The sequence below is a fragment of the Vicinamibacterales bacterium genome, assembly GCA_035699745.1.
GTDB lineage: Bacteria > Acidobacteriota > Vicinamibacteria > Vicinamibacterales > 2-12-FULL-66-21 > JAICSD01.
On the sequence record DASSPH010000104.1, the window covers coordinates 1 to 111,004 of the forward strand.

Sequence of the window (111,004 nt, forward strand, 5' to 3'; positions counted from 1 at the left end):
CGCGTCTTCCAGTGCCCCCGCCGGAACAGCACCGCGCTCACCACCGCCAGCGTCGAATACGCCACGGTCAGCGCGATGAACACCCCGTGCGCGCCCAGGCCGGCGCGGGTCGACAGCCACCACGCCAGCGGGATTTCCCACAGCCAGAAGATGAAGAGATTGAGCACCGTCGGCGTCCAGGTGTCGCCGGCGCCGTTGAACGACTGCGTCAGCACCATCCCGCAGGCGTAGAACACGAACCCGAGGCTCACGATCCGCAGGCAGGCGGTCGCCATCGGCTGCACCGTCGCGTCGCTGGTGAAGATCCGCGTGATTACCGGCGCGGCGACGAGGAACAGCAGGCCGACGCCGCCGAGGAACAGCATGTTGTAGCGCGCCGCCGTCCACACCGCCCGCTCGGCGCGATCCGGCCGTCCCGCGCCGAGATTCTGGCCGACCATCGTCGCCGCCGCGTTGCTCAGGCCGAACGCCGGCAGCAGCGCGAAGATGATCACCCGCATGCCGATCGTGTAGCCCGCCAGCGCGGCGCTGCCGAAGATCGAGATGATGCGCACCAGTCCGATGTAGCTCGCCGTGCCGACGAGGATCTGGAACGTCCCCAGGCCGGACAGCCGCAGCACCGTGCGCATCGTCGCAAAATCGAAGCGCAGGTGACGCAGCCGGATCTGCACCCGGCCGTTGCCGCGCGTGAGCACCAGGATCTGGTAGAGCACCGCGGCGCCGCGGCCGATGTTCGTCGCCAGCGCGGCGCCGGCGACCCCCAGCGCCGGGAACGGTCCCGGGCCGAAGATCAACAGCGGCCCGAGCGCGATGTTCAGCAGGTTGCCGAGCATCAGCACCCGCATCGCGATCGCCGCGTCCCCGGCGCCGCGGAACACGGCGTTCAGCAGGAACAGCAGCAGGACGGTGGCATTGCCGCCGAGCATGATCCGCGTGAACCCCGATCCGGTGAGGATGATCGCGTCCGACGCGCCCATCAGCCGCAGCAGCGACGACGCGTTCGGCGCCCCGATCAGGGCAATCGCCGCCGCCACCGCCAGGCCGAGCAGCAGCGACTGCCCGGCCGCCCGCGACGCCCCCTCGGGATCCTGTTCGCCGGTGCGCCGCGCGACCAGCGCGGTGGCGCCGATCGAGAGCCCCATCGCCGCGGTGTAGATCAGCGTCAGCATCGATTCGGTCAGCCCCACCGTGGCGACCGCGTCGGCGCCGAGATGTCCGACCCAGAAGATGTCGACGACGGCGAAGATCGATTCCATGGCCATCTCGAGCACCATCGGAACCGCCAGCATGATGACCGCGCGGCCGACCGGCGCCGTCGTGAAGTCGATCTCCGAGCCTCGCACTGCCTCGCGCAGAGTCTTCCACATGAGTTGAGCCGACTATTATCGCCGCTTCTGACGTAAGATTCGCCCATGGATCGCCGGGATCTTCTGAAACTGAGTGGCTGCGCGCGCGACGTGCGGATCGAGGCGCAGTCCGCGCCTGCGTTCGCCGCGCCGGCGATTCCGACGGTCCGCGTCGGCGGTCTCGGCCTCGGCGGCGACCGTGTCCTCGACGGAAACGATCGGTGGCAGGATGCCTCCGCGGCGCTCGCCGAGTTCGAGCATCCGTCGTGGAAGGAGATCGCCGCGCAGGCGCACGGGCGCTGGACGACGACGCCGCCGCTGCCGATCGCGCGCATGTAGGAATGCGATCGCAGGACCCGGCCGCGCGCGCGGTCGTTCTCGCTCGTGGCCTGGGCACGCGCATGCGCGAGGCCGATCCCGGAGTCTCGCTGACCGGCGAACAGCAGCAGGCGGCGGACGCCGGCCTCAAGGCGCTGATGCCGGTGAACGGACGGCCGTTCCTGGATTTCGTGTTGAGCGCCCTCGCGGACGCCGGCCTGCCGCGCATCGCGCTGGTCGTGGCGCCCGATCACGAGCGGCTCCGGGTCCATCTCGCGCAGGCGCCGCCGTCCCGCACCCGCGTGGACTTCGTCGTCCAGCCGGAGGCGCTCGGCACCGCCAACGCGGTGCTGGCGGCGGAACCGTGGACCGGCGGAGAACCGTTCCTGACAGTGAACGCCGACAACCTGTATCCCCCGGACGCGCTGCGGGCGTTGGCCGGCGCCGGCGAGCCGGCGATGCTGGCCTTCGATGCCGACGATCTGGTGCGCACGAGCAACATCCCCGAGGATCGGATCCGCGCGTTTGCCGTCGTGACGGTCGACGAGCGCGGATATCTGCGCGGCATCGTGGAGAAGCCGGGCGCGGCTGACGCGATCGGCGGGCGCGCGCCCGCGACCTCCACGCTCCTGGATGGACATCAAAGGATCTCGATGAACTGCTGGCGATTCGACTCGCGGATCTTCGACGCCTGCCGCGGCGTCGCGAAATCCGCACGCGGCGAATTCGAGCTGCCGGAAGCGGTCGCGCTCGCCATTTCACGAGGCGTTCGCGTCAAGGCCATTCCGGCCCGCGGCCCCGTGCTCGATCTGTCGCGCCGCGCCGATGCCGCCGATGTGGCGCGCCGCCTTGCCGGAGTCGTGCCGTGCCCGTGACCGCCGCGTCGGCCGCCGAGGCGCTGATGGCGCGCGGCATGGATCCGGCGGAGTTCAAGGACAAGCAGATGCTCTACCACCGGGTGGTCGAGCTCCACGCCACCCTGCGAGGCGGGCCGCCGGAATTCGCCTGGTGGGTACCCGGCCGTCTCGAGGTGTTCGGCAAGCACACCGACTATGCCGGCGGCCGCACGCTCGTGTGCGCGGCGCCCCGCGGATTCGCCGTGGTCGCCAGCCGCCGGGACGATGGCGTGGTTCAGGTGGCCGATGCGTGGCGCGGCGATCACATGAGCCTCCGGCTCTCGGATTCAGCCGTACCGCAGGCAGGCTGGCGGCACTACGTCGACGTCACGATCCGGCGCCTGGCGCGGAATTTTCCCGGCGCGGAGTTGAGTGCCGACATCGTGATCGCGAGCGACCTGCCGCCGGCGGCCGGGATGAGCAGCTCCAGCGCCTTGATCATCGCGGTGGCCGTGGCGCTGGTGCGTGCCGGCGCGCTCCAGAAGCACCGCGCGTGGATCCAGAACATCCGCTCCGGTCTCGACGCCGCGGGCTATTACGCCTGCATCGAGAACGGACGCCGGTTCGCGGCGCTCGAGGGGGACGGGGGCGTCGGCACGCAGGGCGGCAGCGAGGATCACACCGCGATCATCGAAGCGCGTCCGGGTTCGGTGAGCGCCTTCGCCTTCGTGCCGCCGCGCGCCGTCGGCGGCGCACCCGTGCCGGACACGTGGCGCTTCGTCATCGCGCCATCCGGCGTCGCCGCGCGGAAGACGGGCGAAGCCAGGGCGCCGTACAATCGTCTGGCGTCGGGAATCGCCAGGCTCCTCGAGGTCTGGAATCGCGAATCGCCGATGCCGGCCGTTTCACTGGCGGCCGCGTTGAGGTCCGGCCCTGCCGCCATCGACCGCATGCGCCAGCTCGCCGCAACCGCGGCGACCGACGACCTGCCGGCGGCGTGGTTGCGCGACCGGCTCGAACATTTCATCCGCGAGGATGCGAGAATCGAGAAGGCCCTCGCCGCCTTCGCCTCCGCGGACGAGGCGGCCATCGGGGCGCTCGCAGCGGATTCGCAGCGTGATGCCGAGATCCTGCTCGCCAACCAGGTGCCGGCGACGTCCTCGCTGGCAGCGCAGGCACGACAGCTGGGGGCCATTGCGGGGTGCAGCTTCGGGGCGGGATTCGGCGGCGCCGTCTGGGCACTGGCGCGCACGCCCGACGCGGAAGCATTCGCCAGGCGGTGGCACCCGAATGCGTTCGTCATGAGTCCCGGCCCAGGCGTCACGGAAGTTTCGAGCCGCTAATCCCAACAATTCTGCGGAAGACCGCGTCTAACCACCCCATGGAAGCCTTCATCAAAGATCTCAAGCACTCGCTGCGCATGTTCGCGCAGAGCCCGGCGTTCACCCTCGCGGCAGTCGCGGCGCTGACCCTGGGCATCGGCGCGAATACCGCGATTTTCTCCGTCGTCAACGCCGTCCTGCTCCGGCCGATCGCGTTTCCAGACGCGGAGCGCGTCGTCGTGTTCCTGAACGTCTCGCCGCGCGGCCGGGGTGCGGGCGCCTCGCCAGCCAAGTTCATGCACTACCGCCAGCAGGAGCAGGTCGTGCAGGACGTCTCCGCGTTCAACACCGGGGATCTGAACTATACGGGGGGCAGTTTCCCGGAACAGCTTCGTTCCGGACGCGTAACTGCCGATTTCTTCAAGCTGACGGCAGCGCCGGTGATCCTGGGCCGCACCTTCCTCCCTGAGGAGGATCTGCCGAACGGTCCGCGCGTGGTGGTCATCTCGCGTCAGTTGTGGGAGACCCGCTTCAACGCCGATCCGAACATCGTCGGCAAGAGCATCTCGCTCGGAGGCGATCCCCACACCATCGTCGGGGTGCTCGGCGATTTCGACTTCCGCGAGTTCGGGCCGACGCCTCAGGTGTGGACGCTCTTCCAGTTCGATCCCAATACCGACGACCGCGGCCACTACTTCCAGGCGATGGGACGGTTGAAGCCCGGGATTACGCTGCAGCAGGCGGATGCGCGGCTCGCGGCGTCGGCGGCGGACTACCGCAAGAAGTTCCCGACCGATCTCGGCCCGCAGAACACCTTCGGCGTCCGCACCGTCCGCGATCAAATCATCAACGACGACGCCAGGCAGTCGCTGTGGATTTACGGGGGGGCGGTCAGCTTCGTGCTGCTGATCGCCTGCGCGAACGTCGCCAATCTGCTGCTCGTCCGGGCGACCGGCCGCCGCCGCGAGATCGCGATCCGCGCCGCGATCGGCGGATCCCGCGGCCGCATCATCCGCCAGTTGCTCACGGAAAGCGTCGTGCTGTCGCTTGCCGGCGGGGTGTTTGGCCTGTTTCTCGGGTGGGCGGGCATTCGCGCGCTGCTCTCGATCAACACCGCCGGCCTGCCGCGGGTCGGCGAGAACGGCAGCTTCGTGGGGCTCGACTGGCGCGTCGTCGCCTTCACGGTCGGCGTCTCGCTGCTCACCGGCGTGATCTTCGGGTTGATTCCGGCGCTGCAGAGTTCGAAAACGGACCTGACCACGACGCTGAAAGAGGCCGCGGGACGTTCCGGCACGGGATTCCGGCAGAACAAGGTGCGCTCCGTGCTCGTCGTCGTCGAGGTCGGCCTGGCGCTCGTGCTGCTGATCGGGTCGGCGCTGTTGATCCGTACCGCTGCGGCGCTCGGGAGGGTCGACCCGGGGTTCGATACGCAGAACGTGCTCACGCTGAAGATGTCGCTGAAAGGCGCGCAGTTCGAGAAGGCGGAAGCGGTCGAGCAGCTGGTGCGCAATGGGGTGGAGCGGTTGAAAGCCATTCCCGGGGTGGTCGCGGCGAGCGCCACCTGCTGCGTGCCGCTGCAGGGCGGCTACGGTCTTCCGTTCCGCATCCTCGGCCGGCCGCTGCCCGCGGACGCGCAGGGTCCGTTCCACGGCGGCGGCGGCTGGATGACCGTGTCGCCGGGCTATTTCGAGGTCTTCAAGATTCCGGTCCGCCGCGGCCGCACCTTCAACGAACGCGACACCAGCGCGTCGACCCCGGTGGTGGTGATCAACGAGGCGATGGCGAAACAGTACTGGCCGCAGGGAGATCCGCTGAACGACCGGCTGCTGATCGGCAAAGGGATCATGCCGGCGTTTGCCGCGGAGGTGGATCGACAGGTGATCGGCATCGTCGCCGACATCCGCAGCAACGGCCTCGACAGCGAGCCGCAGCCGCAGATGTTCATTCCGCAGGCGCAGGTGCCGGACGCCGCCAACGCGCTGAACGTCGGGCTGACGCCGCTCTCGTGGATCGTGCGGACGCAGGTGCCGCCGCAGTCGTTGAGCAACGCGATCCAGGACACGCTCCGCCAGTCCACCGGGCTGCCCGTCTCGGGCGTCCTCTCGATGAGCGAAATCGCGTCCCGGTCGGTCTCGCGTCAGCGGTTCAACATGTGGGTGATGACGGTGTTCGGCGGCTGCGCGCTGCTGCTCGCCGCGATTGGCATCTACGGCCTCATGGCCTACTCGGTGGAACAGCGCACGCAGGAGATCGGGATCCGCCTTGCGCTCGGTGCGCAGGGATCCCAGGTCAGCAGGATGATCGTCTCTCAGGGAATGGCGCTCGCGATCGCCGGCATGGTGATCGGCCTCGGCGCCGCCTTCTATCTGGCGCGGCTCATCGCGTCGTTCCTCTTCGGCGTCACCGCGAAGGATCCGATGGTCTTCACCGCGGTGCCGCTGCTGTTGTTGACCGTCGCGTTCCTCTCGGTCTGGATTCCGGCGCGGCGCGCGAGCCGGGTCGATCCGCTGATCGCACTCAGGTACGAGTAGAGGCGCACGGCACGAAAAAAGGTGCGGGCTCGCCGGGCCCGCACCCTTCGTTCATTGCCGCCGCAACGGCGGACCTTACTTGATCGTCAGGAAGATCGTCGTCCCTTCGCGGTCGACGAGCAGGAGCGACGGCTTGCCGTCGGTGCGATCGAGCGCCGACTTCAGCTCGGCGGCGCTGCGCACGGCGCGTCCGTCGACCTTCACGATGACGTCCCCTTCCTGCAGCCCGCTCTCGGCGGCCCGGCCGGCAGGATCGAGCTCCACCACCGTGACGCCGCCGTTGCCCGGCTCCACCGTCATGCCGAACCGCCCTTCGCCGCGTTCGGCCGACGGCGTCGAGACCCGCTCGCGCTTCGACTCGAGCTCGGCGACCGTCGCCTGCAGCGTCTCGGTGCGGCCGTTGCGGAGCACCTGCAGCGAGACCGTGCTGCCGGGCGTCGTGCCGGCCACCGCGTTGCGGAGCTGGTTGTTGTCTTCCACGGGCTTGCCGTTGTAGGACGTGATCACGTCCCCCTGCCGCACGCCGGCCTTCGCCGCGGGCGAGCCCTCGTCGACGTTGCTGATCAGCGCGCCGCGGGTATTCGGCAGGCCCAGCGAGGCCGCGAGATCCGGGGTGATCCGCTGCACCGTCACGCCGAGCTTCGCGCGGCGCACCTTGCCGGTCGCGATCAGCTGATCCATGACGTGCTTCGCCATGTTCGACGGAATCGCGAACCCGAGGCCGATGTTGCCGTCGGTCGGCGTCAGGATCTGCGACGGGATGCCGATCAACTGTCCGCCGGCGTTGACGAGCGCGCCGCCGGAGTTGCCGTGGTTGATCGCCGCGTCGGTCTGCAGGAAGTCCTGATAGCCGTCGCTGCCGTCGGGGGTCTGGCGTCCCTTGGCGCTGATGATGCCGGACGTCACGGTCTGGCCGACGTTGAGCGGGTTGCCGATCGCGAGAGCCACGTCACCGACCTTCACCGCGTCGGAATCGCCGAAGACCACCGCCGGCAGGCTCTTCGCGTCGATCTTGACGACCGCCAGGTCCGTTGCCGGATCCGTCCCGACGACCTTCGCCGTGAACGCACGGCTGTCGGGCAGCTCCACCTTCACCGTGTCGACGCCGTCGACGACGTGATTGTTGGTGATGATGTAGCCGTCGGGGCTGACGATGACGCCGGAGCCGAGTCCGCGCTGCACCCGCGGCACGCGCTGTCCGCGGAACTGCGGCGGAAGCTGGTCGCCGAAGAACCGGCGCAGTTCATCGGGGATCTGTCCGCCGGTCGGGACCATCGATGCGCGCTTCTCGACCCGAATCGTGACCACGGCCGGCGCGACGCGCTCGACGACCGGCGCGTACGACGACGCCGCCACGGCGGCGGGGACCGGGGCCGGCGCGGCCGTTGTGGCCGCCGCCGGGCCGGCGGCCGAGAGATAGCTGCTGGCCTGCGGCGCCTTCCACGCCGCCATCGTCACGACCGCGGCAGCGATCCCGGCGACGGCGGTCGTTCTGAAATATCCGTTAAGCATGTTGCCATTCACCTCTGTTTGGTTAGACGGCGGGCAACATTGCCAGGACCCTTCGCGAGGATTACATCGGTGAAAGGAACCAGGTCATCGGGTGATCGGGCGATCGGGTGATCGGGTGATCGGGTGATCGGGCCATCGGCGGGCGCCACACGCAGTAAGCGGGGAGCGGACAGCGGATGGCGGGAACGGGCAGCGATCAGCCGATGGGCAGCCGGACCGTAAACGTTGAGCCTCGGCCGGGCTGGCTGCTGGCGGCCACGGCGCCTCCGTGCGCTTCGACGTATGCCTTGACCAGGCTGAGGCCCAGTCCGAGGCCGCGTTCGGAACGGCTTGGGTCGGCCCGGTAGAGGCGGTCCCAGATCCTGGGCAGATGCTCGGGCGCGATACCGATCCCGGTGTCGGCGACCGAGACCACCGCGGTGTCGCCGTCGCGCGCGGCGACGAGACGGACCTGACCGCCGCGCGGTGTGTATTTGATGGCGTTGTCCAGCAGGTTGGCGAACACCTGACGCATCCGGTCCGCGGCGGCGGCGATCGTCACCTCCTCGCCGGGCTCGAACGTCACCGCCACCCCCTTTTCATCCGCGACGTCGTCGTACAGCTCGACGGCCTCGGCGACCAGCTCCCGCAGCCGCACCGGCTCCCGCTTCAATTGCACGACGCCGGTTTCCGCCTCGGAGATGTCCATGAGCGTGTTGAGCATCGACAGGATCCGGTCCGACTCTTCGAGGCAGGTCTCCAGCGCCTCGCGCGCGGCGGCGGGATCGCCAGACTCCAGGGCGCGCTCCGCGATTCCGCGCACACGCGCCAGCGGCGTGCGCAGATCGTGGGCAACGTTGTCGAGCGACTGCCCCATCGCCGCGATCAGCGCGTTGATGCGATCGAGCATCGTGTTGAACAGGCCGCTCAACTCGTCGACCGCGTCGCCGTCCTGGTCCCGCGCCGGCACCCGCGTGTCGGTCCGGCCCGTCGCGATGATGCCGCGCACGACGGCAATGAGGTCGTAGATGGGCTGCACGGTGGATCGGGTGAGCACCAGGCCGCCGGTAAGGCCGATGGTCAGCGCCGCGATCGACACCAGCCCGACGATCCACTGGAACTTGCGCAGCAGGGCGAGGCGGATCTCGTTGCTCTTGCCCACCTGGAGGATGGTGCCGTCGTACAGCTGGACGGAGGCGACTTCGAGGACGGCGCGCCCTTCCAGGGGACCGTCCCGGCGCGGACCGTCGAGCTCCTGCTGGGCGTAACTGCTCCACCCCGGCGGCATGCGGGCGAACAGCGCGTCGGCGCCGGGCCCGATCACTCTGACGAACAGCCGTTCTCGATCGCCGGTCCGCTCTTCAATCTCCACCGCGCGCTGGATCGCCAGCAGCCCGCCGGTCTCGTAGCGCGACGCGTACTCCCGCACGGTCGCCCGGATGATGTCGTGATCGCGCCGAGCGAGCGACGCGGCAATCAGCGCGTAGGTCAGGCCGACGAGCACGAGCGTGCTGATCACGAACACGGCCACGTACCAGAGCGACAGCCGGAGCCCGAGCATCCGCTGCAAGGTCATCCTGGGGCGCTGCGGGGCGCGCCGCTCGGCGGCGATCATGACGGCGGCCGCAGGATGTAGCCGGCGCCGCGGACGGTGTGCAGCAGCTTGACGGCGAACGGCCGGTCGATGCGCTCGCGCAGCCGCGAAACCAGGACGTCGACCACGTTGGTGTTCGGGTCGAAGTTGTAGCCCCAGACGTGCGACAGGATCGACGTCTTCGACACGACCCGGCCGGCATGGCGCATCAGGTATTCGAGCAGGGCGAACTCGCGCGGGCGGAGCTCGATTGGCTGCGATCCGCGCTGCACGCGGCGCGTCAGCAGGTCGAGCGAGAGGTCGGCGACGGTCAGCCGGGTCGGTTCGGCGGCGCCGCTGGCGCGCCGGATCAGCGCCTGCACGCGGGCGAGCAGCTCGGCGAAGGCAAAGGGCTTCGTCAGGTAGTCGTCCCCGCCGGCCTGGAGGCCGCGGACGCGATCGTCCACGCTCCGGCGCGCGCTGAGGATCAGAACCGGCGTGCGAACGCCGCGCGCGCGCAGGGCGTCGATGAGCGCCAGGCCGTCCATCCGGGGCAGCATGACGTCGACGATCGCCGCATCATGGCCGCCGGACAGCGCGCGCTCGAGGCCGGTCCGGCCGTCGGCGGCGGCCTCCACGACGAAGCCGGCCTCCTTCAATCCCTTCCCGACGAAATCCGCGATGGTCGGATCGTCCTCGACGAGCAGCACCCGCACTGCTTCATGATGCGCCAAGCGAACGCTCCGCCGCCATCGGCGTGCGGGCGCCGCGTATCGATCCCATTCGCGCAAGCCGCGGCTGCTCGGTCTGGCGATCGTGTAAGACGCGCCACGTTGTCGTCATTGCCGACGGTCCGGACGCCGTGCCCCGGACCGGTTCCGCGCCCCTCAAGCCACTGCCGGGCTAAGACTTAGGGACGGGCGCCCTGGGCCGGAATGAGCGTTGCTGCTCACCTCATCCGGAGGACAGATGCGCAAAGGTCTCGGACCCCTTCTCGCGGTGATGCTGTTGTCGGCGGCGTGCGGCCGCAGCACACCCACATCTCCCACGAATGCGGCGCCGTCAGGATCGTCGGCCACGATCACCGGCATGGTGCAAGGCGCCGCCAGCTCGCTGCTGGCAGCGTCCGCCGGTGCGTCCCTGTCGGGCGTCACGGTGTCGGTGGTCGGCACGTCGATCAGCGCGGTCGCCGACGTGGCGGGCCGCTTCACGCTGACCAACGTCCCGCCGGGATCGGTGCAGCTGCAGCTCACGGGCGGCGGCGCGAACGCGACCGTCTCGCTGAGCCCCGTCTCGGCGCAGCAGACCGTCGACGTCGTCCTGGCGGTGTCCGGCACCACCGCCACCGTCGAGAGCGAAGTGCGCAGCGGCACGTCCGAAGCGCAGCTCGAAGGGCGCGTCGAATCGCTGCCCCCGACGCAGCCCGCGCTCACGTTCAAGGCGGCCGGCCGGACCGTCCGCACCGACTCGTCGACGCGCTTCGTGGACGGCAGCCAGACGCGCGCCTTCAGCGATCTCCGCATCGGCATGCGGGTGCACGCGAAGGGATCGCTGAGCGGCGATACGTTCAATGCGACGCTGGTCGAGCTGCAGAACAGCAACACCACGCTGCCGGTGAACGTGAACGGCGTGATCGACACCCTCAAAGGCAGCGCCGCCGCGTTCGAGTTCAAGATCGGCAGCCGCCTGGTGAAGGGAGACGCGCAGACGTCCTTCTTCGGCGACGGCGACAAGCCGGACAGCTTCAGCAGCCTCGAGGAAGGCTCGCGCGTCGAGGTCAAGGGCCAGCAGCGCGACGACTACATCTACGCCGTCCGCATCCACATCAACGGCGGCGACGACGATGACGATGACGATGACCAGGATTCGTCGGCGTCGATCCACGGGACGCTGAACGCCATGAGCGGCAGCAAGCCCGCGCTGATGCTCATCGTCGGCACGACGACGGTTCGGACGTCGTCTTCGACGGAAGTGAAGCGGCGCGGCGACGTCCAGACGCTGGACGCGCTGAAGCTCGGCCAGTCGCTCCACGTCGTCGGCGACCGCCAGCCGGACGGCTCGATCAACGCGCGCAAGATCGAGATCAACGATGACGAGACCGGCGGCGAGTTCGAGATCGAAGGCTCGCTGGGCGGCCTGAAGGGTACGTGCCCGTCGGTGCAGTTCAGCGTCAACGGCTTCGCGATCTCGACGAGCGCCGGCACGACGTTCGAGGGCGGCCCGTGCACGGCGCTGAAGAGCGGCGCGAAGGTGTCGGTGAAAGGCACCCGCAACGCCGACGGCTCGGTCGCCGCGACGAAGGTCAAACAGTAGCTACGAGCCGGCGCCGTTCCGCTGCGCCGCGAAGGGCTTGTTCGTCATGGGATCCGTGGGAACGGTCGGCTGCCGTTCCCACGCATCCAGATCGTCCACGACCAGCATCACACCGTACATCCGCACCCAGTGGCCGGGGAACGTGCAGACGTAGATGTACTGCCCGGACCTGGCCGGCGCCGTGAAGTTCACCCGACCGCTCTCCCCCGCGTTCAGCAGCCTCGTCGCCTGCAGCACCAGCGGCGTGTCCGGCACGTAGGCCTTCGCCTCGGGATCGGCCGGCGGGGACATGAGGCCGCCCTTCGTCCCGATCTCCTGCACCGAGCCCGGCTGGCCGATCACCAGGTTGTGCGGCATCGCGTCGGGATTGGAGAACACGATCTGCAGCGGCTGGCCGCGCTGGACGACGAACCAGTTCAGATCGAACATCATCTGCTCGGGCACCGATTGGATGCGCACGATTTGCACGCCGACCGCCCGCAGGTCGCGGCGAACCGCGACGCGCGCCTCCGCCGGCAGCGCGCTGGTCAGGCGCTCGCACAACTGAATCGCGTCCAGCATCGCCGGCGTCGTGCGCTGCGGAACCGGAGCCTGGCGGACCATCGCCACGATCGCTCGCGCCACGGGCTCGATGGACGCCGACGGCCAGGCGGACTCGGGAATCAGCTGCAGGAACTTGATCGCCGCCTTCCGCGATTCGGCGTCGGCGGACTGCTGCACCTCGCGGGCCAGGAGATCGAAGGTCGCGCCGTCGCGCCGGATCGCGGCCATCGCGCCGATCGCCGCCGCGCGCGTCGCCGGATCCCGCGTCTCGGCCATGAGCGCGGTGACCGGTGCGGGCAGGCTGGCGCGGAGCGACTCGACGCCCCCCAGGTGCGGGACGGCGCGAAGCAGCTCGGCGAGATGCCCCTCGCGCGCGGACGCCGCCTGCCATGCCGGTCCGGGATCGCCGTCCGCGATCATCATGCCTCCGTACGCGGCCCGCCGGACCAGCGGCGCGCGGGCGTCGGCGGCGGCGCGCGCCAGGGCGTCCCGCTGCTGGCGCAGGAGTTCGGGCGGCTGGGTGAGCAGCATGCCGAGCAGGATGTCGACATTCTGCGTGTCGCTCTCGGTCGCCTCGCTGCCGGGCACCGCGGCCAGCGCTTCGAGCAGCACGTGCGTCGGCGACGAGCCATCCAGCTGGACGAGGGCGGCGAGCGCCGCGGCGCGATCCGTCCGCGACATCGCCTTGCGCGTGAGGACGGCGAGGTGGACCGGACGGTACTTCGCATCGCCGGCGGGCCGTTCGACGCGGAGCAACTGCTCGTTGCTGAGACGCGCGAGCTGATATTCGACGGCGCGCGGCGAGGTCTCGAACAGGATCGGCGTGACGAAGCGGTCGAGCGTCCGCATCGCCTGATCGAGCGTGTAGGTCAGAAACCGATCCTGCGGGTGCTTCAGCGACTCGAGCGCCACCACGGCGGCGTCGGGCGACTGAAAGAAGCTCGCCGCGCGCACCGCCTCGAGCCGCACGGCCGGGTGGGCGTCGTTGGCCTGCACCTTCAGCAGCGCGAGCGGATCCGCAATCCGGTCCCGCGCATAACACAGCACCCGCGTGGCGGCGGCGCGGGCCCAGGGATCGCTCGATCGCAGCATCCGCTTCAACAGCGTCTCGTCGACGCGGTTGTGCCACTGCTGCACCCACAACGCCTCGAGCATGTGGTGCTCGTACCGGCTGTCCCGGGGGTCGAGCCCCGCCGCCCAGCGCTGCAGCGCGTCGAGGACCTGGGCCGTCTGGCGGCCGCTCAACTCGATTTTCGCCCGATAGCGGACGCGGTCCTCGGGCTCCTTCAGCAGATCGAGGAGCCGCGGGATCGGCTCCCCCGCGATCCGCGCCGGCTGCAGGAGCGGGCGGCCCGGATACGTCACGCGATAAATCCGGCCGTGCAGGCGATCCCGGGACTTGTCGCGGAGGTTGTGCTGCATGTGCCCGATGATCGGGTTGTGCCAGTCGGCCACGTACAGCGCGCCGTCCGCTCCCACTTCCGCGTCGACCGGCCGGAAGTTCTCATCGGACGACTGCAGGATCGGCTCGGTCTCGACCCACTTCAGACCGGCGCCGTCCTCGCTCAACTTGTAGTTCAGCAGTCCCCTGAAGCCGATCACGTTGAGGACGATGACGTTCCCCTGCATGTCGTCGGGGAAATGCCGGCTCGAGAGAATCTCGGCCCCTGCCACCGGACGCGTGCGAACCGCGCCGGGCCTGGGGGCGCGGCTGGTTTCCTGCGCGGGGTAGTACTTCTTCGTCGAGAACGACGGGCCGTAGAACGGCTGGCCGCCGGTCGCGTCGAACAGGATGTTCCGTCCCCAGCTGTCGAACACGTGGCCGTGCGGATTGGGGAAATTGTGCGGCACGTACACGTCGAGCTTCCACGTTCGCGGCTCGAACCGGAAGACGCCGCCGTCCGACAGCCTCGTCGTCGGCGCCCACGGCGTCTCGATCTGGCTGCGATGGAAGATCCCCTCCCCCATGTAGAGCGCGCCCCCGGGGTCGAAGGTGAAGCTGTTGATCGTGTGGTGCGTGTCGGCGGTGTCGAAGCCGTGGAGGAGAATCTCCTTCGTGTCGTACCGATCGTCGCCGTTCGTGTCCTTGAGGAACACCAGGTTGGGCGCCTGCGCGAGAATCACGCCGCCGTTGTAGAACTCGAAGCCGGTCGGGTTGTTGAGGTCGCCGGCGAAGACGGTGCGCTTGTCGGCCTTGCCGTCCCCGTTGGTGTCTTCGAGGATCAGCAGCTTGTCGTCCATCGGCGTGCGCGGCTCCCAGTGCGGATAGTTCTTCCACGCCGCCACCCAGAGACGCCCGCGCGTGTCGAACGCCATCTGCACCGGGTTGACGAGTTCCGGGAACTCCTTTTCGGACGCGAACAGCTCGACCTTCATCCCCTTGCCGGCCGTCATCTTCCCAATCGCTTCGTGCCCCTCGAGGAAGACGTGCGCGCCGCCGGGACCGCGTCCCGGCTCGTTCGTGCGCGCGTCGATCGGCGGCGGCGCGTTGCCGTCGTTGATTTTCAGGTCCGCGCCCGCGGCGACGGCCCAGATGCGCCGATCGCGATTGCGGGTCATCACGTCGAGCATGGCCAGTTCGCGCTGCAGCACTTCGTAATTGGTGGGCAGCACCGCGTCCTTGCCCGCCGCCTGGGCCACGTCGGCATCGACGTTGCGCGGATTGCCGCGGATGAACGTCAGGAACGCGCGATCGCCGTAGGTGGCAAACCCATCGGTCGTGCGATACCGGTTGAACCAGTAGAAGTCCTTCTCGACGACGGCCTGGCGCAGACGCTCGAGACGCGCCTGGTCCTGGGCCGGAGCGTCGCCGAACAGGGCGCGGTCGATCACCTCGGCGACCCGGCGGTTCCCCTCGCCGTTCAGGTGGACCCCCTGGATCGTCAACGGCGCGGCCGTCGACGCGTAGAGCTGCGACGTCGCGGCGAACAGATCGACGAACTTCACGCCGCGCGCGGCGGCGATCTCCGCCATCGCCCGCGTGTACAGTTCGAGGCGGCGATTGTTCTCAGTGCCGTCCGGCAGATCCGGATTGCCGAGGTTCTCGTGCGCGATCGGCGAGAACAGGACGAGGCGCGGGGCGGACCTGCCGTTGTACTTCTGCGCGAGGGTGTGGGTGATCCAGTCGTCGAGCTGCTTGCGGAACGCGGGCAGTCCGTCCGGCCCGGCAAACGATTCGTTGTAGCCGAAGAAGGCGAAGATGACGTCCACCTTCGTGTCCGCGCCGTCGAGGCGGTTGTCCTGGTATCCGCCGACCGGCGCCGCGCGCCCCTGCAGCCACTCGTCGGGCGTCCCGAAGTTCCGCGAACGGAGGCGCGTGGCGATCTCGTCGCCGCTGAATCCCAGATTGCGCACCACCAGCTCGTGCTTCGGAAAGCGGGCGTGCAGCAGCGTCTCGAGCCAGCCGTCGTACTGCATCCGCTCGGCGAGCGTGTTGCCGATGATCCCGATGTGCTCCCTGGCGCGAAGCTCGAACCGCGGCGCCTGCCCCGCAGTGGGCGCAGTGAACAGCGCGCCGGCAAGCGCGAGCGCCGCCATCAGCCTGGGTGTGTTCTGCATGTTCACCGCCGCTTCCTCGGCAGGATCGGCGCGTCCCAGCCGGCAAGGTCCGCCGGCTTCACGCCCTTCACGAAGCCGTTGAAGTTGTACCGCGACGGCTCGAACGGACCGACGAAGGCAATGTTGGACGTCGGGCTGATCGCCGCCTCGAGCCCCACGGCCCAGAGGCACGCGTTGACCGACATCCGGCGGAAACCCTCGTTGAGGAGATCCTCTGACGCGCCGTGCGTCGTCGTGAAGACGCGGCCGGATCTGCCCGACGCCGATGTGTAGGTCCGGTACCAGGCCACGGGCATCAGCTCCTTGCCCGCCGCGGGCGGTGAATCCGGCGTCACCCCTTCGAGGATCTGTCCGGTCGCCAGGATCCGGCTGCCCTCGATCGGATTCGCGGTGTAGCCGCCCGATTCCACCCACACGTCTTTCACGCCGCGCAGGATCGGATGTGACGCCTGGTCCGTCTGAAGAATCAGACGCGAGGTCTGGGCGTGGTTCCTGCCGTAATGCGCGACCCAGGTCTCGCCGAGGATCTGCCGGCCGAACCCTCCCGGGTAGCCGTCCACGCCCTTCCAGGTGTATTTCAGGAACTTCGCGTCGGGCCGCTGAATCTGGAACGCGTGCGTCGCCGTGCGGAAGCCGATCACCGGGCCCCCGCGATCCAGGTAGTCGACGATGTGCTGCATCTCGGCGTCGGGGAAATCCTGGAAGCGCAGGAACACGACCATGAGATCGGCCGTGCGCAGCGCCTCCAGCCCGGAGATGTGCGAGCTGCCCGGCTCGATGAATCCCGTCTTCGGGTCGGTCGTGAAGAAGACGCTGCACTTGAACCCGTAGTGCCGGGCGAGGATCCGCGCCAGCGCCGGCAGCGCTTCCTCCGAGCGGTACTCGTGGTCGCCGGCAAGGAACACGATGTGCTTGCCGGCGCCCGGACCCGACGTTCCCTGGTAGACCACCAGGTGCGGATTCTGCGCCAGCGCCGCGGCCGCCAGACCGAAGTATCCGGCGAGCACCACGACGATCGGGACGGCTCTGATCATTGCGCCAATTTACTTCAAAAACTGAACCTGATCGCCCCCTGCATGATGCGCGCGGCTCGCGCCGCCGTGGCCTGGCCGAACGAGGCGTTGACCAGCTCCCCTTGCGGGTTGAACTGCGCGTTGGTGTTGATGTCGGACCAGTTCACCTGGTTGAACAGGTTGTAGACCTCCCACCGGAACTGAAGGCGCTTGCTCCCGCCCAGGGAGAAGTTCTTGAACGCCGACAGGTTGGTGTTGACGATGCCGGGCAGCTGGAAGAACGTGCGGGGGGCGTTGCCGATGTCGCCGCGCCCCGTCAACCGGCTGAACGCCGCGGCATTGAGGAAGCTCCCGGTGCCGCCGGGCGTCGGATCGCAGTTGCCGCTGGTGCAGCGGACCTCGCCGGTGATCCTCGGCCGCGTGCCGCCATCGCCGCCGGTGAAATCGACGTTGTCGGTGGTGCTGGTGCTCGCCCCCGACCAGTCGCCGCTGACCAGCGCGGTGTCCCCCGAGACCTGCCAGCCGTCGAGCAGACCGCGCGTCAGCGCGTTGTTCCACAACCGGCTGCCGCCGGGCACGTCCCACGTGTAGCTGACGATCAGGTTGTGGAACTGGGTCGCGCCGTCCGGGCTCTCGTTCCAGGCCTTGCCGGGGCGAAGCGGGTTGAAGCTGGTGCCGTCGCTCACCGTCTTCGCGAGCGTATAGGCCACCGCGAACTGCAGGCCGCGGATGTACCGGCGATTCAGCTGCACCTGCAGCGAGTTGTAGTGCGCGCGGCCGAAGTGCGAGCGGATGGTGATGGCCTGGTACCCGAGATACGGCCGCAGGAACTCGGCCGGCTTGGCCGTCGCCGGGTTCCGGGGATCGGCGTTCTGCGGGTTGACGTCGACGAACCGCGCGCCGTCGGGCACCGGGTTGATGTTGGTCTCCATCTCGCCGTTGCGCATCTGGAAGCCGGCGTAGGTCACGTCGAGCACGGTCCCCCAGCCAAGCTCGCGCGAGACGCCCGCCGAGTAGTTGTAGCTCTTCGGCGTCTTCGCGTCCCGCTCGATCCCGAACACCGCGCTCGGCCGGTTGGCGAACGCGCCCTGCGCCCCCACCGCCAGCAGCGTGTCCATCGTCCCGTAGATGATGCTCGGCGTGTTCTGCGCCGGCGGGTTGCGTGCCATCGCGTCCATGCCGTTCGCGTTCACGTGGGGGTTGTGGTACAGGCCGGCGCTGGCATGCAGCGCCGTCCGGCCGCCGTCCAGGTCCCACGCCACGCCCAGGCGCGGCTCCGGCTCGATCCCCTGGCTGTCGCGGAATCCCTTCGGATAGTTCGGCTCGTCGTTCGTCACCATGCCGCTGTACCGATCGCCGCTGTTCGGCACGAACGTGCCGACGAAGATGTTGGGCAGCGTCTGTCCGGTGACCGGGTCCAGCGCGACGTTGACGCCGTTGACCCGCGCCGGCTGGTACAGGCGCGCCACTTTCGACGCGTCGTAGCGCTCGGGCACGAACACCGCCGCCGGCTGGGTCGACCACCACGGCGTGTACCACAGGAACCGCACGCCGTAGTCGAAGGTCAGCCGCCGCGAGGCCTTCCACGTGTCCTGGACGTAGAACTCCGCGATGTTGCGGCGCCCCTTGACCTCGGAGAACGCGTCGATCTCGGTGTAGTTGTTGAACGAGCCGATGAGCGCGTTGGCATAGCTGTGGTTGGTGTCGAACGGATTGTTCACGTCGGTGTTGAAGGCGAACTGGCCCGCCCACGGGCCGGCGCCGACCCCGCCGTTCCCCTCGGAGTTGCGCGACTCCTCGAAGTACATCCCGCTCTTGATCGAGTGGCGGCCGCGAATCCAGGTCAGGTTGCCGCGCACCGACGTCAGCCAGGCTTCTCCCTGATCGACGAGCCGGTTGTCGAAGGTGAAGTTCGGCGAATTCGGCACGTTGAAGGTGACCTTGGGAATGACGTTGCGCGGATTCAGCTCGGGATGAAACTGCCCCAGCGTGAATCCGACCTTGGTGCGGTCGATGCGGTCCCAGTCGGCTTGGGTGAGCGGATAGAACTGCTCGGTCTGCTGACGGGTGCCGAAGTCGACGTCGGCAACGAGATTCGACCGCAGGATCTTCGTGTAGTTCGCGCTCGCGCCGCGGTCCGTGTTCAGGTAGTGCGTGTTGAAGAAGCCCCACTTCGCGGGCCCGGCGGTGATTTCGCTGCCGCGCTGATCCGAGTACCAGTCCTTGAACGTGAAATAGAAGCTGTCGGCGTTGGTCGGCCGCCAGTCGACGCGGGCGATGTTGTTCAGCTTCGGGTTCTCGGCATTCTCCTGGGTCGTGTAGTTGAACTGCCCGCGGGTGAACGTGCGATCGAAGTTGTTGGCGCGCGGCAGCATGTTGAGCAGCGCGCGGCCGTTCGGGTTGATGCGATTGGCGGGGATGATGTTGCCGGGGAAGCATCCAGGCCCCCCCGTGACCGCGTTGCACGGCGCGCCCGACTGCGGATCCCGGATGAAGATCAGGCGCCCCTGCGCGTCGAGCGTCTGCGAGAAGTCGCCGCGCATCTCGGCGTCGGTCGGCATCGTCCAGTTCCGCGCGTCCGCGGGGCGGTTCACCAGCGGCGCTTCGAACGAGTAGAAGAAGAACAGCTTCTTGCTCACCCCGGGAACCGGGCCGCCGAGGTTGGCGCCGTAGGTGTTGAACCGGTAGCGCGGCTTCTTGATGTTGTTCCGGTTGTTGAAGAACGAGTTGGCGTTGAACGCCTCGTTGCGGACGTAGTAGTAGAGGTTGCCGGCGTAATTCGAGCTGCCGCTCTTGGTGACGATCTGCACCTGGCCGCCGCCGGCGCGGCCGTACTCCGCGCGATAGGAGTTCAGCAGCACCCGCACTTCCGCCACCGCGTCGAGGTTGATCTGCTGCGCCATCAGGCCGCTGTTCCCCACCTCGTTGGAGATGACGCCGTCGGTGATGACGTTGCTCCAGTCCCGCCGCGCGCCGCCGACGTTCGGCACCGACGTGCCGAAGTTCATGCCCAGCGAATCGACCGTGTTCTCGTAGCGGACGCCCGGCAGCAGCCGCATGATCGACGTCACGTCGCGGCCGAGCACCTGGATCTGCTCGATCTGTTTGGCGGTGATCAGGCCGCTGTGCTGCGTCTCGGCGGTGTTGACGTAGGTGCCGCGCGACTCCACGGTGATGGTCTCGCCGACGTTGCCAATCTCCAGCGTCAGGTTCGCGACCGCGAGGCGCTCGCCGGCGCTGAGGACGATGTTCTTGCGCTCGAGGGTGCGGAAGCTCTGCAGCGCGATGCGCAGGGTGTACTGGCCGGGCTGCAGGTTGGTGACGAGGAAGTCCCCGTCGGCACCGCTGACGGTCGTCCGCGTCTCGTCAGTGGCTTCGTTGCGGACCGTCACCGTCGCACCGGGAATGACCCGCCCCTGCTGATCGACGACCGAGCCCGACATCGTTCCCGTGACTGTCTGCGCCGACGCAGCTCCCGCAAACAGGAGCGCCGCGAGGAGCACTGCAGGGACCCGGAACGCGCCGCACTGCGAATTGGACATGTCGCCTCCTGAATGGAGGGAACGTCATATCCGGCTTTACCGTTAAAGTAAACGGTAAAGTTGCGGTGGGGGGAGCGCCTCAGGGGTACGCCCCGCCGCCGGGGTCCGGGGCGGTCACCCCGTGCGCTTGTGGCTCCGTGCGACCGCGAGCGTCAGGACCACGCCACCCCAGGCGGCGAGCGCCGCGGCCTGGGGCCACAGCAGGTCGAGTCCAATCCCCTTCAGAAAGATGCCCCTGACGATCACCAGAAAGTAGCGCAGCGGGATCACGTACGTCGCGTACTGGATCACCCGCGGCATGTTCTCGATCGGAAAGATGAAGTCCGACAGGTAGATCATCGGCGTCAGAAAGAAGAACGTCGCCGTCATCATCGCCTGCTGCTGCGTGTCGGAGATCGTCGAGATCAGCAGGCCGAGACCGAGCGTGCAGATCACGTACAGCATGCTCGTGCCGAGCAGCAGCGCGAAGCTGCCGCGGAACGGGACTTCGAACCAGAGCACCGCGACGGCGGTCACCAGCAGCACGTCGATGAACGCGATCACCCCGTACGGCAGCAGCTTGCCCACGATCAGCTCCCAGCGGCGCAGCGGCGTCACGTTCAATTGCTCCAGCGTGCCCAGCTCCTTCTCGCGGACGATCGCCATGGCGGCCAGGTTGGCGGTGACGAGCAACAGCAGCAGCGCCAGCACGCCGGGGATCATGAAGAAGCGGCTCTCCAACTGGGGGTTGAACCACACGCGCACGCGCAGATCGATGACCGGCGCCGCCGTCGTGAGCCCGGCCGCCGCCGCGGCGTACTCCCCCACCAGGGCCGTCGCATAGCCGAGCGCCACCGTCGTCGAATTCGAGTCCGAGCCGTCCGCGACGAGCTGCAGCGACACCGGCTCGGCGGCCGCCACCGCGGCGCCGTATCCCGGCGGGATCGCCAGCGCCAGCCAGGCATCGCCGCGCTGGAGAAACGGATCCACCTCGCGCACGGTCGTCACCGCGCCGATCACCGTGAAGTTCCCCGACCCCTCGAACCGTGCGATGAGGTCGCGGCTCGCCGGTGAACGGTCGCCGTCCGCCACGATCACCGGCACGTCCCGGACATCCGTCGTCGCCGCGTAGCCGAGCATGGTCAACTGGATGATCGGCGCGACGATGACGATGCCGAAGAGCCGCGGGTTCTGGCGCAGCTCGAGGAACTCCTTCCACACGAGGCGGCGCAGGCGCTGCATCAGTGCCTCTCCCGGGCGAGGCGCACCGCGGCGAGCGCGAGCATGGCCAGCGCGTAGATGGACAGCGCCAGCATCTGCGGCCAGAGAAGCTGCAGCGGCGTCCCCTTGAGGACGATGCCGCGGAGCGCGATCAGGAAGTAGCGCGCGGGCACCCCGTACGTGATCACCTGCAGCGCGTGCGGCATGCTCGAGATCGGGAAGATGAATCCCGAGAGCATCAGCGTCGGCAGAAAGGACGTGAGCATCGCGGCCTGGAAGGCGACCTGCTGCGTGTCGGCGACGGTGGAGATCAGCAGCCCGGTGCCGAGCGCGCCGGCGATGAACAGCGACAGCGCCAGCAGCAGGGCGAGCCAGTTGCCGCGCATCGGCAGGCCGAAGAGGAGCATCGCGGCGCCGATGATCAGCCCGGCGGAGGCGAGCGAAATGAAGAAATAGGGAATGCTCTTGCCGACCACGAACGAGAACGTGTCGATCGGCGCCATGCGGACCTGTTCGATGGTGCCGCTCTCCTTCTCACGGACGATCGACAGCGCGGTGGAGATCACCGCGGTGATCATCAGGATGTAGGCGATCAGCCCGGGAACGAGGAAGAGCGTGCTGCGCAGCTCGGGGTTGTACCAGATCCGCGGCTCCACGGCGATGAGCGCCGCCGGGACCGAACCGGGCGCCAGCGCGGCGCCGGCGCCGCGGGCGATGTTGCCGGCGTAGCCCATCACCGTGGTCGCGGTGTTGGCGTTGTCGCCGTCGATGATCATCTGCACCTGCGGCGCGCGTCCGGCGGCGAGGTCGCGGCCGAACCCTTCCGGGATCACCAGCGCCGCCCGGGCGCGGTTCAGATCGAGCAGGCGATCGAGCTCCTCCGGCGCGTACACGTCCGCCACGCGATCGAAGTAGCCCGAGTTGACGAAGGCGGAGACCAGCGCGCGGCTCTCGGGCGTCGCGTCGCGATCCTGCACCGCCAGGGCGATGTGGCGGATGTCCCAGTTGAGCGCGTAGCCGTAGAGCAGCAGGAAGAAGGCGGGCACGAAGATGATCGTCGTGAGCGTGCGCCGATCGCGCGAGATCTGCCGCAGCTCCTTCCGATAGACCGCCAGCGCTCTGGTCATGGGTGTCGCGAGGGGCCTGGCTTCCCGGGCTGCGCGGACGGCTCCGCCGCTGCCGCTCGTTCGCTGCGATCGATGACGTCCAGGAAGACGTCCTCGAGCGACGGCGCGACGGCGGCGATTCCCTCGACGGCGACCCCGGCGCGCGCGAGCTGCTGTTCCACGCGCCCCGGCGTCACGTCGGCGCTGCGCAGGACGGCGTGGACCGCGGTGCCGAACAGGCTGGTCTTCTCCACGTCAGGCAGCCCATCCAGCACACGCATCGCCTCGACCGAGTCGGCGGCACGCACTTCGACGATCGGACGTCCGGCGAAGATCTGCTTCACTTCCGTGGTCGTGCCGATCACCGCGAGGCGTCCGGCGTGAATCAGCGCGACGCGGTGGCAGCGTTCGGCCTCGTCCAGGTAGTGCGTGGTCACGAGCACCGTCACGCCATCCGAGGCGAGCGCGTCGATCAGCCGCCAGAACTGGCGCCGGGAGAGCGGATCCACGCCTCCGGTCGGTTCGTCCAGGAACAGAATCGCCGGCTCGTGCAGGATGGCGCAGCCGAGCGCGAGCCGCTGCCGCCAGCCGCCGGCGAGATCCCGCGCCAGCGTCGATTCGCGTCCGGCGAGCCCCGCCATCTCGATGACGAAGCGGCGGCGCGCCTCCAGCTTCGCGGCGTCGAGGCCGTACACGCCGCCGAAGAACCTGATGTTCTGGTCGACGGTCAGCAGCTCGTACAGCGAGAAGCGCTGCGACATGTAGCCGATGCGGCGCTTGACCCCTTCGGGATCGCGCGTGACGTCGACGCCGCCGACCAGCGCCGTTCCCGATGTCGGCTTCAACAGCCCGCACAGCATGCGGATCGTGGTGGACTTCCCCGCGCCGTTGCTGCCGAGGAAGCCGAACACCTCGCCGCGGCGCACGTCGAAGCTCACCCGATCGACGGCGACGAACCCGCCGAAGCGGCGGGTCAGATCGCGGACGGCGATCGCCGCCGGTTCACTTGCGGCCAACGGCCCTCTCCAACCGCGCTTCCGCCAGGCGGACGCCGGCGATCGCGCGCGTGCGATCGAGCTCGGCCTGCAGCCGCGCGATCAACGCGTCGAGCACTTCCGTGCTCGTGAGCACGCCCGCCCGGTAGCGCTCGCCGACGACGCGCTCGGCCTCGACCGCGGCGCGGACGCCGTCGTCCGCGGCGACGACCGCCTGGCGGCTCGACTCGAGCTCCAGCGCGCGCGCCCGCACCTCGAAGGTGACCTGCCGGTCGAACTCGGTGACGCGGGTGCGAAGCGCCGCGGCTGCGGCGGAGGCTTCGCCGTGCTCGGCGGCGCGCCGTCCGCCGTCCCACAGCGTCCAGGACACGTTGAAAGACGCGTCCCACGCGGTCTTCCAGTCGCGCGCGCGCGGGAAGATGCGTGGATTCGGCCGGGCGTAGTCGTAGCCGCCGCCGATGCCGATCTGCGGACGGCCGGCCGCCGCCGCCGCAGCGGCGCGGGCGTCGGCCGACGCGGCCCGCTGCTCGAGCCCGTGCCGCTCGGCCCTCGCCCGCAGGGCCTCGGTGACCAGCGCCGCGGTCGCCGGGAGCGCCGGCGCGGCGGGGCGATCCGCTGCGGCGGCGGGCGCCACGGTGACGGTGTCGCGCCCGGTGAGCCGCGCCAGATCCGCCTCGGCGATGGCGCGCTGGTTGGCCGCTTCGAGCGCGAGCAGCCGCTGGTGCGAGGCCTGCGCCTCGGCGGAGGCGACGTCGTTCGGCGGCACCACTCCGGCGGCCAGGCGCGCGCGCACGTCGCTGACGTGCGCGTCGACCGCCTCGAGCGACCGGCGCAGCACCGCTTCGGTCTCGCCCGCGGTGACGGCCGCCCAGTACGCGCGGGTGATCTCGAGCCGCAGATCGGCCCGCGCGGCGTCGACGTCGCTCGCGATGGCGCTCCGCTCGGCCCGCGCCGCGCGCTCGAGCGCGTCGGCGCGTCCGCCGGTGTAGATCGGCCATTGCAGATCGAGGCGCGCGCGATAGTTGTCGGGAATGTCCGGGTAGACGACCTGCGGCGCGCGGCCCGGCAGCGCGATCGCGAACTCGTCGACGTGGTTCGTGCGCGTGTATCCCCCCTGCAGCGCCACCAGCGGCCGCTCCGCGGCGCGGCGTCCGGCGATGGCAAAGTCCGCCGCCTCGGCGCGCGACTGCAGCTCGGCGAGCCGCTGGCTGTTGGCCAGCCCGTGCGCGATCGCTTCGTCCAGCGTCAGCGGAGCGGATGTCGAGGTCTGTGCGGCGGCAGCCGCCGGCACGAGCAGGCACAGACAGAGGACGGACGCGTGTCTCATGGCGGTCACCTGGAGGTTGCGATCAGATCGATGAACACGTCCTCGAGCGAGGCGGTCACCGGACGGATGCCGACCGGCTGAATGCCGGCGGCGCGCAGCGCGCTGTCCACGGCGGCGATGGCCTCCGCCGGATCGGCCGACTGCAGGCGGACGTGGGCGCGGTCGCCGAACGACTGCACGTCGATCGCTCCGCGCGCCCGCGACAGCACGTCGAGCGGCGGCCGCGGCGCGTCGGCAATCACTTCCAGCATCTGACCGCCGAGCCGCGCCTGCAGCGACGCCGGCTCGTCGATCGCCAACAGCCGCCCCTCGTGCAGCAGCGCGACGCGCGCGCAGCGCTCCGCCTCGTCCAGGTACGGCGTCGCCATCACGATGGTCAGGCCGCGCGATCGGAACTCCGACAGCAGCTTCCAGAATTCCCGCCGCGACACGGGATCGACGCCGGTCGTCGGCTCGTCGAGGAGCAGCAGCCGCGGTTCGTGCACCAGCGTGCAGGCGAGCGCGAGCTTCTGCTTCATGCCGCCCGACAGCCGGTCCGCCCGGCGGCCGCGGAACGCCGTGAGCTGGGTCATCTGCAGCAGGCGATCGCGCGCCGCGCCGTAGCCGCGCACCCCGTGGATCTCGGCGAAGAACGCGATGTTCTCGTCGATCGTGAGATCCCCGTAGAGGCTGAAGCGCTGCGACAGATAGCCGACGTCGGCGGTGATCGCGCGATGCTCGCCGATCGGGTCGCGGCCGAAGATGCGGATCGTGCCGCCGTCGGGGCGCAGCAGCCCGCCCGCCAGGCGGATCGTCGTCGTCTTGCCCGCACCGTCGGGCCCGATCAGGCCGAACATCTCCCCCGGGCCGACGTCGAACGAGATCGCATTCAGCGCCGTCACCGCGCCGTAGCGGCGGGTGACGCCCGCGAACCGGATCGCGTCCGCGCTCATCGCAGCTCCGCCTCGACCGGCATCCCGGGCTTGAGGATCCCCTCGCGGTTGTCTGCGGTGATCTTCACGCGGTAGACCAGCTTGGATCGCTCCTCGGCGGTCTGGACGTTGCGGGGCGTGAATTCTGCCTTCGGCGAGATGAAGGTGACGGTGCCGGCGAGCCGCTGCCCGGCGTCGGTGACGATCGCGGCGGCCTGCCCGATCTTCAGCGTCGGCACCAGGCGCTCGTCCACGTAGACGTTGGCCCACGCATGATCGAGGTCCGTGATGACGGCGAGAGGCGCACGCGGGGCGGCCATCTCTCCCGCATCGAGCAGCTTCGCCGTCACGACGCCGCTCACCGGCGCCTTGACGACGGCGTCGCCGGCGTTCTTCTGCAGCGAGGCGATCTGCGCGTCGATGGCGGCGACACGCGCCCGGGCGGCGTCCAGCTCCTGCGGCCGGGCGCCGGCGCGCACGCGCGCCAGCGCGTCGGCCGCAGCCTGGGCGCGCTCCTGCGCGGCGCGCAGCCGCGCCGCCGCCACGTCCCGCCTCGTCCGCGCATCGTCGCGCTGCTTGACCGAGCCGGCGCTGGCGCGCAGCAGCCCTTCGAAGCGCTCGAGGTCCTGCGCCGCGGCGTCGACCTCCGCCTGCGCGCCGCGGACCTCCGCCTGGGCCGATTGCGCCTGTGCCGACGCCTGCCGGATGTCTTCGGCGCGCGAGCCGGCGCGCAGCAGCGCCAGCTGCGCCTCGGCCTGGGCGCGCTCCGCCCGGGCGCGCCGCAGCGCCAGCTCGGTGTCGGCGGTGTCGATGCGGGCGATGACGTCGCCGGCCGCGACCCGCGCCCCTTCGGCGGCCTTCATCTCCAGGAGCCGTCCGCCGACTTCGGCCGCGACGCGCACCTCCGTCGCTTCGACGTAGCCCGAGGCGCGCGGCGCCGCCGCACCGTTGCCGCGGGTGCATGCGAGCGCGGACATGGCGGCGAACACCAGGAACACGGCGGTCGAGAGTCGATGGCTCATGCGATCTTTCCTTCGAGCTGGGCCAGCGTGAGCCGCTGGACGTGCGCGACGAGGTCGTCGCGCGAGACGGCGAGGCGCGCGGACGGCGCGGCGCGCTCCAGTTTCCGGCGGAGCCGCGCCGACGCGAGGAAGAACATCAGCGGCGCGATGATGCCGCCCTGCAGCACCATCGGGTTGACCGGACGGAAGCGGCCGCGGCGGCAGCCCTCGGCGACGATGGCGCCGAGCGCCGCGAGCACGTCGCGGATGTATTCGACGGTGGCGGCGTCGACGTGCTCCCCCCCCTCGGCCAGCTCGCGCAGCCAGATCTTCGGGAAATGGGGCCGGGCTTCGGCGGCGCGGGCGATCGCCTCGACGTAGCGGCGGATCTTGTCGTCGGGGGGGTCGGGCGAGGCGACGACCTGCGCGACGTCGCGGCGCACGGCGTCGAACATGTCGCGCAGGATGGCGCGATAGAGCGCGGCCTTGCTGTCGAAGTGGTAGTAGATCATCGCCTTGTTGAGCCGGGCGGCGCGGGCGATGCGGTCCATGTTGGCGCCGGCGTAGCCGCGCGCGGCGAACTCGGCCGCGGCGGCGGCGAAGACGCGGTGGCGGGAGTCGGCGGCGGCGCGCCTGGGACGGGGCATGGGAATTAACTAACTAGATAGTTAACTACGTGAGCAGCGGATGTCAACCCGGCGAGGGGCGAGGCATGTGAGCGACATCAAGAGTTTTCGCGACCTGGATGCGTGGCGAGTCGGCATGCAAGCCGTCGCAGAGACCTACCGGCTCACGAGCACGTTCCCCGACCGAGAGCGTACGGCCTGATCGCTCAAATGCGCCGCGCCGCGATCTCGATTCCCTCGAACGTGGCCGAGGGACAGGTCGTGCGCGCGCCACGCTGGTCGCTCCGGCAAGTCGCGATCGCGATCGCCTCCTGCGCTGAACTCGACACGCAACTCGATGCGGCCGTCCGGCTGCACGTCGTCGACGATCCCGGCGCCCTCCCGCTGCGACACCTGCTCGAACGCCTTCAGCAGGTGCTCCACGGCCTCCGCCGTGCGAAGCACCGCCAAATCGCCGCTGGCGCCGCCGCCGCGACCGGGATGCTGTTCATGGTCAGTCTCACACTGACCTAGCCGGTTCCGCACTCGAACCGCGAACCTCGATCCTCGCTCCTCGCTACAGCAGCTCCGACAACCGCGCGTACCCCGCCCGGCTGACCGGCAGCCGCGTGCCGTCGCGCAGCGTCGCCATCCGGCTGTCTTTCGCATACAGCTCCACCTTGGCGATCCGATCGACGTTGAGAATGAACGACCGGTGGATGCGCACGAAGCGCGCCGGATCCAGCATCGCCTCGACCGCGGCGAGCGTTTGATCTTTCAGGTACTGCTTGCCGCCCGACTTGAACGCGACGTAATCGTCCTGCGCCTCGACGTAGTCGATCGAGTCGGCCGGCAGCACGTGGACGTTGGCGCCGTCGCGAATCAGGATCCGCTCCGCCGGCCCGCTGCGCGGTTTCGCGTCGCGGACGAGGTCCTCCAGCGGCAGCGCCGCCCTGGCCCGCAGCCGCTCGCGCGCGCGCTGCATCGCCTCCTGAAACCGCTCGGCGCTGAACGGCTTGAGCAGGTAGTCGACGGCGTGCACCTCGAAGGCGCGCAGCGCGTACTGGTCGTAGGCGGTGACGAAGATCACCGGCTGGTCGCGGCCGAGCAGCTCCAGCACTTCGAAGCCGTCCAGCTTCGGCATCTGCACGTCGAGCAGCACCAGATCCGGCGTGTGCTCCGCCACCGCCTTGACGGCCTCGTAGCCGTTGGCGCAGTCCGCCACGATCTCGAGGCCGGGGTCCGCCGCGGCGTATTCGCGCAGCACCGCGCGCGCCAGCGGCTCGTCGTCCACGATCACGACGCGCAGCGTGTCACTCATGCGACGGAATCTCCACTCTGACGACGAACCGGCCGTCGCGCTCCTCGGTGGCGAGGAACGCCTCGCCGCCATAGGCGCTGTCGAGGCGCTCGCGCACGTTGCGCAGGCCGAGGCCGGTGCCCCGCCCCGGCGGACGATCGGGATCGCAGGGATTATCGACCGTAATCGCCAGCCCGGCGCCGTGCCGCCGGGCGCGCACGCGGACGATGCCCCCGTCGAGCACGTGCGCCACGCCGTGCGTCACCGCGTTCTCGACCAGCGGCTGCAGCAGCAGCGGCGGCACCGGCAGCGCGTCCGCCGCCGGCTCGCTCTCGATGTCCACCTGCAGCCGATCGCCGAAGCGCACCTGCTCCACCGACAGGAACTTGCGGACCAGCGCCAGCTCGGCCGACAGCGCAATCCGGCGGCGCGCCCCGAGCGCCAGCGTCTCGCGCAGGAAGTCGGCCAGGAGCAGGCACATGCGCCGCGCCGCCGCCGGCTCCGCGGTGGTCAGCGCGCTGATCGACTGGAGACTGTTGAACAGGAAATGCGGATCGATCTGCGATCGCAGCGCGCGCAGCTCGGCCTCGCGCGCGAGCACCTGCAGCTCGAGGCCGCGCCGCTCGGCGTCCCGCGAGACCGCGAAGGCCGCCGCGAGATAGCTCACCGCCATCGCCAGCAGATAGAGCAGAAAGCCGAACCCGAAGAGGGTCGGGGCGGCGGCGCGGAAGGAGCCGGCGAGGTCGCCGCGGCCGAACGACGCGATCAATCCGAGCCACGCGCGGGCGATCAGCAGCCAGACCGCGCTCGAGAGAAACGCCGACATCGTCGCCGTCGCGGCGACGCGGAGCGCGCCGGTCCGATCCACCGGCGAACCGCCGGTCACGTACCACGCCGACAGACAGAGGAATCCGTAGGAGATGGCCAGCGGGATGGCGACCGCGGCGGCCGTGCCCCAGGCAAACACCCCCTGCACCGCCAGCAGCCCCGCGAGCAGGGCGCCGAGCGGCACCCAGATCGCGATGTAGGCCGCGAGAGTCCCTGGGCGCGCCAGGATCGGGTGCATGCGCTAGGCGACCGGCTGCTGCTCGAGCCGATCGCCGCGGTTCTTGATCGTGACGCCGCCCATGATCACCACGCCGCGGACGACGAGCCGCTTGAGCGGGCCGCCCTGCGGCGCGCGCGTCTTGTCCTCGACGCCGCCCATCAACGGCATCACCCGTGTCACCACCGTCCAGTCGTCCGGCACCTTGATGTCGATGCCGCCCCAGAACGCGAACACCTCGATCGCCGCCTCGCGCCCCGGCGGGATCGAGGCCTGGCGCAGGTCGATCTCGCAGCCGCCCATCACCGCCGTCAGGTCCGCGCCGACGAACGCCTGCGAGCTGCTGCGCCGCGACACGCCGCCCATGATCGCGAAGGCGCTGAAGCTCGATTGCCCGTCGGACGCCGCCTCGGCCGGATCGCGGCGCCGTCCGCCGAATCCGCGCCACACCATGTACCCGCCGAGGGCGACGAGCAGCAGCGGCATCAGATCGCGCACGTTGATGGTGAAGTAGAGGATGCCGTTCAGCAGCATCCAGGCGCCGACGCCGATGAAGATCAGCCCGCTCACCCATCCGTGGCCGCTGCTGCGCGCCTGAACGATTTTCAGCAACCCGACCGCGACGAGCCCGGCGGGCCAGTAGCGGATGTAGTCGCGCGCGTTCAGCACCTCGAGGTTGTCGAGCGTGAACAGCACGCCGAGGGCGACGATCATCAGACCGAAGAGGACCTGCGCGCTCGGGCCGCGACGCGCCGCGGGCGGTGCGGGGGACATGGTCATCGCCAGCCTCGAATCGCGATCAGCGCGCCGACGAGAATCAACAGGAGCGGCCAGGACGTCGCGAACGTGAGTCCGAACACGTTGGCCTGCGAGATCAGGATCCAGCAGCCCAGCCCCACGAGCCAGACGCCGCCGAACCATCCCTGAGCGCGAGCCTCGCGGATCTTCCCGGGCACCGGGCCGTCGCCGTGTCCGACGCGGCTGTACGAGCCGAGCACGATCGAAGCGCCGATGGCGATGAGCACGAACGGACCAATCAGCCGTCCCGCTTTGACGTCCACCGCGCCCGTCGTATCGAGCAGCATCGCGAACCCGACCGCCAGCACCACCGCGCCGGCGGTGATGGCTCCCGTCTGCACCCGCGGTCCCGGTCCGTCACCCATCGTCGTGCCTCTCGGTAATGCTTCGCGTGTCGGCCGGATTCCGCACATCATCACAGGAACCGCCACAGCGCCTGGAACCAGCCGGCGACCTGCGCGACCAGCACCACGGCGAGCGCGCCGTAGTCGCGGTCGGCCACCGCCGAGAGCACCGGGTCCGGCCGGGTCCACCAGAGGGACATCAACGCACCGGCCGCCATCGCGCTGGCGAGCCCGACGGCGGCGTTCAGCTGAAGGGCGATGCGAGTAGTCATGCCTGCGTTCCTCTCACCGTCAGATTACGCAGCCGCCGGCCCGCCGGTGGGCGGTTTCCGGCGAATGGCGCTCCGGCGCCGGCAAATGCCGCCGAAGCTTGGTAACATCCTGCTCATGCACAGCCATGTGAGACGGATGGCGCTGGCACTCGTGTGCCTCGCGGGGGCGGCGTCCGCCGTGGCGGCGGGTCCGCTGCAGGACGACTTGAAGGCCCGCCGGGGCCGCGCCATGGAACGGCTCGGCCCCGACGCCCTCGCCATCTTCTGGAGCGCGCCCGAGCGCGTCTACTCCACCGACGTCAACTACGAGTACCGCCAGGACAGCAATCTGCTCTACCTCACCGGCATCGATCAGGAGGACACGATCCTCGTCCTCATGCCGGGCAACGCCGCGCGCAAGGAAGTGCTCTTCATCCGCGAGGCCGACGCCCGCCGCGAGCACTGGAACGGGCACAGCCTGACGCCCGCGGAAGCGGCCGCGCAGAGCGGGATCGCCGCGGTCATGACGCTCAACCAGTTCGAAGGGTTCGTCGCCGGCGCGCTGTCGAACCAGGACCGGCCGATCGCCACGCTGTCGCTGCTGCTGGAGCCGCAGCGCAACCTCACCGATCCGCCGGGTCCCGCCCGCCAGTTCGCCGCCCGCCTGCGCGAGCGGTTCTTCGGGTTCCAGGTGAAGGACGCGACGCCGGTGCTCAGCGAACTGCGGCAGATCAAGACGCCCTACGAGCAGGACCTGATCCGCAAGAGCGCACTCATTTCCGGCGAGGCGCACAAGGCGGGGATGCGGGCCGCCGCGCCGGGCAAGTACGAGTACGAAGTCGAAGCCGCCATCGAAGAGGTGTACCTGCGCAACGGCGCGATGAGCTGGGGGTACCCCTCGATCGTCGGCAGCGGCCCGAACGCGACCATCCTCCACTACAACAAGTCGTCGCGGCAGATGCAGAGCGGCGACCTGCTGCTCGTCGATGCCGCCGCCAACTATCAGGGGCTGACGGTCGACATCACGCGCACCTATCCGGTCAACGGCCGGTTCACGCCGGAGCAGCGCCAGATCTACGAGATCGTCCATGCGGCGCAGGAAGCGGGTATCAAGGCGGCGAAGATCGGCGCGCGCACGCAGGACATTCAGAACGCCTGCGACGAGGTCCTTCGCGCCGGGCTGGTGAAGCTCGGCCTCGTCACCGAGCCCGCCGGCAACCAGTTCAAGATCTGGGCGACCCATGGCGTGACCCACTGGATCGGCCATGACGTGCACGACGTCGGCGTCCGCGGGAAGCCGCTCGCCGCCGGGATGACCTTCGTGATCGAGCCGGGAATCTACATCCGTGAAGCGGCGCTCGAGAACCTGCCGAAGACCGCCGAGAACGCCGCCTTCGCCGCAGGAGTTCGCGCCGCGGTGCAGAAGTACAAGGACATCGGCGTGCGCATCGAGGACTCGTTCCTGCTGACGGAGAGCGGGCTGGAAAACCTGTCGCGCGCCGTGCCCCGGACGCTCGACGCCGTCGAACGCTTCATGGCAGACAAGGGGACGCGTTGAAGAAGGCGGTACTCGTCGTTCTCGGCCTCCTCGCCGCGGTCGTCGTCATCGGGCTGCCGCTCTTGGTCGGCGTGCGCCCGTTCATCGGCCCCAAGGCGCGGCCGCTCACCGACCGCCGGTTCGAGCCGACGCCGGCGCGCATGGAACGGGGCAGGTACCTCGTGACCAGCGGGACGGCGCCGTGCGTCCTCTGTCATTCTCCGCTGGACGTGTCGGGAGGCGGGTTGCGCGTGCCTGCCGGCCAGGAACTGACCGGACGCAACTGGGCGCCGGACGGCGCGCCGTTCCTCACCGCGCAGAACCTGACGCCGGATCCCGAGACCGGCATCGGCAAGCTGTCGGACGATCAGCTCGCGCGCGCGATCCGCGAGGGAATCTCGCACGACGGACGGGCGCTGTTCCCGATCATGCCCTACGGCAACTTCAGCGCGATGAGCGACGAAGACCTCGCGTCCATCGTCGTGTACCTGCGATCGCTGCCGCCGGTGCGCCACGCGAGTGCGCCAAGCGCGATTCCGTTTCCGCTCAACCGGCTGATCAACGGGGCGCCGCGTCCGGTTGAATCCCCGGTGACGCCGGATCTGTCGACGCCCGAGAAGCGCGGGGCGTACATCGCGCGCGTGGCGGTCTGCACCGATTGCCATTCGCCGCGCGACGACCGCGGGAATCGCCCCGACGGCATGGAGTTCGGCGGCGGCACGGCGATGACCTACGAGGGACGGAAAACGGTCTACAGCGCCAACATCACGCCGGGCGTCAACGGCATCCCGTACTACACCGAGGCGCTCTTCATCGAAGCGATGCGGACCGGCAAGGTGCGTTCGCGCGAGCTCGATCCGATGATGCCGACGATCTACTACCGGAACATGACCGACGGGGACCTGAAGGATCTCTTCGCCTACCTGAAGTCGCTCGCCGCGGTGGATCACTACGTGGACAACACGATGGCGCCGACGAAGTGCGAGCGCTGCAAGCTCACGCACGGTGGCGGCGAGCGGAACCGGCCGCAGACGTAGGCCGGTCCTCCAGCGCCTGCCGGCTGTTATCTGGAGGAGAGCCCGGCCTCGCGGCGCGCCTTCTCGAGCGCCGCGAGCGCCTCCATCACTTCCTTGCGGGCCGCCTCGCGCTCGCGATCGGTCAGGGCGCTGCGGAACTTCTTGATGGCCTGCTTGAGCGCCCACTGCTCGGACAGCGTCAGCAGCGCCTGCGCGACCAGGTGACCGCCGGTGAACCCGGCGTACGGCTGCGCCAGCTTCGGCGTCACCATGTTCAGGTAGTCCTGATGGGTCATGCCGCCATACGGCGTCGGGCCGATCCAGAACTGTTCCCCGAGAATCTCTTCAATCGTCGGCTTCCGGCCGAAGACCTCCAGACGGAACACCGGGTTCTGCTCCTTGAGCTCGATCGCCGGCGGCGCCGCGAGCGCGCGCTGGATGCGGTCGATCGAGACCGGCAGGTCTTGCGCGGGGGGCGTCCCCGCCGGCTGCTGCAGCATCAGGAACCCGGCAAGAAGGACGGGAGCGGCCGGCATATCTTCGTTATAAGACGACGCAAACTGCGATCCGGCTGCGCGGCCGTGGGACGGAAACCGTCCGGCGGCGGACATCGAACGCCGTGCACGGCGCCCCAGGCGAAGCCGCAACGTTCGCGCTGTCAAACAATTACGTGAATCCCCGGCGGCGGCACGGGTCTCGCTCTCCGGCTCAGGCCTGCTGACGCTGACTGCGCCGGCGGCACCCCGGGTGCCGGCACGCCGCGCCGCGCGGCTCGATCAGATGACCGCCCTTCGGGGCAACTGAGAGGTTCGATGCTCAAAGGCCTGCTGCACGACGTTCGCTACGCGCTGCGCCTGATGCTCAAGACGCGGGGACTGACGTCCGTGGCCGTTGTCACCCTCGCGCTGGGGATCGGCGCGAACACCGCCATCTTCAGCGTGATCGACGCGCTGCTGCTGCGGCCGCTGCCCTATCCCGACCCGGAGAGGCTGGTGATGGTGTGGCAGGACCTGCGCCCGCGCGGCGGTCCGGCCACGGAGTGGACCGGGCCGTCGCAGCACTTCGACTGGAAGGCGGAGACTGCCGTCTTCGAGAGCCTCACCAGCGTGCGCGGCTGGAACGCGAGCCTGTCGGGCGGCGAGTACGCGGAGGCACTGCCGGGTGAGCAGACCACGTACGAGTACTTCGACGTGCTGGGCGGCCGGCCGATCTTCGGCCGGACGTTCCGCAACAGCGACGACATCCCGAATGCGCCGCGCGTGGTCGTCCTGAGCCATCGGCTGTGGAGGCAGCGCTTCGGCGCCGACCCGGCGGCGATCGGACGGGCGGTGCAGATCAACGGCGAGCGCCACGAGATCATCGGCGTGATGCCGGAGTCCTTCACCCCCGGGCTCGTCAGCACCGCGGCGCTGTGGCGTCCCCTGCGCATGAACCCCGTCAACCCGTCGCGCAACTCGGCGGTGTTCCGCACCATCGGGCGCTTGAAGCACGGGGTCACGATCGAACAGGCGCGCGCCGGCCTGGCGGCGCTGGCGGCGCGTCTCGAGCAGGCGCATCCCGAGTCCGACTCCGGCAAAGGCATCAATCCGGTCCCGCTCCAGGAACAGCGGGTCGGCGCTTTACGTCCTGCGTTGATGATGCTGCTCGGCGCCGTCGGTTTCGTGCTGCTCATCGCCTGCGTCAACATCGCGAACCTGCTCCTGTCGCGCGCCAGCGGACGCGTGCGGGAGCTGGCGGTGCGGCGCGCCCTCGGCGCCGACCGGCGGCGGATCGTCCGGCAGCTCCTCACCGAGAGCGTGATGCTCGCCGCGGCCGGCGGCGCGCTCGGCCTCCTGGTGGGGGTCTGGGGCGTCTCGGCGCTCAAGAGCATCGCGCCCGCCGGGACGCCGCGCATCGACGAAGTCGGGCTCGACGGCACCGTCCTCGCCTTCGCGACGGCGCTGACGCTGCTCACCGGCCTGCTGTTCGGCAGCGTTCCCGCATGGCACGCCGGACGCGAGCAGTTCACCAGCGCGCTGAAGCAGGGCGGCCGCGGTCAGACGGGCGATGGCGGCAACCGCGCGCGGCGCGCGCTCATCGTCGCGGAGCTGGCGCTCGCGCTGGTGCTGCTGGTCGGCGGCGGCCTGCTGATTCGCACCTTCCTCGCGCTCCAGCGCGCCGACCTCGGCTTCAATCCCCGGGGCGTCATCGCCGGATTCGTCCTGCCGCCGCCGGCCGCCTATCGCACCAGCGCGCAGCGCGTGGCGTTCTACGACGCGGTGCGGGCGCGGACCGCGGCGCTGCCCGGCGTGACGCACGCCGCACTGTCGTCGGTGATTCCGCTCGGCGGCGACAGCGACACCAGCTTCCTGATCGAGGGGCGTCCGGCGCCGACCCGCAGCGCCGACGCCCTCGTGACCTGGTATCGCGTGGTCAGCGCGAATTACTTCGCCGCGATGGAGATCCCGCTGCGCCGCGGACGCCTCTTCGCGGACCGCGAACCCGAGCCGACCGTCGTCGTCAACGAGACGATGGCGAAGCAGCACTGGCCGGGCGAGGATCCGATCGGCCGCCGGATCCGGCTGGCGGACGACGGCCCGTGGTTCACGATCGTCGGCATCGTCGCCGACGTTCAGGTCCGCGGCGCGCGCGGCGCGAACGTCGTCGAGACCTACGTGGGCTACTGGCACACGCCGGAGGCGGGCACCAACGTCGTGCTGAAGACCGCGACCGAGCCGGCGGCGATGGCGGAACCTCTGCGCCGCGCGATCAAAGAGGTCGATCCGAACATCGCCGTCGCCGGGCTCGCGAGCCTCGACTCGTTGATCGCTGAATCCAACGCCAGCTCACGCTTCTACGCGCTGCTGGTCGCGGTGTTCGCGTTCGTCGCGCTGGTCCTCGCGGCGGTCGGCATCTACGGCGTCCTGTCGTATGCCGTGTCGAGGCGGACGCAGGAGATCGGCGTCCGGCTCGCGCTCGGCGCGCGCGAGGCGCAGATCTTCGGGCTGGTCGTCGGCGAAAGCCTGAAGCTCGCGGCCGCCGGACTCGCGCTCGGCCTGGCCGGCGCGGCGCTCGTCGGGCGCGCGCTCGAGCGGCTGCTGTTCGGTGTGCGCGCGACCGATGTCCTCACGTTCGCCGCCACCGCGCTGCTGCTCGTCGTCGTCGCGGCGGTGGCCAGCTACGTGCCTGCGCGCCGCGCCATGCGCACGGATCCGATCGAGGCGCTCAGGGCTGAGTAGGGGAAATTTGGAAATCTGGAAACCGCGTGGAAACTGGGGAGATGTCGAAATCTGGTAATCTGACTCAGATTTCCAGATTCCCAGATTTCCAAATTTGAGATCCTGACTATGTCCTTTTTCAGCCGAAGCTCGCCGCCTGCGGCGGCCGCCGCTGCCAGCGCCGCCGAGAGCGAATCGCTGGCGCCGAACGCGCTGGTTGCGCTGCGCAACATCGAGAAGTCGTACGCGCACGGCACGAGCCGCTCGTACGTGCTCCGCCGCGTCAACGTCGACGTCAAGGACGGCGAGTTCGTGTCGATCATGGGCCCGTCGGGCGCGGGCAAGTCGACGCTGCTGCACATCATCGGCATGCACGACAGCGCGTGGACCGGCGAGTACTATTTTCTCGACCAGCCGGTGCACCGGCTCGGCGCGAAAGAGCGCGCCAAGCTGCACAAGCAGTACATCGGCTTCGTCTTCCAGAGCTACCACCTGCTCGATCACCTGACGGTGTACGAGAACCTCGACATCCCGCTCTCGTATCGCGACATCAAGAAATCCGAGCGCGAGAGCATGGTGTGCGACATCCTCGACAAGTTCGCGATCGTCGGCAAGAAGGACCTCTACCCGAACCAGCTCTCCGGCGGCCAGCAGCAGCTCGTCGCCGTCGCCCGCGCCGTGATCTCGAATCCGAAGGTCATCCTGGCGGACGAGCCCACCGGCAACCTGCACACGAGCCAGGGCAAGGAAATCATGGAGCTGTTCAAGAAGCTGAACGAGGGGGGCACGACGATCGTGCAGGTGACGCACTCGGAAGTGAACGCCGGCTACGGCAGCCGGATCATCCATCTGCGGGACGGCTGGATCGTCGACGAATAGGCGAAAGCGGAAGGCGGACGACGGAACGAAGCCGGACGTACTTCCGTCTCCGTTCCGTCGTCCGTCGCGTATTCACCAGCGCGGCTCGCGCTTGCCACCCCCGCCGCCGTATCCGCCGCCGCCGCCATACCCTCCACCGCCGCCGCGATCGAAGCCCCCGCCGCCCCGGCCGCGACCGCCGCCGCCCCCGCCCCCGAAGCCCCCTTCCGGCTTCGGCCGCGCCTCGTTGACCACCAGCGCGCGTCCTTCCATCTGCTGCTCGTGAAACTGGCTGATGGCCTTCTGCGCGTCTTCGTCCGTCGCCATCTCAACGAAGGCGAAGCCGCGCGCACGGCCGGTGGCCATATCGCGCATCACTCGCACGTTGTCCACCTTGCCGGCCTGGCCGAACAGCTCGGTTAGCTGCTCCTCCGTCGCGGAATAGGGGAGGTTGCCGACGTAGAGTCTCCTGCCCATGCTGTCACTTACTCCTGGCTGGCGCGCGGAACGGTTGGGGCGGCAGGCCGCCGCGCGCAGCCGGCCGCCATCCGGGCGAAATGTAGCAGGATATGTGCCGCGCGGTTTACAGTGAAGATATGCTCCGCCGCCGCAGACTGGCCCTCGTGTGCCTGGTGATTTTCGTCATCGCCGGCGCGTCCCGGTGCGGTCCGCCGGCTGAGCAGCAGCGGACCTATCCCCTGCGCGGACAAATCCTCAGTATCGGGGAGCCCCGTGCCGACGGCCGGCGCGAGATGTCCGTGAAGCACGAGGACATTCCGGGCTTCATGCCCGCCATGTCCATGGCCTATTTCGTCAGGAACCCGGCGATGCTCGACGGCCTGCAGCCCGGCGACCTCGTCAGTGCCACCCTCGTGATCGCCGGCAGCGACATCCACCTCGACGACGTGAAGAAGACGGGGCACGCCGACCTGCCGCCCGGCAGCCGTCCCGTCCGCGTGATGGAGGTGATGAACGCCGGCGACCAGGTCCCCGACGACGCGCTCGTGGATCAGGAAGGGCGGGCGCGCACACTTTCCGACTGGCGCGGGAAGTCACTCGCCGTCACGTTCGTGTACACCAGATGTCCACTCCCGGACTTCTGTCCCTTGATGGATCGGCGTTTCGCGGACGTCCAGCGCGCGATCGCCGCCGATCCGGCGCTGCGGGAGCGGGCGCATCTCGTTTCCATCAGTTTCGATCCGGCGCACGACACGCCTGACGTGATTCGCAAGCACGCGGCGCTGCGGGGCGCCGATCCGAAGACGTGGAGCTACGTGACCGGGACACGGGCCTCGATCGACCATCTCACCTCGCGGTTCGGCGTGTCGACGATCGACGAGCAGGACACGGCACAGAGCATCACGCACAACCTGCGGACCGCGATCGTCGATCCGCAGGGACGGCTGGTCAAGATGTACTCGGGCAGCGACTGGACGGTCGATGGGATCCTTGCCGATCTCCGCGCCCGCTAGGTCGGCATTCACCACGCGCGAGCGCGCGGTCATTCGGCGCTGCCGCACACCCGAGTTGGTGCAGCGCTATCTGAACGCGCTGCCCTACAATGACGAGCCGCCGCCCGGCGGTGCGACGCTCCGCAGCTTCCGCGGCGTCGTCGCCCACGGCACTGCGCACTGCATGGAGGCGGCCCTCGCCGCCGCGACGATTCTCGAGCAGCACGGCTATCCGCCGCTCATTCTCAGCTTCGAGTCGATCGACGAGCTCGATCACGTCCTGTTCGTCTACCGCCGGCGGGGGCGCTGGGGCGCGGTCGCCCGCTCGCGGGATCCCGGCCTGCACGGCCGGAGGCCGGTGTTCCGGACGGCGCGCGCGCTCGCTCTGAGCTATGTGGAGCCGTACATCGACTATCACGGCCGGATCACCGGCTACACCGTGGTCGATCTCCGCGATCTGCTGGGCGAGTACGACTGGCGCTTGTCCGAGCGGAACGTCTGGAAGGCGGAGCGTGTGCTGCTCGAGGCGCCGCACCGCCCGATCAACTCGTCGGACAGCCGCATCGATCGGCTGCGCCGGAAGTACGTCGCGTACCGCCGGCAGCACGACGGCCGCAAGCCGCTGTACTACAAGGATCGGCACACGTGGTCCGCGCTGCCCAAGGGTCACTGGTGACCACGTGCCGCGGCGAGCGAGCGGCGGCCGGCGGGGGACGCCGCCCGGATCAATCCAGATCGAAATCGCGCGTCGGCTTGGTGATCGGTTCCTCGCGCGCCTGGCGGAGCGCTTCCTCGAAGCGCTTCGAGAGGGCATCCCCCCGCGTCCGCTCCTCGGCGACGGACTTCTGGAAGAGCGCCTCGCGGCGCGCCGCCTGCTCGGCCAGGATCCGCTGGGCGTCGTCCAGCTCGGGGCGATCGGCCGACGGCGGGTCGCTGTGGCGGATGACGCGCTGCAGGTTGGTGTCGATGACGAGCATCGCCGAGCAGCACGGACAGGCGACTTCGATTTCGGACTTCAGCTTGGCCACGGCTATTTCTCCATCACGAGCGGCGGGCCCGTGTTCTCGTCCCAGTCCAGGGCGACCGGTGCGCCGGCGGCATCCGTCGCGCGGACTTCGACGCGGCTGATGTGCTCGCGCGAGGTGTTGAAGCGCTGCCCGAACCCGGTCACGAAGCTGGCGAGCGGCGCTTCGAGGCGTCCGCCGGCCGACAGCGTCGGCGACACGCCGCGGTAGTACGAGTTCAGCGTGACGGTCACGTCGCGCCACGGCGACCTGGTCTGGTTCTCGATCACCAGCCACGCCCCGCGCTGGCGGATCGGGGGGAGTTCGGTGCGGCATCCCGCCGCCAGCAGCAGCGCCACGAGCACCAGGAGTATCCCGCGCCTCTCGCGCACCACGCTATGATAATGCGCCCTCCTCATCCATGACCGAGTCGACGGCACAGGACGTCCGGATCGCGACCTACAACATCCACCGTTGCCGCGGCATGGACCGCCGCGTCGTCCCCGGGCGCATCGTCGACGTGCTCCGCCAGATCGACGCGGATGTCATCGCGCTGCAGGAAGTGATCGGCGCCGGACCGGTCGGCGCCGGGCAGGCGGAGGAGATCGGCGCCGCGCTCGGCATGGGCTGGGTGATGAACTGCGTGCGGACGCTGCGGCAGCACCAGTTCGGCAACGTCGTCCTGAGCCGTTATCCGATCGTCCACCACAGCAGCTACGACCTGTCGTGGAAGACCTGCGAGGCGCGCAACTGCCAGCGCGCCGATCTCGACATCAACGGCAGCGTGCTGCACGTCTACAACGTGCACCTGGGGACGGCGGTCCTCGAGCGGCGGTATCAGGCGGGCCGGCTCGCCGCGTTCGTCCACGACCGGCGCGTGACCGGGCCGAAGATCATCCTCGGGGACTTCAACGAATGGATGAAGGGGCTGGCGACCAAGACGCTGTCGTCGCTGTTCGAGAGCGTCGACATCTCGCAGCACCTGCGGCGCCGCCGCACGTATCCCGGTCTCTTCCCGGTCGTCCACCTCGATCACATCTATTACGACGGGCGGGTGGAGGTGGTCAGCGTGGAGATGCCGCGCACCCGGCAGGCGTTGATGGCGTCGGACCATCTGCCGCTGGTGGCGAACCTGCGGATCGGGTGACGCGAGCCGACGACGTCACAGTCGGTCAGGAGGAGACCGCGGTCCGGACGGGCCGCGGCGGGGTGTCCGCGGACGTCGTCGGCTTTCGTGCATAAGACGTTGCAGCGCGCCGTTCGGTTGGCGGGGTTCGGAATGTGGGAATTTGGAAATCTGGAAATGTGGAAATCTTCTCGTAGATTTCCGAATTTCCAAATTTCCCAATTTCCAAATCGGCGTGTAGTACAATTCCGCAAGATGTTGAAAGGCTTCACTCACGCGCGCCTGGCCTGCGGGTGCCGCCTCTCGTTCCGTGAGGGGGTCGAAGGCAGCCCGGTCACCGTCGTGGTCGACCAGAAGGCGTCCTCGTGCCCGCTCACGGTTCACGTCTCAGGGCTGCCGCTGTACGACTATCGCGAAGCACTTCGCCCGCCGACCCGCGTCGGGCCGCCGATCGAAGAAGAGTTCGAAGAAGAGTCGTAGGGCCCGACGCCCCTCACAACAGCGCTTTAATCTCCTTCTCGAACTGCTCTTTCGTCGCCGGGCCGAGATGCTTGGTGCAGATCGAGCCGTCGCGCGCCACGACGAACGACGTCGGATAGCCGTAGAACGGGCCCCACGCGGTCTCGACGTCGGGCGTCATCTGCAGCACCGGATAGTTCATCTTGAACTCCTGCATGAACGACTGCAGCTGCTCCGGGCTGTCGTCGACCGAGATGCCGACGATGACGAGCCCCTTGTCCTTGTACTCGCTGTACAGCTTCACGAAGTCGGGGATCTCCACCTTGCAGGGGCCGCACCAGGTCGCCCAGAAATTGACGATCGCGACCTTGCCCTTGAACTCCGTCATCTTCACCGGCACGTCGTGCTGGTCTTTCAACACGAAGTCGAACGTGCCGACGCCGCTCTGATCGCACGACGGGCTCTTCGAGGCGACGCTGTCGGCGGCGGGACGGATCGCCTCCCCTCCGCCGCTCCTGCCGCGCAGCAGCGGCAGCGTGAGAATTCCGAGCGAGAGCGCCGCGGCGCCCGCGATGATCCAGCGTGATTTCATGATCGTTACTTGGCTGTAGCCTTGAAATAGGCGACGACGCGGGTGAGATCCTGCGGCGGCGGTCCGCCCGACGCGATCACCGCGTAGGTGCGCTGGTTCGCCGACCAGATGATGGCGTCCTGTCCGATCTTCCGCAGCGCGCGCTGGCGCCCCGTGTCCTGCGGCAGCACGAACAGCGACAGCGGCTTGCCGCGCCAGTTGTACATCAGGTGCGCGGCGCGGCCGTCGCTCGAGTAGCAGCGGCGCACGTCGACAAGCTGCAGTTCCTCGGCGGCCGCGGCCGGCGGAATCACCACCGGCCAACCCTGCTTCTGCTGCCACTGACGTCCTTCGTCGGCGGCGTCGACCGGCGCGGCGGGCACGCTGACCTTGAAGCACTTCACGTGATCGACGGCGAGGCTCGCGGCGAGCGCCTCGGCGCCGTCGTTCAAGCCGAGCAGGAAGACGACCGCCACCGCCAGCACTAACGTGGCGGCGACGGAGAGCGGCGCCCATTTTCGCAGCGTGGCGGCGATACCGGGCGGCGCGGCGCCCGAGGCGGGGATGGCGCGGAGCCGGGCGCAGCGCTCGCGCAGCGCCGCCGGGGCCCGGGGACTGAGCTCCGCGCGATGCTCGCGGATCAAATCACGCGCCGTGCGCTCGTTGTCCGCCTGCGTCCGGCACGGCGGGCAGGCGGCGAGATGCGCGCCCACCGCCGCGTTCTCCGCCGGCGCCGCCTCGCCGTCGACGAACGGCGTCAGCCGCTCGTCGAGGTCGCCGCAGTTCCTGATCCGGTCAGCCATGGGTGGTTCTGCTCATGAGACGCCTAATTCCTCACGCCCATCCCCGCCGGCGCCTCGGCGCGGGCGCGGCGGGCCTGCAGCCCTTCGGCGAGGGCCCGCCGTCCGCGCGAGATGCGCGACATCACCGTGCCGATCGGCACGTCGAGCACGCGGGCAATCTCCGCATACGACAGCTCCTCGACGTCGCGCAGCCAGACCGCCTGCCGGAACCCGTCCGGCAGCGCGTCGAGCGCCGCCTGCAGATCGGCGTCGAGCGTCTGCCGGGACAGGATCTGCTCCGGCGTCTCGTCGGCCGGACCGTCACCGGCGGCCCGCTCGACCGCCTCGCTGTCCACGTCCACCGGGTTGCGCCCCTGGTGGCGGCGGGCGTTCCTGAACGTGTTGTGGAGGATCGTGAACAGCCACGCCTTCAGGTTGGTGCCGGCCTCGAACTGATGGGCCGCGCGAAACGCCTTCAGATACGTGTCCTGCACCAGATCCTCGGCGTCCGCCGCCCGGCGCGTCAGGCGCAGCGCCAGCCCGTAGAGGCTGTCGATGTGCGACAAGGCCGCGCGTGCAAACTCGTCGTCGGCACCGCGATCCTGGCCCCGGGTGGAAGAACGGCGGAACGCCATGTAGGAAAACACCGGCGGGATGCCGGTTTATTCCTCGATTGTATCGCGCGGAGGACACCGGCCGTTGCCGGCGGGGGACAGTCGAGCGCCGCCGGATCACGGAATTCGCGGCCGCGGCGACCTCGGCCGGGGGCACGTGGCTTGCTGCGCGCCCCGGACGGGCGGTTTGGCCGGGGACCCTGCCGTTGCGGCAAACGTCTTAGTCACAGTAACATCGGCACCATCCGAGGTGGAGACATGAGTACGCGCACCTGGCGCGGTTTACGCGCGCCGTTCGGCATTGCTTTTCTGAGCGTCTTCGTCGCGGGCACGATCGCCGCCAGCGCACAGACGCCCTTCGTGCCGTACTACAACAAGAATCGCATCAAGTACGACCACTTCAAGTGGCACACCTACACGACGGATCACTTCGAGATCTACTACTACCCGGAGATCGAGCCGCACCTCGAGCGCATCGCCAGCTACGCCGAGAGCGCCTATCAGCAGGTCAGCTCGGATCTGAAGCACGACCTCGCGTTCAAGGTGCCGATGGTCCTCTACAAGACCGCGAGCGAGTTCCAGCAGCAGAACATCGAGCCCGGCGAACTGCCCGAAGGCGTGCTCGCGTTCGCCGAACCGTATCGCGATCGCATGGTGCTGCCGATCGACGAGCCGTCCGACGCGCTCTACCGCCTGATCACCCACGAACTCACCCACATCTTCGAATTCGACATCATCCCCCGCACGCTGCTGCGCCGCGGGCTGCCGCTGTGGGTCGACGAGGGGCTCGCCGACTTCAACACCGGCTACTGGAACCCGTTCGACCTGATGTCGGTGCGCGACGCCGCGATCGCCGACATCGTCCCGCCGATGAGCGATTTCCAGGGCGTGCAGTTCGCCGACGGCCGCCTGCCCTACAACCTCGGCCACGCCGCGTTCGAGTTCATCGAGTCGAAGTGGGGGAAGGAAGGGCTGCGGCAGTTCCTCTTCGCGCTGCGCAAGAGCGTGATCGGCGGCGGCGACAGCGCCTACGAGGAAGCCTTCAAGCTGAAGCCGGATGAATTCGACGAGCAGTTCGACAAGTACTTGAAGGACCGCTTCAAGCCGTTCCGCGACAAGGAGCGGCCGCAGGATTACGGGCGCGACCTGGCGCCGAAGCGGGGGAAGACCAATTACGTGTCGGTGGTCTCCATCGAGCCGTCCCCCTCCGGCGACATGCTGGCCGTGGCGGCCGGCAACCGCAAGGATCAGGAACTGGACATCATCCTGCTGTCGACCAAGGACAGCAAGGTGATCGGCAATCTCACCGGCGGGTTCAACACCGGCTTCGGATTCGAGTACATCGCGACGCCGGGAGGGTTCCGCGGCAACGCGGTGCCGTGGATGTCGTGGTCCCCCGTCGGCGATCGCATCGCCTACTTCGCGCGCAAGGAGAAGCAGAAGGAGCTGGTGCTCCAGAACGTCCTGTCGAAGAAGATCGAGAAGCGCCATCAGATCAAGTCGGTCGACATGGCGGAGTCGCCCGACATCAGCCCTGACGGCCGGATGGTCGCGTTCGCCGGCCTGCGCAACGCCGTCGGCGACATCTTCACCATCAATCTCGACACCGGCGAAATCAAGAACGTGACGAACGACAGCTTCGGCGACTACGGGCCGACCTGGTCGCCCGACGGCAAGTCGATCGTCTACCTGGCGCGGGTGAGCGGCAACGACAAGCTGTTCCGCCTCGATGTCGCCAGCGGACAGAAGACGCAGCTCACGTTCGGCACCCACGACGAAGGGGCGGCGCAGTTCATCGACGCCGACACGCTGGTGTTTCCGTCGACCGCGGTCGATCCGAACCAGCCGATCACCCCGGAGGTGGCGCGCAACGGCAACATCTACAACGTGTGGACGCTCAGCCTCAAGACCAACGAGCTGAAGCAGTACACCGACGCGCTCGGCGGCAACGTCTCGCCCGTGGTCCTGCGGGACGAAGGCAAGGCCCAGCGGGTGGCGTTCATCACCTATTACAAGGGGGAGTACGGCATCCACACGGTGCCGTCCCAGAAGGAAGCGCTGCACACCGTCGCCACCGCCGACTTCGGCACGCCCGGGCCGATCATCGAGTTCCAGCCGCCGCTCAGCCACACGCTGGTGGAGAGCAACAAGCGCGTGAAGGGGCGGTTCGAGAAGCTGTTCCTGGAAGGACGCCCGCCGGTCAATGTCGGGGTCACCAGCGGCGGCGACATCTTCGGCGGCACGCAGGTGACCTTCACCGACGTCCTCGGCGATCAGCAGTTCAGCCTGTATGCCGAGTCGGTCTCGCAGTACCGCACGCTGTCGTTCTCGTACCTGAACCTGTCGCGCCGCCTGCAGTACGCGCTGCAGGGCTTCTCGCAGACGCAGTTCTACTACGCCAACAACGCCGGCACGTTCTACGCCGCGCAGTACGGGTTCCTCAGCCACGACGACGCGCTGGCGACGCAGACGGCGCGCGGCGGCACGGCGTTCGGCATCTATCCGATCAACCGCTACGCGCGATTCGAGCTGTCGGGCGGATTGATCCAGTTCCAGCAGCGCTACGACGACCCGGACCTCCAGGCGGTGGCCGACGACTACCAGCAGCAGTTCTACGGCCGGAGCCTGTTCGCCGACGGCAAGCTGCTGCCGCTCGGCATCGCCTACGTGCGCGAGACCACGGTGTTCCGCGAGTACGGCCCGCTCTCCGGGCATACCCTGCGGGTCGGCTACGAATACGCGCCGAAGATGAGTGGCTTCATCTCGCGGCAGACCGCCGACGTCGACGCGAGAAAGTACATCCGGCTGGCCACCAACGGCGTGCTCGCGTTCCGTTTCCGCGGCCTCAAGAGCTGGGGCGATTACCCGTCGTACCTGTATTCGGGCGGCAACTCCGAGCTGCGCGGGTACGAGTATCTCGAGTTCATCGGCAACAAGGCGTTCTTCGCCAACGCCGAACTGCGCTTCCCCGTCATCGAGGCGGCGCTCACGCCGCTCGGCGTCATCGGCGGACTGCGCGCGGTGATGTTCGCGAATTTCGGCGGCTCGCAGTTCGCGCAGAACAAGCTGCGGCTCTACACGCGCGAGCCGATCAGCCAGCAGCCGATCCTCGACTACGTGCAGAATCCGTTCACCGGCCAGATCACGCCGATTCTGGGGCCGGTGAAGAACGTGACCGGCTTCCGTCTGGTCGACGGCCGTGCGTCCTACGGCATCGGCCTCGAGACCTTTGCGCTCGGCTTCCCGATCCATTTCGACTGGTCGTGGCGGACGCTGTTCAACAAGGACTGGGAGGACCTCGTGTACTCGTACCGCGCGGCGCTCGACGGCGAGAGCAGCGGCAGCCGCTGGCTGCGCCGGCCGAAGTTCAGCGTCTGGATTGGCTACGACTTCTAGTACTTGAATGGGTTGCGGCTGCGGGTCGGTCGTCAAGCTGCTGGCCGATTATCTCGAGCGCCAGCTCCGCCCGGACCTCCGGGCGGAGCTGGAGGCGCACCTGCAGAAGTGCCCGCGGTGCGTCGCGCAGCTCCGCACCTACGAGTCCACCGTCTCGCTGCTCCGCTCGCTCCGCGACGAGGAACTGCCGCCGGATCTGCGCCTCACCGTCAGGTCGTTCATCGACGCCAAATGCCACGACAACTAGCGCCGAAGCGGGCCGTGGAGTCCGCGACGGAGATGGTGCAGGTCGTTCTGCCGAACGACGCCAATCCGCTGGGCTACATCCTCGGCGGCACGGTGATGCACCTCATCGACATCGCCGGCGCCATTGCCTGCCACCGCCACACCCGCAGCCTGCTGGTCACCGCCGCGGTCGACGGCCTGCAGTTCCTGCACCCGATCAAGGTGGGCGATCTGATCATCCTGAAGGCGCGCGTGACCGCGGCCTGGAGCACGTCGCTCGAAGTGGAAGTGGAAGTGTTCTCGGAAGAGACGCTGACCGGCGTGCGGCGGATGACCAGCCGCGCCTACCTGACGTTCGTCGCGATCGATCGCGACAACCGGCGGATCCCCATCCCGGGACTGGTGCTCGAGACCGACGAGGAGAAGCAGCGCGCCGCCGACGCCAACCGGCGCCGCGCCGAGCGGCTGCTGGCGCGCAAGGACCTCGAGTCGCGCGCGACGCCGGCGGTGATGCCGTAGACGGATCGCCCCGCCCCGCGCGCGGTGCCGCGTCAGCCGCGCCGGCCGCCGTTCACTTCTGGTAGAACTGCGCGTTCTTCGGAATGAACCCCTTCCACTTGTCCGGGGTTTCGTCGAGCGCGAAGATCGCCTCTACCGGACACGCCGGGACGCATGCGCCGCAGTCGATGCACTCGTCAGGGTGAATGAAGAGCTGCTCGACGGTGGCGAACTCGGGTTCATCCTTGCGTGGGTGGATGCAATCCACCGGACAGACGTCCACGCACGCGGTGTCCTTGGTCCCGATGCAGGGTTCGCAGATGATGTAGGCCACGGCTATAACTATATACCACCCCATGTTTACCTGGCGACGCCTCGCCGCCGCATCCCTCCTGCTCTGCGTCCCCGCGGGCGCGCGCGCGCAGCTCACCGCGAGCGGTGAAGTGACCGCGACCGCCGGCAGCCGTGACGGCGCGGCGTTCTTCAACTACACCGACTACGAACACAACGCGCTGCGCATGTTCCGGGTGTCGCTCGCGGGAATGTGGCGCGCCGGATCGCGGCTCGCGCTGCTCGGCGAGGTGCGATCCGAGGACGCGCAGCGTCTGATCCCCTATGCGGTGTACGCGCGCGTGCGCCCCTTCGCCGGCCGCCCCTTCTTCGTGCAGGCCGGCCGGATTCCGCCGGTGTTCGGCGCGTTCAGCCGCCGCAGTTACGGAACCGAGGGGAACGCGCTCATCGGCTATCCCCTCGCCTACCAGTACCTCACCTCGCTGCGCCCGGACGCGATTCCCGCGTCGGCCGACGATCTGCTGGCGATGCGGGGCCGCGGCTGGCGCGCCACCTTCCCGATCGGCTCGGCCGCGCAGGCGCCCGGCGTGCCGCTCATGAGCGCCTATCGCTGGGACACCGGCGTCGAGGCCTACGCCACCGGCCGCCGCATCGACGGCTCCGTCGCGGTGACCAGGGGAACGCTGTCGAAGCCGCGGGTGCGCGACGACAACGACGGCGTGCAGGTGTCCGGCAGGGTGGCGTGGAAGCCGATCGTCGGGCTGGTCGTCGGCGCGTCGGCGGCGCGCGGCGCGTTCCTGGCGCGTTCGGTCGCGAACCTCGGCGCCGTCCGGACGGACGGCCCGTTCACGCAGCGCGCCCTCGGCGTGGACGCGGAGTACTCGCGCGATTACTGGATCGTGCGCGGTGAAGTGATCGCCAGCCGGTGGACGCTGCCGGCGCTCGCCGCGCCGTCGCTCGACGACCCGCTCGGCGCGATCGGCGGCTTCCTCGAAGGGCGCTACCGCTTCGGCGCGCGCTATTTCGCGGCCGCCCGCGCCGATCGCCTGACCTTCTCGAAGGTCCGCGGCCAGCGGCTGTTCGGCGGCGAGCCCACCACCTGGGACGCGCCGGTGACGCGCGTCGAAGTCGGGGCGGGACTGTACCTCCGGCGCAACCTCACCGCCCGGGCGGCGGTTCAGCGCAACTGGCGCGACGGCGGGCGGATCACGGCCCGGACCTTCCTCTCCGGGCAGCTGGCGTACTGGTTCTGAATGCCGGGGCTGGCGGTGTTGCTGACTGTGGGGCTCGCCCTCGTGCTGGCCGGCGGACGTCCGGCGTCCGGCACGATCCGCGGACGCGTCGACGTGCGCGTGGAGCGCAGTCTGCGCGACGCCCGGCCCGATCCGGGCGGACTCGGCATGGGGCAGGCTCGCGATCCGGCCGAGCGCCGCAGCAGCGTCGTCTATCTCGAGACGGCGCCGCGCGCCGCCTTCGAGCCCGGCGAGGACCGGCGCGCCCGGCTCAACCAGCGCGACGAGCGGTTCGTGCCGCACGTGCTCGCCGTCGCGGCCGGCACCTGGGTCGACTTTCCGAACACCGACATGACGTACCACAACGTGTTCTCGCTCTCGAAGGGGCACGAGTTCAACCTCGGGCGCTACGCCTCCGGCCGCTCCCGCGCATGGCGCTTCGATCGGCCGGGCATCGTCCGCGTGTTCTGCGAGATCCACTCGCACATGAGCGCGTTCATCCTCGTCTTCGCGCATCGCTACTTCGCGGTGACCGACGACGACGGCCGCTACAGGATCGAGGGGGTGCCGCCCGGCACCTACACGCTGGCGGTGTGGAACGAGACACTGTCCGGTGAGCCGCCCAGACGCCAGGTCGCGATCGGCGAGTCCGGCGGCGACGTCTCTGCGGACTTCACACTGCGATGAACGTCTCCTCGCTGACCAACCGGATCTTCTTCGCGACGGCGCTGCTCGCCGTCCTGTCGATCGCGGCGGCGGTCTACATCGTCAACCGGGCGGTGACGCGGCAGGGGGATCGCGAGCTGCAGCGCGGCATCGAGGAAGCCGCCACGCTGGTCGACGAATACCGCAAGTTGAGTTTCGAGGCGTTCACCCGTGAAGCCCAGCTCATCGCCGACCTGCCGCGGCTGAAAGCCGCGGTGGATACCCGCGATCCCGAAACCGTTCTGCCGGTCGCGCGCGAGTATCAGAGCCAGATTGCCAACGCGGATCTGTTTGCCATCGCCGACAAGGACGGACGGATCCTGGCGCGCCTGGGCGGCAGCGACGTCGCCGACGAGGCGCTGGTCGCCGCAGTGACGCCGCGCGCGTCGACGGCCGCCGATCACGAGGCGTTCTGGCCGGAGCGGCAGGGCATCCTGCTGATCAAGTCGGTGCCGATCTGGATCGATCCGCAGCAGCCGGCGCTGCTCGGCACGCTGATCCTCGGCGCCAGCCTCGACAACAACCGCGCCGCCCACTTCAAGAAGCTGACCAACAGCGAGATCGCCTTCGGCGTGAACGGCGCGATTCGCGCCGCGACGCTGCCGACGCATACGTGGCCGTCGCTGGCGGCGCTCCTGTCGCGGCCGGGCGCGTCGGAACGGATCACCCTGGACGGCGAAGAGTATCTGGCGTTCGCCAACGCGCTCGGGCCGCCGGGGCCGGGCGGGCAGCCGATGAGCGTGGTGCTGCGGTCGCAGACCGAGCAGCTGCGGTTCCTCAATCAACTGCACACCCAGCTCGGCGCCACTGCGGTCGTCGCCGTCTTCCTCGCCACGCTGTTCGGCTACGCCATCGCGCGGACCGTCACCCGGCCGCTCGGCGTCGTCACGTCGACGATGCGGGAAATGGCGGCGAGCGGCGACCTCTCGCGGCGGATTCCCGTCCGCGAGGGTCAATGGCAGGACGAGGACGCGCGGCTGCTGACCACCACGTTCAACTCGATGACCGACGCCATCGAGCGCTTCCAGCGCGAGGCCACGCAGCGCGAGCGGTTGTCGTCGCTCGGCCGGCTGTCCACCGTGGTCGCGCACGAAATCCGCAATCCGCTGATGATCATCAAGACCTCGCTGCGGTCGCTCAGGCGCGAGGGGGTGCGTCCGGAGCAGGTGCAGGCCGCCGCGGGGGACATCGACGAGGAGATCACCCGGCTGAATCGCATCGTCACCGAGGTGCTCGACTTCGCGCGGCCGATCAAGTTCGAACTGGGGTCCGCCGATCTCAATGCGCTGGCGCGCGATGCGGTGCACGCCGCCGAGGCGGCGGCGGGCTGCACCGGCATCCGGCTGACGCTCGATCCCGGGATCCAGGCCGCCAATGTCGATGCCGGCCGCCTGCGGCAGGCGCTGGTCAACATCATCGGCAACGCCATCCAGGCGGTCGGCGAGGCCGGGGCGCCGGTCGACGGCCGGGTGCAGGTCCGCACCGCGCGGCTGGACGGCCGGCGGGCCGCCATTACCGTCACCGACAAGGGGGGCGGCATCCCCCCCGAGGACCTGCCGCGGATCTTCGATCCGTTCTTCACCACGCGCCGCACCGGGACCGGCATCGGTCTTGCGATCTCGCGCAACATCATCGAGGGGCTGGGCGGACGGATTGTCGTCGCCAGCGAGCGCGATCGCGGCACCGAAGTGCGCATCGAGCTGCCCCTCGACGCCGCCACCGCATGACCAGGAAAACCGGCTCGATTCTTCTCGTCGACGACGAAGCGAAGATCCGCAACGCGCTCGCGCAGGCCCTGCGCGAAGAGGGGCACGAGGTGGTCGCCGTCGGCAACCCTCGCGAGGCGCAGCGCCTGCTCGCGCGCGGGACCTTCGACGTGCTCATCGTCGACAACCTCATGCCCGAGCTCACGGGCCTCGATCTGATCCGCGAGGTGGTCACCACGACCGCCGCGAACGAACGGCCGCAGATCCTGATGATGACCGCCCACGCCACCGTCGAGAGCGCCATCGAGGCGATGAAGCTGGGCGCGCTCGACTATCTGCAGAAACCGTTCGAGATCGACGAGCTGCTCGTCGTGGTGAACCGCGCGATCGATCATCAGCGCCTGCGGACGCAGCACGGGTACCTGCTCAGCGAGCGCGACGAGGAATTCAACCAGTACGGCATCGTCGGGCGCAGCCGCCGGATTCAGGAAGTGATCCGCACGGCGGAGATGGTCGCGAAGTCGAAGAGCACCGTGCTGATTACCGGCGAAACCGGCACCGGCAAGGAGATGGTCGCTCGCGCCATCCACTTCCACAGCACCCAGCGCGAGATGCCGCTGGTGAAGGTGAACTGCGCGGCGATCCCGGAAAACCTGCTGGAATCGGAGCTGTTCGGGCATACCCGCGGCGCCTTCACCGGCGCGCTCACCAGCAAGAAGGGCAAGTTCGCCCTCGCGGACGGCGGATCGATCTTCCTGGACGAGATCGGGACGATGGCGACGGCGCTGCAGGCGAAGCTGCTGCGCGTGCTGCAGGAGCGCGAGTTCGAACCGCTCGGATCGGAGCGGAGCCACAAGGTCGACGTCCGCGTGATCGCGGCGACCAACCGGGACATCCGCCAGATGGTGGCGGACGGACGCTTCCAGGAGGATCTCTACTATCGCCTGAACGTGATCCCGATCCACATTCCGCCGCTGCGCGAGCGGCGCGAAGACATCCCGCTGCTGGTCGAGCATTTCATCCGCAAGCACGCGCAGCGCGCCGGCAAGCGGATCGAAGGGATCGAGCCCGCGGTGCTGCAGGCGCTCGAGGCCGCCGACTGGCCGGGAAACGTGCGGGAGCTCGAGAACACGGTGGAGCGGGCGGTGGTGCTCTCGCCCGGCGCGGTGATCGGGCCCGACGTGGTCCGCCTGCTCGGCGTGCAGTCGGCGGCGACTCCCGGACTGCCGTCGATGCTGCTGCGGCAGAACCTCGATTGGGCGGAACGCGAGAGCGTCCGCCGCGCGCTGGAGAGCGCCAACGGGATCAAGAAGGACGCCGCGGAGTTGATGGGCATCAGCCAGCGCGCCTTGAGCTATTACCTCGCGAAGCACCGCATCGAGTGAGGCCGCATCCGTTACGCGCCGCGTAAGCACTTTCCCAAGCCGTAAGCGCCGCGCATCTTTTCCCGCGTTTTTCGCGGCTGGCGCGGGCATCGCCTTTGCGACCACAGGACGCCAAATGACGATACGTTCACGAACTGTTCTCGCGGCGCTGCTGCTGCTCCTCGCCGGCCGTCCCGCGGCGGCCCAGACATCCGAGCCCGCTCAGGCCGCCCAACCCACCCAGCCGGCGCAGCCGGCGGAGCCCGCGACGTCCGATCCGGACCGCCGCGTCGATCCGCTGCAGCCCGATTTCAGCCTGGCGGCGTTGCCGACCACGCTGCGGGTGCCGCAAGGCAAGGGCTCGTTCCGCGTGACGCACCGCTTCACGCGCTCGCTGGGGCGCGGCGACTTCGGCGACCTGCTGAGCGACTTCTTCGGCTTCGACTCCGGCGCGCAGATCGGCCTCGAGTTCCGGTACGGGCTGCTGCCGGGAACGCAACTCGGGGTGCACCGCACCAGCGATCGCACCATCCAGATCTTCGGGCAGCAGAGTTTGCTGCGGCAGGCGCCGGACGGGCATCCGATCGGCCTCGACGCCATCGCCACGCTGGAAGGCACCAACAACCTGCGCGGCCAGCGCTCGTCGGCGATCGGGCTGCTCGTGTCACGCAAGGTCGGACGGATCGCGGCGCTGTACGCCGAGCCGATTTTCGTCGTCAACAGCAGCCCGTTCGACGAAGGGGACAACGACACCCTGATGCTGGGCCTGGGCGGGCGCGTGAGGGTCCGCCCCGCGCTGTATCTCGTCGGCGAGATCTCGCCGCGGCTCGCCGGCTACGACCCCGGCGTCAGCCAGGCGAGCTTCGGGATCGAAATGCGCTCGGGCGGGCACACCTTCCAGATCAACGTCTCGAACGGCATCGGCACGACGCTCGCGCAGGTCTCGCGCGGCGCCGTCGACAACAACTCCTGGTTCATCGGCTTCAACATCGCAAGGAAGTTCTTCTGACCATGAAACTCTTTCGCCATGCGCTCATCGGTTCGGCGGCGGCGGTCCTGATCGCGTCGTGCGGCGGCTCACCCACATCCCCCGGAGGCGCGACCGTGCGCGACGGCGGTGCCGGCGGCACGAGCGGCGCGACGGTCACCATCACGTCCGCCGGGGTCAATCCATCGACGGTCACCGTCGCCGTCGGCCAGACCGTGACCTTCGTGAACAACGACAGCCGCGCGCACGAGATTGCGTCGAACCCGCATCCGCAGCACGGCACGTGCCCGGGCATCGAGGCGGGGCTCGGCACGCTCGCGCCCGGCGCCACGCGCACGACCCGCATCTTCGCCAACAGCGGCAGCTGCGGGTATCACGATCACCTGAACGACTCGAACAACAGCCTGCGCGGCACCATCAACGTTCAATAGTCTGCCCTGGCGGCGACTTTCGATCGCCGCGCTCCCACCGGCTGGATTCTGCCCGCGGCGTCCGCGGGCGGATCTATACTTGCGCGCTCAGTCGCAGAGGGAGCAGACATCATGCGCAGCGTGCTTGCGTCGCTTGCATTCGCGGCGTGCTCCGCCGCGGTCCTCGCCCAGGTTCCCGGACGCAACGTCAACATGGTGTCGGGGACGACCTCTCCAGGCGGCGACCCGTACCTGCAGCGTCAGAACGAGCCGTCGATCGCCGCCTCGACGCGAAACCCGCTGCACCTGCTCGCCGGGGCCAACGACTACCGCACCGTCGATCTGCCCGGCCTGCCGAACAGCAACGAAACCGGCGACGCGTGGATGGGGGTGTTCAAGTCGTTCGACGGCGGCAACACGTGGCGCAGCACGCTGATCCCCGGCTACCCGCAGGATGCGGGCAGCACCTCGCCGCTCCGCGCCTACTCCGCGGCGGCGGATCCCGTCGTCCGCGCCGGCACGAACGGCCTGTTCTATTACTCAGGGATCGTGTTCGACCGCTCGACGCCGGCGAAGAGCGCGATGTTCGTGTCGCGCTTCATCGACAACAACAACCAGGAAGCGGGCGACCCGATCGTGTTCCTCGGCACGTCATTGATCGCAACCAATGACGGCACCGCGTTCATCGACAAGCCGTGGTTCGCCGTCGACGTCCCCCGCACCGGCGCGCCGACCTGCACCATCAACACGTCGCAGAAGAGCCCGACCGCCACCGATCCGAACCGGATCATCCACACCACGCAGTCGTTTCCCGGGGGCGCCGCCTACGCCGTCTTCAGCCTGATTGTCGAGACCGCCGCCGAGACCCGCTCGCAGCTGTATTTCTCGCGCTCGCTCGACTGCGGCGCGACGTGGAGCCCGCCGCAGCAGATCAGCTCGAGCGCCGATCCGATCAACCAGGGCGGGACGATGGCGATCGATCCGCGCAACGGAACCATCTATCTGGCGTGGCGGCGCTTCACCGCCGACGGCACCGACGACTCGATCATGGTGGTGCGGTCGCTGGACCAGGGCCGCAAGTGGGACCCGCCCGGACGCGCCCGCCGCTTCCCGCGCGGGAGGAAGGTCGGGCTGACCAGGGAGATCCACGGCAAGAGGTTCACCCAGCCGACGGAGCTCACCGATCTGGCGTCGCTCGATCAACGGACCGAGACCTACCAGTTCCGCACCAACGCCTATCCCTCGATGACGGTCGACGGCAGCGGCCGCGTCTACGTCGTCTGGTCGGAACGCGGCTTCGCGCCGCTCAATACCGATGCCGATGACGGCGACGCGCGGATCCTGATCGCGACCTCCACCACCGGAACGACGTGGACGGAGCCGTCCACCGTGGCGAACGACGCGCTGGCGGGACACCAGGTGATGCCCTCGCTGAGCTTTGCCGGCGGCAAGCTGATGGTCGGGTACTACGATTTCCGCGAGGACGTGTCGCTCGTGTTCCGCAAGTTCGTCGACGAGACGTCGGCGATCGCGATCGCCAACAAGCGGCACACGGTGGACGTCCGCGCCGCGATGGCGGATCCTGCGGCGGCGCCGGCGTTCCATCCCTCGGTCCGCGTGTCGGAATACCTGATGGGCAGCCGCCCCGGCGCCGGGCCGCGGCCGGTCGAGCAGCTGCAGTTCAACCCGCCGAACCTGAAGCTGTTCAAGCTCGGGACGGTGCCGTTCATCGGCGATTACATCGACCTCGCGCCGTCGCCGTCGTTCGTGCCCGCCGCAGGAGGCGGGTGGGCGTTCAACACCGCGCCCGCGAGCTCGCCGCTGTTTCACCTGGTGTGGACCGACAACCGCGACGTGGTGCCTCCGGCGAACGGCGACTGGACGTCGTATACGCCGCCGGGGTCGACCGGCGGCCCCAGCTCGTTCGATCCGACGCAGACGCTGCCCGTGTGCATGCCGGGACGGGAGGGCATGCGCAACCAGAACATCTACACGGCGCGGATCACCGGCGGCCTCGTCGCCGGATCGCCGGGCAACACCAAACCGCTCAGTCCGCTGCTGCCCCGCGCGTTCGTGGTGTTCGCGCAGAACGCGACCGACGTCTCCCGCAGCTTCCGCCTGACGATCGAGAACCAGCCGGCCGGTGGCCGCGCGTCGTTCCTCGAGACACCGCTGCCGCCCTACGACGCGCAATCGCCGCCGCCGCTGACGATCCTCGACGTCATCGTGCCGGCCCGCTCGACGGTGGCGCGCAACGTCTACGTCACGTCCACGGATCCGCACGCGCAGGTCCGCGTAGCGGTGAAGGAGACGGGCGCCAGCGGCCAGGAGCTGCCCTCCGGCCTCGGCAGCACCGTCATCCTCAATCCCGACATCAGCAACCCTGACATCAGCAACCCGGACATCAGCAATCCGGACATCAGCAATCCCGACATCTCGAACGCCGAAGTAGCGAACCCCGACATCTCGAACCCGGACATCTCCAATCCGGACATCAGCAACCCTGATATCAGCAACCCGGACATCAGCAATCCGGACATCAGCAACCCCGACATCTCGAACGTGCAGGTCGCGAATCCGGACATCAGCAACCCGGATATCAGCAATCCGGACATCAGCAACCCGGACATCAGCAACCCCGACATCAGCAACCCCGACATCAGCAATCCGGATATCTCGAATCAGTCGCTGACCGACACGTCGTGGACCGTCACCAACAACGGCAATACGACGACGTCCTACTCGGTGCAGCTGCTGTTGAACGGCGCGCAGCCGGCGCCGGACCAGGTCGCGATCCAGCTGGTCCTGCACAAGGTGTACACCACGCCGGTGGCTGTGAACTGCACGCTCGCCCTGCACGCGCACAACGTGCTGCTGGCCAACATCACGCGTCCGCGGTTCCTGACCTCGACACAGCCTGGCGATCCCAACGTGCAGGATCCCAGTGCGGCCAACGCGACGCTGTGGCTCGCGCCGGGTGAGACGGCGAAGATCACGCTGCGGGTGATGGACAAGAACCTGTCGGACGGCATCACGTTCGACGCCGTGCAGCAGGTGACGCCGGCCGTGGTCGCGCAGGCGCTCGACGTCAGCCTGGTCAACGGCACGCTCGTCGTCGCCCCCGCCGTCGAAGTCGCCGTGCCTCCGGCGATCGACATCGCGTTCGGCGCGCTGCCGCAGAACGCCGCCGCGGGAGCCGCCCTCGGCCAGGTCGGCGTCACGGTGACGGACCCGCAGGGAGCCGTCGTCCCCGGCGTGGTCGTCGCGCTCTCGGTGCACACCGTCCCCGGCGACGCGCAGGTCGGACCGACGCTGAACGCCGTCAGCAACGCGAGCGGCCAGGCGGTGTTCAACCTCAGCCCGCTGCCCGCCGGCCGCTACCGCCTCGAGGCGGTGGTGCAGGCGATCGGCTATCCGCTGACGACCGGGTTCAGCGACTCGTTCGTGATCTACCCGGGTGTCCTGCAGTGGGCCGTCGACGCCGGCGGCAACGGCAACTACTACGAGTACGTGCGCGACGGCGGGCTGACCTGGGAGGCGGCGCGGACCGCGGCGGCGGCGCGCTCGCACGCGGGGTTCAGCGGGCGGCTGGTCACCGTGACGAGCGCCGCCGAGAACGCCTTCGTGAACGCCCTGCGCGGCGAGGGAGATCTGCGCGCCTGGATCGGCATGCACGATCCGGACGGCAGCGGCGACGCCGGCTTCGCGTGGATCAGCGGCGAGCCGCTCACCTACACGAACTGGGCCGCGGGCGAACCGGACAATCCCGGCACCGAGTTCTTCGTCGAGATGTCCGCCGACGGCACCTGGAAGAACAGCGTCGCGCTCGACGGCGCCCTGCCGACGCTCGGCTACCTCGTCGAATATGCGGTCACCGGTTCGACCTTTACCGTGACCAGCACCGCTGACGCGGGCGCGGGCACCCTGCGCCAGGCGCTTCTCGACGCGAACGCGAACGGCGCCTCGAAGGACGCGATCGTGTTCGACATTCCGGACGCGGGTCCGCACATCATCTCGCTCAGCACCCCGCTGCCCTTCATCACGCAGCCGGTCGGCATCGACGGGACGACGCAGCCGGGCTACTCGGGCGTCCCGCTCGTCTTCATCGACGGCGCGGATGCGGGACCGGCGCCGGGCCTGCGGGTCGAGGCGGCGAGCACGGAGATTCGACGGATCGGCATCATCGGGTTCACTGCCGGCCCCGGCATCCAGCTCTGGACCGGCGGCAATGCCGTCGTCCGCGGCAACTACATCGGACTGACCGGCACGGGTCTCGCGACCGGCAACCAGATCGGCATCGACGTGCACGGCGCGGGGCACCAGATCGGCGGCAACGGCGCCGAGGATCGGAACGTGATCTCGGGCAACAACCTCGGCATCTTCCTGCAGTCCGATTCGGGCGGCGCGACGATCATCGGCAACTACATCGGCACCAGTCCGAACGGGACGTCGGCGGTGCCGAACATCACCGGCATTCTGGCCGACGACACCAGCGGCCACGCGATCGGCGGCGGGGCGCCGGCTGACGGCAACCTGATTTCGGGCAACGGAGACGTCGAAATCCAGGGCAACGGCATCATGCTGACCAACGCCAGCGGAAACAGCATCCGCGGCAACCTGATCGGCGTCGCCGCCGACGGCACGACGGCGCTGCCGAACACCGGCAACGGCATCCGCGCCACCGGGGCGTCGGACAACAACACCCTGGAAACCAACACGATCGCCTTCAACCTGCGGAACGGGGTCGAGCTGAACGGCGTGGGCAACGCGGTGAAGCTCAATTCGATCTTCGGCAACGGCCTGCTCGGGATCGATCAGGGGGGCGGCGGCGTGACCGCGAACGACGCGGGCGAGGCCGACGGCATCCAGAACTACCCGGTGCTCACGTCGGCGCAGGCGCTGCCTGGCAGCTTCCGGGTCACCGGCACGTTCAGCAGCAGCGCGTCGACACTGTTCGAGATCCGCTTCTTCGACAACGCGACGTGCGATCCGTCCGGGTTCGGCGAAGGGCAGCGGCAGGTGGGCGTGACCGACTTCCCCACCAACGCGGACGGCAACGGCGTGTTCGACATCACGTTCCCGTTCGCCGTGCCGGCGGGGCGGGCGCTCGTGGCGACGGCGCGCAACTGGGCCTCCAGCAACACGTCGGAGTTCTCCCAGTGCGTGATCGTACAGTCACCGGAGCCGCCGGCCCCGGGCGGCGCCGTGCGCTAGCCAGCTGTGATCCATCGATGCGCACCCCTTCCGGGTCTCAGCGCAACCGGCGGCGGGCGTCGGCCACCAGCCGCTGCTCGTCGCCATCCTTCTTGACCTCGAGGAACCGGCGGAACGACTCGGCGGCGCCGCGATCGTTCTTCATGCCTTCGCGCACCAGGCCCATGTAGTAGTGGACCGGCGGCAGGAGCCGGTACGTGGGGATCTCGTCGAGGAACGCGGCGGTCACTTCGCCGAGCCTCTTGCCCAGGCACAGATCGAACTCGGACTCTGCTTCGGTGAATCGTTCTGCCGCCAGGTACGCGCGTCCCAGCGCGTAGCGGCCGAGCCACGAGTCGCCGAGTTTCTGCGCCTGATTCAGGTGATCCAGGGCGGCGCGCGCGTCGCCGTTCCGCAGCGCGATCTCGCCGTCGAGCAGGAACCCGTACATGCGCGGATCGCTGTCGATGTGCGTCCGCAGGGTGGTGGCGATCGCCGAGGCCTGCGGCCGTCGTGCCTGCGCGAGGATCTGCCCGGCGAGGAAGGTCACGACCGGATCGTTCTTCCCCCCCTCGCTTTGTGCCGCGGCGAGCGCGCTGGCCGCAGCCGCGGACTCGTTCCCCTGGGCGAACTGCGCCTCGGCGAGCGTGACCAGCCGCCGCGGATCCGCCGGCGAGGCTCCGTCGCGTGTCAGGACGGCGATCGCGTCCGCGATCCGCCCGCGATACAACGCGAGGTCGGCGAGTCCGGCGACCGCGAACGTCCGTCCGGCGGCAATGCCGTCCAGCTGTTTCCACGTCCCCTCGGCCTCGCCGATCTGGCCGCGTCCGAACTGCGCCATCGCCAGCGCCACGAGGGCCTTCACGTAGTCCGGCTTGAGCGCCAGCGCCGCGCGCGCTTCCCGCTCCGCGCCGTCGAAATCTCCCGCGTACATCATGAACAGCGCGACGTTGTTGCGGCGGATGACGTTCTTCGGATAGATGCCCGCGGCGCGCTTCCCGAGCTCCACCGCCTCGGCCATGCGGCGCTCGTAGACGCGGTTCACCGCCAGGTTCGCCAGCGCCGCCGTGTCTGCCGGATACTTGTCGACCAGCGTCTGCAGTTCCTCGTTCGCTTTCGCCGAATTGCGGATCATCAGGTAGTACCCGCCGCGGGTGCGCAGCCGCTCGCGTTCGGTCATCCGATCGGTGTGCTTCATCGCCTCCTTGTAGTAGTCGATGGCCTGCTCGCGGCGGCCGGCGTTGAAATGAAGCGCCGCCAGGCCCGAGTAGGCCCGCCCCAGCTCGGGATCGAGCGCGATCGCTTTCTCGTACTCGGCGATCGCGGCCTCGGTGTCGCCGGCCCAGTTCCGCTCCTGCGCCCTGGCGTAGGCCTGGGCCGCTTCGATGCTCTTCGCGGTGAAGGTTTCCGCATCGGCGGCGCTGGCGGTCCGATCGCCGAGCGCCGAGCGGACCTGCGCCGCGCCGCGGCCCACCGCCGCGAGCACCTCCGCCTTGGATGCCACGTCGGTGTTCCACTCCATCAACGGCCGGGCGTCCGCCGGGTCCAGCACCTTCAGCTCGAGCCGGTAGCGCCGGCCGTCGGGCGAGGAGATCGCGCCGGCGACGATGCGGTCGATCCCCTCGCGCGTCGAGACCAGCCGCGCCACGTCTTCGGTGAGCGTCCTGTCAGGGGCGATCTCGCGCGCCACCCGCAGCGCGTCGCGCCGCGGAAACGCGGTGATGAACGACGTGCCTTCGATCCCGACGGCCATCGCCTGTTCGAGCAGTCCCTCGAACTGCTCCTCCCCGGCGCGGTTGTCGAAGTTCGCGACGAGGATCGACAGCGGCTTGGGCGGCGCCGCCGGCGCGGCCGGCCGCCGCGAGCCCAGCATCGACCAGCCGGCGAGCGCCAGCGCGACCAGCGCCAGCCCGAGCGCCAGCGGCGCGAGCAGCGAACGCGACGGCGCTCGTGCCGTCAGCGCCGGATGCCCGTCCGCCGTCAAACCGTCGAGCGCAGCCAGGAGATCCGACGTGCGCTGGTAGCGCTTGTCCGGCGACGGCTCGACCGAGCGCGCAACGATCTGCTCGACCGCCTCGGGGATCGCCGGATCGAGCTGCCGCAGCGCGGGCGGTCCGTGCTGCATGCGCGACATGATCTCGGACATGGGATTGCCGCGCGTCAACCGCTGCCGTCCGGTCAGCATGTCGTAGAGCATCAGGCCGAAGGCGTAGATGTCGGCGCGCGGATCGACCGGCTGTCCCTGCGCCTGCTCCGGCGCCATGTACTCCAGCGTGCCGACCACCGCGCCGAGCGCCGTGGCGGTGGCGGTCCCGCTGATCGATCGCGAGATCCCGAAGTCCATGATCAGCGCGGTGCCGTCGGCCGCCAGCATGATGTTCTCGGGCTTGAGATCGCGGTGGATGACGCCGGCCTCGTGCGCGGCGGCGAGCCCTGCGGCGACCTGCCGCGCGATGTGCAGCGCCTCGGGAACCGGCAGCGTGCCGCGCCGGCGCAGCGCCGCCGCCAGATCCTCCCCCTCGACGAACGGCATCGTCAGATACTTGATGCCGTCGCGCTCGCCGAGATCGTGGATGCGGACGACGTTGCGGTGCGTGACGTTGCGGGCGAGAACGAGCTCGCGCTTGAAGCGCCGTTCGATTTCCGCCGCGCCGGCCGGATCGCCGAGCGCCTCCGGCCGGATCACTTTGACGGCGACGGCGACGTTCAGCTCGCTGTCCCAGGCCTGATAGACGACCCCCATGCCGCCCGCACCGAGCACGCGGATGATGTGGTAGCGCGAACCGAAGGGCTGGCCGACGGCGAGCGGGCCGACCTGGGGACTGGAGACGCGGATGCCGGATGTGCCGTCTCCTGCCGTCGTTTCAGCCTCGCCTGCCATGGGGATGGTGCGTGCGTATTATGGACCCATTCCGCACCACCCGCCAGCGCGGGCCCTACCTGCCGGTGAACTTCGGCTTGCGCTTCTCGAGGAACGCGGCGGTCCCTTCGAGCTTGTCGTCGGAGGCGTAGCAGATGGCCTGCGCCAGCGTTTCGATCAGCAGCCCGGAGTCCATGTCGACGCGCGCGGACGCGTTGAGCGCGACCTTCGCCAGCCGCGCGGCGAGCGGCCCCTGGCGCAGCACCTTCTTCGCCAGCTCGCGCGCCCGGATCTGCAGCTGCCCCGGCGGCGCGATGGCGGTGACGAGCCCGATCTCGAGCGCCTGTTTCGCGTCGATGATGTCGCCGGTCAGGATCAGATGGCGGGCACGGCCCATGCCGATGATCCGCGGCAGGCGCTGCGTGGCGCCGGCGCCGGGAATGATGCCGAGTCCCAGCTCGGGCTGGCCGAACTTCGCGGTGTCGGCGGCGATGCGCAGGTCGCACGCGAGCGCGAGCTCGCAGCCGCCGCCGAGCGCGTAGCCGTTGATCGCGGCGATCGTCGGCCGCGGAAAGCGCTCGATCTCGGAGAACAGCGACGAGTTGATCGCGGCGAGCCCTTCGTCGCGTCCGCGCGCGCGGATGTCGTTGATGTCCGCCCCCGAGACGAACGCCGCGTCGCCCGCGCCGGTGATGATCAGCACCGCGGCATCGCGGTTGGCGGCGAGCGTCTGCAGCGCCGCGCGCATCTCGTCGACGGTCGCCAGGTCGAGCGCGTTCTTGACCTCGGGACGGTCGATGACGACGGTCGCGATCGACTCCGAGATGTCGACCCTAATACTCATACACGCCCTTTCCGACCTTGCGCCCCAGCCGTCCCGCCTTCACGTACTGCGCGAGCAGGGGGCACGGCCGGTACTTCTCGCCCAGGCTGCGGTGCAGGTATTCGAGGATGCTGAGCCTTGTGTCGAGGCCCACCAGATCGACCAGCTCGAAGGGGCCCATCGGATGGTTCAGTCCGAGCTTGAGCGCCTTGTCGATGTCGCGCGCCGAGGCGACCCCTTCCATCAGCATGTAGAACGCCTCGTTGCCGATGCTGGCGTTCACCCGCGTGGTGATGAAGCCGGGGGATTCGCGCACCATCACGGTCTCCTTGCCCATCGCCCGCGCCACCTGCTCGATCGTCGCCAGCGTATCCGGCGTGCTCTCGAGCGCCTGCACGATCTCGACGAGCTTCATCCGATGGACCGGATTGAAGAAGTGCATGCCGGCGACCCGGCCCGGGGTCATCAGCGATCCGGCCAGCTCCGTGATGCTGAGCGCCGAGGTATTCGACGCGATCACCGCCGGCGCCGGTGCGAGCTGCTCGATCTGCGCGAACAGCGACAGCTTCAGGTCGATCTTCTCCGGCGCCGCCTCGATTACCAGGTCGGCGTCCTGCACCGCCTCGCCCAGATCCGACGTCGACGTCAAGCGCTGGAGCATCGCCGCGGCGTCACCGGGCGCGGCTTTCCCCAGCTCGACGCTCCTGCGCACGATGGACTCGATCGCCGCCGCGCCTTTCGCCACGGCTGCGCCGCTGACGTCGTACATGCGCGTGCGGTAGCCGCCGGCGATTGCCGCATGCGCGATGCCGTGCCCCATCGTCCCGGCCCCGAGCACTGCGATCGTCCTGATCTGCATTACTGATCCGTCCGCCTGACGGCGGACGCCACCTGCGCCAGCGTGTCCATCGCGCGATCGATCTCCGCCTCGGTATTGTAGAAGTGCGGCGCCATGCGGATCCCGGCGCCGGGCCGGTAGTCGACGATGACGCCGTGGCGGATCAACTCGTCGGCCGCGCGCGCCGCATCGGGAACGTCGAGAATCACCGATCCGCCGCGCTCGCGATCGTCGAGCGGCGTGTTGAGCCGGTATCCGGCGGCCGTCGCGGCGGCGAGGATCCGGCGGGTCAGGCGCAGGGAGCGCTCCCTGATCGCGGGCACGCCGATGGCGGCGACGATCTCGTAGCCGGCGCGCGCCGAATACAGCGACGGCACGTTCGGCGTGCCGCTCTGGAACCGTTCGGGGCTGCCGGCGTAGCGGATCGGTCCGGCCGCGAACGCGAACGGCGTCTCGTGCGCCGCCCATCCGGCGAACGCCGGCTCCAGCCGGTCGGCGAGATCCGGACGGACGTAGAGGTACCCGGCGCCCGGGCCGCCGCACAACCACTTCACCGAGCCGCCGACGGCGAAGTCGGCGTTCCACTCGCCGATCGCCAGGGGCACCGTGCCGGCCGCCTGATACACGTCCAGGATCACACGCGCGCCGACGCGGTGCGCCTTGTCGATCACGGCCTGCGCGTCCGTGATCGCCGCGCTCTTGAAGAGCACCAGCGACAGCGGCACCAGGACGGTCCGCTCGTCGATGGCGTCGAGGAAGCGCTGCAGGTCCAGCCGGATCGGATCGCTCGCCGGCACGTAGACGATCTCGGCGCCATAGCGCCGGAAGCCCTCGAACAGGTAGTGGTTGGACGGAAACTCCTGCTCGGTCATGACGATCCGGCGGCGCGGTCCGTCGTAGGCGAAGCACGACGCGACGATCGCCTGCGCCACCGTCACGTTCTGGTGCATCGAGATCGTGTTCGGCGCCACGCCGAGCATCGGCGCCAGCAGGTTCCCGGTGTCGCGTCCGATCTCCCACCAGCCCTCGTGCCACGCGCGCACGCCGCGGGACGACCAGGTGTCGGCGAACTGCTGCAGGTAGTCCGCGGCCTTGCGCGGCATCGCCCCCAGCGAATGGCTGACCAGATAGGTGCAGGTGTCGAGGATCGGGAATTCGCGCCGCCAGCGAACGACGTCGCCGTCCGTCATGCTCACAGGTTCAGATCGACCCAGACCGACTTGACCTGCGTGTAGTGCTCGAGCGCGTGCGCGCTCATTTCGCGGCCGAAGCCGCTCGCCTTGTAGCCGCCGAACGGCGCGGCGGTGTCGTAGACGTTGTAGGTGTTGATCCAGACCGTGCCCGCCTGCAGCTTGCGCGCGACGTAGTGCGCCTTCTTCACGTCGCGCGTCCATACCGCGGCGGCCAGGCCGTACTGCGATTCGTTCGCCTTGGCGATCGCTTCGTCGAGATCGGCGAACTCGATCGTCGCGAGCACCGGCCCGAAGATCTCCTCGCGGGCGATCGTCATCCCGGACGTGACCTTGTCGAACACCGTCGGCTGGAAGAAGTAGCCCTTGCCGGTGCCGATGTCGGCGCGCGCCCCGCCGGCGACCAGCGCTGCGCCTTCCTGCCGGGCGACGTCCACGTACCGCTGCACGGTCTCGAGCTGCTTCTTCGACGCCAGCGCGCCGTACCGCGTCTTGGGATCGAGCGGATCGCCGGCGACCATCTTCCTGGTCCGCGCGGCCAGCTTCTCCATGAACTCGTCCTTGATCGCCCGATCCACCAGCAGGCGCGATCCGGCCGCGCACACTTCCCCCTTGCCGTAGAAAATGCCGGTCGTCGCGCCGCGCAGCGCCGCATCGACGTCGGCGTCGGAGAGGACGATGTTCGGCGACTTGCCGCCCAGCTCCAGCGTGATCTTCTTCAGCGTGTCGGCGGCCGCGCGCATGATGCCCTTGCCGGTGTTGGTGTCGCCGGTGAACGCGATCTTGTCGATGCCCGGGTGCTCGACGATCGCCTGCCCGACCGACGATCCCGGCCCGGTGATCACGTTGAGCACCCCGGGCGGCAATCCGACTTCGACGGCGATCTCGCCGAGCGCGATCGCCGTCAGCGGCGTCTGGCTCGCCGGCTTCAGGATCACGACATTGCCGGTGGCGAGCGCCGGCGCCACCTTCCACGCCGCGAGCAGCAGCGGGAAGTTCCACGGCACGATCGCGGCGACGACGCCGAGCGGCTCGCGGAGCGTGTAGGTGAGATGGTTGCCCTTGACCGGGATGGTCTCCCCCATCACCTTGTCGGCCCAGCCGGCGTAATACTCGAAGCACTCGGCGGAGGCGGGGATCTCGATCTGCCGCGATTCGAAGATCGGCTTGCCGTTGTGCAGCGTCTCGAGACGGGCGACGTCGTCGGCGCGCTCCATCAGGCGGTCGGCGAGGCGGCTGACGAGGCGGCCGCGCTCGCGCGCCGACATCCTGCCCCACGGGCCGTTCAGCGCGGCGCGCGCCGCCGCGACCGCCGCGTCGACGTCGTCCTTGCCGGCGGAGGCGACCGTGGCGATCACCTCCTCGGTCGCGGGGTTGATGACCTCCATGGTCTTGCCGGTGGAGGCGTCGCGCCACTCGTTGTTGATGAGCAGCTTGTGGGACATCAGTGCGGTCGGCAACTGGCTACCTCGCGTCGTTACTGATCTATTTTCCTGTAAACGCAGGCTTGCGTTTCTCGAGGTTCGCCGAGATGCCTTCACGGGCGTCGTCGCTCTGGAAGAGCAGCTGCTGCAGCTCGCGCTCGAGGGACAGTCCTTCGACAAAGCCCGCCTCGGCGCCGGACTGCACGGCGCGCTTCATCCGGCCGACCGCCCGGCTGGCGGCGTTCGGCGGGGTGAACTGGCGCGCGTAGTGAAGGACGGCGTCGAGGAAGCTGCGGCCGTTCAGCTCCGCATCGCCCCAGACCGACGTTACGATCCCCAGCGCGTGCGCCTCGTCCATCGTCATCAGCCGTCCGGTGGCCATCAACTCGATGGCGCGTGCCTTGCCGACGAGCCGGGCGAGGCGCTGCGTTCCGCCGGTGCCTGGCAGCACGCCGAGCGCCACCTCCGGCAGACCGATCTTCCCTGCGTCCCTGCGGGCGATGCGGAGATCGGCGGCCATCGCGACCTCGAGGCCGCCGCCGACGGCGTGCCCGTTGAGCGCGGCGATGACGAGCTTCGGCGTGTGCTCGAGGCGGCTCAGCGTCTCGTTGGCGTGGAGGCAGAAGTAGTACTTGAACTCGGGATCGGCGTCCTTGAGCATGGCGAGGTTGGCGCCGGCGCAGAAGAACCGGTCGCCGGCGCCGATCAGCACGATGACGTGAACGTGCGGATCCATCCGCGCCGCCAGCACCGCGGCGTCGAGCTCCAGCATCATCTCGTAGGAGTAGGTGTTGGCCGGCGGCTCGTTCAACGCGAGCACGGCGACGGCGTCGCTGATCGTGACATCCACTTTGCGCATGGCTACATTTCCGTGCGCACGTATTCGAAGTTGACCGGCTGCCCTTTCACTCCCCGCTGGGGCGGCGCGATGTAGTTGGCGAACTTGCCGGGCTCGTAGATCGGCTCGGCCTGGATGCTGAGGAGGTATTCGCGATCCTGCGCGGACGGCAGCCACTCGTGCCGGCGCCGCCCCCACTCGGCGTCCGAGAGCTGCTGACCGCGCGGGTCGAAGTGGACGGACGAGAACATGCCGATGCCGCGGTTGAACTTGCGATCCGGCAGCCGCAGGCGATCGGAGAAGCCGTGGCGCTCGAGGATCCTGTTCCACCGCGTGACGCCGGCCTGGCAGTCGCCGACGTACCAGTCGCGCAGCACTTCGTTCATCGCGGTGCGCATCGGGATGTGACGCCGCTCCAGCCGGCCGTCCGCCAGCATGTCGAGCTCGTACAGCGCTTCCGTCACCTTGTGGTCGTCCCACTTCTCCTCGTAGGCGCGTCCCTTGAGGCCGTTCGCGAAGTACGACGCGGCGTTGGTCGACACCTCGTTGCCGTGCAGATCGAGGCTGAGGCTGAACCACAGGTTGATGAACTTCTGGATCGTCTCCAGATCGATGCCGCCGAGCTTCCGCACGTCGCCGGAGAAGCCGGACTGCCGGGTCAGCTGGCAGGTGCGCTCGATGATGCGCGCCACGCCGGTCTCGCCGACGAACATGTGGTGGGCTTCTTCCGTCAGCATGAAGCGCGTCGTCCGCGACAGCGGATCGAGCGAGCTCTCCGAGAGCGACAGCAGCTGTGACTTGCCGTCACGATCGGTGAACATCGTGAACATGAAGAAGTCGAGCCAGTTGTCGATCGGCTCGTTGAAGGCGTCGAGGATGCGCGGCTTGTCGCGGTTGCCGCTCTGGCGCTCGAGGAGCTCCTCGGCTTCGTCGCGGCCGTCGCGCCCGAAGTACGAGTGCAGCAGGTAGACCATCGCCCACAGATGGCGCCCCTCTTCGACGTTGACCTGGAACAGGTTGCGGAGATCGTACAGGCTCGGGCAGCGCTGACCGAGCCACCGCTGCTGCTCGACGCTCGCCGGCTCCGTGTCTCCCTGCGTCACCACCAGGCGGCGCAGCTGGTTGCGGAACTCGCCGGGCACCTCCTGCCAGACCGGGTTCCCCATGAAGTCGCCGAAGCCGATGCGGCGATCGTGAACCGGATCCGCGAGAAAGATGCCCCAGCGATACTCGGGCAGCTTCACGTACTCGAAGTGCGCCCATCCGGACGGATCGACGCTCACCGCCGTGCGGACGTAGACCTGGTGGTAGTCCTGGAATCCCTGCGGACCCATGTCCCGCCACCATTGAATGTATTTCGGCTGCCAGTGCTCCAGCGCCCGCTGCAGCCGCTTGTTGCTCGAGAGACCGACGTTGTTGGGGATGCGCTCCGCAGAGATCATGATTCACCAAAGCCCGACCGTCAGGTCGCGGCGTGCAGAAGCTCAGGTCCGGTTGTAGTCGAACTCGGGCCGCGAGTGCGACCCGTACGCGGTCAGCGCGCCCTTCTCGCCGACCGCGTTGGGGCGGATGAAGATCCAGTTCTGCCAGGCCGTCAGGCGTCCGAAGATTTTCGTTTCCATCGTCTCCGGGCCGGCGAAGCGCAGGTTGGCTTCCATGCCGGTGAGCGCATCGGGCGACAGCGCGACGCGGCTCTCGATCGCCAGGCGCACTTCGTCGTCCCAGTCGATCTCGTCCGGTGCGAACGACACCAGGCCTGCCTCCTCGGCATCGCCGGCCGTGAACGAACCCGAGTCGCGCGACCGCAGCGCCTCCACGAACTCCGGAGCGGCGAGGAAGCGGGTCTGCAGGCGGGTGAGGCCGTTACTCATCGGCAGCGGCCCGAAGTTCATCCCCGACAACTGGATCGTGTTCTCTTCCCCGTCGTCATGGAACATGTACGAACGATCCGCGGCAAGTGCCAGCTCGAACAACGAGCCGGCGAAGCAGCTGCCCGGCTCGATCAGCGCGAAGAAGCTGCGCGACGTGAGGTCCATCCGCTTCAGGGTGCGCTTCATGAAGTGGACGATCTCGCGCACCAGCCAGTGATCCTGATGGGCGATGAGCAGTTCGTCCATGGCGAGCATCGCCGCCTGATCGCCGCGCGTCTTCACGACGACCGTGCCGATCAGCGGCTCGAGGATGCGAAGACGCAGCAGGGCATCGTCCAGCTCGCGGAACGCACGGAGCGGCCAGAACCGATCGCCGGCGGCGAGGATCTCCGCCGGGCTGGACGGCTGGTCCCCGTCGGGCCCCGTCACCGTCAGCGTCCCGACCCGTTTGTCGCGATCGATCTCGAGCGACACCGTCGAGTAGGTGACGGCGTTGTCGCCGACCCTGCAACCGATTGGATTCAGCGTGATGCCCGGCCCGGCGGCCGGACGGTCGGATTTCGCCGCCAGCTCCTGCGCGCGCGCGGCGACCCGCTGCTTGAACTGGCTGGTCGGGTAGACCGCATCGACCAGTCGCCATTCGACGGCGCGCCTGCCCTTCACCCCTTCGGCGACGGTACCGAAGACGTCGGCCAGGTCGCGGCGGACCTTGCGCTTGTCGACCACGCGGGTCAGTCCGCCGGTGCCGGGCAGCACCCCGAGCAGCGGCGTTTCCGGCAGGCTGACGGCTGAATTGCCGTCGTCGACCAGGATGATCTCGTCGCAGGCGAGCGCCAGCTCGTAGCCGCCGCCCGCGCAGATGCCGTTGAGCGCGGCCAGGAACTTGAGGCCCGAGTGGGCGCTGGCGTCCTCGATGGCCAGGCGGGTTTCGTTGGTGAACTTGCAGAAGTTCACCTTCCACGCGTGGGTGGAGCCGCGCAGCATGAAGATGTTGGCGCCGGCGCAGAACACCCGCTCCTTGAGGCTGGTGATCACGACGGCATGGACCTCGGGGTGCTCGAACCGCAGCCGCTGAATCGCGTCCGCCAGCTCGATGTCGACCCCCAGGTCGTACGAGTTGAGCTTCAGGCGGTAGTCCGCCGACAGGCCCGCATCCTCCTGCACGTCCATCGACAGGGTGGCGATGTGTCCCTCGATGGTGAGCTTCCAGTGCCGGTACCGGCCGGGAGCGGTGTCGAACGAGACGGCCGGCATCGCGGCCTTGGTGGCGGCTTCCATGTCGTCTCAGCCTATCCCCCACCCTGACGGGTGTCAAGGCACTATAGTGCCTTCATCGAGAGAAATCGTGCGATATACTGCACCAACCTCGACATGGACGTTCTCCACGCGCTCGGGATGAAAGTGAGCGAGGCGCGCGCGGCGCGGGGCTGGACGCTCCGCGAGCTCGCCGAACGATCCGGGGTGTCCGTGCGATTCCTCGTGCAGCTCGAGGCGGGCCGCGGCAACATCTCGATCCGGCGCCTCGCCGATCTGGCGTCGGCGTTCGGCGCGACCCCGGCCGATCTGCTGCGCCAGGATCCCTCCACCCCGCCGCGCATCGTCGCGCTGCTGGGGCTGCGCGGCGCCGGCAAGACGACGATCGGCAAGCAGCTCGCCCGCCGTCTGCACGTGCGCTTCGTCGAGCTCGACCGCCAGGTCGAGAAAGCCGCGGACATGTCGCTCGCCGAGTTGTTCTCGCTGTATGGCGAAGAGCACTACCGCCGGCTGGAGCGCGAGTCGCTCGGCCGCGTCCTTGCCGAGCACCGGTCGATCGTTCTGGCGACGGGCGGCGGCATCGTGGCGTCCCCCGAGACATACGCGCTGCTGAGGCAACACGCGGCGACCGTGTGGCTGCGCGCCGCTCCGGAGGACCACTGGAATCGCGTGGTCCGCCAGGGAGACCGCCGGCCGATGGCGGATCATCCGCAGGCGATGGCCGACCTGCGCGCGCTGCTCGCCGCGCGCGAACCGTTGTACGCGAGCGCCGATCACACGGTGAATACCTCCGGCCGCGCGGTGGACGACATCGTCGACGAACTGCTACAAATCTCCGCATGAACCTCGCCGTCAGTCTCCTGTTCTGCCTGCTCTCTCTCGCCGGGGCGCCGCAAGGGCTCGCGCCCGGCGTGACATACGACCCATCCATCCCCACGCTCGAAGCGGTCATCGGACACGCGCCAGGCGATGCCATCACCACACCGGACGACATCGGCCGCTACCTCGAGGCGCTGGCCAGGGCGGCGCCGGATCGCACGCGGCTGGTCAGGTACGCGACCTCCTGGGAAGGGCGTCCGCTTCACTATCTGATCGTCGGTTCGAAGGAGCGCATCGCGAAGCTCGACGAGATCAAGCGCGGCATGCAGGTGCTCGCGTCCGGCGCGCCGGAGGCGGACCGTCTCCTCGCCGATCTGCCTGTCGTCGTCTGGCTGATTCACGGCGTGCACGGCAACGAGATCTCGTCGTCCGACGCCGCGCTGGCCGAGGCGTATCACCTGCTCGCCGCGCGCGGGAACGCGGACGCCGACACGACGCTTCGCGACGCCCTCGTCATCATCGATCCCATGCAGAACCCTGACGGCCGGCAGCGGTTCGTCACCCAGAACCTGCTCGGCCGCGCGCTCGAACCGGATCCCAATCCGCAGTCCGCCGAACACGACGAGCCGTGGCCCGGCGGACGCGTGAACCATTACCTCTTCGACATGAATCGCGATTACTTCGCGCAGTCGCAGCGGGAGACGCAAGGGCGGGCCCGCGTGATGCTCGAGTGGTACCCGCAGGTCGTCGTCGACCTGCACGAGATGGGCGGGAACTCGTCCTACTACTTCGCTCCGCCGGCGGATCCGATCAATCCGCTGATGACCGAATCGCAGCGGAAGTCGCTCGAGCTGTTCGGCCGCGCCAATGCCGCCGAGTTCGACAGGCGCGGCTTCGCGTACTTCGTCCGCGAGGTGTACGACGCGTTCTATCCCGGCTACGGCGACTCGTGGCCGGCCTTTCACGGCGCGATCGCGATGACCTTCGAGCAGGCGTCCGCGCGCGGCCTCGCCTTCGCGCGCGACGACGGCACGCTGCTGACGTACAAGCAGGGGGTCACGCATCACTTCACCTCCGCGATCACGACCGCGCTCACCGCCGCGCGCCACCGCGAGAAGCTGCTGCGCGAGTTCCTCGACTACCGCCGCGGCGCAATCGCCCTGGGCCAGAAGGGCACGCGGGAATACCTGCTGCCGCCCGGCAGGGATCCGTCGCGCACCGCGCGGCTGGCGCGGCTGCTCGCATCGCAGGGCATCCAGGTCCGCCGCGCCGAGGAAGCGTTCCAGGCCGGCCCGCAGCAGATGCCCGCCGGCACGTTCATCGTGCCGCTGGCGCAGCCCGCCGGCCGCCTCGCGCGCAACCTCATCGATCCGGACATCAAGATGGACGAGGCGTTCCTGAAGGAACAGGACCGCCGGCGGAAGGCGCGGCTGCCGGACCAGATCTACGACGTCACCGCGTGGAGCCTGCCGCTGATGTTCGACGTGGAGGTCGTCGCCAGCGACCGGGTGGCCGCGGTGAGGGCGCGCGACGTGCGCGCGGACGAGGAACCCGGCGCCGCGATCGCCCCTCCCCCGCCCGGAACGATCGGGTTCCTGATGCCGTGGGGCAGCGGGGCGGCCGCCGCGGTCACCGCCGCGCTGCGCGCCGGCATCAAGGTGCAGACGGCCGACGACGTGTTCACGCACGGCGGCCGCAGGTACGCGATCGGCACGGCGTTCGTGCGCCTCGCCGGGAATCGCGAAGGAACGGCGGAACGGCTGCAGCAGATCGCGCAGCGGCACGGGGCGGAGCTCGTTCCCATCGCGCAGACGTGGACCGAGGAAGGCATCTCGCTCGGCAGTGGACGCACCGCGCGGCTGCGCGAGCCTCGCGTGCTGCTCGCCTGGGACGCGCCGGTCTCGACGCTCTCGGCGGGCTTCGCGCGCTACGTGCTCGAACAGCGGTTCGGCCAGCGGGTCACCGCGATGCGCACCTCCACGCTGCAGAACTACGACATGAAGGACTACGACGTCCTGGTGCTGCCGTCGGCCGCCTACAGCTTCAGCGACGACGCGCTGAGGCGTCTGAAGGACTGGATCCGCAACGGCGGGACGCTGATCACGATTGCGGAAGCCTCCCGCTGGGCCGCGCGCGATCGGGTCGGCCTGCTGTCGACCGATACGCTGCTGCGCGACGGCTCGCCGGAACGGGACGCGCCCGAAGCAGGCGCCGCGCCGCCGGCGGCTGCAGGGGGGAAGCCGGACCTGTCGAAGCCGTTCGATTTCGAGAAGGCCATTCAGCCCGAGCGCGAGCGTCCGGAGAGTCTCGCCGGCGCCATGCTCCGCGTGACCCTGAATCCGTATCACTGGCTCACCGCGGGGCTCGACGGCGACATCCAGACCGTCTACGAGGGAGCGCGGGTGTTCGCGCCGCTGAAGCTCGACGCCGGCGTCAACGTCGGCGTCTATGCGTCAGGCGACCGCCTGGTGGCGGGGGGGCTGGTGTGGCAGGAGGCGCAGCCGCTGCTCAGCGGCCGTTCGTTCCTGATGCACCAGCCGACCGGGCGCGGCCACGTGATCGCGTTCGCCGAAGAGCCGAACTATCGTGCCTATTCGGAAGCGACCCAGCTGCTCTTCATCAACGCCGTGCTGCTGGGCCTGGCGCATTGAGGCTGCCAAAACGGGGACTGTCCCCTTTTCCGGGGTTTTTCCCAGCATTTCGTCGGCCGACTCGCGATTTGTCGAGCAAAACGCACCGCCGCGCGCCGGAAAAGGGGACAGTCCCCGTTTAGCTGCCGGTCACGACGGTCCGCTTGCACCTGAACTCGATCTCGAGCTCGATCTTGTCGTCCACGCTCATCAGCCGCGCCAGGGACGGCTTGGTCATGCCGTAGCTCGCGAAGTCGATCGTCGTCGTCGCGCGCCCCCCCACGGTGTCGTTGCCGAACGTCGCGACGACGTTCCAGGTGGCCTCCTTGGTGACGCCGTGCAGCGTCAAATCCCCGATCAACTGAAAGCCCGCCTGCGCCTGCATCCCCGCAGGGAGCGGCGCCGGCAGGCCGACCGCCCGCTTCGGCACGAACTCCATGGTCGGAAACTTCGCGGTCTCGAGCGTCCGGTTCTGCACGTAGCCGTCCCGCATCTGCTGATCGCTGGTCAGCGTCTTCAGATCGACCGACAGCTTCGATTGCGCGGCGTCAATGGAGCCGTCCGGCTTGATGACGATGGCGCCGGTGATGGCTTCGGTCGTGCCGACGGCGTCGCTGGGAAAGCTGATGCCGGCGAGCTGCTCGCGGACCTTGTACCGCGCTCTGGTACCGGTCGTGACTTCCAGCTTGTGAGGCTTGGTCGGATCGGGAGGCGGCACGTTGGCGCGCCCCTGCGCCAGCAGATCGGCCAGGCTGAACCCGACAGTCAACGCCACGAGTGCGACGGCAATTCGCTGCAATTTCATCAGCCACTTCTCCTAGAATGCACCCCTACCCTCTGGAGGTGTCCATGCGGCTCTCAAGATACACCGTCCCCGGCGTCATTCTCATCGCCCTCCTGCTCGTCACCTCGCGCGCGCGGGCAATCACCTACGGCTTCGTCGATACCACCAATGCGTTCTCGAACACCGGCGCGTTCATCGTCAAAGCCCCCGGCGGATCGATTTTCCCGATCTGTTCGGGGACGCTGATCGCGCCCGGCGTATTTCTGACCGCGAGCCACTGCACGCTCTTCTACGAGCGGGACCTCGCGCCGGACGGCTACACCGCCCTGGTCAGCTTCGACAGCCCGATTCCGTTCGGCGATCTGACGAGCAGGACGACGAAGCTCGTGACCGTGACCGAGGTGGTCACGAACCCCGGCTACAACGCCGCGCAGGCGGATTCGGGAGACATCGCGGTCCTGCTGGTGGATGCGCGGCAGACCCGGGGCATTACGCCGGCGACGCTGCCGGCCGCCGGGCTGCTCGACACCCTGTCGGCGCAGAACGGGCTGAAAGGGACCATCTACACCGCCGTCGGATACGGTCTGCAGAACCGCGTCACCGGCGGCGGCACGCCGTTCTTCGAGGACCGCAATCCCGTGCCGCGCATGTACGCGTTCTCGAGCTTCGACTCGCTGAACGGCGGCTACCTCCGCTTGTCGATGAACCCGGCGACCGGCGACGGCGGCACCTGCTTCGGCGATTCGGGCGGCCCCAATTTCCTGAACGTGGGCGGCACGCGCACGCTCGTCGCGATCACGATCACGGGAGACGCCGTCTGCCGCGCGACCAACGTCGTCTACCGCCTCGACATCGCGTCGGCGCGGGCGTTCCTCGCGCCCTACGTCACCCTGCCGTAGCCGTGACGAATCCCACCGCCCGGCGTCTGCGCGTCGGCATCTTCGGCGTCGGGCGGATGGGCCGCGTCCATCTCGAGCATCTCCTCCGCCTGCACCAGGCATCGCGCATCGAGCTCGCCGCGATCGGGGATCGCGTGCCGCAGACCCTGGAGTCCGCGTGCGCGGGACTGCCCGAGGCCGTGGCGCGGAGCGACACGCCCGAGCAGATGTGCCGCGAAGCGCCCGACGCCGTGGTGGTCGCGTCCCGAACCACGGATCACGCGCGCGACCTGCTCGCCTTCGCGCGACGGGGCATCCCGGTGCTCGTGGAGAAGCCGCTGACACGCTCGATCGACGAGGCCGCCGCCATCGAGCGCGAACTCGGCGCAGGCGCCGATCGGCTGGTGCAGGTCGCGTTTCAGCGGCACTTCGACGAGCCGGCGCGGGCGGCGCTGCGGTGGATCTCGCAGGGGCTGATCGGCTCGATTCAGCAGTCGCACCACGTCCTGCAGGACAAGAACCCGACGCCGGTGGGATACGACAGCGCCGGCATCACCGCCGACATGGCCATTCACCTGGTCTACGAGGCGATGAGCATACGCCGGTTCACGCTGCCGCAGCGCGTGCAGGCGCTCCAGTTCATGGCGCCGCCGTACGAGGACCGCGCCGGCGAGGGGGCGAACATCGTGCACGTGTTCTGCCAGTGGCCCGACGGATCGCTGGCGCACCTGTGGGGCTCGCGGATCAACGGGACCGGCTACGACAACGGCTTCACGATCACCGGGACCGACGGGCGCATCGACGTCGGCGAGTTCGTCGGCGACTTCGGTCCCGTCATGGCGCGCCTCTGGCGCGGAACCGGACGGGGACCGATCGCGCGGGGGACGCTCGCCGAGTCGCTGGAGTTTCCGATGACGCCGCCGCGCGCCGAGCATCCCGACTTCTATGCGCGATTCGGCGCGGCCTACGACGGGGAGCTGTGCGCGTTCCTCGATGCGGCCGCGTCAGGCGCCCGGCTCGAGCCCGGCCTCGACATTGGATGGAAGACGCTTCTCGTCGCCAACGCCGCCGAAGCCAGCTCGCGTCAGCACGGCCGCGTCATCGAACTGACGACGGCTGGCGGCGGCGCGTTCGAGTCGGCGGCGGAAGCGGCCGCGGCCAGCGCGGCCGCGGGGATGACGCTGCTTACGACGCCGTCTCCCCGGGTTTGAGCACCAGCACGTCCACGCCGCGGGGTTCCACCAGACGCTTCAGATCCTCGGGCGAGCCGGTGAGCAGCGGGAACGTGCCGTAGTGCATCGGCACCACCTGCCGCACGCCCAGCATCTCGCACGCCAGCGCCGCCCCGGCGGCATCCATCGTGTAGTGATCGCCAATCGGCAGGAAGGCGATCTCCGGCGCATACAGCTCGCGAATGAGGCGCATGTCGCCGAACACCGCGGTATCGCCGGCGAAGTAGATGCTGCGGCCGTCTTCGAGGCGCACCACGAACCCGGCGGCGAGACCGGCGTAGAGGTCCTGGCCGTTCTCCGCGATGCTGCTGGTGTGGAGCGCCGGCACCATCGAGATCCGCAGCCCCTTCACGCCGACGGTGCCGCCGACGCCCATGTCGACGACGTCCTTGAGCCCCTTGCTGCGGAACCAGTTGCCCAGCTCGAACACGGCAATCACGGGGGCGCCGGTCGCCCGCGCGACCGCAATCACGTCGCCGGTGTGATCCGAGTGGCCGTGCGTCACGCAGATGACGTCAGCCTTGTCGATCTTCGCGCCGGACGGCGTGCGTGGATTTCCCGTCAGCCAGGGATCGAAGACGATGCGCTTGCCGCCGGGCGTGACGATGAGGAACGTGGCGTGACCGTACCAGGTGATGGAGAGGCCAGACATCCGCGTAGTATAGCGGCCCCGGAGGGCGGCGGCGCACGCAGGCGACCGGCGCTCAGCCGTTGCGCCGCATCACCGCGGACAGCATCAGGCCGTACCGGTTGTAGCGGAAGCGCTGGACGGTGCAGCCGCAGCGCGCGGCGTAGTCCTCGAGCATGCGCTTGGTGAACAGGTGGGCGCGCGGCGTGATCACCTGGTCCATGAACATCGTCTTGCCGGTCTGCTCGTCGAGAAACCGGCCGAGCGCGACATAGGCGAGCGGCTGGAAGACGATCTTCGACATCGCATACGCGACGTCCGCGACTCTGCGGTCCCAGTGCCAGTAGAGATAGCGCAGCGGAAGCGTCGCCTTGTGCACGACGTAATAGTACGGATGCAGCTTGTTGTAGACGTTGACGTAGAGCGTCCCGCCCGGCCGGGTGATGCGCGCGAGCTGGCGGAAGACCTCGAACGGCTCTTCGGCGCAGTTGATGACGCCGATGCAGATCGTCAGATCCGACACCGCGTCGGGCAGCGACAGCCGGGCGGCGTTCTCGGCGAGCGCGCGGAAGCCGCGGGACTGCAGCTCGGCGACGTTCGCGGGGACGAGGTCGATCCCGGTGATGTTCTCGCGGGCGATGCCGGCGCGCAGATAGGCGTCGAACCAGTAGCCGACGCCGCAGCCGACGTCGTAGAGCCGCGTCTCGGGACCGCAGCCGGCGAGCACCTCGAACAGCAGTGGCTCGAAGCGCGCGCGCGCATCGCTGTAGTTGAACCGTCCGAACCGGTACTGCCCGTACAGCTCGCGCGCGTGTTCCGTGACGTCGTAATCGCTCATCGCACCTGCATCAGCGCCGACAGCATCAATCCGTAGCGGTTGTACCGGTACGCCTGCACGGTGCAGCCGCAGGCGCGTGCGTAGCGGCTCAGCCGGCGGCGCGTGAAGAGGTGCGCGCGGGGCGTCATCACCTGGTCCATGAACATCGTCCGCCCGGTCTGATCGTCGAGGAATCTCCCCATCGTGACATAGGCGAGCGGCTGGAAGAAGAACCGCGCTGCCCAGTACGCGGCGTCCGCCACCCTCGGGCTCCAGTGCCAGTAGGCGTAGCGCAGCGGAAACGTCGCGCGGTGGACCAGATAGTAGTACGGATGGAACCGGTTGTACACGTTCAGATAGATGAGGCCGCCGGGCCGCGTGATCCTCACCAGCTCGGTGAAGGCGCGAAACGGATCGTCCGTGTGGTGAATCACGCCGAGACTGACGGTGAGGTCGGAGGAGCGGTCGGGAACGTCCAGGTCGAGCACGTCGCCGACGCTGGCATCCAGGCCGCGCGCCTGCAGGTCCGCGATGTTGGCCGGCGCCAGATCGACGCACCGGATCCGCTCCTTGCGCACCCCCGCCTGCAGGTAGGCGTCGATCCAGTAGCCGGTGCCGCAGCCGATGTCGTACAGCACGGTCTCGGGCGTCGCGCGCCCGAGCGCCTCGAACAGGAGCGGTTCGTAGGCGTCGCGCCGCCGGCCGTAGCCGAACGTGCCGAAGCGGTAGCGATCGTAGAGCTCACGCGATTGTGCGACCGAGTCCTTCATGCGCTACTTCTCGATCAGGTAGCGCTGCAGGACCAGGGCATCCAGACCGGACTGATAGAAGCAGTCGATCGCGTCGCCTGGTGTTTCGACGAGCGGCATTCCGTTGATGTTGAGCGACGTGTTCAGCACGAGCGGAACGCCGGAGAGCTGGTCGAACTCGCTGATGATGGCATGGAAGGACGGGTTGGAGGCGCGCGATACGGTCTGCAGCCGACCGGTGCCGTCGAAGTGAACCACGCCGGGGACCCGGCTCTCCCACCCGGCGCGGAACGGCAGCACGCGCTCCATGAAGTACGACGTCTGCCGATCCGCTCCCTCGAAGACCTCCGCCTGACGCTCTTCGAGCACCGCCGGCGCGAACGGCCGGAACGCCTCACGATACTTCACCGTCGCGTTGACCAGGTCCTTCACGTCCGCTCGCGTCGGATCGGCCAGGATGCTGCGGTTGCCGAGCGCCCGCTGCCCGAATTCGCTCCCCCCCTGAAACAGCGCGACGATGCGCCCGTCGCGGATCAGGCGGGCGACGGCGGCGGGCATGCCGTGAAGCTCGGTGAAGCGCAGCTTGCGCCGCCGCAGCTCGGCGGCGATCTCGCCGTCCGAGTAGGTGCGGCCGAAGTAGTTGTGGCGGCAGGGGCGGGACACCTCCTGGCGGAGCACGCCGCGCAGCCCATGAAACGCGGCGCCCATGCTGATGCCCGTGTCGTCAGGACTGCCGCCGACGAAGACCTCCCGGTACGGGGTGCGGTCGAGAACCTTCCCGTTCAGCACCGAGTTCATGAAGAAGCCGCCGGCGGCCACGAGGCGCTCGCCGCGCGTCTCCTGGTGCAGCGCATTCAGGACCGCGAAGGTCGTTTCCTCCACGACCCGCTGCACGGCGGCCACGATGTCGTAGTCGCGCTGGCCGGGCTCGGCGTCGCGGGCGACGGGCTCGCCGAGCAGTTCGCACAACCGGCGGGCGAACAGGCGGGGGGTGAACGGCAGGTGATACTCGAAGTACGACAGATCCACGTGGAAGTCGAGTCCCTCCACGCGGATGAGCGGGCGGATGACGCGATAGTAGCGGTCGCTGTCGCCGAGCGAGGCGAGCGCCATCACCTTCCATTCGTCGCTGTACGGACGAAACCCGAGGAAGTCGGTGAACGCGGCATAGAAGAGCCCGAGCGAATGCGGGGTCGGGTAGGTGCGCCGGATGCGCAGCCCGCCGCCATCCATCGAGCCGGCGAGGCCGCAGGTGTGCTCGCCGAACCCGTCGAGCACGAGCACGTCCGCGGCATCGAAACCGGACGGATAGAACACGCTGGCGGCGTGCGCGGCGTGATGATCCACGAAGTGGATCTGCAGCGTGGAGTCCGCCAGCGTCAGCGACTGCGAGACGTCGTGAACCGGCGCGCCGCTCATCGCCGCCAGTTCGTTCAGCGCGAGGTAGCTGATCTTGCCCCGGTTCTGCATCGCGTCGAACAGCGTGCGGTCCGACCGTCCGATGTAGAACCGCGGATGCCAGCCGACGAAGGCGTGGGTCACGTCCGCGAACGAGAGGCCGGCCGCATCGCAGCAATAGCGAATCGCCCGGGTCGGGAAGGCCTTGTCCTGCTTCACCCGGCTGAGCCGCTCTTCGCAAATGGCCGCGCGCAGGGCGCCGCCCACGAAGAGGCTGGCGGACGAGTGGAACCCCGAGCAGTTGATCCCGAGAACGGCCATGAGGCCTAGTATAAAATTGAAGGGTTGGCCACCGCCCCTCTCAATTTCATCCGCGGCCGCAAGAAGCGCAGCGACGGCAGCGCGGATGTCCCTCGGCAGCCGAAGCCGGAATGGCTCAAGGTCCGGGCGCCCGGCTCCGAAAACTATCACCGGCTGAAGGGACTGATGCGCGGCCTGGGGCTGCACACCGTCTGCGAGGAGGCGAACTGCCCGAACATCGGCGAGTGCTGGCACCACGGCACCGCGACGTTCATGATCCTCGGCAGCACGTGCACGCGGTCGTGCGGCTACTGCAACGTGACGCACGGCACGCCGCTGGCGCCCGACGATCAGGAGCCGGTGAACGTCGCCAGCGCGATCCACGCACTCGCCCTCAACTACGTCGTCGTCACGTCGGTCGACCGGGACGACCTTCCCGACTTCGGCGCCGGACAGTTCGCGCGCACGATCGCCGAGACGCGGGCGCGCATCCCGGCATGCCGGATCGAAGTGCTGATCCCCGACTTCCAGGGAGACGACGCGGCGCTGCGGACCGTGATCGAGGCGCGCCCCGACGTGCTGAACCACAACATCGAAACCGTTCCGCGCCTCTATCGCACCGCCCGTCCGGGCGGCCGGTACCCGCGCGCGCTCGAGGTGCTGAGCCGGACGCGGCGACTCGCCCCGTCGATGGCGACGAAGTCAGGGTTGATGGTCGGCCTCGGCGAAGCGTGGGACGAGGTGGTCGCCACGCTGAAGGATCTGCGCGCGGCCGACGTGAACATCGTGACCATCGGCCAGTACCTGCGTCCGTCGCTGGCCAACCTGCCGATGGTCCGCTATTACACGCCGTCGGAGTTCGCCGAGCTCAAGCGGATCGCCCTCGAGCTGGGCTTCGGCCACGTCGAGTCCGGTCCGCTCGTCCGCAGTTCCTACCATGCGCACGAACAGGCGGAATCGTTCGAAGCGACCCGCTAGAGATTTCCAAATTCCCAATTTCCAGATTTCCACATTCTGCTGAGGTCGCTCGGTTTGCAGTCTGCCCTGCGCAGGGGGACCGATGCGGAACCATGTTTCTCACCTGGCCGTCGCGATTCTGACCGCCGCGATCGGCATCGCCTGCACGGGACGCAGCAACGCGGTCGACAACGAGCGCACCGAGCAGAGCGGCGGCGCGCGCGGCCTCAACCAGCGGGTGTCGCTGGAAGGGTGCGTCGAGGCGGCGCCGGGCCCGAACGCGTGGGTGCTGCGCCACGTCGCCGAAGTGCCGCCGGCGCAGCAGCCGCAGGGGCAGGAGCGGATGGAACACGCGCCGCTGGTCCCGCGCGGATCCTGGGTGCGGCTGGTGTCGGGCAACGACGATCTGAACGAGTTCCTCGGCAAGCGGGTGACGCTCACCGGGCACGTGCGCGACGCCGGCGGGAACACGATCGGCACGTCGGGGCAGTCGTCGCCGATGCCGCGCGCCGGCGAAGCCAACGGCCAGGCGCCGCAGGTGGCGGTGGAGCAGGTCAAGGAGCTGGAGAGCCCGAGCGGCACGTGTCAGCAGCGGCTGGGTGATACCGCGCGGCCGACGGGTAAGTAGAAACGGGGACTGTCCCCATTTCCCGGTCGGACACGCCTCAGGCGCGCGGAAATCAACCCAATTTCGTTGGCCGTGCCCGTAACTCATTGAACGGAGCCGGAAAATGGGGACAGTCCCCGTTATTTTCCGAACAGCTCGCCCTGCAACGACTCGTAGGCGGCGCGTACGCCGCGGCTGCTGACGGTCTCGTCGTGCTGCGTGATGTCGAGACCGATCAGCTCCTGGTTCTCCGACACGCGAAGCGGAATGATGGCGTCGGTGACGCGGAACAGGATCCACGACCCGACGAACGCGTACGGCGCGGCAATCGCCAGCGTCAGCAGCTGCACGAAGAACACGTCGGTGCGGCCGTGAATCAGCCCGACCTGCGCCGCGAAGACGCCGGTCGCGACCATCCCGACCATCCCGCCGACGCCGTGACAGGGAAACACGTCCAGGGTGTCGTCCAGCGTCGAGCGCGACTTCCAGTGCACCGCGATGTTGCTGATGATGCTCGACAGCGTGCCGATCGCGATGCTCTGCGCCACCGACACGTAACCCGCCGCCGGAGTGATCGCCACCAGCCCGACGACCGCGCCGATGCAGGCGCCGAGCGCCGACGCCTTCCGCCGGCGCAGCACGTCGAAGGCGATCCAGGCCAGCGCCGACGCGGCCGATGCCGTGTTCGTCGTCGCGAACGCCAGCGCCGCCTGCTCCGAGGCGGCCAGCGCCGAACCGGCGTTGAAGCCGAACCAGCCGAACCACAGCATGCCGGTGCCCAGGATCACGAACGGGATGTTGGCCGGCACGTGCGCCGCGCCGGTTTCGTGCAGCTTGCGCCGGCCGAGCACGATCGCCCCCGCGAGCGCCGCCATGCCGGCGGAGGTGTGCACGACCGTGCCGCCGGCGAAATCCAGCGCGCCCCATCTGCGCAAGAAGCCGTCCGGGTGCCACGTGGCATGCGCCAGCGGCGCGTAGATGAACAGGCTGAACAGCGCCATGAACACCACGTACGCCCAGAAGCGCACGCGCTCGGCGAACGATCCGGTGATCAGCGCCGGCGTGATGATCGCGAACTTCAAATGGAACAGCGCGAACACCAGAAGCGGGATCGTCGGCGCCAGGCCGGGATGCGTCGCCGTCCCGACGTGCCGGAACATGAAAAAGGTCGCCGGATTGCCGATCACCCCGCCGATGCTGTCGCCGAACGCCAGGCTGAAGCCGACGACCACCCAGAGCACGCTGATCACGATCATCGCGATCAGGCTCTGGAGCATCGTCGAAATGACGTTCTTCTTCTGCACCATCCCGCCGTAGAAGAACGACAGGCCCGGCGTCATCAGCAGCACCAGGCCCGCCGCCGTCATCATCCAGGCGAGATCGCCCGCATTGATCGGACCGCCGGTGACGACGGGATCGGCGGGAGGCACGATCACCGCGAGCGCGGTGATCACCAGGAGGATCGCCAGCGGGAAACTGCGCCGCATGGCGACGCATTATGGCCGATCAGGAGCGCTTTGGCCGATAAACGTGCGTCGCGTGGCCATAGAAGACTTCGGCGGCTTCCATGACCGTTTCAGACAGGGTCGGGTGGGGATGGATGGTCATCGCCATGTCCTGCGCCGTCGCGCCCATCTCGACCGCGAGCACGCCTTCCGAGATCAGCTCGCCGGCTCCCGGGCCGCAGATGCCGACGCCGAGGACACGCTGGCTCTCCGGGTGGATGATCAGCTTGGTCACGCCGTCGGTGCGGCCGAGCGAGATGGCGCGCCCCGACGCGCCCCACGGGAACTTCGCGATCGCCACCTCGATGCCCTGCTTCTGCGCCTCGGTTTCGGTCAGTCCGGTCCAGGCGATCTCCGGATCAGTGAAGACCACCGCCGGAATCGCCGCGGGGGCGAACTCGACGTTGCGATCCCCGGCGATGGCGTCGACGGCCGCGCGCCCCTCGTGTGACGCCTTGTGCGCCAGCATCGGCTCGCCGGCGACGTCGCCGATCGCGTAGATGTTCGACTCGCCGGTCCTGCGGCTCTTGTCGGTGACGATGAAGCCGCGCTTGTCGACTTCGATGCGGAGCTTGTCGAGCCCGGGGATGTTCGCGTTGGGACGCCGGCCGATCGACACGAGGACGCGATCGAACGTCTGATCGCCGGTCTTCCCTTCGCCTTCCCGGCCCGATCCCGTCGCTCCCTCGAACGTCACGGCGATGCCGTCGTTCACCTCTCGCATGCCGGTCACTTTCGTGTTCAACCAGACCGCCTCGCAGATCTCGCCGATCCGCTTGGCCAGGATGTTCACGAGATCGCGATCGGCGCCGGGCAGCAGGCCTCCGGTCATTTCGACGACGCTGACCTTGCTGCCGAGCGCGGCGTACACGCTGCCCAGCTCGAGGCCGATATAGCCGCCGCCGACGACCAGCAGCGACCCGGGGATGTCCGGCAGATCGAGCGCGCCGGTCGAGTCCATCAGCCGCGGGCTGTCGATCGACAGTCCCGGAATCTTCGTCGGCACCGAGCCGGTGGCGATGATGCAGTGCTCGAAGGTCAGCGTCTCCCTGCCGCCGTCGACCTTGTCGATGTCCAGCGTGCGCGCATCGCGGAACGACGCCAGGCCCTGCACGTGCTGGACCTTCCGCAGGTTGCGCACCTGGCCGGCGCCCGCGGTGAGCTGGCCGACGACCTTGTTCTTGAAGTCGCGCAGTTTGGCGAGGTCGATCCGCGGCTTGTCGAAACTGACGCCGAAATCGGCGGCGTGCGACGACTCGGTGATGACGTTGGCCACGTGCAGCAGCGCCTTGGACGGGATGCAGCCGCGGTACACGCACACGCCCCCCGGGTTCTTCTCCGGATCGACGAGCGTGACCTTCATGCCGCGGTCGGCGGCGTAGAACGCGGCGGCGTACCCGCCGGGGCCGGCGCCGATTACGACAAGCTGTGTAGATATCGCCATTGTGCTGATGCCGGCACGCCCGCCCGAGGGTCGGGTCTGCCGGTCAAAGGGCTAGAACGAACGGCTGCTCGAACGCGTCGGCGACCCACCGCAGGAACCGCGCCGCGTCGGCGCCATCGATCACGCGATGGTCGTACGAGAGGGAGAGCGGCAGCATGAGGCGCGGCTGGAACGTCTGGCCGTCCCAGACCGGCTCGTACGAGCCGCGCGAGATGCCGAGGATCGCGACTTCCGGCCAGTTGACGATCGGGGTGAAGCCGATGCCGCCGATGCCGCCGAGATTCGAGATGGTGATGACGCCGCCCGACATCTCATCGAGGGTCAGCTTGCCGGCACGTGCCTTCTCCGACACCTTCGCCAGCTCCGCCGACAGGTCGATGATGCCCTTCCTGTCGACGTCGCGGATGACGGCGACGAGCAGGCCGCGTTCGGTATCGACGGCGACGCCGATGTGCGCGAACTTCTTGTAAATCAGCTGCCCCTGCGCCATGTCCAGCGAGGCGGCGAACTGCGGGAACTTCTTCACCGCCCCGGCGAGCACCTTCAGCGCAATGGCGGTGACGGTGAGCTTGCCGCCCGCCTTCTCGGCCATCGGCGAATACTTCCGGCGCAGCTCCTCGAGGGCGGTGATGTCTGCCTTGTCGTGCTGCGTGACGTGGGGAATCGCGGTCCACGCGTAACCGAGGTGCTCGGCGGTCTTGCGGCGGATGTTGGTGATTGGCTTGCGCTCGACCTCGCCCCAGCGCGCGAAGTCGGGAAGCTGCGGCGCGGGACCGCCGGCCGGCGCCTGCGCCCCGCCGGCGCCCGAGGACAACGCCTGCCGCACGAAGGCCTGCACGTCTTCGGCGCTGATCCGGCCGTTCGGTCCGCTGCCGGTGACCTGGCGGATGTCGACGCCCAGCTCGCGGGCGATGCGGCGCACCGAGGGGGCGGCCGCCGGCGCGGGGCCTTCGGGGGCGGGCGCTGCCGCTTCCGCGGGTGCGCTCGGCTGCGGCTGCGGCCGGGCGCCGCGGGCGATGTCGACCACCTTCTGGCGCGGCGCCTCGACCGGGCCCGGCGACGGCGCGGTCTGGCTCGGCGCAGGAGCCTCGACGGGCCCCGGTGCAGGCGCTCCGGCGGACGCTGACTCGCGCTGCGGCGTCGCCGCCTGACTGAGTCCGCCTTCTTCCGGCGCTCCTTCCGGCTGGGCTTTCGGCTTCGCAGGCTCCCCCGCCGCCGGCTCGGCCGCCCCTTTGCCCTCCGTGGCGTTCTTCGCGTCGACCGTGAAGATCGTCTGCCCGACCTTCACCTTCTCCCCCTGCTTGACCTTGACGTCCTGCACGGTGCCGGCGACCGACGACGGCACTTCGATGGTCGCCTTGTCGGTTTCGAGCTCGAGGACCGGCTGGTCGTTGGCGACGGAGTCGCCGGGCTTGACCAGGACGCGCATGACGTCGCCGGCGGTGATGTTCTCGCCCAGTTCGGGCAGCTTGAACTCAATCATGAGATGGCCGGATTCGGCTTGTCGGGATTGATGCCGAGGTCTTTGATGGCCTGCGCGACGAAACTGGCCTCGACCTGGCCTTCCTTGAGCAGTTCGGACAGCGTCGCCACGGTGATGAAGCGCGCGTCGACCTCGAAGAACTCGCGCAGCGCGGCGCGATCCTCGCTCCGGCCGAACCCGTCCGTGCCGAGCGCGCGGATCTTGCGCGGCACCCAGCGATCGATCGAGTCGGGCAGCACCTTGCAGTAGTCGGAGGCGGCGACGAAGACCCCGGGGGCGTCCTTCAGGCACTGCGCGACGTACGGCACCCGCGGCGTCTCCGTCGGGTGCAGCATGTTCCAGCGCTCGCAGGCGTGCCCGTCACGATACAGCTCGGTATAGCTGGTGACGCTCCACACGTCGGCGGCGACGCCGTACTTCTGCAGCATGGCTTGCGCCTTCACCACTTCGTTGAGAATGGCGCCGCTGCCGAACAGCTGCGCCTTCAGCTTCCCCTTGCCTTCCGCCGCGCGCAGCTTGTACATCCCCTTCAGGATGCCCTCGCGGGATCCCTTCGGCATCTCGGGATGCTCGTACTGCTCGTTCATGACGGTCAGGTAGTAGAAGACGCTCTCCTGATCCTGATACATCCGCTTGATGCCGTCCTGGATGATCACGCCCAGCTCGTAGGCATAGGCCGGATCGTAGGACAGGCAGTTGGGATAGCACAGGGAGTACACCAGGCTGTTGCCGTCCTGGTGCTGCAGCCCTTCACCCGCCAGCGTCGTCCGGCCGGACGTGCCGCCGAGCAGGAAGCCGCGGGTGCGCGAGTCGGCCGCCGCCCAGATCAGATCGCCGACCCGCTGGAAGCCAAACATCGAGTAGTAGATGAAGAAGGGGATGGCGTTGACGCCGTGCGTCGCGTAGGCGGTGCCGGCGGCAATGAACGACGACATCGATCCCGCCTCGGTGATCCCTTCCTCGAGGATCTGGCCGTCCTTCGCTTCCTTGTAATAGAGGAGCGTGTCCATGTCGACCGGCTCGTACCGCTGGCCGACGTGCGAGTAGATGCCGACGGCGCGGAACAGCGCCTCCATCCCGAACGTGCGCGCCTCGTCGGGGACGATGGGGACGATGAGATCGCCGATTTCCTTCTCGCGCAGCAGCTTCGACAGCATGCGCACGAACACCATCGTCGTCGAGGCCTTGCGCCCTTCGGTGCCCTTGTTGAACTCCTCGAACACGCCGTCGAGCGGGACTTTGAGCGGCTCGACGCGCACGCTGCGCTGCGGCACCCAGCCGCCAAGCCCCTTGCGGCGCTCGCGGATGTACTGCAGCTCGGCGCTGTCGTCGGCCGGCTTGTAGAACGGCGTCTCGGCGATCTGCTCGTCGGAGACGGGAATGCCGAAGCGGGTGCGGAACGAGCGCAGGTCCGCCTCGTTCATCTTCTTCTGCTGGTGGGTGACGTTCTTCCCCTCGCCCGCCTCGCCCATGCCGTAGCCCTTGATCGTGCGGGCCAGAATGACGGTGGGCTGCCCCTTGGTCTCGACGGCGCGCTTGTAGGCGTTGTACACCTTCACCGGATCGTGGCCGCCGAGGCGCAGCCGCTTCAATTGATCGTCGGACAGGTGCTTGACCATCTCGAGCAGCCGCGGATCGGCGCCGAAGAAGTGTTCACGCAGATACGCGCCCGATTCGACGGCGTACTTCTGGTACTGGCCGTCCACCACCTCGCCCATCCGCTTGGCGAGCAGCCCGTCGTGATCCTTTGCCAGCAGCGGATCCCAGTCGCTGCCCCAGAGCACCTTGATGACGTTCCAGCCGGCGCCGCGGAAGTTCGCCTCGAGCTCCTGGATGATCTGGCCGTTGCCGCGGACCGGACCGTCGAGCCGCTGCAGGTTGCAGTTGATGACCCAGATCAGATTGTCGAGCTTTTCGCGCGCCGCCAAGCTGATCGCGCCCAGCGCTTCCGGTTCGTCGGTTTCGCCGTCGCCGAGGAACGCCCACACTTTCGCGCTGGACGCCTTCTTGAGATTGCGATCCTCGAGGTAGCGATTGAAGCGCGCCTGGTAGATCGACATGATGGGCCCGAGGCCCATCGACACCGTCGGGAACTCCCAGAACGCCGGCATCAGCCACGGGTGCGGGTAGGAGGACAGCCCTCCCGCCGGCCGCAGCTCGCGGCGGAAATTCTCGAGCTGCTCCAGCGACAGCCGTCCCTCGAGGAACGCGCGGGCGTAAATGCCGGGCGACGCGTGCCCCTGGAAATAGATGATGTCGCCGTCCCCTTCCCGCCCCTTGCCGCGGAAGAAGTGATTGAAGCCGACTTCGTAGAGCGTCGCCGCCGAGGCGTAGGTCGAGATGTGGCCGCCGATGCCGTCCGACACGCGGTTGGCGCGCACGACCATCGCCATCGCGTTCCAGCGGATGAGGCTCTTGATGCGGCGCTCGATCTCCTGGCTGCCGGGGAGGGGCGTTTCTTCGGACGGCTGAATGGTGTTGACGTAGGCGGTGACGGCGGTGAACGGCAGGGCGACGCCGCTCATGCGCGAGTGATGCCGCAGCGTCGCCAGCAGGCGCTGCACGCGGCCGCGGTCCCCTTGCTGGATCACGTAGTCCAGGGATTCCCGCCATTCGCGCTGTTCCAGGGCTTCGAGCTCGGCGTTGTCTTTCGGCGCAGGATTTCTCATTGATCTCTCTTGAGGTCTACAATCCTTCTATTGTAGGCCACAACATGGGACACAGAGAAAGCGCCAGAACCGCAGGTCGGATCGCCGCGATCGGCATCATCGTACTGATCGCGGGGCTGACATCGGTGGCACAGGACGGCACACAAATGCCCACGCTTGCGGAGTTACAGAAACTGACGGCGCGCTACGCGCCTGCCGATATCGGCGCCGACATCGCCGCGCTGCCGAAACACGAGCGCGAAGCGCTGGCGCGGCTGGTCGACGCGGCGCGGATCATGGACGCGCTGTTCCTGCGCCAGGTCTGGGCCGGCAACGACGCCATGCTGCAGGAGCTCGCGCAGCAGGCGGCGCGCCCCGTCGGCCCGCGCGCCTCGCGCACCGCGGCGGCGCGGCTCCACTACTTCCTGATCAACAAGGGGCCGTGGGATCGGCTCGATCACAACCAGCCGTTCATCCCCGGCGCGCCGCCGAAGCTCGACTCGGCGAACTTCTATCCGGCCGGCGCGACGAAGGCCGACGTGCAGAAGTGGCTCGATTCGCTGTCGGGCGCGGCGCGCGAGGCCGCGGCCGGCTTCTTCACGACGATCCGCCGCGGCGACAAGGGATTCGTCGCCGTCCCCTACAGCGTCGAATACCAGGGCGAACTCGCGCGCGCCGCCGAACTGCTGCGCGAGGCGGCGTCGCTCACCACCGAGCCGACGCTGAAGACGTTCCTGAACGCGCGCGCCGACGCGTTTCTCTCCAACGACTACTACGCCAGCGACGTCGCGTGGATGGAGCTGGATGCCGCGATCGAACCGACGATCGGGCCGTACGAGGTCTACGAAGACGAGTGGTTCAACGCCAAAGCGGCGTTCGAGGCGTTCATCACCATCCGCGACGCGGCGGAGTCGAAGAAGCTGCAGTCGTTCAGCGACCACCTGCAGGAGCTCGAGAACAACCTGCCGATCGATGCGAAGTACCGCACCGCCAAGCTCGGCGCCATGGCGCCGATCCGCGTCGTCAACGTGGTGTTCGCCGCCGGCGACGCCAACCGCGGCGTGCAGACGGCCGCGTTCAACCTGCCCAACGACGAACGGGTGGTGAAGGAGAAGGGGACCAAGCGGGTCATGCTGAAGAACGTGCAGGACGCGAAGTTCCGCATGGTGCTGCTGCCGATCTCGAAGGTCGCGCTGCCGGCGGCGGATCAGGCGAAGGTGTCGTTCGACGCGTTCTTCACGCACATCCTGATGCACGAACTGATGCACGGCCTCGGCCCGCACAACATCAGCGTCGGCGGCAAGGCGACGACGGTGCGGCAGCAGTTGAAGGAAACCTACAGCGCGATCGAGGAAGCCAAGGCCGACGTCTCGGGGCTGTGGGCGCTGCGCTACCTCGCCGACAAGAAACTGGTCGACGCGTCGATCGCCCGCACCATGTATGCCACGTTCCTCGCCTCGGCCTTCCGCTCGATCCGCTTCGGCGTGAACGAGGCGCACGGTCGCGGCATCGCGGTGCAGTTGAATTACCTGCTCGACGCGGGGGCGTTCCGGGTGCGGCAGGACGGCACGTTCAGCGTCGACAACGCCAAGATCGCCGACGCCGTCGCCGCGCTGACGCGCGAGATCATGACGCTGCAGGCGGAAGGCAGCTACGCCAAAGCCAAGGACCTGATCGACCGCCTCGGCGTCGTCCGGCCGGACGTCCAGAAAGTGCTCGACCGGCTGGCGGGGATACCCGTCGACATCGAGCCCCGGTTCGTGACCGCCGCCACCCTCGGCGGACGGTGACGGCGAGGGGCGGGGCCACTCGCGGGGACACGGATCGCGAACCGGGTTCTTCGGGTTCTCCAGGTTCTACGGGTTCTCCGGGTTCGGGTTCTCCGGGTTCGGGTTCTCCGGGTTCTCCGGGTTCTGCGGGTTCCGCCGGGTTCGGGGTTCCGCCGGGTTCGGGGTTCTCCGGGTTCGGGTTATCCGGGTTCTGCGGGTTCTCGTTCTGCGGGTTCCTGACCGGAAGAACCCCGCACCGAAGAACTCCGAACCGGAAGAACCCCGCACCGAAGAACTCCGAACCGAAAGAACCCCGAACCGGAAGAACCCGAACCCGGAGAACCCGGAGAACCCGGAGAACCCGTAGAACCCGTAGAACCCGGTAACCCGGGATGCGGAAAACTGCCCGCTACACCGGAATCTTGAGCACCTGGCCCGGCTTGATCTTGTCCGGATCGCTGAGCTGGTCCTTGTTGGCGTCGAAAATCTTCATGTAGCTGTTCGCGTCGCCGTAGTGCTCGCGCGCGATCTTGCTCAGCGTGTCGCCGGACTTGACCGTGTAGGTGCGCGCGTTTCCGCCCGCGCCGCTGGTGCCGACCGGCTGCGCCTGCGGGACGACGGTGATGTCGGCGACGATGTCGTTTTTCCAGTCAGGAATGGTCTTCAATGCATTCCAGATCTGGTTCTTCTCGTCTTCGGACCGCACCGTGCCCTTGAAGCGAAGCTTGTCCCCTTCCTGGGTCGCCGCCCCCTGGAACCCGATCTTCTTCGCCGTCTGGATCGCGTAGTCGTACTTTCCGCGCAGATCTGCCATATGAACCTCCTCGGTATATCCCGAAGATCGCTTACAAGCGCTGTGCCTTCGACCCGACGTCAGGAGCCCAGCTCGGCCGTGGCGCCGCGGGTGCTGAGCTGGCGTAGAATGCTCGGCCGGCCCGGGGAGTTCTCATGCGCGCGCGCGGAGCGACATTCGTCGTCGGAGTGGCTGCAGTCACCGGGAGTGCGTTGCTTGGCGTGCTGGCGGCGCGCCACGCCGCTCGATCGATGCCATCGCGCTCGCCCGGCGCCCCGGCGCGCGTGGATGCGGCCGGCGCTGCACAGCATCTGCCGCTCACGTTCGAACGCAACGACGGACAGTTTTCACCGGCGATTCGATTCGCCGGTGTCCAGTCCGGCGGCCGCATCGCCATTCACGACGCAGGGTTCACGATTGCGCCGTCTCCAGACGCGCCGCCGATCACCGTGGCGTTCTCGGGTTCCCTCGGCGGGCGCGCGGAAGGCCGCCGCGTGCAGGACGCGACGGTCAATTATTTCGTCGGGCGTGACCCGAGCCGCTGGAAACGGCGCATTCCGACCTTCGCTGAGATCCGCCGCGACGGGATCTACCGCGGAATCGACGTCGTGTACTACGGCCGGGGACGGCAGCTGGAATACGACCTGCGGGTGCATCCCGGCGCGGACCCGCGCATGGTGCGGCTGCGTGTGGCCGGAGCGGCGGCGAGCGTCGACGCCCACTCCGGCGACCTGGTGCTGACGCAAGGGGCGCGGGAGATTCGACACCACCGGCCCGTCGCGTATCAGTCGATCGGGAATGCGCGGCACGAGGTCGCGGCGCGGTACGTGAAGCGCGGCCGCGAGATCGGCATCGACGTCGAGACGTACGATGCTGGCCGCGAGCTGGTCATCGATCCGGTGGTCGCCTACACCACGTACATCGCCGCCGACGACGTCGCGGTCGATCGCGCCGGGAACGTATACCTGTCAGCGTCGACGACCCTTCCCGGACCGGTGCCGTTCGGCTTCGAGTTCGACTTCGCGCAGCACACGCCCGGGTACCAGCCGTCCGTCAACGGCGTCTTCGTCGCGCGTCTGGCGCCGGACGGGACGCGGTTGCTCTTCTCGACGTTCCTCGCGGCGGATACGACGTCGGTGCTGAAGTCGCGGATCGCAGTTGATGGACTGGGCGCGCTGTACGTGAGCACCTACGACGCGTCCGGGATCGCGCCGACCACGGTCGCGGGATTGTCGACCACCAGCACGTTCGTCGCGTCCGTCAGCGCTGCCGATGGCCAGCTGCGGTGGGGGACGTACGTGGGGCGATTCCTCGAAACGCAGCTCATCGCCGCGCTGCCCGCCGGCGGCGTGGCGATCGCGGGCAAGATGCCGGCGCCGGGCGGCGTGGTTCGCTCGCTGCCCATCCCGACGACCTTCCGCTCCGCCGCGGGCGGCGCCGAAGCGTGGGTCGTGACGCTGTCCGGGGGCATGGTCCAGGGTGCCACGTACTTCGGCGGCAGCGCGGATGACGAGCCCACCGGGCTGGCGGCGGGTCCGGACGGCAGCGTCTACCTCGCCGGGACCACGCATTCGCGCGACCTGCCGCTGAGCAACGCGCTGCAGGTCGGGCTCGGCCAATGGGCGGCCTCGAGCGCGTTCCTCGCCAGGCTGAACCCTGCACTCACAGGGCTCACCCACTCGACGTACTTTGGCGGCAACTTCGGCGCGACGGCGGCCGCCGGGCTCGCCGTCGATGCGACTGGTGCGGCGTATCTGGCGGGCTACACCGAAGCGGTGCAGTTCCCGATCAGCACAGGGCGCACATTCAGCGCCTGCTTCGAAGTGCCCATCCCGTGCGAGACCGTGTTCCTGGCGAAGTTCCACCCGAGCGGCGGATTGACCTACTCGAACGTGCTCGACGTCAGCGCGGGCTTTCAGGTGTACCCGGTGGCGCCGTCGCAGCCGTTCAGCGAACAGCTGAACAAGGCGGCGACGCCCGTGGCGGTCACGGCGAACGGCGAACCCATCCTCTCGTTCAACATCATGTCGAGCGTTCTGCCGCTGGTCCGGAGCGTGCAGCCCACGCGCGGCGACGGCCCGCTGCTGCATTCCTACGATCGAGGGCGAACGTTCGAGGCCAAGGGGCTCGGCCCCAACTGTCTCGGCGGGGGCGCGCTGCTCTTTGCGCCGTCGGATCCGAAAACGGTCCTTGCGGTGAACGGTGGGCTGTGCCGCAGCACGGACGGCGGCCGCACCTGGCAGTTCGTCACCAACTACCCGCTGGGGCCACTTGCGATCAGTCCCGCGGATCCGCGGGTGCTCCTCTCGGCGACGTCCGACGGACTCAGGCGCAGCACCGACGCCGGCGCGACCTGGACGATCGTCAGTGGCATTCCGTTCCGCCGGGCCACGCAGGTGGCCTTCGATCCATCGAACGCGATGGTGGCCTATGCATCGCTCGCGCAAGGGGGCGTCTATCGCACCGCGGATGCGGGCGCAACGTGGACCGAAGTGCCGTCCCCCTCGGGAACGCCGTTCGAGTTCGAACGGGTCGCGTCCACGACGCCGACCACGCTCTTCGCGACCACCCCCGACGCACGGTGGAAGAGCACCGACGGCGGAACGACGTGGCAACCCCTCCCGCCGAGCCGTGTCCGGGTTCTCGCCTCGGATCCCACCAACGGAGCGATCGTGTACGGCGCGCACGAGCTCGGAGCCGGCGTGTGCCGCAGCACGGATGCGGGCGCCACCTGGCCGCAGTGCAGCGCCGCCGGATTGACAGGCTTCCTCGGCGCGGCGGCACATTCGCTCGCCGTTGACGCGGCGACACCCTCGGTGATTTACGGCGCGTTCGCCGGCGGCATCTCGTTCAGCGAGGACAGCGGACTCACCTGGCAGCGCAGCCCGCTGCGAACGGGATATCGCGGCGCCGGCATCGCCGCGGACCCGGCGCTGTCCGGCCACGTGCTGCTGCTGTGGCCGAACCGCGACGACGCCGCGGTGCTGAAGTTCGACGCGAGCGGCGCGGCCATCCTGTTCTCGACGTATTTCGGCGGCAGCGGTGAGGATCGGCCGCTGCGCATCGAGACGGACGCGGCCGGATCGATCTATCTCTACGGACTCACGCACTCGCCGGACCTGCCGACCAACAGCATCATCGCGGAGAGCGGCGGGGGCCGCACGCTGTTCACGCCGCTGCGCCACTTCATCCGGAACCAGAGCGACGATCCGCTCGACTACTTCCTGACGCGGATCGCGCCCAGGCCGGGACCGCCGTCGGACTTCGACGCCGACGGGCGAACCGACCCGTCGATCTTCCGGCCGGCGACCGGCGAATGGTGGACGGTGCCCAGCCGCGAGCGCGCCGGCGAGTACCTCCTTCTGGGGCAACCGCCGAGGCGGGCTGAAACTGCCGCCCTCGGGCAGAGCGGCGACCTTCCCGCCGCCGCCGACTTCGACGGCGATGGACAGGCAGACGTCGCCGTGTTCCGTCCTTCCAACGGGCAATGGCTGATTCGCGACAGCAGCACGATGCAGTCGCGCGCAGTCCTCTGGGGCGGCACCACGGCGGACATCCCCGCGCCCGCCGATTACGACGGTGACGGCAAAGCCGACATCGCCGTGTTCCGTCCGTCGAACGGCTACTGGTACATCCTGCAGTCCGCCACGAACACGCCGCGCTACGTGCAATGGGGTGGAACCGCACACGATGTTCCGGCGCCGGGGGACTACGACGGCGACGGCCGGGCCGATATCGCGTTCTTCCGTCCGTCGAACGGCTACTGGTATCTGCGGCGCAGCACCGCCGGCATCCACTACGTGCAATGGGGTGGAACCCTCGCGGACGTTGCCGTCCCCGGCGATTACGACGGCGACGGACGCACCGATACGGCCGTGTTCCGCCCGTCGGACTTGTACTGGTATATCCGCTTCGCGTCGGGCGGGGTTCGCTACGTGAAATGGGGCGGGCTCGCGAGCGATGTGCCCGTGCCCGGGGACTACGATCAGGACGGCATCACCGACCAGGCGTTCTTCCGCGCCGCTGACGGCTACTGGTACATCCTCCAGAGCCGCACCCGCACGGCGCGCTACGTGAATCTCGGCACCGTCGGCGACGTCCCGATTCCCGGGCGCCGCTAGGACGTGGGACGGCCGGCGCGCGCGACCTGCACGGCGATGTCGGGGCGATCGCTGATGATGGCGTCGACGCCCCACGCCAGCAGCCGCCGCATGTCGTCTTCCGCGTCGACGGTCCACACCGCCACCGAGACCCGCGCCTCGTGCGCGTAGCGGACGAACCGCGGCGAGACCACGCGCGTCGAGCCCGACACCTCGGGCACCTGGAACTCGCGATACGCGGGACGCCGTACCGGCCAGCGCACCCACGATCGGTACAGCGCCAGGCGGGTCTCCTCGCGCGAGGCGCCGGTCGGGATCCGCGGCTCGTAATCGCGCGCCGCGCGCAGCACGCGCGTGCCGAACGAGCCCAGGGCGACGCGATCGACGGCCCGCGCGGCGCGGACGGCGTCGATGGTGCGGTGCGCCAGCTCGGGCTCGTTGACCTTCATCTCGATGATGCAGCGCGCGGCCGGATACCGGCGCAGCACGTCCTGGAGGCGAGGGACGCCGCCGGTGCGGCCGCGATGCGCCTCGAAGTGGAATCCGGCGTCGAGCCGGGCGAGCTCATCGGCCGTGCGCGCCGCCACCGGGCCGGTGCCGTCGGTCGTCCGCTCGAGCGTCGCGTCGTGATGGACGACCACCACCCCGTCGCGCGACAGGCGAACGTCGAACTCGAGGCCATCGGCGCCGAGCGACAGCCCGTGATCGAAGGCCAGCAGCGTGTTCTCGGGCCGCAGCTTCGCGCCGCCGCGATGGGCAAACACCAGCGCCACGCGTTGAATTCTAGCGGACGGCAACGCACTCCGCGCACCACGTGCCCCCCGCACCCCGCGCATCCTGCTAAGATCCGTCAATGACCCCCAAGGCTACTACGCGCGGTGCGCTGCGCCGGGACGTCGAGGCCGGCCGCCTCGCCCGGCGCCCCGTGAAATCGGAAATCCGCGACAACCTCATACGAAAGCTGCGCGCCGGGGACACGCTCTTCCCCGGCATCGTCGGCTACGACGACTCGGTGGTGCCGCAGATCGTCAACGCCATCCTGTCCCGGCACAATTTCATCCTGCTCGGGCTGCGCGGCCAGGCGAAGACGCGCCTGCTGCGCGCGATGACCTCCCTGCTCGACGAGTGGCTGCCGGTCGTTCCCGGCTGCGAGATTCACGACGATCCGCTGGCGCCACTCTGCGCCGCGTGCCGGAAGCGCGTCCGCGAGGAAGGGGATGACCTGCCGGTGGCGTGGCTCGGCCGCGACGACCGCTACGTCGAGAAGCTCGCCACCCCCGACGTCACCATCGCCGACATGATCGGCGATCTCGACCCGATCAAGGCGGCGCGCGCCAGCCTCGAGCTGTCGGACGAGATGACGATGCATTACGGCCTGCTGCCGCGGGCCAACCGCGGCATCTTCGCGATCAACGAGCTGCCCGATCTCGCGGGCAAGATCCAGGTCGGCCTGTTCAACATCCTCCAGGAAGGGGACGTCCAGATAAAGGGCTACCCGGTGCGCCTGCCGCTCGATCTGCAGGTGGTGTTCAGCGCCAATCCCGAGGACTACACCGCGCGCGGCAAGATCATCACGCCGCTCAAGGACCGCATCGGATCGGAGATCCGCACGCACTATCTCGCCAGCCGGCAACTGGCGATGCAGGTGACGCAGCAGGAGGCCTGGACCGAACGCGGCGGGGGCGGCCTCGAGCTGTCCCTTCCCGAGTACGTCCGCGAGACGGTCGAAGAAGTGGCGTTTCACGCCCGGCGCGATCAGAAGATCGACAAGCGATCCGGCGTCAGCCAGCGCCTGCCGATCTCGCTGCTCGAGAACGTCATCTCGAACGCCGAGCGGCGTGCGCTCGCGGCCGGCGAGCGGATCGCGGTGCCGCGGATCACCGACATCTACGCCGCGATACCGGCGATCACCGGCAAGTTCGAGCTCGAGTACGAGGGAGAACTGAAGGGGGCCGACAACGTCGCGCGCGAGCTGATTCGCGCCTCGGTATCGAGCGTCTACGACGGATGGTTCCCCAACGCCGATCTGCGGCAGGTCACCGAATGGTTCGATCTCGGCGGCAACCTGCAGGTCGACGATGCGCTGCCGGCGAGCGAGCTGCTGGCGCGCACGGCACAAGTGGCCGGGCTGCACGAGGCCGCCCGCACGGCGGCCGGAAAGAAGCCCGGCGATCCCGCGCTGGCCTCCGCCGTCGACTTCGTGCTCGAAGGGCTCTACGCGCAGCGCAAGATCAGCCGCTCGAGTGAAGGACAGTTCCAGGCCGCCGAGCCGCTGAAGCCGCGCGCGCCGCGCCCGATGGAGCCGCTCGGCGTCGATCACGAGCTGCCGCTCGGCAACAAGAAGAAGTACTACAACTAGCTGCATGACTGTCACACGCGACGGCGGAACGCCCACATCGCCTGGCGGGCTTCGTGTTCTCTGTGGCCTTTGCGGCGGAGCGCGTCCGTGACGGCGGGAGCACGCTTGTGAAGTACCGCTACAGCAAGTTCACCGGCGACGATCTCGACGAGATCGATCTCGAGGATCTGCTCTCGCGGCTCTCGGATCTGCTGCTCGGCAGCGGCTTCGACAACCCGTACGGGCTGCCCTACGAGGACGACGACGAGAGCGGGCACTCGCGGCAGTCGCTGCACGACGCGATCATGGAGGCCATCCTCAACGGCGGGATGCTGTCGGAGGAGATGCTCGAACGGCTGCTCGGCAAGGACTGGCGCGACGCCGACGACGCCGAGCAGCGGCTGGAGCAGCTGATCGACAGGATCATCGAGAAGCTGCAGGCGCAAGGGTACCTGAGCGCCCAGCCGGATCTGGCGCGCGAGCGCGAGCAGCGTGAAGCGGGCGGCGGCGGCATGGGCGACACGGCGCAGTACCGCTTCGAGATCACCGACAAGAGCCTGGACTTTCTCGGCTTCAAGGCGCTGCGCGACCTGCTCGGCTCCCTCGGCAAGAGCAGTCTCGGCCGCCACGACACCCGCGAGATGGCCACCGGCATCGAGGCCAGCGGCGCGTCGAAGCCGTACGAGTTCGGCGACACGATGAATCTCGACCCGAGCGGGACGATCCTCAACGCCGTGCTGCGGGCGCGCAACGCGGGCGTGACGGGCGGCATCGAGGTGGACTATCAGGACCTGATGGTCGCGCAGGGGGAGTACCAGTCATCCTGCGCCACGGTGCTGATGCTCGACTGCAGCCACAGCATGATCCTCTACGGCGAGGACCGCTTCACGCCCGCCAAGCGCGTCGCGCTCGCGCTGGCGAATCTGATCCGCCTGCAGTATCCCGGCGACGCGCTGAAGGTCGTCCTGTTCCACGACTCGGCGGAAGAGATTCCGCTCGGGCAGCTCGCGCGATCGAAGGTCGGACCGTATTACACCAACACGCGCGAGGGGCTGCGGCTCGCCCGCCGCATCCTCGAACGGCAGCAGAAGGACATGCGGCAGATCGTGATGATCACGGACGGCAAGCCGTCGGCGCTGACGCGGCCGGACGGCCGCATCTACCGCAACGCCTTCGGTCTCGATCCGTTCATCGTCTCGGAGACGTTCGCCGAGGTGGCCGCCTGCCGCAAGGCCGGCATCCTGATCAACACCTTCATGCTGGCGCGCGATCCGGATCTGGTGAGCTTCGTGCGCAAGGTGGCGCAGATCTGCCACGGCAAGGCTTACTTCACCACCCCGCGCACGCTCGGACGCTACGTGCTGATGGACTACATGGACAAGAAGACGCGGACAATACACTGAAGATGGCCGATTGCAGATTGGCGATCGACAAATGGCGATTGACGGATTGGCGATCGACGGACTGGCGATTGATGATTGGAGCGCCATCGCCACTCGTCAATCCGTCGATCGACACTCGAGCCGCGCGACCAAGACACTGAAGATGGCCGATGGCAGATTGGCGATCGACAAATGCCGATTGACGGATTGGCGATCGACGGACTGGCGATTGATGATTGGCGCGCCATCGCCATTCGTCAATCCGTCGATCGACACTCCCTCCAATCGCCACCTGTCGATCGCCAATCGCCGCGCGACCAAGACACTGAAGATGGCCGATGGCAGATTGGCGATCGACAAATGCCGATTGACGGATCGGCGATCGACGGACTGGCGATTGATGATTGGCGCGCCATCGCCACTCGTCAATCCGTCGATCGACAATCCCTCCAATCGCCATTTGTCGATCGCCAATCGCCAATCGCCAATCGGCAATTGACCATGCTGCCCCCCACCATCCCGGTGTTCCCGCTGCCCAACGTGGTGCTGTTCCCCAGCGTCTTCCTGCCGCTCCACATCTTCGAGCCGCGCTACCGGAAGATGGTGGACGACGCGCTGAACGGGGATCGGATCATCGGCATGGTGCTGCTGCGGCCCGGCTGGGAACGGGACTACGACGGGCGGCCGCCGGTCTACCCGATCGGCTGCGCGGGCGTGATCACGCACGCCGAACGGCTCGCCGACGGGCGTTTCAACATCGTCCTCCGCGGCATGGAGCGGTTCCGCATCACCGGCGAGCACGATGACCTCCCCTACCGCGTCGCCGACGTCGACGCGCTGCCCGAAGCGGCGGCGGATGCCGACCGGCTGGAGATCCGCGCCGCGCGCCGCCGGCTCGAAGCGCTGCTGGTGCCGCAGCCCGAAGGGGCCCGCGACACGAAAGTGCCGACCTCGATGCCCGACGAGGACCTGGTGAACGCGCTGGCGCAGTATCTGGAGCTGGAGCCGGTCGAGAAGCAGGCGCTGCTCGAGCGCGACGGCGTGCTGCAGCGCTGCCGCTCGCTGATCGAGCTGCTGGAGATCAAGGTGCTGGTGGCGCGCCAGCAGTGGAGCTCAGGCCACTAGCGTGTCCCCGGTGCGTCACCGCGGCCCCTGCTGAGAACACCCTCACCGCCGTACCGGGACCGGGCGGTATTCGAAGAGCACGTTGCTGACGATCGCGATCGGCCGCCCGGCCATCGCGGCCGTCTCCCGTCCCGCCGGCGTCAGCGCGTCGAGCGTCTCACCCAGCAGGCTCACCTGATCGACGCCGGCCGGCACGGTCACGACGATCTGCTCGCGGCCGGCGGGCGCGACCGCCTTCAGGCTGCCGGGACCGGCGCCGCCGCCGATGCGATCGAACAGATCCGCGGCGGTGCGGAACTCCGCTTCCACGCCGCCGCGCGTCAGCACGTCCCCCTTCATCGTGGCGACGGCGATGCCGGCGCGATAGCGCGCATAGGCCTTGCCGCGCTTCATCTCGTCGTCGGAGTAGACGTGCCGCGCGTGCAGGTCGAAGGTCAGGACGCCGGGGCCGGTGTGCGGCGGCAGCCCGATGACGATGCCCTGCGCCGGATCGCGTCCGACGGGCACGTCACAGTAACTGCGCACCGTTTTCACTCCCATGCCGATCAGCGACGGACACTTCACGTCGGGCGTGGCGGTCTTCATCGGCGCCGGTTTCGCCGCCCTCGCGGCGGGCCGGCGCGCCGGCGGCTTGCGCTGCGCGTCGAGCGGCACGGCCGCGGCCGCGATCGCGACGACGAGGATCGCTGACGTCAGGACGCGTCCCATGCCTTCAGTATCGCATGCAGCCGCGAAACCCCTTCGGTCAGCGACGCCGGCCCCGGCTGGAGGATGTAGGTCGATTTGATCTCGTGGATCCGATCGCAGCGCACCGCGTTGACGCGATCCCAGCCGGGCCGCTCGACGATGGCGCGCTTCTTCACCGCCTTGCCGCACCACGACGCCACGATCACGTCCGGATTGCGCGCGATCACGAGCGCGGGATCGACGATGCGATCCCTGCCCAGCGCCTTGTCGCGCAGCTCCGGGAAGATCGGCTCGCCGCCGGCGATCTCGACCAGCTCCTCGACCCAGCGGATCCCCGAGATGAGGGGCGCGTCCCATTCCTCGAAGAACACCCTGGGGCGCCGGGGCATCGCGGCGGCGCTGCGGCGAATCGCCTCGAGGCCGTCCTCCATGCGGGCGGCCAGCGCATCGCCGGCCTCGCCGCGTCCGACCAGCGCACCGACGACGCGGATCATCTGCAGGATCTCGCCGACACTGCGCTGGTTGAAGGTATAGACCGGATAGCCGCGGCGGATCAGCTCGCGCGCGAGGTCCGCCTGCAAGTCGGAGAACGCGAGCACGAGATCGGGCCGCAGGGCGTCGATCCTGTCGAAGCGCGCGTTGATGAACGCCGAGACCTTCGGCTTGCGCCGCGCCTCCGGCGGCCGCACCGTGTAACCGGACACACCGACGACGCGGTCCCCTTCGCCGAGCAGGTACAGCGTCTCGGTCGTCTCTTCGGTCAGGCAGACGATGCGTGATGGATATCGTGACACGGCGAGACGCGCGACGGCAGGTCGGGACGCTTGATCAGTTCCAGGAACTCCATCCGCGTCCGCGCATCATGCTGGAAGCCGCCGAGCATGGCGCTGGTGATGGCGAACGAGTTCTGCTTCTCGACCCCGCGCATCGCCATGCACAGGTGCGTGGCCTCGATGACCACCGCGACGCCGAGCGGGTCGATCTTCTCGCGGATGGTGTCGGCGATCTGACTGGTCATCCGCTCCTGAATCTGCAGCCTGCGGGCGAACACTTCGACCAGGCGCGGAATCTTGCTCAAGCCGATCACCTTGCCCTTGGGAATGTAGGCGATGTGGCAGCGGCCGAAGAACGGCAGCAGATGGTGCTCGCACAGGCTGTAGAAGTCGATGTCCTTGACGATCACCATCTCGTTATAATCGACCGTGAACAGCGCGTTGTTGAGGACCGTGTCCACGTCGGCCGCGTAGCCGCTCGTCAGGAAGCGCAGCGCTTTCTCGACGCGCTTCGGGGTGTCGAGCAGCCCCTCGCGCGCGGGATCCTCCCCGAGCTCGGCGAGCAGCCGGCGGATTATTTCCTGCATGCTCTTATTGTATCTACTCCTCGCGGTGGGAGCCTTTCGCCTGCAGGCGGACGATCCCGATGCGCTGTACAGCCGACGCGAGCACCTCGCGAGCGCGCAGCGCGCCGAAGCCATCTGGGCGGAGCGGCTGATCAGGAATCCGGGAGACTTCGAGTCGGCGTGGAAGCTCGCCCGCGCGCGCTACTGGCTCGGCGGCCACGCCGAGGAGAAGAAGCGCAAAGCCTACCTCGAGGCGGGCATCGCCGCCGGGCGCGCCGCCGCCGCCATCGCCCCGGCCAGACCCGAGGGGCATTTCTGGATCGCGGCGAACATGGGCGCGCTGGCGGAATCGTTCGGTCTGCGCCAGGGGCTGAAGTATCGCGGCGACATCAAGGCCGCGCTGGAAACCGTGCTGCGCCTGGATCCCGCGTTCCAGCACGGATCGGCGGACCGCGCGCTCGGCCGCTGGTACTTCAAGGTGCCGGGCCTGTTCGGCGGCAGCGACAAGAAGTCCGAGGAGCACCTGCGCAAATCGCTCACCTACAATCCCAACAGCAGCGTGTCGCTCTTCTTCCTCGCCGAAACGCTGATCGAACTGAAGAAGAAGGACGAGGCGCGGGCCGTGCTGCAGAAGCTCATCGACGCCCCCGTCGATCCCGAGTGGGCGCCCGAGGATCGCGAGTTCAAGCAAAAGGGGGCGGCGCTGCGCGCTGCGCTGCGGTAGTCAGTACTTGTAGAACCCGTGGCCGGATTTCTTCCCGAGCCGCCCGGCCAGGACCATCCGCTTGAGCAGCGGCGGCGGCGCGTATGCCGGTTCGCGGTACTCCTCGAACATGATGTTGGCGATGTAGTAGGTCGTGTCCAGGCCGACGAAATCGAGGAGCGTGAACGGCCCCATCGGATAGCCGGTGCCCAGCTTCATCCCCTTGTCGATGTCTTCGATCGTGCCCAGACCGTTCTCGTACGAGCGGATCGCGTCGAGCAGGTACGGCACCAGCAGGCGGTTGACGATGAAACCGGGCTTGTCGGGCGCGGTGATCGGCTCCTTGCCGAGCGACTGCGCGAAGGCGAACACCGTGCGGTAGGTCTCGTCGCTGGTGGTGAGCCCGCGGATCACTTCGACCAGCTTCATCAGCGGCACCGGATTGAAGAAATGCAGCCCGGCGAAGCGATCGGGACGCTTCGTCTTCGCCGCCAGCTCGGTGATGCACAACGACGAGGTGTTCGAGCAGAAGATGGCATGGTCGGCGACGACCCGGTCGAGCACGCCGTACGCCTTCGTCTTCTCGTCGATGTTCTCGATGATCGCCTCGACGACGAGATCGCAGTCCTTCAGGTCCTCGAGCCGCGTCGTGCCGGTCAGGTTGCCCAGCGTGCGGTCCTTTTCCTCCGCGGTGACCTTCCCCTTCTCGACGCCGCCGGCGAGGAACTTCTCGATCCGCCCGATGCCCTTCTCGAGAAAGCCGTCCTCGACCTCGCGGACGATGGTCTTGTAGCCCGCCGCCGCGCTCACCTGCGCGATGCCGGCCCCCATCAGGCCGCAACCCAGCACCCCAACCGTCTTGATCGCCATCACACAGTCTCCACAATGGCGGCGATGCCCTGCCCGCCACCGATACAGGCGGTCGCGAGACCGCGCTTCAGGCCGCGCCGCCGCAGTTCGAGCGTCAGCGTCAGGAGCAGACGGGTGCCGGTCATGCCGAGCGGATGGCCGAGCGCAATCGCGCCGCCGTTGACGTTGACGCGGTCCCGGTCGAGACCGAGCGCCTTCTCCACGGCGAGGTACTGCGCCGCGAATGCCTCGTTGACCTCGATGAGATCGATTTCCTTCAACGCCAGGCCGGCGCGCTCCAGCACTTTCCGCGTCGCCGGGACGGGCCCCATCCCCATCAGCGTCGGCTCGACCCCGACATACGCCCAGTGCGTCAGCTTCGCGAGCGGCTTCAGCCCCTTCCCTGTCGCTCCCGCGGCGGACGCCAGCAGCAGCGCCGCCCCGCCGTCGACGATGCCGCTGGCATTGCCGGCGGTGACGCAGCCGTTCTTGCTGAACGCCGGCGGCAGCCTGGCCAGCCCCTCCATGGTGGAATCCGGACGCATGTGATCGTCCTGCGCAAAGAGGTCCACGCCCTTGCGCGACTTGATCTCCACCGGAACGACTTCCTCTTTCAGCCGTCCGTCTTTCCACGCGCGGTCGGCGAGCTGCTGGCTGCGGATGGCGTAGGCGTCCTGCGCCTCGCGCGAGATGCTGTACTTCGCCGCGCAGTTCTCCGCCGTTCCTGCCATGGTGCAGCCGCAGTGCGTGTCGAGCAGGGCCGACCACAGCGTGTCTTCGAGCTGCCCCTGGCCGAGCCGCAGGCCGCTGCGCAGCCCACGGATCACGTGCGGCGCCTGGCTCATGCTCTCCATGCCGCCGGTGAGAACGACATCCGCCTCCCCGAGCACCAGCAGCTGCGCCCCGCTGATCGCCGCCTGGATGCCCGAGCCGCACAGGCGATTGACCGTCAACGCCGGCACCTCGATCGGCACGCCCGCCTTGAGTCCGACGTGCCGCGCGCCGTACACCGCGTCGGCGCTGGTCTGCAGCACGTTGCCGTAGACGACGTGATCCACGTCGGCCGGCTTCACACCAGTCCGCTCCATCGCCGCGCGTGCCGCGATCGCCCCCAGCTCCAGCGCCGAGAAGTCCTTCAACCTGCCCGTGTATTCCGCCATCGGCGTCCGGGCGCCGCCGAGAATGAAGACGTCACCGTTCATACGTTTCCCTGATTGATTCGACTGAGACGCGTCGACGACTCACGCTCCGGCACAAAGGCCGCGAAGATCACAAATGTGGCCTTTGTGTTCTTCGTGCCGGAGCGCGAGCCGCAGTCGTCTCAGCGTAAAGCTGCCACTATGTAATTTCCGGCCTCACGAGTGCCAAGTGCACCCCCGATATCGGCCGTCACCTGATTCTCCCGAACCGCCTTCAGGATCGCCGCATCTATCGCAGCCGCCTCGTCCTTCAGCCCCAGCGTTTCCAGCATCAGCGACGCCGACGCGATCGCGCCGATCGGATTGGCGATGTTCTTCCCGGCGAACTTCGGCGCCGAGCCGTGCACCGGCTCGAACATCGAGGTCTTCCCGGGATGAAGGTTCCCCGACGCCGCCATCCCGAGCCCGCCCTGGAACGTCGCGCCGAGGTCGGTGATGATGTCGCCGAAGAGATTGTTGGTGACGATCACCTGGAACTGCCCGGGATCCAGCACCATGTACATCGCGAGCGCGTCGATGTAGTAATGCGTCGCCTGAATGCGCGGGTACTCGGCGGCGACCTGCGTGAACACGCGCTGCCACAGCGCATGCCCCTGCTGCATGGCATTGCTCTTGTCGGCCATGCACACCTTCGTGAGGCCGCGCGCCTCGGCGAAGGCGAACGCGTGGCGGATGATCCGGTTCACCCCCTTGAACGTGTTCAGCTCTTCCTGGATCGCGATCTCGTCCTCCGTGCCGGCCTTGAAGCGGCCGCCGACGCTGACGTACAACCCTTCGGTGTTCTCGCGGAAGACGACGAAGTCCACGTCTTTCGGACCGCGCCCCTTCAGCGGACAGAGACGCTCGTCCAGCAGCTTCACCGGCCGGTAGTTCACGTAAAGATCCAGCTCGAATCGCGTGCCGAGCAGGATGTCGCGCGCGTGACGATTGTCCGGCACGCGCGGATCGCCGAGCGCCCCGATGAAGATGGCGTCGAACCCGCGCAGCGTGTCGTAGCCGTCCGCGGGAATCGTGATCCCCGTCTCGAGATAATGGTCGGCGCCCCACGGCAGGTGCTCGAACTGCAGCCGCCGCCCGAACGCCTCGCCGGTCCGGGTCAGCACCTTGACCGCCTCCGCAGTCACCTCTTTCCCGATTCCGTCACCGGCGATGACAGCGACCTTGGGCGTTAACACAATTCAATCCCCATGGCCATCCCCATTCCCCCCGACACGCACAGCGTGGCGAGCCCGCGGCGCGCCTTGCGCCGCAGCATCTCGTACAGCAGGGTGACGACGATGCGCGTGCCGGTGCAGCCGATGGGGTGGCCCAGCGCGATGGCGCCGCCGTTGACGTTGAGGCGATCCATCGGGATGGGAAGATCGGCCAGCACCGCCAGCACCTGCGGGGCGAACGCCTCGTTCAGCTCGACGAGGTCGAAATCGGAGAGCCGCAGCCCCGTGCGCTCGAGCAGTTGGTGCACGGCGGGCACGGGACCGATGCCCATGCGCCTCGGATCGACGCCCGCGCTCGCCCATCCGGCGATCTTCGCCAGGGGCTTCAGGCCGCGCGCGTTCGCCTCGGCCGCGCTTGCGAGGACGACGGCGGCCCCACCGTCGGTGATGCCGGACGACGATCCGGCGGTCAGGATGCCTGCCCCGCCCTCGACGTCACTGAAGACCAGCGGCAGCTTCCGCAGGCTCTCGATCGTCGTCCCGGCACGCGGGTGCTCGTCGGCCGACAGGGTCTGCGGCTTGCCCTTCGCGTCGGTATAGGCGACCGGGGCAATCTCGTCGCGGAAGCGCCCCTGCGCGATGGCGCGCTCGGCCCGCCGCTGCGACTCGAGCGCATAGGCGTCGGACGCCTCCCGCGTGATGCCGTACTCGCGCGCCAGCAGTTCGACCGTCTCTCCCATGATCAGGCCGCAGACCGAACAGGTGAAGCCGTCGCGATACATGGCGTCGACGAGGGTGAAATTCCCCATCTTGTGGCCCCAGCGGGCGTCCTCGGCGTCCATCAGATACGGCATCCGGCTCATGGACTCGATGCCGCCGGCCAGCACGATGGCGGACTCGCCGAGCGCGATCGATTGCGCGCCGGTGGCGATCGTCTGCATCCCGGATGCGCAGGCCTTGTTGATGGTCTGAGCCGGGACTGTGTCAGGAACGCCCGCTCGCCTGCCGACCTGCCGGGCGGGATTCGGCCCGGATCCCGCCTGCCGGGCGTGGCCGATGAGCACCTCGTCCACGTCGGCTGGTGTGAGGCCTGCCCGCTCGAGGGCCGCGCCGGCGGCCGCGGCGCCGAGCTCGGCCGGATGCACGTTCCGGAGGGATCCGCCGTAGCGGCCGATGGGCGTCCGTGCCGCACCAAGGATGACGACATCCGAGGGGAGCATAACCCTCCAATTGTAGCCGGACGCGACGCGGGACACATCCGGCGACGCGATCCAATTCAGCCCACATCGTCATCCAACGATTCAGATCCGGGCCGGGACGGGCGCGGGGACAAGTTGACGAATCCCCAGAAAAGAGGGTTAATCGGAGATTGGACCGGGACCGGTACAGCGTGTGCTGTAGCCACGGTTCGTTCAGGGAGCCGGGTGCGTCCGGCCTCATTCACCCCTGAGTTGTTCACCGAGGAGGATGTATTCATGCGTCTAGCACGAATCGCGATGTTGCTCGCGATGACGCTGTTGACCGGGGCGGCCTATGCCCAGGAGCAGCGTGGATCGATTGAAGGAGTGGTCAGGGACTCGTCCGGCGCGGTGCTGCCGGGCGTCACGGTCGCGCTGACCGGAGGCTCGGGGGCGAAGATCGAGACCACGAGCGACGCGCAGGGTGTGTACCGGTTCCCGTCACTCGCGCCCGCCACCTATACGATCACGGCCAACCTGCAGGGCTTCCGCCCGGGGACGGTCGAGAACGTCGTGGTGGCGCTCGGCCAGATCAAGAAAGTGGACTTCGCCCTCGGGCTCGCCACCCTGACGGAAAACGTCCAGGTCACGGCGGAAAGCCCGCTGGTCGACGTACGGCAGAGCGCGCGGCAGACCAACATCCGCGCCGAGCAGATCAACCTGCTGCCGAAAGGGCGGGACTTCACCACGCTGGTGACGCAGGCGCCGGGAGCGAACCAGGAAGCCAAGCTGGGCGGCCTGTCGATCGACGGCGCGAGCGCCGGTGAGAACCGCTACATCATCGACGGCGTCGAGACGACCAACATCCAGAGCGGCACGTCTGGCAAGGCGGTCATCGCCGACTTCGTCGAGGACATCCAGGTGAAGTCCAGCGGCTACACCGCGGAGTTCGGCGGCGCGACCGGCGGCGTCATCAACATGGTGACGAAGAGCGGCACCAACAACTTCCGCGGCAGCGCGCTGTTCAACGTCCAGGGGGATGCGCTCGACGCGTCGCGGCGGCCGATCCTCCGCCTCAACCCGTCGAACAGCAGCCTCGCGGAGTACATCACCTATCCCGAGGACGACAGCGTCCGGCTCGAGCCCGGCTTCGCGCTCGGCGGCCCGATCGCGCAGAACCGCGCCTGGTTCTTCGGCGCGTATCAGCCGGCGATCACGACGACGACCCGGACGGTGAACGCCTCGACGTCGCAGAATCCGATCGGCGAGAACAACAGCAACAAGCAGAAGACGCAGGTGCAGTACGCCACCGGCAACCTGACCTCGCAGATCAGCGACAACACGCGGGCGCGGCTCGCGTTCAACAACAGCTGGTCGCGGCAGCGGGGCCTGCTCCCGTCGCTGGCGGCGACCGATCCGGCCGGCTCGGACTACCGCACGACCTCGACCTTCCCCAACTGGACGGTGTCGGGCAACGTCGACTGGACGGCGTCGCCGAGAATGTTCGTCGGCCTGCGCGGCGGGTACTACCTGTCCGACCAGTACGACACCAACGTCACCGAAGTGCCCCGGTTCAACTGGACGACGACGAACAATATCGGGCTGCTCGACGTCCCGGCCAGCCTGCAGCGCGGCACCGGCTTCTCGAGCGTGCTGTCGAACACCAAGGTCGTGCAGGACAAGCAGACGCGGCTGTACTTCCAGGCCGACAGCACGATCTACGGCAACTTCGGCGGCGCCCACCAGCTGAAGTTCGGCTTCCAGGCCGATCGCCTCGGCAACGCGGTCGACTCGGGCGAGGCGCGTCCGCGCGTCACGATCCGGTGGAACACCCGGCTGTCGACCAACCCGGCGGCCTGCAACGGCATCCTCTTCGGCACCACCACCTGCCGCGGCACCTACGGCTATTACTCGGTGCGCAGCCAGGAAGTGGATCCGAACCGCGGCTTCATCACCTTCGGCGACGTCAACATGAACGTCTTCGGCTTCTTCGTGCAGGACGCCTGGACGATCAACAACAAGCTGACGATCAACGCCGGGGTCCGGACCGAGCGCGAGCAGGTGCCGAACTACGCGCCCGGCACGGTGGTGGACGGCATCACGCTGCCGGAGACCGGCATCGAGTTCGGCTTCGCCGACAAGGTGGCGCCGCGGGTCGGCTTCGCGTATGACCTCCGTGGCGACGGCCGCACCAAGGCGTTCGCGTCGTGGGGCATCTTCTACGACATCTTCAAGCTGGAACTGCCGCGCGGCTCGTTCGGCGGCGACCGCTGGCTCGAGTACTACTACACGCTGAACACGTTCGACTGGCCGAACCTGGTGCCCTCCGGCTGCCCGCCGGCGTGCCCGGGCCAGTTGATGCGCGTCACCGACTTCCGGCACATCTCGGTCGGCTCGAGCGCGATCGAACCGAATCTCAAGCCGATGCGTCAGCAGGAAGCGACCGCGGGCGTCGAACACCAGTTCAGCGACGTGATCTCCGCCAGCGTGCGCTACGTGCACAAGCAGATCGACCGCGC

General features: G+C 68.6%; 91 protein-coding genes. 38 read left to right on the top strand and 53 right to left on the bottom strand.

Features of this window, described 5'->3' with window-relative positions; translation table 11 throughout:
- Positions 1-1,367 (bottom strand): MATE family efflux transporter (locus VFK57_23760; GenBank protein ID HET7698754.1); only part of this gene is annotated, 1,367 nt, incomplete at its 3' end.
- 45 nt (positions 1,368-1,412) lie between these two features.
- Between VFK57_23760 and VFK57_23765 the strand changes: the two genes are divergently transcribed.
- Genes VFK57_23765 through VFK57_23780 form a run of 4 tightly spaced genes read left to right on the top strand, consistent with a single transcriptional unit; the run spans position 1,413 to position 6,353 of the window.
- Positions 1,413-1,685 (top strand): hypothetical protein, encoded by a 273-nt coding sequence (locus VFK57_23765; protein HET7698755.1) that lies wholly within the window; start codon positions 1,413-1,415, stop codon positions 1,683-1,685.
- 2 nt (positions 1,686-1,687) lie between these two features.
- Complete coding sequence (locus VFK57_23770) at positions 1,688-2,539, top strand: nucleotidyltransferase family protein (GenBank protein HET7698756.1); 852 nt, start codon at positions 1,688-1,690, stop codon at positions 2,537-2,539.
- Entirely contained in the window at positions 2,530-3,843 is a 1,314-nt protein-coding gene (locus tag VFK57_23775) for a galactokinase family protein (protein HET7698757.1), read from the top strand. Before VFK57_23770 ends, VFK57_23775 begins: the two co-directional genes overlap by 10 nt.
- Positions 3,844-3,881: 38 nt before the next feature.
- Positions 3,882-6,353 carry an ABC transporter permease gene (locus VFK57_23780; protein ID HET7698758.1) on the top strand — a complete coding sequence of 824 codons (2,472 nt, stop codon included), beginning with the start codon at positions 3,882-3,884 and terminating at the stop codon, positions 6,351-6,353.
- Positions 6,354-6,428: 75 nt separating this feature from the next.
- Here the strand turns inward: VFK57_23780 and VFK57_23785 are convergent, their stop codons facing one another.
- From VFK57_23785 to VFK57_23795, 3 genes are all read right to left on the bottom strand, one after another.
- Positions 6,429-7,865: a DegQ family serine endoprotease gene (locus VFK57_23785; protein HET7698759.1), complete on the bottom strand. Its 1,437-nt coding sequence runs from the start codon at positions 7,863-7,865 to the stop codon at positions 6,429-6,431.
- A gap of 196 nt (positions 7,866-8,061) precedes the next feature.
- Positions 8,062-9,459, bottom strand: coding sequence for a HAMP domain-containing sensor histidine kinase (locus tag VFK57_23790; GenBank protein ID HET7698760.1), 1,398 nt, complete (start codon positions 9,457-9,459; stop codon positions 8,062-8,064).
- Entirely contained in the window at positions 9,456-10,133 is a 678-nt protein-coding gene (locus VFK57_23795) for a response regulator transcription factor (GenBank protein ID HET7698761.1), read from the bottom strand. Before VFK57_23795 ends, VFK57_23790 begins: the two co-directional genes overlap by 4 nt.
- Before the next feature lie 253 nt (positions 10,134-10,386).
- Between VFK57_23795 and VFK57_23800 the strand changes: the two genes are divergently transcribed.
- Positions 10,387-11,730 (top strand): DUF5666 domain-containing protein, encoded by a 1,344-nt coding sequence (locus VFK57_23800; protein ID HET7698762.1) that lies wholly within the window; start codon positions 10,387-10,389, stop codon positions 11,728-11,730.
- On the opposite strand, the gene VFK57_23805 is transcribed toward VFK57_23800, so the two are convergent.
- The 10 genes from VFK57_23805 to VFK57_23850 form a co-directional block, all read right to left on the bottom strand.
- Positions 11,731-15,831 carry a PVC-type heme-binding CxxCH protein gene (locus VFK57_23805; protein ID HET7698763.1) on the bottom strand — a complete coding sequence of 1,367 codons (4,101 nt, stop codon included), beginning with the start codon at positions 15,829-15,831 and terminating at the stop codon, positions 11,731-11,733.
- 2 nt (positions 15,832-15,833) lie between these two features.
- Entirely contained in the window at positions 15,834-16,865 is a 1,032-nt protein-coding gene (locus tag VFK57_23810; protein HET7698764.1) for a ThuA domain-containing protein, read from the bottom strand.
- Between the two features lie 14 nt (positions 16,866-16,879).
- Positions 16,880-20,386, bottom strand: a complete 3,507-nt coding sequence (locus VFK57_23815) for a carboxypeptidase regulatory-like domain-containing protein (protein ID HET7698765.1) — start codon at positions 20,384-20,386, stop codon at positions 16,880-16,882.
- A gap of 114 nt (positions 20,387-20,500) precedes the next feature.
- On the bottom strand, positions 20,501-21,607 hold the full coding sequence (locus VFK57_23820) for an ABC transporter permease (GenBank protein HET7698766.1): 1,107 nt from the start codon (positions 21,605-21,607) through the stop codon (positions 20,501-20,503).
- A complete protein-coding gene (locus VFK57_23825) occupies positions 21,607-22,713 on the bottom strand; it encodes an ABC transporter permease (protein HET7698767.1) in 1,107 nt (368 codons plus the stop codon). The genes VFK57_23820 and VFK57_23825 overlap by 1 nt, the downstream gene beginning before the upstream one ends.
- The gene (locus VFK57_23830) at positions 22,710-23,708 is read right to left on the bottom strand and encodes an ABC transporter ATP-binding protein (protein HET7698768.1); all 999 of its coding nucleotides are present in this window, start codon (positions 23,706-23,708) and stop codon (positions 22,710-22,712) included. Before VFK57_23830 ends, VFK57_23825 begins: the two co-directional genes overlap by 4 nt.
- Positions 23,695-25,014 carry a TolC family protein gene (locus VFK57_23835; protein HET7698769.1) on the bottom strand — a complete coding sequence of 440 codons (1,320 nt, stop codon included), beginning with the start codon at positions 25,012-25,014 and terminating at the stop codon, positions 23,695-23,697. The genes VFK57_23830 and VFK57_23835 overlap by 14 nt, the downstream gene beginning before the upstream one ends.
- Positions 25,015-25,019: 5 nt before the next feature.
- A complete protein-coding gene (locus VFK57_23840; GenBank protein HET7698770.1) occupies positions 25,020-25,946 on the bottom strand; it encodes an ABC transporter ATP-binding protein in 927 nt (308 codons plus the stop codon).
- A complete protein-coding gene (locus tag VFK57_23845) occupies positions 25,943-26,947 on the bottom strand; it encodes an efflux RND transporter periplasmic adaptor subunit (protein HET7698771.1) in 1,005 nt (334 codons plus the stop codon). The genes VFK57_23840 and VFK57_23845 overlap by 4 nt, the downstream gene beginning before the upstream one ends.
- Entirely contained in the window at positions 26,944-27,573 is a 630-nt protein-coding gene (locus tag VFK57_23850) for a TetR/AcrR family transcriptional regulator (GenBank protein ID HET7698772.1), read from the bottom strand. The genes VFK57_23845 and VFK57_23850 overlap by 4 nt, the downstream gene beginning before the upstream one ends.
- 102 nt (positions 27,574-27,675) lie before the next feature.
- Between VFK57_23850 and VFK57_23855 the strand changes: the two genes are divergently transcribed.
- On the top strand, positions 27,676-28,065 hold the full coding sequence (locus VFK57_23855) for a four helix bundle protein (protein ID HET7698773.1): 390 nt from the start codon (positions 27,676-27,678) through the stop codon (positions 28,063-28,065).
- Positions 28,066-28,108: 43 nt separating this feature from the next.
- Here VFK57_23855 and VFK57_23860 read toward each other — a convergent pair whose 3' ends face one another.
- The 5 genes from VFK57_23860 to VFK57_23880 are packed head-to-tail and all read right to left on the bottom strand — an operon-like array spanning position 28,109 to position 31,290.
- Positions 28,109-28,852 (bottom strand): LytTR family DNA-binding domain-containing protein, encoded by a 744-nt coding sequence (locus tag VFK57_23860; protein HET7698774.1) that lies wholly within the window; start codon positions 28,850-28,852, stop codon positions 28,109-28,111.
- The gene (locus tag VFK57_23865; GenBank protein ID HET7698775.1) at positions 28,845-29,897 is read right to left on the bottom strand and encodes a histidine kinase; all 1,053 of its coding nucleotides are present in this window, start codon (positions 29,895-29,897) and stop codon (positions 28,845-28,847) included. Before VFK57_23865 ends, VFK57_23860 begins: the two co-directional genes overlap by 8 nt.
- 3 nt (positions 29,898-29,900) lie before the next feature.
- The gene (locus VFK57_23870) at positions 29,901-30,656 is read right to left on the bottom strand and encodes a DUF5668 domain-containing protein (protein HET7698776.1); all 756 of its coding nucleotides are present in this window, start codon (positions 30,654-30,656) and stop codon (positions 29,901-29,903) included.
- Positions 30,653-31,039: a hypothetical protein gene (locus tag VFK57_23875; GenBank protein HET7698777.1), complete on the bottom strand. Its 387-nt coding sequence runs from the start codon at positions 31,037-31,039 to the stop codon at positions 30,653-30,655. The genes VFK57_23870 and VFK57_23875 overlap by 4 nt, the downstream gene beginning before the upstream one ends.
- A 50-nt stretch (positions 31,040-31,089) precedes the next feature.
- On the bottom strand, positions 31,090-31,290 hold the full coding sequence (locus VFK57_23880; GenBank protein ID HET7698778.1) for a hypothetical protein: 201 nt from the start codon (positions 31,288-31,290) through the stop codon (positions 31,090-31,092).
- Positions 31,291-31,405: 115 nt separating this feature from the next.
- Between VFK57_23880 and VFK57_23885 the strand changes: the two genes are divergently transcribed.
- Positions 31,406-32,827 (top strand): aminopeptidase P N-terminal domain-containing protein, encoded by a 1,422-nt coding sequence (locus VFK57_23885; GenBank protein ID HET7698779.1) that lies wholly within the window; start codon positions 31,406-31,408, stop codon positions 32,825-32,827.
- Positions 32,824-33,843 (top strand): hypothetical protein, encoded by a 1,020-nt coding sequence (locus VFK57_23890; protein ID HET7698780.1) that lies wholly within the window; start codon positions 32,824-32,826, stop codon positions 33,841-33,843. The genes VFK57_23885 and VFK57_23890 overlap by 4 nt, the downstream gene beginning before the upstream one ends.
- A 26-nt stretch (positions 33,844-33,869) precedes the next feature.
- Here VFK57_23890 and VFK57_23895 read toward each other — a convergent pair whose 3' ends face one another.
- Positions 33,870-34,358, bottom strand: a complete 489-nt coding sequence (locus VFK57_23895) for a hypothetical protein (GenBank protein ID HET7698781.1) — start codon at positions 34,356-34,358, stop codon at positions 33,870-33,872.
- 276 nt (positions 34,359-34,634) lie between these two features.
- Between VFK57_23895 and VFK57_23900 the strand changes: the two genes are divergently transcribed.
- Together VFK57_23900 and VFK57_23905 are read left to right on the top strand one after the other, a co-directional pair.
- A complete protein-coding gene (locus tag VFK57_23900; protein ID HET7698782.1) occupies positions 34,635-37,040 on the top strand; it encodes an ABC transporter permease in 2,406 nt (801 codons plus the stop codon).
- 108 nt (positions 37,041-37,148) lie between these two features.
- Positions 37,149-37,898 carry an ABC transporter ATP-binding protein gene (locus VFK57_23905; protein HET7698783.1) on the top strand — a complete coding sequence of 250 codons (750 nt, stop codon included), beginning with the start codon at positions 37,149-37,151 and terminating at the stop codon, positions 37,896-37,898.
- A 72-nt stretch (positions 37,899-37,970) separates the two neighbouring features.
- On the opposite strand, the gene VFK57_23910 is transcribed toward VFK57_23905, so the two are convergent.
- On the bottom strand, positions 37,971-38,354 hold the full coding sequence (locus VFK57_23910; GenBank protein ID HET7698784.1) for an RNA-binding protein: 384 nt from the start codon (positions 38,352-38,354) through the stop codon (positions 37,971-37,973).
- 119 nt (positions 38,355-38,473) lie between these two features.
- On the opposite strand from VFK57_23910, the gene VFK57_23915 reads away from it, so the two are divergent.
- Together VFK57_23915 and VFK57_23920 are read left to right on the top strand one after the other, a co-directional pair.
- Positions 38,474-39,349: an SCO family protein gene (locus tag VFK57_23915; protein HET7698785.1), complete on the top strand. Its 876-nt coding sequence runs from the start codon at positions 38,474-38,476 to the stop codon at positions 39,347-39,349.
- 58 nt (positions 39,350-39,407) lie between these two features.
- On the top strand, positions 39,408-40,004 hold the full coding sequence (locus VFK57_23920) for a hypothetical protein (protein ID HET7698786.1): 597 nt from the start codon (positions 39,408-39,410) through the stop codon (positions 40,002-40,004).
- A gap of 49 nt (positions 40,005-40,053) precedes the next feature.
- Here VFK57_23920 and VFK57_23925 read toward each other — a convergent pair whose 3' ends face one another.
- Together VFK57_23925 and VFK57_23930 are read right to left on the bottom strand one after the other, a co-directional pair.
- A complete protein-coding gene (locus VFK57_23925) occupies positions 40,054-40,356 on the bottom strand; it encodes a hypothetical protein (GenBank protein ID HET7698787.1) in 303 nt (100 codons plus the stop codon).
- 2 nt (positions 40,357-40,358) lie between these two features.
- Positions 40,359-40,724 carry a hypothetical protein gene (locus VFK57_23930; protein HET7698788.1) on the bottom strand — a complete coding sequence of 122 codons (366 nt, stop codon included), beginning with the start codon at positions 40,722-40,724 and terminating at the stop codon, positions 40,359-40,361.
- Between the two features lie 29 nt (positions 40,725-40,753).
- Between VFK57_23930 and VFK57_23935 the strand changes: the two genes are divergently transcribed.
- The gene (locus VFK57_23935) at positions 40,754-41,479 is read left to right on the top strand and encodes an endonuclease/exonuclease/phosphatase family protein (protein HET7698789.1); all 726 of its coding nucleotides are present in this window, start codon (positions 40,754-40,756) and stop codon (positions 41,477-41,479) included.
- Positions 41,480-41,713: 234 nt separating this feature from the next.
- Positions 41,714-41,938 carry a hypothetical protein gene (locus tag VFK57_23940; protein ID HET7698790.1) on the top strand — a complete coding sequence of 75 codons (225 nt, stop codon included), beginning with the start codon at positions 41,714-41,716 and terminating at the stop codon, positions 41,936-41,938.
- 13 nt (positions 41,939-41,951) lie between these two features.
- On the opposite strand, the gene VFK57_23945 is transcribed toward VFK57_23940, so the two are convergent.
- The 3 genes from VFK57_23945 to VFK57_23955 are packed head-to-tail and all read right to left on the bottom strand — an operon-like array spanning position 41,952 to position 43,917.
- Entirely contained in the window at positions 41,952-42,509 is a 558-nt protein-coding gene (locus VFK57_23945; GenBank protein HET7698791.1) for a TlpA disulfide reductase family protein, read from the bottom strand.
- A 5-nt stretch (positions 42,510-42,514) separates the two neighbouring features.
- Positions 42,515-43,291 (bottom strand): zf-HC2 domain-containing protein, encoded by a 777-nt coding sequence (locus VFK57_23950; GenBank protein HET7698792.1) that lies wholly within the window; start codon positions 43,289-43,291, stop codon positions 42,515-42,517.
- Between the two features lie 23 nt (positions 43,292-43,314).
- A complete protein-coding gene (locus tag VFK57_23955; protein HET7698793.1) occupies positions 43,315-43,917 on the bottom strand; it encodes a sigma-70 family RNA polymerase sigma factor in 603 nt (200 codons plus the stop codon).
- Between the two features lie 225 nt (positions 43,918-44,142).
- On the opposite strand from VFK57_23955, the gene VFK57_23960 reads away from it, so the two are divergent.
- Genes VFK57_23960 through VFK57_23970 form a run of 3 tightly spaced genes read left to right on the top strand, consistent with a single transcriptional unit; the run spans position 44,143 to position 48,024 of the window.
- Complete coding sequence (locus VFK57_23960) at positions 44,143-47,280, top strand: hypothetical protein (GenBank protein ID HET7698794.1); 3,138 nt, start codon at positions 44,143-44,145, stop codon at positions 47,278-47,280.
- Between the two features lie 7 nt (positions 47,281-47,287).
- Positions 47,288-47,527 (top strand): zf-HC2 domain-containing protein, encoded by a 240-nt coding sequence (locus VFK57_23965; protein HET7698795.1) that lies wholly within the window; start codon positions 47,288-47,290, stop codon positions 47,525-47,527.
- Positions 47,528-47,541: 14 nt separating this feature from the next.
- Complete coding sequence (locus VFK57_23970; GenBank protein ID HET7698796.1) at positions 47,542-48,024, top strand: hotdog domain-containing protein; 483 nt, start codon at positions 47,542-47,544, stop codon at positions 48,022-48,024.
- A gap of 52 nt (positions 48,025-48,076) precedes the next feature.
- On the opposite strand, the gene VFK57_23975 is transcribed toward VFK57_23970, so the two are convergent.
- The gene (locus VFK57_23975) at positions 48,077-48,337 is read right to left on the bottom strand and encodes a ferredoxin family protein (GenBank protein ID HET7698797.1); all 261 of its coding nucleotides are present in this window, start codon (positions 48,335-48,337) and stop codon (positions 48,077-48,079) included.
- Positions 48,338-48,359: 22 nt separating this feature from the next.
- Between VFK57_23975 and VFK57_23980 the strand changes: the two genes are divergently transcribed.
- The 7 genes from VFK57_23980 to VFK57_24010 all read left to right on the top strand — a co-directional run bounded on the left by VFK57_23980 (position 48,360) and on the right by VFK57_24010 (position 59,913).
- Positions 48,360-49,547, top strand: coding sequence for a hypothetical protein (locus VFK57_23980; protein HET7698798.1), 1,188 nt, complete (start codon positions 48,360-48,362; stop codon positions 49,545-49,547).
- Entirely contained in the window at positions 49,548-50,213 is a 666-nt protein-coding gene (locus VFK57_23985; protein ID HET7698799.1) for a carboxypeptidase regulatory-like domain-containing protein, read from the top strand.
- Positions 50,210-51,958 (top strand): ATP-binding protein, encoded by a 1,749-nt coding sequence (locus VFK57_23990; protein HET7698800.1) that lies wholly within the window; start codon positions 50,210-50,212, stop codon positions 51,956-51,958. The genes VFK57_23985 and VFK57_23990 overlap by 4 nt, the downstream gene beginning before the upstream one ends.
- Complete coding sequence (locus tag VFK57_23995) at positions 51,955-53,322, top strand: sigma-54 dependent transcriptional regulator (protein HET7698801.1); 1,368 nt, start codon at positions 51,955-51,957, stop codon at positions 53,320-53,322. Before VFK57_23990 ends, VFK57_23995 begins: the two co-directional genes overlap by 4 nt.
- A 115-nt stretch (positions 53,323-53,437) precedes the next feature.
- Positions 53,438-54,310, top strand: a complete 873-nt coding sequence (locus VFK57_24000) for a DUF5777 family beta-barrel protein (protein HET7698802.1) — start codon at positions 53,438-53,440, stop codon at positions 54,308-54,310.
- Between the two features lie 2 nt (positions 54,311-54,312).
- Positions 54,313-54,720 carry a hypothetical protein gene (locus tag VFK57_24005; protein HET7698803.1) on the top strand — a complete coding sequence of 136 codons (408 nt, stop codon included), beginning with the start codon at positions 54,313-54,315 and terminating at the stop codon, positions 54,718-54,720.
- 111 nt (positions 54,721-54,831) lie between these two features.
- The gene (locus VFK57_24010) at positions 54,832-59,913 is read left to right on the top strand and encodes a lectin-like protein (GenBank protein ID HET7698804.1); all 5,082 of its coding nucleotides are present in this window, start codon (positions 54,832-54,834) and stop codon (positions 59,911-59,913) included.
- A 37-nt stretch (positions 59,914-59,950) separates the two neighbouring features.
- Here the strand turns inward: VFK57_24010 and VFK57_24015 are convergent, their stop codons facing one another.
- Genes VFK57_24015 through boxC form a run of 8 tightly spaced genes read right to left on the bottom strand, consistent with a single transcriptional unit; the run spans position 59,951 to position 71,014 of the window.
- Entirely contained in the window at positions 59,951-62,773 is a 2,823-nt protein-coding gene (locus tag VFK57_24015) for a protein kinase (protein HET7698805.1), read from the bottom strand.
- A 55-nt stretch (positions 62,774-62,828) separates the two neighbouring features.
- Positions 62,829-63,596 carry an enoyl-CoA hydratase-related protein gene (locus VFK57_24020; protein HET7698806.1) on the bottom strand — a complete coding sequence of 256 codons (768 nt, stop codon included), beginning with the start codon at positions 63,594-63,596 and terminating at the stop codon, positions 62,829-62,831.
- Complete coding sequence (locus VFK57_24025) at positions 63,586-64,434, bottom strand: 3-hydroxyacyl-CoA dehydrogenase NAD-binding domain-containing protein (GenBank protein HET7698807.1); 849 nt, start codon at positions 64,432-64,434, stop codon at positions 63,586-63,588. Before VFK57_24025 ends, VFK57_24020 begins: the two co-directional genes overlap by 11 nt.
- Complete coding sequence (locus tag VFK57_24030) at positions 64,434-65,603, bottom strand: aminotransferase class V-fold PLP-dependent enzyme (GenBank protein ID HET7698808.1); 1,170 nt, start codon at positions 65,601-65,603, stop codon at positions 64,434-64,436. Before VFK57_24030 ends, VFK57_24025 begins: the two co-directional genes overlap by 1 nt.
- Before the next feature lie 2 nt (positions 65,604-65,605).
- Positions 65,606-67,048: an aldehyde dehydrogenase family protein gene (locus VFK57_24035; GenBank protein ID HET7698809.1), complete on the bottom strand. Its 1,443-nt coding sequence runs from the start codon at positions 67,046-67,048 to the stop codon at positions 65,606-65,608.
- Between the two features lie 40 nt (positions 67,049-67,088).
- A complete protein-coding gene (locus tag VFK57_24040) occupies positions 67,089-67,886 on the bottom strand; it encodes an enoyl-CoA hydratase-related protein (GenBank protein ID HET7698810.1) in 798 nt (265 codons plus the stop codon).
- A 2-nt stretch (positions 67,887-67,888) separates the two neighbouring features.
- The gene (gene boxB, locus VFK57_24045; protein ID HET7698811.1) at positions 67,889-69,307 is read right to left on the bottom strand and encodes a benzoyl-CoA 2,3-epoxidase subunit BoxB; all 1,419 of its coding nucleotides are present in this window, start codon (positions 69,305-69,307) and stop codon (positions 67,889-67,891) included.
- A gap of 42 nt (positions 69,308-69,349) precedes the next feature.
- Positions 69,350-71,014: a 2,3-epoxybenzoyl-CoA dihydrolase gene (boxC, locus tag VFK57_24050; GenBank protein HET7698812.1), complete on the bottom strand. Its 1,665-nt coding sequence runs from the start codon at positions 71,012-71,014 to the stop codon at positions 69,350-69,352.
- A 93-nt stretch (positions 71,015-71,107) separates the two neighbouring features.
- Between boxC and VFK57_24055 the strand changes: the two genes are divergently transcribed.
- Entirely contained in the window at positions 71,108-71,833 is a 726-nt protein-coding gene (locus tag VFK57_24055; protein ID HET7698813.1) for a shikimate kinase, read from the top strand.
- Positions 71,830-74,460: a M14 family metallopeptidase gene (locus VFK57_24060; GenBank protein HET7698814.1), complete on the top strand. Its 2,631-nt coding sequence runs from the start codon at positions 71,830-71,832 to the stop codon at positions 74,458-74,460. Before VFK57_24055 ends, VFK57_24060 begins: the two co-directional genes overlap by 4 nt.
- A gap of 118 nt (positions 74,461-74,578) precedes the next feature.
- On the opposite strand, the gene VFK57_24065 is transcribed toward VFK57_24060, so the two are convergent.
- Positions 74,579-75,244 carry a YceI family protein gene (locus VFK57_24065; GenBank protein HET7698815.1) on the bottom strand — a complete coding sequence of 222 codons (666 nt, stop codon included), beginning with the start codon at positions 75,242-75,244 and terminating at the stop codon, positions 74,579-74,581.
- Positions 75,245-75,288: 44 nt separating this feature from the next.
- Between VFK57_24065 and VFK57_24070 the strand changes: the two genes are divergently transcribed.
- Both VFK57_24070 and VFK57_24075 read left to right on the top strand, forming a co-directional pair.
- Positions 75,289-76,122 (top strand): trypsin-like serine protease, encoded by an 834-nt coding sequence (locus VFK57_24070; GenBank protein HET7698816.1) that lies wholly within the window; start codon positions 75,289-75,291, stop codon positions 76,120-76,122.
- 2 nt (positions 76,123-76,124) lie between these two features.
- Complete coding sequence (locus tag VFK57_24075; GenBank protein ID HET7698817.1) at positions 76,125-77,312, top strand: Gfo/Idh/MocA family oxidoreductase; 1,188 nt, start codon at positions 76,125-76,127, stop codon at positions 77,310-77,312.
- Here the strand turns inward: VFK57_24075 and VFK57_24080 are convergent.
- From VFK57_24080 to VFK57_24095, 4 genes are read right to left on the bottom strand one after another with little or no spacing between them, the layout of a single operon-like run.
- The gene (locus VFK57_24080; GenBank protein HET7698818.1) at positions 77,287-77,985 is read right to left on the bottom strand and encodes a metal-dependent hydrolase; all 699 of its coding nucleotides are present in this window, start codon (positions 77,983-77,985) and stop codon (positions 77,287-77,289) included. The two genes, VFK57_24075 and VFK57_24080, sit on opposite strands and share 26 nt — an antisense overlap.
- Before the next feature lie 52 nt (positions 77,986-78,037).
- Positions 78,038-78,799: a class I SAM-dependent methyltransferase gene (locus tag VFK57_24085; GenBank protein ID HET7698819.1), complete on the bottom strand. Its 762-nt coding sequence runs from the start codon at positions 78,797-78,799 to the stop codon at positions 78,038-78,040.
- On the bottom strand, positions 78,796-79,548 hold the full coding sequence (locus tag VFK57_24090) for a class I SAM-dependent methyltransferase (protein HET7698820.1): 753 nt from the start codon (positions 79,546-79,548) through the stop codon (positions 78,796-78,798). Before VFK57_24090 ends, VFK57_24085 begins: the two co-directional genes overlap by 4 nt.
- 3 nt (positions 79,549-79,551) lie before the next feature.
- Positions 79,552-81,246: a carbamoyltransferase C-terminal domain-containing protein gene (locus tag VFK57_24095; GenBank protein HET7698821.1), complete on the bottom strand. Its 1,695-nt coding sequence runs from the start codon at positions 81,244-81,246 to the stop codon at positions 79,552-79,554.
- A gap of 48 nt (positions 81,247-81,294) precedes the next feature.
- Between VFK57_24095 and lipA the strand changes: the two genes are divergently transcribed.
- Both lipA and VFK57_24105 read left to right on the top strand, forming a co-directional pair.
- Positions 81,295-82,203, top strand: coding sequence for a lipoyl synthase (gene lipA, locus VFK57_24100; GenBank protein HET7698822.1), 909 nt, complete (start codon positions 81,295-81,297; stop codon positions 82,201-82,203).
- Between the two features lie 82 nt (positions 82,204-82,285).
- Positions 82,286-82,810, top strand: a complete 525-nt coding sequence (locus VFK57_24105; protein HET7698823.1) for a hypothetical protein — start codon at positions 82,286-82,288, stop codon at positions 82,808-82,810.
- Positions 82,811-82,929: 119 nt separating this feature from the next.
- Here VFK57_24105 and VFK57_24110 read toward each other — a convergent pair whose 3' ends face one another.
- The 4 genes from VFK57_24110 to aceE are packed head-to-tail and all read right to left on the bottom strand — an operon-like array spanning position 82,930 to position 89,890.
- Positions 82,930-84,276: an ammonium transporter gene (locus VFK57_24110; protein ID HET7698824.1), complete on the bottom strand. Its 1,347-nt coding sequence runs from the start codon at positions 84,274-84,276 to the stop codon at positions 82,930-82,932.
- 19 nt (positions 84,277-84,295) lie between these two features.
- Complete coding sequence (gene lpdA / locus VFK57_24115) at positions 84,296-85,738, bottom strand: dihydrolipoyl dehydrogenase (protein ID HET7698825.1); 1,443 nt, start codon at positions 85,736-85,738, stop codon at positions 84,296-84,298.
- A 43-nt stretch (positions 85,739-85,781) separates the two neighbouring features.
- Positions 85,782-87,221, bottom strand: coding sequence for a 2-oxo acid dehydrogenase subunit E2 (locus VFK57_24120; GenBank protein ID HET7698826.1), 1,440 nt, complete (start codon positions 87,219-87,221; stop codon positions 85,782-85,784).
- Positions 87,218-89,890 carry a pyruvate dehydrogenase (acetyl-transferring), homodimeric type gene (gene aceE, locus VFK57_24125; protein HET7698827.1) on the bottom strand — a complete coding sequence of 891 codons (2,673 nt, stop codon included), beginning with the start codon at positions 89,888-89,890 and terminating at the stop codon, positions 87,218-87,220. Before aceE ends, VFK57_24120 begins: the two co-directional genes overlap by 4 nt.
- Before the next feature lie 146 nt (positions 89,891-90,036).
- Between aceE and VFK57_24130 the strand changes: the two genes are divergently transcribed.
- Positions 90,037-91,659 carry a hypothetical protein gene (locus tag VFK57_24130; GenBank protein HET7698828.1) on the top strand — a complete coding sequence of 541 codons (1,623 nt, stop codon included), beginning with the start codon at positions 90,037-90,039 and terminating at the stop codon, positions 91,657-91,659.
- A 388-nt stretch (positions 91,660-92,047) separates the two neighbouring features.
- Here the strand turns inward: VFK57_24130 and VFK57_24135 are convergent, their stop codons facing one another.
- Positions 92,048-92,452 carry a LysM peptidoglycan-binding domain-containing protein gene (locus tag VFK57_24135; protein HET7698829.1) on the bottom strand — a complete coding sequence of 135 codons (405 nt, stop codon included), beginning with the start codon at positions 92,450-92,452 and terminating at the stop codon, positions 92,048-92,050.
- A gap of 134 nt (positions 92,453-92,586) precedes the next feature.
- On the opposite strand from VFK57_24135, the gene VFK57_24140 reads away from it, so the two are divergent.
- Positions 92,587-96,552, top strand: coding sequence for an FG-GAP-like repeat-containing protein (locus VFK57_24140; protein HET7698830.1), 3,966 nt, complete (start codon positions 92,587-92,589; stop codon positions 96,550-96,552).
- Here VFK57_24140 and VFK57_24145 read toward each other — a convergent pair.
- Entirely contained in the window at positions 96,549-97,304 is a 756-nt protein-coding gene (locus VFK57_24145) for a glycerophosphodiester phosphodiesterase (GenBank protein HET7698831.1), read from the bottom strand. The two genes, VFK57_24140 and VFK57_24145, sit on opposite strands and share 4 nt — an antisense overlap.
- A gap of 80 nt (positions 97,305-97,384) precedes the next feature.
- Here VFK57_24145 and VFK57_24150 point away from each other — a divergent pair, with 80 nt between their 5' ends.
- From VFK57_24150 to VFK57_24165, 4 genes are all read left to right on the top strand, one after another.
- Complete coding sequence (locus VFK57_24150; GenBank protein HET7698832.1) at positions 97,385-98,890, top strand: hypothetical protein; 1,506 nt, start codon at positions 97,385-97,387, stop codon at positions 98,888-98,890.
- Between the two features lie 107 nt (positions 98,891-98,997).
- Positions 98,998-100,272: a VWA domain-containing protein gene (locus VFK57_24155; protein ID HET7698833.1), complete on the top strand. Its 1,275-nt coding sequence runs from the start codon at positions 98,998-99,000 to the stop codon at positions 100,270-100,272.
- Between the two features lie 31 nt (positions 100,273-100,303).
- Entirely contained in the window at positions 100,304-100,750 is a 447-nt protein-coding gene (locus VFK57_24160) for a hypothetical protein (GenBank protein ID HET7698834.1), read from the top strand.
- A gap of 2 nt (positions 100,751-100,752) precedes the next feature.
- Positions 100,753-101,376, top strand: coding sequence for an LON peptidase substrate-binding domain-containing protein (locus tag VFK57_24165; protein ID HET7698835.1), 624 nt, complete (start codon positions 100,753-100,755; stop codon positions 101,374-101,376).
- Positions 101,377-101,418: 42 nt separating this feature from the next.
- On the opposite strand, the gene VFK57_24170 is transcribed toward VFK57_24165, so the two are convergent.
- Genes VFK57_24170 through folE form a run of 3 tightly spaced genes read right to left on the bottom strand, consistent with a single transcriptional unit; the run spans position 101,419 to position 103,423 of the window.
- Positions 101,419-102,084, bottom strand: coding sequence for a hypothetical protein (locus VFK57_24170; GenBank protein ID HET7698836.1), 666 nt, complete (start codon positions 102,082-102,084; stop codon positions 101,419-101,421).
- Positions 102,069-102,857 carry a cobalamin-binding protein gene (locus tag VFK57_24175; GenBank protein HET7698837.1) on the bottom strand — a complete coding sequence of 263 codons (789 nt, stop codon included), beginning with the start codon at positions 102,855-102,857 and terminating at the stop codon, positions 102,069-102,071. The genes VFK57_24170 and VFK57_24175 overlap by 16 nt, the downstream gene beginning before the upstream one ends.
- The gene (folE, locus tag VFK57_24180) at positions 102,824-103,423 is read right to left on the bottom strand and encodes a GTP cyclohydrolase I FolE (protein ID HET7698838.1); all 600 of its coding nucleotides are present in this window, start codon (positions 103,421-103,423) and stop codon (positions 102,824-102,826) included. The genes VFK57_24175 and folE overlap by 34 nt, the downstream gene beginning before the upstream one ends.
- Positions 103,424-103,448: 25 nt before the next feature.
- Between folE and VFK57_24185 the strand changes: the two genes are divergently transcribed.
- A complete protein-coding gene (locus VFK57_24185) occupies positions 103,449-104,126 on the top strand; it encodes a TRAP transporter TatT component family protein (protein ID HET7698839.1) in 678 nt (225 codons plus the stop codon).
- Here the strand turns inward: VFK57_24185 and VFK57_24190 are convergent, their stop codons facing one another.
- The 4 genes from VFK57_24190 to VFK57_24205 all read right to left on the bottom strand — a co-directional run bounded on the left by VFK57_24190 (position 104,127) and on the right by VFK57_24205 (position 108,527).
- Positions 104,127-104,975 (bottom strand): 3-hydroxybutyryl-CoA dehydrogenase, encoded by an 849-nt coding sequence (locus VFK57_24190; GenBank protein HET7698840.1) that lies wholly within the window; start codon positions 104,973-104,975, stop codon positions 104,127-104,129. It lies immediately after the preceding gene.
- A complete protein-coding gene (locus VFK57_24195) occupies positions 104,975-106,156 on the bottom strand; it encodes an acetyl-CoA C-acyltransferase (protein HET7698841.1) in 1,182 nt (393 codons plus the stop codon). Before VFK57_24195 ends, VFK57_24190 begins: the two co-directional genes overlap by 1 nt.
- Before the next feature lie 119 nt (positions 106,157-106,275).
- A complete protein-coding gene (locus VFK57_24200) occupies positions 106,276-107,328 on the bottom strand; it encodes a 3-isopropylmalate dehydrogenase (protein HET7698842.1) in 1,053 nt (350 codons plus the stop codon).
- Positions 107,322-108,527, bottom strand: a complete 1,206-nt coding sequence (locus tag VFK57_24205; GenBank protein HET7698843.1) for an acetyl-CoA C-acyltransferase — start codon at positions 108,525-108,527, stop codon at positions 107,322-107,324. Before VFK57_24205 ends, VFK57_24200 begins: the two co-directional genes overlap by 7 nt.
- Before the next feature lie 255 nt (positions 108,528-108,782).
- Here VFK57_24205 and VFK57_24210 point away from each other — a divergent pair.
- The coding region (locus tag VFK57_24210) for a TonB-dependent receptor (protein ID HET7698844.1) at positions 108,783-111,004 on the top strand (2,222 nt) is incomplete at its 3' end.

Excerpts from the sequence above, each read along its gene's own strand:
- VFK57_23765 (HET7698755.1), top strand. The coding sequence starts at position 1,413 with ATGGATCGCCGGGATCTTCTGAAACTGAGTGGCTGCGCGCGCGACGTG.
- VFK57_23770 (HET7698756.1), top strand. The coding sequence starts at position 1,688 with ATGCGATCGCAGGACCCGGCCGCGCGCGCGGTCGTTCTCGCTCGTGGC.
- VFK57_23780 (HET7698758.1), top strand. The coding sequence starts at position 3,882 with ATGGAAGCCTTCATCAAAGATCTCAAGCACTCGCTGCGCATGTTCGCG.
- VFK57_23785 (HET7698759.1), bottom strand. The coding sequence starts at position 7,865 with ATGCTTAACGGATATTTCAGAACGACCGCCGTCGCCGGGATCGCTGCC.
- VFK57_23790 (HET7698760.1), bottom strand. The coding sequence starts at position 9,459 with ATGATCGCCGCCGAGCGGCGCGCCCCGCAGCGCCCCAGGATGACCTTG.
- VFK57_23800 (HET7698762.1), top strand. The coding sequence starts at position 10,387 with ATGCGCAAAGGTCTCGGACCCCTTCTCGCGGTGATGCTGTTGTCGGCG.
- VFK57_23805 (HET7698763.1), bottom strand. The coding sequence starts at position 15,831 with ATGCAGAACACACCCAGGCTGATGGCGGCGCTCGCGCTTGCCGGCGCG.
- VFK57_23810 (HET7698764.1), bottom strand. The coding sequence starts at position 16,865 with ATGATCAGAGCCGTCCCGATCGTCGTGGTGCTCGCCGGATACTTCGGT.
- VFK57_23815 (HET7698765.1), bottom strand. The coding sequence starts at position 20,386 with ATGTCCAATTCGCAGTGCGGCGCGTTCCGGGTCCCTGCAGTGCTCCTC.
- VFK57_23820 (HET7698766.1), bottom strand. The coding sequence starts at position 21,607 with ATGCAGCGCCTGCGCCGCCTCGTGTGGAAGGAGTTCCTCGAGCTGCGC.
- VFK57_23825 (HET7698767.1), bottom strand. The coding sequence starts at position 22,713 with ATGACCAGAGCGCTGGCGGTCTATCGGAAGGAGCTGCGGCAGATCTCG.
- VFK57_23835 (HET7698769.1), bottom strand. The coding sequence starts at position 25,014 with ATGAGACACGCGTCCGTCCTCTGTCTGTGCCTGCTCGTGCCGGCGGCT.
- VFK57_23840 (HET7698770.1), bottom strand. The coding sequence starts at position 25,946 with ATGAGCGCGGACGCGATCCGGTTCGCGGGCGTCACCCGCCGCTACGGC.
- VFK57_23845 (HET7698771.1), bottom strand. The coding sequence starts at position 26,947 with ATGAGCCATCGACTCTCGACCGCCGTGTTCCTGGTGTTCGCCGCCATG.
- VFK57_23850 (HET7698772.1), bottom strand. The coding sequence starts at position 27,573 with ATGCCCCGTCCCAGGCGCGCCGCCGCCGACTCCCGCCACCGCGTCTTC.
- VFK57_23860 (HET7698774.1), bottom strand. The coding sequence starts at position 28,852 with ATGAGTGACACGCTGCGCGTCGTGATCGTGGACGACGAGCCGCTGGCG.
- VFK57_23865 (HET7698775.1), bottom strand. The coding sequence starts at position 29,897 with ATGCACCCGATCCTGGCGCGCCCAGGGACTCTCGCGGCCTACATCGCG.
- VFK57_23870 (HET7698776.1), bottom strand. The coding sequence starts at position 30,656 with ATGACCATGTCCCCCGCACCGCCCGCGGCGCGTCGCGGCCCGAGCGCG.
- VFK57_23875 (HET7698777.1), bottom strand. The coding sequence starts at position 31,039 with ATGGGTGACGGACCGGGACCGCGGGTGCAGACGGGAGCCATCACCGCC.
- VFK57_23880 (HET7698778.1), bottom strand. The coding sequence starts at position 31,290 with ATGACTACTCGCATCGCCCTTCAGCTGAACGCCGCCGTCGGGCTCGCC.
- VFK57_23885 (HET7698779.1), top strand. The coding sequence starts at position 31,406 with ATGCACAGCCATGTGAGACGGATGGCGCTGGCACTCGTGTGCCTCGCG.
- VFK57_23895 (HET7698781.1), bottom strand. The coding sequence starts at position 34,358 with ATGCCGGCCGCTCCCGTCCTTCTTGCCGGGTTCCTGATGCTGCAGCAG.
- VFK57_23900 (HET7698782.1), top strand. The coding sequence starts at position 34,635 with ATGCTCAAAGGCCTGCTGCACGACGTTCGCTACGCGCTGCGCCTGATG.
- VFK57_23905 (HET7698783.1), top strand. The coding sequence starts at position 37,149 with ATGTCCTTTTTCAGCCGAAGCTCGCCGCCTGCGGCGGCCGCCGCTGCC.
- VFK57_23910 (HET7698784.1), bottom strand. The coding sequence starts at position 38,354 with ATGGGCAGGAGACTCTACGTCGGCAACCTCCCCTATTCCGCGACGGAG.
- VFK57_23915 (HET7698785.1), top strand. The coding sequence starts at position 38,474 with ATGCTCCGCCGCCGCAGACTGGCCCTCGTGTGCCTGGTGATTTTCGTC.
- VFK57_23935 (HET7698789.1), top strand. The coding sequence starts at position 40,754 with ATGACCGAGTCGACGGCACAGGACGTCCGGATCGCGACCTACAACATC.
- VFK57_23940 (HET7698790.1), top strand. The coding sequence starts at position 41,714 with ATGTTGAAAGGCTTCACTCACGCGCGCCTGGCCTGCGGGTGCCGCCTC.
- VFK57_23945 (HET7698791.1), bottom strand. The coding sequence starts at position 42,509 with ATGAAATCACGCTGGATCATCGCGGGCGCCGCGGCGCTCTCGCTCGGA.
- VFK57_23950 (HET7698792.1), bottom strand. The coding sequence starts at position 43,291 with ATGGCTGACCGGATCAGGAACTGCGGCGACCTCGACGAGCGGCTGACG.
- VFK57_23960 (HET7698794.1), top strand. The coding sequence starts at position 44,143 with ATGAGTACGCGCACCTGGCGCGGTTTACGCGCGCCGTTCGGCATTGCT.
- VFK57_23965 (HET7698795.1), top strand. The coding sequence starts at position 47,288 with ATGGGTTGCGGCTGCGGGTCGGTCGTCAAGCTGCTGGCCGATTATCTC.
- VFK57_23980 (HET7698798.1), top strand. The coding sequence starts at position 48,360 with ATGTTTACCTGGCGACGCCTCGCCGCCGCATCCCTCCTGCTCTGCGTC.
- VFK57_23985 (HET7698799.1), top strand. The coding sequence starts at position 49,548 with ATGCCGGGGCTGGCGGTGTTGCTGACTGTGGGGCTCGCCCTCGTGCTG.
- VFK57_23990 (HET7698800.1), top strand. The coding sequence starts at position 50,210 with ATGAACGTCTCCTCGCTGACCAACCGGATCTTCTTCGCGACGGCGCTG.
- VFK57_23995 (HET7698801.1), top strand. The coding sequence starts at position 51,955 with ATGACCAGGAAAACCGGCTCGATTCTTCTCGTCGACGACGAAGCGAAG.
- VFK57_24000 (HET7698802.1), top strand. The coding sequence starts at position 53,438 with ATGACGATACGTTCACGAACTGTTCTCGCGGCGCTGCTGCTGCTCCTC.
- VFK57_24005 (HET7698803.1), top strand. The coding sequence starts at position 54,313 with ATGAAACTCTTTCGCCATGCGCTCATCGGTTCGGCGGCGGCGGTCCTG.
- VFK57_24010 (HET7698804.1), top strand. The coding sequence starts at position 54,832 with ATGCGCAGCGTGCTTGCGTCGCTTGCATTCGCGGCGTGCTCCGCCGCG.
- VFK57_24015 (HET7698805.1), bottom strand. The coding sequence starts at position 62,773 with ATGGCAGGCGAGGCTGAAACGACGGCAGGAGACGGCACATCCGGCATC.
- VFK57_24020 (HET7698806.1), bottom strand. The coding sequence starts at position 63,596 with ATGAGTATTAGGGTCGACATCTCGGAGTCGATCGCGACCGTCGTCATC.
- VFK57_24025 (HET7698807.1), bottom strand. The coding sequence starts at position 64,434 with ATGCAGATCAGGACGATCGCAGTGCTCGGGGCCGGGACGATGGGGCAC.
- VFK57_24030 (HET7698808.1), bottom strand. The coding sequence starts at position 65,603 with ATGACGGACGGCGACGTCGTTCGCTGGCGGCGCGAATTCCCGATCCTC.
- VFK57_24035 (HET7698809.1), bottom strand. The coding sequence starts at position 67,048 with ATGTCCCACAAGCTGCTCATCAACAACGAGTGGCGCGACGCCTCCACC.
- VFK57_24040 (HET7698810.1), bottom strand. The coding sequence starts at position 67,886 with ATGCGCAAAGTGGATGTCACGATCAGCGACGCCGTCGCCGTGCTCGCG.
- boxB (HET7698811.1), bottom strand. The coding sequence starts at position 69,307 with ATGATCTCTGCGGAGCGCATCCCCAACAACGTCGGTCTCTCGAGCAAC.
- boxC (HET7698812.1), bottom strand. The coding sequence starts at position 71,014 with ATGGAAGCCGCCACCAAGGCCGCGATGCCGGCCGTCTCGTTCGACACC.
- VFK57_24055 (HET7698813.1), top strand. The coding sequence starts at position 71,108 with ATGGACGTTCTCCACGCGCTCGGGATGAAAGTGAGCGAGGCGCGCGCG.
- VFK57_24060 (HET7698814.1), top strand. The coding sequence starts at position 71,830 with ATGAACCTCGCCGTCAGTCTCCTGTTCTGCCTGCTCTCTCTCGCCGGG.
- VFK57_24065 (HET7698815.1), bottom strand. The coding sequence starts at position 75,244 with ATGAAATTGCAGCGAATTGCCGTCGCACTCGTGGCGTTGACTGTCGGG.
- VFK57_24070 (HET7698816.1), top strand. The coding sequence starts at position 75,289 with ATGCGGCTCTCAAGATACACCGTCCCCGGCGTCATTCTCATCGCCCTC.
- VFK57_24080 (HET7698818.1), bottom strand. The coding sequence starts at position 77,985 with ATGTCTGGCCTCTCCATCACCTGGTACGGTCACGCCACGTTCCTCATC.
- VFK57_24085 (HET7698819.1), bottom strand. The coding sequence starts at position 78,799 with ATGAGCGATTACGACGTCACGGAACACGCGCGCGAGCTGTACGGGCAG.
- VFK57_24090 (HET7698820.1), bottom strand. The coding sequence starts at position 79,548 with ATGAAGGACTCGGTCGCACAATCGCGTGAGCTCTACGATCGCTACCGC.
- VFK57_24095 (HET7698821.1), bottom strand. The coding sequence starts at position 81,246 with ATGGCCGTTCTCGGGATCAACTGCTCGGGGTTCCACTCGTCCGCCAGC.
- VFK57_24105 (HET7698823.1), top strand. The coding sequence starts at position 82,286 with ATGCGGAACCATGTTTCTCACCTGGCCGTCGCGATTCTGACCGCCGCG.
- VFK57_24110 (HET7698824.1), bottom strand. The coding sequence starts at position 84,276 with ATGCGGCGCAGTTTCCCGCTGGCGATCCTCCTGGTGATCACCGCGCTC.
- lpdA (HET7698825.1), bottom strand. The coding sequence starts at position 85,738 with ATGGCGATATCTACACAGCTTGTCGTAATCGGCGCCGGCCCCGGCGGG.
- VFK57_24120 (HET7698826.1), bottom strand. The coding sequence starts at position 87,221 with ATGATTGAGTTCAAGCTGCCCGAACTGGGCGAGAACATCACCGCCGGC.
- aceE (HET7698827.1), bottom strand. The coding sequence starts at position 89,890 with ATGAGAAATCCTGCGCCGAAAGACAACGCCGAGCTCGAAGCCCTGGAA.
- VFK57_24130 (HET7698828.1), top strand. The coding sequence starts at position 90,037 with ATGCCCACGCTTGCGGAGTTACAGAAACTGACGGCGCGCTACGCGCCT.
- VFK57_24135 (HET7698829.1), bottom strand. The coding sequence starts at position 92,452 with ATGGCAGATCTGCGCGGAAAGTACGACTACGCGATCCAGACGGCGAAG.
- VFK57_24140 (HET7698830.1), top strand. The coding sequence starts at position 92,587 with ATGCGCGCGCGCGGAGCGACATTCGTCGTCGGAGTGGCTGCAGTCACC.
- VFK57_24150 (HET7698832.1), top strand. The coding sequence starts at position 97,385 with ATGACCCCCAAGGCTACTACGCGCGGTGCGCTGCGCCGGGACGTCGAG.
- VFK57_24160 (HET7698834.1), top strand. The coding sequence starts at position 100,304 with ATGGCGATTGACGGATTGGCGATCGACGGACTGGCGATTGATGATTGG.
- VFK57_24165 (HET7698835.1), top strand. The coding sequence starts at position 100,753 with ATGCTGCCCCCCACCATCCCGGTGTTCCCGCTGCCCAACGTGGTGCTG.
- VFK57_24170 (HET7698836.1), bottom strand. The coding sequence starts at position 102,084 with ATGGGACGCGTCCTGACGTCAGCGATCCTCGTCGTCGCGATCGCGGCC.
- folE (HET7698838.1), bottom strand. The coding sequence starts at position 103,423 with ATGCAGGAAATAATCCGCCGGCTGCTCGCCGAGCTCGGGGAGGATCCC.
- VFK57_24190 (HET7698840.1), bottom strand. The coding sequence starts at position 104,975 with ATGGCGATCAAGACGGTTGGGGTGCTGGGTTGCGGCCTGATGGGGGCC.
- VFK57_24195 (HET7698841.1), bottom strand. The coding sequence starts at position 106,156 with ATGAACGGTGACGTCTTCATTCTCGGCGGCGCCCGGACGCCGATGGCG.
- VFK57_24205 (HET7698843.1), bottom strand. The coding sequence starts at position 108,527 with ATGCTCCCCTCGGATGTCGTCATCCTTGGTGCGGCACGGACGCCCATC.